Origin of the sequence: Flavobacterium sp. MR2016-29 (assembly GCF_015350695.1) — a bacterium.
Taxonomy (GTDB): domain Bacteria; phylum Bacteroidota; class Bacteroidia; order Flavobacteriales; family Flavobacteriaceae; genus Flavobacterium.
Map to the genome: position 1 here is coordinate 980,412 of NZ_JADKPU010000001.1, position 115,343 is coordinate 1,095,754.

Below are 115,343 nucleotides of genomic sequence, written 5' to 3' on the forward strand. Positions count from 1 at the left end.
AAGTCATTTTGCTCTTTTGCCATTCCGGTATATTGAGCAATATCCGATTGGAAAATTTGTTTTCCTTGTAAAACTGGATAAAAATAAATTAACGAAACGAGGATAAAGCCCAGTACAACAAGGGCATGCGGATAGAACTTATTTACTATTTTCAATTTAGGCTGGTTTGGGTTAAATGATGAATCCTATATATCTAGGACACAAACTTAATCTATTTCTTCGTAATCAACATAATCGCCAACCTTTTTGGTTTCGCGAGGATTTTTGGCATTAGCCGTATTAATGATTATTTCATCATTGTTAGTACGCGTTTTTTGCCATGTATTATCCTGACTATATTGTTGTTGTCTCTGAAAATTCTCCCCTGCTTTTTCAACTGCTTTTTTTACCAATACTGGCAAAAAGATTCTAGCTAAAAATTTAAAAATATAATAAAACGCAATGATCCACATTATCGTTTTAAATAGATTTGTAAAAGATGCTTCTTGCATAATGTATAATTTTTTTCCAAAATTAATAAATCCATTGTTTAAAATTAAAATATCAATCTTAAATAAATAATAAAATATAGTACATTTGAAATGCGTTATAACTTTTTAATCCAAAAATACATTTATGTTAAAAATTAAAAACTTATTTATTACAGCTCTTTTTTTTGCGCCCCAAATTTTTTTCGCACAATACACAGATGTAATTAATTCTAACCGTCCTGGTGAAACTATGTCTGCATATGCAGTTGGAAAATCAGTATTTCAGGCTGAATTTGGCGTATACGGTATCAAAGAAAAACACGATTTGCTTGATTATGATGCAAGCGGTTTCGGAACAGATTTAACCCTTAGATATGGTGCATTTCTTGAAAAACTAGAATTCATACTTGATCTTGAATATCAAATGGAAAATTTTGATACTCCGTATACCAGTTATAAAAAAAACAATTTCAGACAAACGGTTTTAGGAGCTAAATATTTGATTTATGATCCTTATAAAAATTACACAAAAGCCAAAAACATCTACAGCTATAAAGCCAACCATAAATTTGACTGGCATTCGCTAATTCCAGCAGTTTCGATATTTGCAGGAGCTAATTTTGTCGGTGCTGATAATCCGTATTCATTTTCTCCAGAATCGAGTATTTCTCCTAAAATAGCTTTGGTTACTCAGAATCTTTTTGGAGGCGGAAAATGGGTTTTTGTAACTAATATTATCGCTGACTATATAAGTACAGATTATCCTAGTTATGGCTACGTACTGACTTTGACACACGGATTTAATGACAAATGGTCTGGTTTTATTGAAAACCAAGGTTATAAAAGTGATTTTTACAGCGATGCTATCGTTCGTGGCGGCGCCGCTTATCTATTAAGTCCTGACATGCAGATTGATGCTTCCTTAAGTACAAATTTTAAAAATACACCTTCTATATTTTACGGAGGAGTTGGTATTTCTTGGCGTTATGACGGGCGCTACAAGGAAAAGCAAATGGAATTTAAAAAGGAAGAAAAAGCCAAAAAGAACAAAGACAATGATATGGAACGTCGTGAAACTGATTATCAGGAACAAGAAAGAAAACGTAAATCTAAATACGAATAAAATTTAATAACTAAACTTCTCTACAACTAGAGATTTCAATACCATTTTAATGATTACAATTAAAGAAGCCAAAACTAAAAAGGAATTAACAGATTATATCAAATTCCCGTTTTCGTTATACAAAGATAATCCATATTGGGTACCGCCCATTATTGCCGATGAATTAGAATCATTTGACAAAACTAAAAACCCAGCATTTGAAAATGCTGAGGCTTACTTTTATTTAGCATACAAAAACAACAAGATTGTTGGCCGAATTACTGCAATTATCAATTGGGCAGAAGTAAATAATCAGCACAAAAGAAAAGTTCGTTTTGGCTGGTTTGATGTTATTGATGACATTGAAGTAACTAAAGCTTTGCTTGAAAAAGTATTTGAATTAGGAAGACAAAACAATTTAGAACACGCTGAAGGACCAATGGGTTTTTCAAATTTAGATAAGGTTGGAGTTTTGACAGAAGGCTACGATCAAATGGGAACTATGATTACTTGGTACAACAATCCGTATTATGTAACTCATTTTGAGCAATTAGGATTTCAGGTAGAGAAAGAATATATTGAAAGTATTTTTCCATTTTCGAATGTTCATCCAGAATTTTTCCTGAAAGCTCAAGAATTAATCAAAAAAAGATACGGTTTAAGATCGCTGACGTTTACCAAAACAAAAGACATTATGCCTCATGTAGACAAAATGTTTGACTTGTTTAATGAATCGTATGCTAAACTAGCTTCTTTTGTGGCAATTTCAGACGTTCAGAAGGAATATTTCAAGAAGAAATACATCAGTTTTATCAATCCAGAATACATCAAATTTGTGGTAGATAAGGACGATAATTTAATTGCTTTTAGTATAGTAATGCCAAGTTTTTCTGAGGCATTGCAGAAAGCAAAAGGAAAGTTATTCCCATTTGGATTTATTCATCTTTTGAGAGCTAGGAAAAAGAGCAAAGATGTTGTTTTTTATCTTATAGGAGTTCACCCTGATTATCAAAACAAAGGTGTTACAGCTATTATCTTTGATGAATATTTTAAAACCTTCTCTGAAAAAGGAATTCAAAATTGTATCAGAACTCCAGAATTAGCAGAAAACACAGCAATTCATTTACTTTGGAAAAACTTTGACCCGAAGATTCACTGTCAGAGAAAAACGTACCTTAAATACCTTTAAAAAGCAGTATTCAGTCTCAGTATTTAGTTAAAAGTCAGGCAAAATGAAGGCAAAAAAATTTTTTATAAAAATTTGTGATGAATGCAAAAGTGAGTTTTACAAAGAATCCTCAGAAATGGAGAATCTATGTCCAGAATGTTCAAGCCATTTATATGGATATAAAAATTGCAATCATCAATTTGTAAATAATCGTTGTGAAAAATGTAACTGGAACGGAAATTCGAGTGATTATCTAGATAAAATAAAAGTACACAGATAATTTATCTTTCAAAAATATTAAAAAACAAAAAAAACCATTCTCCCCAAAGAATGGTTTTTTAGCTTTATAAACAAAAAATTGTTTATTTACTCAGCTTTACAGTCAACTTTTGTCAAAGTATTTTTTGGATCAAATTTTAATTGTTTTTTATCTTTAAAAGACACCTTGCCATTTGCTTCTACAGCTTCTGCATAGCCTTCAATTAATACTCCTTCTCTTTCTAAAAAAGCAACTTCTCTAACAGATGAAACTCCTTCAGACATAAAAGTATAATCTGCAATTAGTGTATCGCCTTTCATGTTCCCAATTAAACTTCCTTCATTTTTATCTTTTCCAGATATATTATAACTCAGTTTTCCGTTTACTTCCTGATGAGAGTTTACATTAAAACTCAATTCAATAATATTTCCGTTTGTTCTCGATTCATAACATTGATCTCCTGCTGGTTCAACAACTTGAGCTTCTTTTGGAGGGTTTGGTGCAATTTCTACTGGCTCTGCTACTTGATCTTTTTTACAAGAAGTAAAAACACTTAAAATAATTATTGTAATTGCTAATACTTTTTTCATAATTTTTTATTTACTGGTTACGATTATAAAATTACTCCAAATAAAAAAAAATCCACTCGTATAACGAATGGATTTTGTTACATAATTCCCATGTTTGGAATTTATTTGTATAAGAAATTAAGCGTCTAAATCTACTTTTGTTCTGCTTGCAATTTCTTTATATGTGCCGTTTTCTAATTTTTCACGAATTGCTTCAAAGGCAACCAAAGTTTCGTCAATATCAGCAAGTGTATGTGAAGTTGTAGGGATCATTCTCAACAAAATAATTCCCTTTGGAATTACCGGATAAATTACAATCGACAAGAAAATACCGTAGTTCTCTCTTAAATCGTTTACCATTACCATAGCTTCTGGAACACTTCCTTCTAAATAAACTGGTGTTACACAAGTATTTGTATCTCCAATATTAAAGTTTCTAGAACGTAAACCATTTTGCAATGCATTTACATTTTCCCAAAGTTTATCTTTTAATTCTGGGTGATTACGTAATAATTCTAAACGTTTCAACGAACCAATTGTCTGAATCATTGGCAATGCTTTTGCAAACATTTGAGAACGCAAGTTATATTTTAAATAATCGATAATATCTTTATCTGCAGCTACAAAAGCTCCAATATTTGCCATTGATTTTGCAAAAGTAGAGAAGTAAACATCAATTCCGTCTTGAACTCCTTGCTCCTCACCTGCTCCAGCTCCTGTTTTACCAAGTGTACCAAAACCGTGTGCATCATCAACTAATAAACGGAAATTATATTTTTCTTTAAGCGCAACAATTTCTTTTAATTTTCCTTGCTGACCGCGCATTCCAAAAACACCTTCTGTAATAAAAAGGATCCCTCCTCCAGTTTCAGTAGCCATTTTAGTAGCACGCTGCAAGTTTTTCTCCATACTTTCAAGATCATTGTGTTTGTATGTAAAACGTTTACCCATGTGCAAACGAACACCGTCGATAATACAAGCATGAGAATCTACATCGTATACGATTATATCATTTTTAGTAACCAAAGCATCAATAGTAGACACCATTCCTTGGTAACCAAAATTCAATAAATATGCTGCCGGTTTCATTACAAACTCAGCTAATTCATTTTCTAATTGTTCATGATATTTAGTATGTCCAGACATCATACGAGCACCCATTGGGTATGCTGCTCCAAATTGAGTTGCAGCATCAATATCAGCTTGACGAACTTCTGGATGATTGGCAAGACCTAAATAGTCATTCAAACTCCAATTTAAAATATTTTTCCCACCAAACTGCATTCTTGGACCTAACTCTCCTTCTAATTTAGGAAATACAAAATAACCTTCTGCTTGTGATGCCCATTTTCCTAAAGGACCTTTATTGTTTTGGATTCTTTCGAATAAATCTTTTACCATAATATATTTGAAGTAATAATTTTAATGTATTCAGCGTGCAAAAATAAATATTTAAAACTTATAAAAGTATTCAAACTAAATTTATTTTTCACCCTCTATAAATAGAAATGAAGGGTTACTCTTATCTTAATTGTCTACTGTTTTCGCACATTTCGGAAGAAAAAGCAATTTAAACCAAAGTTTACCGGTCAATCCATTTTCTAAAAACAGAAGTTTTTTGTGTACTTGTAACGGCAAATTCTTTCTGACCTTTGATGTAAATTGCTAATCTGTCACCAATATGAGGTGCTATTTTTTCTATTGCATTTATGGATACAATATCACTTCGGTTTATTTTAAAAAAAATTTCGGGATTCAATTGTTGTTCTGTGGCGATCAGAGTTCCGGTTAAGGGATATTTTTTATTGTTAAAATCAAATGCATAAAGCAACACTCCATCTGCTTGTATAAAAGCAATGTCTGAAACTGGCAGTAAATAAATCCCATTTCTTGTTTTGATCGTAAATCTTTGCTTATATATACTTGAAGCTTCCTGCTGCAATGATTTTTGCAATAATTGTAAAACATCATGACTTATACCTGACTTTGATTTGGTTTGCAAAGTGTTGCATTTTAAGATTGCTTTTTCAACAGACTCTTTTGTCAGGGGTTTTAATAAATAAGCAATGCCATTTCCTTCAAAAGCTTTCATTAAAAATTGATCATATGCGGTGCTGAATATTATAGGGCAATTAATTACTTGTTTATCGTAAAAATTAAAAACATTGCCGTCAAGCAATTCAATATCTGAAAAAATTAAATCCGGCTGCGCATTGCTTTCAAACCATTCAAAACATTGCGAAATGCTGTTCAAAGTTTCTAAAATGGTAAACGCAGGGTTTATTTCTTTTATAAAATTAATAAGCTGTTTTGCTGCCAAAGGTTCATCTTCGATAATTAGAACATTCATGATTTAAAAGATTTTAATTGATTGATCAAAGGCAAAGTCACAGTAAAGTTATCATTTTTAGAAATTGCAATCGACTGATTTGAAAGTAATAAATAACGCTCATTCAAATTTTCCAAGCCTGTTCCTGAAATGTCATTATGAAACATTTTTTCTTGAATCGCATTTTTAATTTCGATCTTATTTTCAGTTATTAAGATTGAAGTAACTAACGGATTTTGTTCATTTCCCTGATTGTGTTTTATAATATTTTCTAATAAAATCTGCAGACAACAGGAAGGAACTAATTTTTTCAGCGCATTTTGATCTGTAATTTCAGTTTTAAAAACGTAAGCATTTCCAAATCTTTGATTGAGCAGATAAATATAATCAGCTGCAAATGTCATTTCTTCATTTAAAGTAACTACTTCTTCATCTTTATGGCGAATTAAATAACGATAAATAGCAGATAAATGCTTTACAAATTCTTTTGCCTGGATGGTATCAATATCAATTAAGGATTGCAGGACATTTAGATTATTAAACAAAAAATGCGGTGCAATCTGATTGCTCAAAACCTTTAGATTACTTTCGGCATTTGCTTTTTCCAGACTTAAAATGCTTTGCTGTGAGGCATAAAACTTTTTCATTGCCAAAACAGAAAGTAAAATTCCCAAACTTTGTGCCTGAGAAATGACACCGCCAATAATATCCAGAAAATTCCAGCTTTGCGGTTTATGAAGAATTAGTCCGTAACCAAATCTGTAAAAAATCATCGAGAAAAAGAGCAAAAAAATTACACTCAAAACTGGCATCCATAATTTTTTGTTTTTTAAACTTAAAGGCAGAATGATGTAAATTAAAATCAAAACAAAAACGGTATCGATTATAATGTTATAAAGCAATGCAGTCAGGGCAACAGTAAAAGTTTCGGTTATAAAATAAGCAGGAATTAAAAAAAACAAACTAAAAATCCAGTATGTTGCTATAATAATCCAATCTGATTGGTTTGGACGCTGAATGTATTGCTTAAAATTTATCATTATGATCTCAAGATGTGTATAATTCAAATGTAACTTAAAATTGTTTCTAAATATAAAATCAAAAATCTTTGGAAAGAGGATTCAGCCAATCTGAATTTCGCATCAATACAACATACTGAAAAGCATAATCTCTGTTTTTAAAATTCCCCGCCAATTTTCCCTGTGGCGCCAATCCGTTAAATAAACGTCCGGTTTTAGGAAATGGAGAATTGATTCCGTTAAGCTTAAAAAGTGTTGTTGAATTTTCGATTGAAAGTTCTTTTAAATCGTTAATTCCTTCTATTTGCAACAACGATTTATTGTCATACGAAAATGGTTCTTTTGTCCAGCTTTCCGTTTTAGTATTCCAGACATTAAATTGAGAATCGACCGGCAGGCAAACCACTGAAATTATCTTTTTTGAACTTACGTGATCTGAACTCTCTAATTTAGATGCAAAATCTTCTCCTATATAATAAACCGGTACCAAATGAGCATGAAAATATCCCCACATTCCGTACAGTTTTTGATTTTCTAAATTTAAAATAGCGTATAATTGTTTGTAATTTCTAAACAATTGTTCTGGCCTGTTTACACCAGATTTGCTGTTGCTGTAACTTAAATTTTGAATTAAATATTCGAAAACAGAAAACTTGTTTTTAAGTACTTTCTCGAATTCCGTTTTGTTTTGATGAATTTCATCTAAATATTTTTGGGCAAAAAGGGATATTTCTTCAACATTCGAATCATTATATTCTTTATTTAAACCCACTCGAAGTGAATCAAATATTTTATTTTTTCCAATAAATAATTTCAGATAATTTAAATAATTTTCAAAATCCTGAACGCCATCGATTCCGATAAAAACAATTCTCTTTTCTTTTGGCAAGGATAAATTCAATGTTCTGATTTTTAAAATTTTATTATAAAAATCCTGATTTCCCCATTGTGCATGAATTTTTATCCAATACCTAAAAACTTTTTTCAACTTTTCCTCATTTCCTTTTTCTAGAAACTCATTAACTGCTGTTGCTTGGGCAAAATCTAATTCGGCAATATAATTTTTGGTTCCAACGGTTTTATTAAGGTATTTTAATAAATTAAAATCGATCAATTGTGCTTTTTGCGCGCCGTGCGATTCTCCCAAAATAATAAATTGATTCTGTTCTGCATCAGATTTAAGCAATTCCCATTGATTTTCATTTTCTAAATCAAGAGTCGATTTATTATCCGCAAGATAATTTTTGAAATTGTTTTCTTGACCAAAAATAGTTCCCAAAGAAAACAATGCGATAAGGGTTAGTTTTTTCATTTTATACTGTTTTTATGCTGTAAACTTATACTAAAGCTATTACGCCAAAAACAAGAAACAAATCAACCAAGGGAAAATTCAAATGAACGCAGGAAAATGACAAACGATAAAATTATGAAAGACAAAGTTTGTATATTTGATACAATTATCACTTCCAAAAGCGAATAAATACTTCATTCAATTCAAAAATTAATTAACAAAAAACGATGCCAACAAACAATAGAGAATTAAAACTTGCTGTTCTTATTGATGCCGATAATGTTCCGTACAGCAATGTAAAAGGGATGATGGAAGAAATCGCGAAGTTTGGAACTCCCACAACAAAACGTATTTATGCTGATTGGACAAAGCCCAACTCAAATGGTTGGAAAGCGGTTTTGCTGGAACATGCCATTACGCCTATTCAGCAATACAGCTACACGGTTGGCAAAAATTCATCAGACTCTGCTTTGATTATTGATGCGATGGATTTGCTTTATTCTGGAAAATTAGACGGATTTTGTATCGTTTCCAGCGACAGCGATTTTACGCGTTTGGCGATTCGATTGAGAGAATCTGGTATGAAAGTTATTGGTATAGGAGAAAAGAAAACGCCAAACTCCTTTATTGTAGCTTGCGACAGATTTATTTATATTGAAGTTTTAGACGGAGCTATCCAGAAGAAAAAACCAAAAACTGCAGTTGCTGCAGATGCCAAAAAACCTATTGAAAAACCTGCTGAAAAAGCATTACATAAAATTGACAAACAAACTATCGAACTTATCGAGGCCACTATCGAAGATATTGAAGACGATGATGGCTGGGCATTTTTAGGTGATGTTGGAAACTTGATCGTAAAGAAAAAACCAGAATTTGACCCTAGAAATTACGGTTTTTCTAAGCTTACGCCAATGCTGAAATCGCTGACAGATATTCTTGAAATTGATGAAAGAGAATCAGATAAAAAAGGCATTAAGCATGTTTACGTTCGCTTACGATTCAATTAACTACCAAATTATTACCTATTAAATTTTAAAAACATGAGAAAAAAATTCTTTATCTACGGATTCTTATTGTTTCTAATTGTTGCAGCAACATATTATTACACAGAGCGTGGTTTTTTACTCGTTATTATTCTGCCAATCTTATTAGTAGTTGGTGTTTATAATACCATACAGACAAAGCATGCCATTTTAAGAAATTTTCCGGTTTTGGGGTATTTCAGATATTTATTTGAAATGATCGCTCCAGAAATTCAGCAATATTTTATTGAAAGATCTACTGACGGAAAACCATTTTCCAGAAATCAGCGCTCTTTAGTTTATCAAAGAGCTAAAAATATTGATTCAAGTACACCTTTCGGAACACAATTAAACTTAAACCATGGCAGTTATGAAGGTATAAAACATTCTATTTTTCCAGCAAAAGTTAACGAAGAATTACCTCGTGTATTAGTTGGAGGAAAAGATTGCAAACAGCCTTATTTAGCTTCCTTATTTAATGTTTCGGCAATGAGTTTTGGCTCGCTGAGCGAAAATGCAGTTCGTGCCATAAATATTGGTGCTAAAAAAGGAAATTTCTATCAAAATACCGGAGAAGGCGGTTTAACCGAATTTCATCTTGCCGGCGGTGGTGATATTACATGGCAAATTGGAACAGGATATTTTGGTTGCCGTGATGCTGAAGGAAATTTTAGTCCTGAAAAATTCTCTGAAAAAGCCAATCTTTCTAATGTTAAAATGATCGAGATTAAACTTTCTCAAGGCGCAAAACCAGGCCACGGCGGCGTGCTTCCTGCTGCTAAAAATACGGAACAAATTGCTAAAATCAGAGGAGTTGAACCTAATGTTATGATTCTTTCTCCTCCCGGACATCATGCTTTTTCAGACAGTAAAGGGCTCATTCATTTTATCAAACAATTGCGTGAATTATCTAACGGAAAACCAGTCGGATTTAAATTATGCATTGGTAATACAGACGAATTTGAAGCTATTTGCCACGAAATGATTGCTGAAAACACCTATCCAGACTTTATAACAGTCGATGGTGCAGAAGGCGGTACTGGTGCAGCTCCGCTAGAATTTGCTGATGGAGTTGGAATGCCATTTGAGCCGGCATTAATCTTTGTAAACAAAACTTTAATTGGCTTAAATATTCGAGATAAAATACGCATTATAGGCAGCGGAAAAATCATTTCAGGCTATTCTATCTTACATGCTGTTGCTCTTGGTGCAGACATGTGTAACAGTGCACGCGGTTTTATGTTTTCATTAGGCTGTATTCAAGCACTTCGATGCCATAATAACGAATGCCCAACGGGAGTTGCCACGCAAAACAAAATGTTAATGAAAGGTTTGGTTGTCACTGATAAATCAGATCGTGTGTACCATTTTCATAAAAATACTTTACATTCTGCCAATGAACTTTTAGCTGCAGCAGGCAAAAAAAGTTTTTCTGATGTTGATCCTAATATTTTTATGCGCGGCGATGAGTTTTCACATCTATCAGATACTTATTTTCCTGATATTTTAACAAATGTTCGAAAACAATAAAAATAAAAAAGCCTCTTTAAAATTTTAAAGAGGCTTTTTTATTTAAAGTACTATTTCTCCATAAATTAAAGTTTTGCAGTTGCCTTGTTTTCGGTAGAACTTTCTCCATTTTCCAAAACAGCTAATTCTTCTGGACCAACTAATTGTTTTGCAAGAATAATATTATTGTAAGATAAAAAATACACATCAAACTTTACTCCTTCATTTATTAGTTCTGGAGAAATCTGATTGTTTTTTACCATTTCTTGCAATAAACTCGGAAAAGAAGTACTAGTAGCTAATTTATTTGACTCATTTCCCTCCAAATTAGTTTCAATTCTTATCTCAATTTTATTATCATTTAAAAATGCTTTAGCACTTGTGCTTACAATATTATTGCCCTTTATAGAAGACGAAATATTGTAATTACTCACATGATCCTGAATTTTTTGCTTGGTATTTTTACAACTTGTCAATGATAATAAAGCAATAGCAACAAATACGATTTGGGTAATTTTTTTCATAATTTTTTGGTTATTTAGTTAATTTTTAACTCAAACATAATAAACTTACAAGACAAAAACAATTTATAACCACAAATATTTGAATACAAATTAGTTATCAGAAAATAGCTAAAAAACAGGCAGTACTAATATTGCCTTTACAGAACCCATAAAAAAAACAGAAAAGCCCCTTTAAACTCAATTAAAGAGGCTTAATAATATTAAATTCCAAAGTTTTATTTCACTTGAAATTATTATTTTACTACTTCATTTATAGTTTCTTTATTTAAAATTTGTTTTTCGAAAACCGTATTATCATCTGCTAAATAATAGGCGTCAAATTGAATACCTTCTTCAATTAATTCTTTTGGAATCTGACCTTTATTTATCATTTCTTTCAACAGTTTAGGAAATTGTGCAGCAGCCAATTTTTTATCAGATTCGTTTTGTTTTAAATCTGTTTCAAATCGCAATTCAATCTTGTTGTCATGTATATAACCTCTTGCAGTCGTAAGCGTAACATTCTCGCTTTTAAAACTTTTTGCAGATTCATTATAAGATATAACATATTCCTGAAGTTTTTGCTGTGAATTTTTACAGCCGATCTGCATTAGCATAAAAACAATTGCAAACGAAATTTTGATTATTTTTTTGATCATGTTTTATAATTTATTTTAGTTTTTGAAGTCGTAAAAGCGCTTCTAAATAATAATAATCAGCATAATTAATAGAACAGTCAATTTCGCTTCCAGCCGGTTTATGACCTGTTGCATGAAGCAGAAAAGCCGAATTGACATCACGGCTCTGGTAATTATTTGAAAGTGAGACAATCATTTTTTTAGATTTTGTCAAGTATTCGTTCTTCAGCGTTTTATCAGTTGTATAAGAACTTAATTCAATTAATGCGGAAGAGACAATCGCAGCTGCGGAAGCGTCTCTTGGCGCATTTGGAATATCCGGAGCGTTAAAATCCCAATACGGAACCAAATCACTTGTTGTTAATTTATCCAAATAAACACGGGCAACTTTGTGAGCAAAATCTAAAAACCTAGGATCTTTCGTTTCTCTGTAAACCATTGTAAATCCGTAAATTGCCCAAGCCTGACCGCGTGCCCACATACTGTCATCGCTATATCCTTGAGCAGTAATTCCTTTTATTTTTTTTCCTGTCTCGTAATCGTAAATTAAGACATGATACGAAGAATAGTCAGGCCTGAAATGATTGTTCATTGTTGTTTCGGCATGTTTTACTGCAATATCATACAGTTTTTTATTTCCGCCGTTTTTAGAAGCCCAAAAAAGCAATTCTAAATTCATCATATTGTCTATAATTGTATTATGTCCTCCATATTTATTATGTGGCCAAGATTGAATTGTGCCTACTTTTGGATTAAAAAGCGTTGCTAAAGTATCGGCAGTTTTCAGAATAATATCTTTATATTCTGGATTTTTAGTCAAACGGTATCCGTTTCCGAAACTATTAAAAACCTGAAAACCTAAATCGTGATCGCCAGCCTTGCTTACTGACAATGGCGTTAGAAATCTGCTGAATTTATCAGCTTCTTTTTCCCATTTTTTGTCTCCAGTTGCTTCATATAAATACCATAATTCTCCTGGCCAAAAACCGCTCGTCCAATCTTTATAACCCACAAACTTCCATTCTTTGCTTCCATTCGGAACTGTTCTCGGAGAAGTTCCGTCATTCGGAATCACTTTTAATGTTTTTGATGCTTGGTCTGCACAGTATTCAAGTTGTTTTTTAACATTGAATGGAGTGCTCTTTTGAGAATACAGATTGTTTCCCAAAAAAAATAAAGCTAGAATTAGTGTCGTAAGTCTTGTAATCATGTGGTTATTTTTTTGATAGTCTTTTTGAATCGATAAATTTAGAAAATAAAGTAGATGTATCCGAATCTTTGTATTTTTGTTTACCTTAAAAAGTACTAATAAATCTCCTTAGAATTGAATAAAACCCGTATCTACTATTTCATATTATTTCTTTTCATTATTTTCCTTGGAATCATGTCAAGAAAAATTGAGCTTATTCCGCTTTGGATCGGTGATTTTCTGTATGCAGTTATGATGTATGTTTTGATTAGAATTTTCTTTATGAATAAAAAAGCTTCAATGATATTGCTGTTTTCTTTATTAGTTTGCTGCGGAATTGAGTTTTTTCAGCTCTATCAAGCCGATTGGGCAATTACATTAAGAAAAACGCTTTTTGGAAGATACGTTCTCGGGCAAGGTTTTCTATGGAGTGATATTATGGCTTATACCTTTGGAACTGGCTTTGCTTTTATTATTGAAAATTTTATTTTACGAAAAATCAATCCAGTGTCTGCGTAATTTTATCAATATTTAAACTGTTTGCCATAGCTGTAAATATCTCATAATAAACTGATTTATTATCGTATAATGCATCATGAGTCCCTTTTTCAACACATCTTCCCTGCTCTAAAACGATTATGTTTGAAGCGTCAATAATTTGAGAAATACTGTGAGAAATGATAATTACGGTTCTGTCTTTTTTTATTGCATCAAGCGATTTTTTTATCTGTTCTGTAGCTATTGCATCTAAACTTGCGGTTGGTTCATCTAAGAAAATAATCGGCGGATTTTTTAAGAACAGTCTCGCAATTGCAATTCGCTGCTGCTGTCCTCCCGAAAGCAAATGAGCATCTGAGTCATAGCCTTTTGGCAATTGCATTACTTGCTCGTGAATATAAGCTTGTTTTGCAGCATCTATAATTTCTATTTGTGACGCTTCTGGCTTTCCGTATAAAATATTTTCAGCGATTGTTCCTTTAAAAATATGATTTTTCTGCAATACTAATCCAATATTTTTTCGAAGAAAATCAGTATCATAATCGTTTAAATCGACTCCATCTAAATAAATTTTTCCTGAAGAAGGCAGGTAAAACTTGTCTAATAAATTGATAACGGTACTTTTTCCTGCACCGCTTAATCCTACCAAAGCAGTTGTTTCGTTTGGTTTTATGGTAAAATTAATATTCCACAATGCTTGAGTTCCGTTTGGATAAATAAAATCAACATTCTCAACTTCTATCAAGCCAGCGATTTTTTCAGGAATATAATTACCGCTTGTTTCTTTTTCGTTATCCGATTCTAGAATATCAAAAAAACCTTCAGAATAAATCAAGGCATCGTTGACTTCATCATAAATCCTGTGCAATTGCCTTATTGGCGCTGACACATTATTAAACAGCATGATATGAAACATAATTGCACCAATAGTCATTGTATTATTCAATACAAAATACGCTGTCAAAATAATGATAATAACCACGCCTATTTGTTCAATAAAACTTTTTATGCTTTCAAAAATAAAACTGGTTTTTCTGGTTGCCAATTGATTTTCGGTCATTTCGAATTGAATTTTCTGATGACGATCAGCTTCCATTGGTTCACGAACAAAAGATTTAATAACGGTTATCGATTCGATTAAGCTAATAATTCCGTTATTCTTCGTTTCGCGATACGTACGCATTCTTCTTCTAAAACCGCTCAATTTACTTGCCTGTAATTGACTTATATAAAAGTAAATGGGAATAATACACAAGCTAACTAAACCTACATACATATTCGCATAAAACATCAATAACAAAGCAACAAAAGCGTTTGTAAACAAAGGCAAAATATCAATAAAAAAGTTCTGAACCAATCGTGTTAAACTGCTGATTCCTAAATCAATTCTAGTTTGAAGTTTCCCGCTTTCATTTTCGTTTGAAGTGTAAAACTCCATTCTATAGCTCAGAATTTTTTCGACTATCGCCTGAGAGATATCACGGGTTATAAATATTCGAAGTTTTTCTCCATAAAATTTCTGTCCAAATTGCACCACAGAATATACCAACTCTTTAGAAAGCAAAACGATACTGATAATTCCCAATAAATGAAATCCTTTTGATAAAGGTTCGTGCGCTACCATTAAATTACTGATAGTGTCAACAGTATACTTTAATATTAATGCATTTATCTGCGCTGCAAACGATCCTAAAAATGTAAGCAATAAAGTAGCAATAACCATCTTTCTGTAAGGCCTAACAAAAGGAGTTATTTTTTTATATAAAACGGATACCTGCATTTATTTTAATTTTAGGCAACTTATCAAATATAAGAATTCTAAATTTGTGTTTCAAATAACTCGGAACTTAAAATATATTACAATGCAACTTGTTTTCGCTTCAAATAATCTTAATAAAATCAAAGAAATTCAAAGTATCTTAAACGGATCTATACAATTATTAAGTCTCTCAGACATTGGCTGTCATGAAGAAATTCCTGAAACAGCAGATACTATTGAAGGAAATGCGATTTTGAAAGCTAATTATGTAACTGAAAAATATGGTTACAATTGTTTTGCAGATGATACTGGTTTAGAAGTTATATCTTTAAACGGAGAACCTGGAGTATATTCAGCGAGATATGCCGGCGAACAAAAAAATGCAGACGATAATATGAATAAGCTTTTAGAGGCGCTAAAAAACAAATCAGATCGCAGTGCACAGTTCAAGACCGTTATAGCCTTAAATTTAAATGGAAAACAGCATTTATTTACCGGAATTGCAAAAGGAGAAATCACATTAAACAAAACTGGGAATCATGGTTTTGGCTATGATCCTATTTTTAAGCCTGAAAATTATACCGAAACGTTTGCCGAATTGCCTTTGGAAATCAAAAATAAAATTGGCCATCGCGGAAAAGCAACTTACCAACTAATTGATTTCCTGAACTCCACAAAATAATTGTTTAAAATACAACATTTTAAAGGCAAAATTTTATATTTCACGACGTGTTTTTTCGGGATTTTCTTCAATTTCTGGTATAAATCATTTTACATTAAACATAACTTTTTGATTATCAAATCATAAGAAATACATAATTCTTAAAATTGCATTAGTTTATGTGAATAATTAACAGTAATTTTGCACCCTATTTTAAATACACATATGAATAAATTTGAACAATTAGGATTGAATGAATCGTTACTGAAGGCGATTTTAGATCTAGGATTTGAAAATCCGTCAGAGGTACAGGAAAAGGCGATTCCCCTATTATTGGAAAAAGACACAGATATGGTTGCGTTGGCTCAGACAGGGACAGGGAAAACGGCAGCTTTCGGTTTTCCGCTAATTCAAAAAATTGATGCTGACAATAGAAACACACAAGCATTAGTTTTATCGCCAACACGAGAACTTTGTTTACAGATTACCAACGAACTTAAAAACTACTCAAAATACGAGAAAGGTATTAATGTGGTAGCAGTTTACGGCGGGGCTAGTATTACAGAGCAAGCTAGAGAGATTAAAAGAGGAGCACAAATTATTGTGGCAACTCCAGGAAGAATGCAAGACATGATCAACAGAGGTTTAGTAAACATTAAAAATATAGATTACTGTATTTTGGATGAAGCTGATGAGATGTTGAACATGGGATTCTATGAAGACATCGTATCTATTTTATCAGATACTCCAGATCAAAAAAGTACATGGTTGTTCTCTGCAACTATGCCACAAGAGGTTGCTAGAATTGCAAAACAATTCATGAGCGATCCAGTTGAAATTACTGTTGGAGCTAAGAACTCAGGTTCTGCAACAGTTTCTCACGAATTTTACTTAGTAAATGCTCGTGACCGTTACGAAGCTTTAAAACGTTTAGCCGATGCAAATCCAGATATTTTCTCTGTGGTTTTCTGTCGTACTAAAAGAGATACACAAGCTGTAGCTGAAAAATTAATTGAAGATGGATACAGCGCTGCTGCATTGCACGGAGATTTATCTCAGGCGCAACGTGATGGTGTAATGAAATCTTTCCGTGGAAGACAAATTCAGATGCTTGTTGCTACTGACGTTGCTGCACGTGGAATTGACGTTGATAATATTACTCACGTAGTAAACTACCAACTTCCTGACGAAATTGAAACTTACAATCACCGTTCTGGACGTACTGGTAGAGCTGGAAAATTAGGAACTTCTATTGTTATTGTTACAAAAAGCGAGTTGCGTAAAATTTCATCTATCGAAAGAATCATCAAACAAAAGTTTGAAGAAAAATCTATCCCGTCTGGAATCGAAATTTGCGAAATTCAATTATTGCACTTAGCTAATAAAATTAAAGATACTGAGGTTGATCACGAAATTGACAATTACTTACCAGCAATCAACAACGTTCTTGAAGGTTTATCTAAAGAAGAGTTGATTAAGAAAATGGTATCGGTAGAATTTAATCGTTTCATCGCTTATTACAAGAAAAATAGAGATATTTCATCTCAATCTGGTGAAAGACGTGAAAGAAGTGATTCTGAGCCAAGAGAATTCAACAATAACGGAGCAGTTCGTTATTTTGTAAACATCGGTTCAAGAGACAACTTCGACTGGATGACACTTAAAGATTACTTGAAAGAAACATTAGACTTAGGTCGTGATGACGTTTTCAAAGTTGATGTAAAAGAAGGTTTCTCTTTCTTTAACACTGATCCTGAACACACTGATAAAGTAATGGAAGTATTAAACAACGTACAATTAGAAGGACGTCGTATTAATGTTGAAATTTCTAAAAATGATGGTGGCGGAAGACGTGACCATAACGGACGTTCTGGTGGCGGAAGAAGTTCTGGAGGACCAAGAAGAGAAGGAAACTTTGCTCCAAGACGTGAAGGTTCTGGTGGCGGAGGTTTTAGAAGCGATAGAAACGCTGCTCCAAGAGAAGGCGGTTTCAGAAGCGACAGAAATTCATCTGCTCCAAAAAGAGAAGGTGGTTTTAGAAGCTCAGCTCCAAGAAGCGAAGGTGGTTCAGACAGAGCTCCAAGACGTTCTGAGAGCTTTGGTGATTCACCAAGACCAAGAAGACCAAGAAGAGACTAAATAAGTCAACATCTTAAAATATAAAATCCCAGATTCCAGACATAATTGGAATTTGGGATTTTTTTTTCAAAAAATCTTCATTCAGGCGGATGAGTTTTGTAATTCAAAACAATTTAATTTAAATCTTTTATCTCTTTTTAGTTAAATACTAAAAGCAACACTTCTTTCGTCTGTTAATTTTCTTATAATTATATTCGAAGACTGCGAAATATTTAATCCCTATTTACTACTTTTAGTGCTTTAAATCAGGATATGAAATATTTCGCAGTTTTCTTTTTTATACTACTATCAAGCATTGGTTTTGCCCAAGAGACAGAATCTACAGCACCTCAAAGAGTTTCTGGCTATATCTTTAACGATAATACCAAACAGCCTCTTCCTAACGTAAATGTCATAAACAAAAACAAAGTTCTCGGCGCTATGTCTGATGCTAAAGGTTATTTTGAAATTGATGTACAGCCAAATGATACCCTTCATTTCTCCATTTTAGGATTTCAGTCGCTTCGTATTAGAGTAACCAATGACTGGATAAAAAACAAAATCACAAGAATTCAGCTTACAGAAAAAGCAATTGCGCTGGAAGAAGTGGTTATTGCACCTTTTAATTTGACTGGATATCTTGAAATCGATTCAAAATTAATTCCAACAAAAGAAAACTACCGTTATAGTATTTCAGGCCTTACACAAGGTTATGAAGCAGGTGAATATTCTCCAAATGCTTTCGGAAAAGTATTGGGATCTATTTTTAATCCGGCCGATATGCTCTACAATTTCTTTGGAAAAAACGGAAAAGAACTCAAAAAGTTAAAAGACATGAAGAAAGATGACACAATCAGAAATCTTCTTGAAACTAAATATGACCGTGAAACACTTGCCATTCTTTTAGGAATAACGAAAGAAGAAATTCCAGAGATTCTGCAACGATGCAGTTATTCTGATTCTTTCATTCAGACTGCTAACGATTTACAAATCTTAGATGCAATCAGCGGTTGTTACGAACAATATAAAGTATTAAAACGTAATTAATTTACTTTTAAATAAAAATAAAAATCCTCATTTTCGAATCGTAAATGAGGATTTTTTATTTTGAATATTAACAACAAAAAACAAAAGTATGAGTGCAATACCTTTTCAAACCATTGATTGGAATCTTATTAAGAAAACTGAACATCCGGGAGAAAGCGGAACAGCTTATTGGCAAACATTACAATTAGGAGGTTTGCGTATTAGAAAAGTTACCTATTCTGAAAAATACACTGCTGATCACTGGTGTCAAAAAGGGCACATTGTACACTGTCTGGAAGGAGAATTTATAAGCGAATTAGAGAATGGACAAGAGTTTAGACTTTCAAAAGGAATGACTTATGTTGTTTCTGATGATCTTAGTTCTCACCGTTCTATTACAGCAAAAGGCGTTGAGTTATTAATAATCGATGGAGACTTTCTAAGATAAAATTGTAAACAAATCAGAATATTATAGTTACATTTACTTACAATCAAAAAAGAAATTAATTAAATTTAAATATTATGGCAAAGAGTCAAGATGCTAAAAAAACAGCAAAAAAAGAACCGTTAAAAACGGCTAAAGAGAAAAAAGAAGAAAAAAGAGAGAAGAAAAATACTCCTAAAAGAGATTAGTTTTCAGTTGCAGTCGCAATTTTCAGTTTTTATGAGACTGAAAACTGCGACTGAAAACTGAAACTAAAAATTATTTCACTGGAATATTTGAAAGAATTTCTAAGACAAATTTCCAATATTTTTGAGCAGATGAAATACTTGCTCTTTCATCTGGTGAGTGCGCACCGTGAATAGTTGGTCCAAAAGAAATCATATCCATATCCGGATAATTTGTTCCTAAAATACCGCATTCTAAACCAGCGTGACAAGCTACTACTTTTGGTTTTTCTCCATTTTGCTTTTCATAAATACCTACTAACGTATCTAATATTTCAGAATTTACATTTGGTGTCCAGCCTGGATAAGAACCAGAAAGTTCTACTTCGCAGCCTACTAATTCAAAAGCAGAACGAAGAGAATTAGCTAAATCAAATTTTGAAGTTTCTACAGAAGAACGCGTTAGACATCCAATAGATATTTCACCATCTTTTATGATAACACGAGCGATATTATTTGACGTTTCAACCAAATCAGCCATATCTGCACTCATTCTGTAAACGCCGTTATGAGCAGCATAAATAGCACGAATAATTCCTTCCTGAACCCCTAAATCCATCACTTTTGCAGGTAAATCGCACTTCACGATTTCGATAGATAAATTTGGTTCTGTTGTTTTATATTCTGCTTTAATATCATTAATGATTTCCTGCATATCAAAAATATACGCTTCATCGAACATTTCAGAAATAATCACTTTTGCTACACTTTCTCTCGGAATTGCATTTCGCAAACTTCCTCCATTAATTTCTGCTACTTGCAAACCGAAGTTTTCAAAAGCATCAAACAACAGGCGGTTCATGATTTTGTTAGCGTTTCCTAAACCTTTATTGATATCCATTCCTGAATGACCTCCATTTAAGCCTTTCACTGTAATGATATGACCTACTGATCCTTCTGGAACTTCTTCTTCATGATACGTCCTTGTAGCTGTCACATCGATTCCGCCAGCACATCCTATATCAATTTCATCATCTTCTTCAGTATCTAAATTCAAAAGAATCTGACCTTGAAGAATACCGCCTTTCAGGTTTAAAGCACCTGTCATTCCTGTTTCTTCATCAATTGTAAACAGTGCTTCGATTGCAGGATGCGGAATATCTTTACTTTCTAAAATAGCCATAATTGTAGCCACTCCTAACCCATTATCAGCACCAAGTGTTGTACCGCGCGCGCGAACCCAGTCACCGTCAACATACATGTCAATTCCTTGGGTATCGAAATCAAAAACCGTATCTGCATTTTTTTGGTGCACCATATCAAGATGTCCCTGCATTACAATCGCTTTGCGATTTTCCATTCCTGCAGTTGCTGGCTTTCTGATAATTACATTTCGAATTTCGTCTTCAAAAGTTTCTAAACCTAAGCTGTTTCCAAAGTTTTTCATGAACTCTATTACACGTTCTTCTTTCTTTGACGGACGAGGAACAGCATTCAAATCTGCAAATTTATTCCACAGTGCTTTAGGTTCCAGATTTCTTATTTCCTGACTCATTATATTTTGTTTGAAGTTTAACAATTAAGAATGTCAAAGTTACAAAGTTTATATTTTTTTCTGCCACAAATTTCACGAATTAGCACTAATTATATGCTTTAAAATCAAACTCGATAATTACAATCTTTTTTTAGTTAGAATATTGTATTTATATTTACGTATCCAAAATTTATGATGTGAAATCAAAATACATTTTACCTTTATTTTTAGTAATTCAAATTATCTTTTTAAAAGTCCTTCCCTTCTTTCCGGATTTTGTAGAAGGCGCCTATAGCAACAACCTGTACATCCGAATTTCGCACTTTCTGAGAACCATTTTTGGTAAAATTCCTTTTTCTGTTGGCGATCTTATTTATGGCATTCTACTCTTGTCTATAATTAGCTGGTTTTGGCAAATCAGAAAAACATGGAGAACAGACTGGAAGGATCATCTTTTAAAAATTTTAGGCAAAATTTCCGTGTTTTATTTTTTCTTTCATATTCTTTGGGCATTCAATTATTATCGTGAGCCTTTATTTCAAAAAATGGATATCAAAAGAGATTATACTGATGCAGAATTGCTTGCATTTACAAAAAAACTAATTGTAAAGACAAATGAAATTCAATTTCAAATCACGAAGAATGACAGCTCTAAAATAGTTTTTCCATACTCTCAAAAAGAGGCTTTTAAGATGAATTTAGACGGATATAAAAATCTTGCAGAAGAACATCCGTACTTTAAATATGAAATTTTAAGCGTGAAAAAATCCCTTTTTAGTTTGCCTTTAACTTATATGGGTTTTGGAGGTTACTTAAATCCGTTTACGAATGAAGCTCAGGTTAATGATTTATTGCCAATGTATAACTTCCCGGCCACCACTTGTCACGAAATGGCGCATCAAATGGGATATGCGAGCGAAAGTGAATGCAATTTTATTGGCGTTTTGGCATCAATTAAAAATAAGAATTTATATTACCAATATTCTGGTTACAGCTTTGCTTTACGGTATTGCTTAGGCATTTGGCAAGTTAAAAATGAGAAAATTTTTAATCAACTGAAAAAAACGGTTCATGTCGGAATTTTAAAAAACTATCAGGAAAGCCATGATTTTTGGAAGCAATATGAAACACCAATTGAAACTGGTTTTGAAATCTTTTATGATAATTTCTTGAAAACAAACAATCAAAAAGACGGAATGGACAGTTACAGCAAGTTTGTAGATTTGATGGTGAATTATTATAAAACTCGAAAATTATAATTATTTTTCGCTGCAGATTATATTATTAAAATAATTTATCTGTCGCAAAAAAACAAAACGCATTGTAACAAAATACATTACAATACTACTAATACATTATGAGCGAAAGTCTAGAACAATCATTTGTTGCGCAATTGCAGGCAAATCAGAATATAATCCACAAGATTTGTAGATTATATACTGCCGGCGAAGACGCTCACAAAGACTTGTTTCAGGAAATCACAATTCAGCTCTGGAAAGCATATCCTAAATTTAGGGGCGACAGCAAATTTTCGACTTGGACGTATCGCGTTGCTTTGAATACCGCAATTACCTTATACCGAAAAACCAAACGAACCGTATCGACAGTAGAATATGAAAGTCATCAGCACTTTGTAAAAGATGTTGATTACAATTATGAAGAGGAAGAACAAATTAAACTGATGTACAAAGCGGTTTATCAGCTTAATGACATCGAAAAAGCATTAGTTTTTATGTATTTAGAAGACAAAGATTATCAAGAAATAGCCGAGACCTTAGGGATCAGCGAAGTGAATGCGCGCGTGAAGATGAACCGAATTAAAGGGAAACTTAAAAAAATACTAAATCCTTAAAAATTATTATGAAAGAACTGGATTTATTAAAAAAAGATTGGAAAAAGAACTCGGATTCTTTTGAGCAAATTTCTGCAAATGAAATCTACAAAATGATTCACAAAAAGTCCTCTTCAATTGTGAAGTGGATTTTGATTATCAGTATTTTGGAGATTTCATTTTGGACTTTTTCAAATTTATTTCTCAATACGGATGATCTTTTTAAAAAAATCAATCATCCAGGAATTGTTATGACACTTGAATATTTAACCTACTTCAATTATTTAGTTGGTTTAATTTTTATATTCATTTTTTATAAAAACTATACAACTATTTCTACCACTATTGCAACAAAATCATTAATGGGTTCTATTCTTAAAACCCGTAAAACAGTTCAGTACTATGTTTGGTACAACTTAGGGATGATGGTAATTATAGCAATATTAAGCTTTTTTGTTGCCTTTGTTTACAACCCTGACATGGATTTTTTACGAGAAAAACTGGCAGTAAACGGAAAAGCAATGTTTTTTACTATCGGAATTTTAGTACTGATAATTTTAGGTTTATTTGGAATGTTCTGGTGTTTTTACCGATTACTTTACGGAACTTTATTACGCAGATTGTACGCTAATTATAAAGAGCTGAAGAAGATAGATTTTTAAGAAATGCACAAAGAATCAGAGTTGCAAAGTGGTAAAGGTTTTTTAAAAACTTCAATATAGAAATTCGAATTAGTGAAACTAGAAAAAATCTAAAATCCGAAATTTAGTAATCCCATTGTCTTAACTTATTAAGTTCTTCCTGTGCTTTGATTTCTTCGGCTGGAATAACTTTTAAGAATGATGGATGCTGTTCGATTGCGTATTCTACTTTTTCTACGATTTGGTCGATGGTATCGTTTTCATAATCAATATCAAGTGGTTCTTTGATGATGAATGATTGCAGAATTCCTTTCTTTTTCATTCGCAATCCTTTTTTATCAAACGAACGGCGGAAACCGTCAATAACTATCGGAATGACAATTGGCTTATGCTGTTTAATAATATGTGCAGTTCCTTTACGAACAGGTTTAAACGATTTGGTAGTTCCTTGCGGAAACGTAATTACCCAGCCATCTTCGAGAGCAATTTTAATATTTTCTGTGTCATTTGGGTTGACATCGCGTTTTTCAGTTACATCAACACCTTTTGCGCGCCATGTTCTTTCAACAGTAATTGCTCCAACATATGCTAAAATTCTCGGTAATAAACCAGCATGCATTGTTTCTTTGGCCGCGACATAATAGATATTCATTTTAGGCTCCCATAAATAGCCAATGTTCTTAATGGTATCTTGACGTCCGCTTAAACTTGCGTTAAACACATGAAACATCGCCACCACATCAGCAAAATAAGTTTGATGATTGGATATAAACAGAACATTTGTATCTGGCAATGTCTTAATAATTTCAGATCCGTCAATCTGCAAATCATTAAAACCTCTATATCTTCTATGAGTCATGGCTCCTAAAATTCGGATTAACCACTTCTTGATGAATAATATATGTCCAAAAGGATTTCGTTTAAACAATCCCATAGCTGTTTATTGTGTTTTTTTATTACGTCGCAAACATACAAAAATTATTCTTTTAGCAATAGTACTAAACAATTTCAGAAATAAATTACTATCACAATGAATATCAAATTGTTAAATTTATGTTTTTACAGATTTTCGTTAAAAGTTGTTTTCAAAACATCTCTAAGTTCGCTTAAGATCATAGCTGTTGCTCCCCAAACAACATGATTTTGAATATTAAACGCCGGCACTAAAACATTGGCAGCATAAGAAGTTGACAACGTGGCTTCGATAATAATTTCGTCATCTAAAAAAACAGATAAAGGCAGTTCGATAATAGAGGCAACTTCTCGAACATCTGGAGAAAACAAAAGTTCTTCTTTCGCAATTCCCAAAAAGGGATGAACCAAAAAATTACTTGGCGGAATGTACATTGGCGAGAACTCCTTGATCACTTTAATTTTTTCAGGAAGAACTCCCACTTCTTCATGCGTTTCTCTTAAAGCAGTAGCTTCAAAATTAACATCTGTGGTTTCATATTTTCCTCCAGGAAAGGCAATTTGTGATGAATGCACGCCATTATAAGCATTTCGAACAATCAAAACTAAATGTGTTTCTTCATTTTTAGGGTAAAATAACATCATTACCGCCGCAATTCTCGGATTTTTTGATGTTATATCAAGACTTTTAAGCTCTTCTATTCTGCCTTTTGGTGCCATTTTAATATGCGCAAAAGTCGCCGGAAGTTCAACTGGAATTAAATTAGGAACATATTGCAAAAAATCTTGAAAATCCATAATCAAAGTTTATTTTTGTACTTTCAAATAAAATATAAATATAGTCTAGAAAACGCGTTTCTACAAGTTTTCTAAAACCAAAGCCTTAAAAATGTACAGTAGAGAAGAATCACAAAAGATAAAAAGAGAATTTTGGGTGGCTTTCGCCGAGAAATATCCGCGCAAATGGGTTCTATATGACACCAAGATTAAAGATTTCTCTTTTAAATTTTATGTGGATAATAAAAAAGCTCAAGTTTTAATTGACATCGAACACAGAAGTGATGAGAAGCGAAATGCTTATTATGAAAAAGTAGAAGCTTTAAAAAATATTTTGGAAGAAGAATTTATCAAAGATTTGGTTTTCGAAAAAAATCACACTTTGGAAAGCGGCAAAACAATTAGCCGAATTTGGGTAGAGAAAGAAGGCGTAGGTTTTAGTAATAGAAATAATTGGGATGCTATTTTTGATTTCTTTTTCGAAAAAATGCATGCGCTCGAAATGTTCTATTTAGAATATGATGAGTTTATTAAAGATATTGAGTAAGTCCTTTTGCAAATTACTATCCCGAGTTTAGGGAATAAGTTTTTACAACAACGGCGATAAGTTTATTGAACTTATTGCCGTTGTTTTTTTATAGAGAATAACCAAATATCAACACTATTAATATCACAGTAAAATCAAGACATTACAACGCTAATTCTATAATTTTAAGATATTTAAAAAATAATTAATAAAGAAATACCTATAATCGATACAATTTAGGTCAAAATTTTTATATTTGAAAAACCTAAATCTGTAATGAAGAAAATTTTATTGGTGTTTTTTTTAGTTTCATTTTCAAAAAACTATGCACAAACTGATTATGCTTACGTTTACAACAATGATTCTATAATTAGTAAAGGGAACAACTTCTACAACGATAAAAAATACGATGAAGCCCTAAAAGAATATAATAAAATCAGCAAAATAGATCCTAGATATCTAAATGCACAATACGAAATAGGTTTAACACTCAGCGCTCAAGAAAAGAAAAGCGAGGTAAAAGCACTTCTGGAAAATTTATATGCAAATGGTAAAATGCAGGAATATCCAGAATTGTTTAAAATGTACGCTATTTTTTTAAGCAACGAAAAGGAATACGATTTATCTGAAAAAATCTTCAAGGAGGGCGAAAAATATATGCCAAATTATTCTCCTTTTCTATACAATTTCGCAATCTTATATATTAGAAAAAAAGAAAATCAAAAGGCTCTTGAGCTTTTAGAGCGTATTATTACAAATGATCCAAATCATGCGGGATCTCATTATTTATTAGGAATAATGGCTTTTGAAAACGGAAAAATTGTAGAAGGAACTCTTGCCATGATGAGTTATCTTGTTATTGCTCCAACCGGTCAATTTGCGAGTCAGGCAGTTTTAAACCTGAATGCTAATTTTGGACAAAATTATCTGGAGGAAAACAAACTGGTTTTTTCAAAATCTGGAGATAATTTCGAAGAGATCGAAACCATTTTACGAAATCAATTACCTCTAAAAAAAGTATACAAAATAAAATCAAGTATTGATGATGTTATAACACGTCAGGTACAAGCTGTTGCAGAATATGCTGCAGAACACAAAATGAGCGATGGTTTTTTTGAAACTACATATCTTCCATGGGTTAAAGATCTTGTTGCAAAAAATCAGTTAGAAGGATATTCTTATTACAGTTTGCTTTCTATGGAAGACAAAATTGGTAAAGAATTAGCCAAACAAAAGAAAAAAATGACTTCTTTTCGTGATGATTATCTCTTGAAAGATTTTTGGTCTTCTTTTGGAAAAAGAAAGTTAGATGTTTTTGGAAATGTTGAAGATGTCGTAGTTTCTGTTAGAAATGAAAGACCTTTTATAATTGGACCGCAAATAAATGGAGAATTTCAGGGAAAGAGCAAATATTTAAATGTACTTGGCAATTTAAATGGAGAACTTAATTTTAAAGATGGACTTCTTGACGGTCTTCAAAAATATTATGATGAAAAAGGCAAGCTTATAGAAGAAAAATATTTTACTGCAGGAAAATTAAATGGAAAGAGAACTACTTATTACGAAAACGGAAATATAGCTTTAACAGAGAATTATAAAGAAGATAAGCTTGACGGCATCAGTACTTCTTATTTCCCAAATGGCGGAAAAAACTGTGAAATAAATTTTACAGAAGGGGAACGAAACGGAACTCTGGTTTGTTTGTATGAAGTTGGAACTAAAAAAAATGAAATAGATTATGCAAACGGAAAACTAAGCGGAAAATACAACTCTTACGACGAATCTGGAGCGCTGACAGAAACTTATAACTGCTTAGATAATAAAATTGAAGGAAACTATTTAGAATATTTTGACGGCAAAACGATCAAAGCTGAAGCTCTTTACAAAAATGGTTTTATCGAAGGAAGTTACAAATCATATTATTCAAATAAAACACTGGAAAAAGAAAATATTTGTGCTTTAGGATCTATTCTGAAATCTACAGAATACTTTCAAAATGGTAAAAAATCATTTGAAAGTATTTACAATAATAAAGGAGAACTTGAAACCTACAGTTGTTTTGATACTTACGGAAATAAATATTTTGAAGAAAAACACAAAGGCGGTGAATTAAAATCTGGCACTCAATTTACTGCAATTGCTCCAAAAGGAACCGAAGTAAATGTTACTAAGAAAACTTTTGAAATGAAAAATTTTGACGGTACTCCTAGAATTAAAGGTGCTTTTGAAAAAGGCAAAAAAACAGGCGAATGGAATTATTTATTTTCATCTGGAGTAACACGCCTAAAAGAGTTTTATATTAATGGAAAAACAGAAGGCCTAAGTACAAATTACAACACAAATGGCCAATTGTCAAGCATTAGCAATTTTAAAAATGATACCATCAGCGGCCGTTACGAAGTTTATGACGGAGACAAAGTAAATCAGCTTTATAACTATGAAAAAGGACAGCAAAACGGACCTTTTAAAACTTTTTATGCTGATGGCGCAGTAAGTACTGAAGGTTATATGATAGCAAATGATGTTGCTTATGATAAATACACTTACTCTCAAGATGGAAATATCTCGATTATCGATCATTACATAAACAGTTATGTGGCAAGCCGAAAAACATTTGATTCTAAAGGAAAACTGGAAAATGAAATTGATTATAAAAACAAATCCGGGAAATTTAATTATTCGTTTAATGGCGGTATTTATACCAAAAATTATGAACTGAAAAATGGAATTTTAAATGGAAAACTTATCTCTCAGGACAAATTTAAAACGAACATAATCGAAGCTGAATACATTAACGGGCTTCTTCATAATTCATATAAAAAATATAGTCCTGTAGGATCTCTTTTATTTGAGAAAAGCTACTATTGCGGCAGATTAAACGGTCTTAACAAATATTACGATTATGTTGGAAATTTAAGGCTGACAGAAGAATATACTTTTGGCAGTGAAAACGGAAAAACCATTCGTTATTACAACAACAAATCGAAGATGATGGAATATACACAGGTAAACGATGCAATTGAGGGAGAAACTATATATTACAATCAAAAAGGCGAACCTTTGGTAATTCTTGGTTATGAGAACAATATGCCAAAATATTTTATCAGAAAAAGCAAAACGGGCGAATTAAACGACAAAGTAAACATTGAGAACCAAACAGCTGAAATTTCATCTTCATATCCAAACGGAAAAATTGCAATTCAATTTGCTATAAGCAAAGGAAGTTTTAACGGTAAATTCATCATCAACAATGTTGAAGGAAAATTAGAATACGAATGCACTTATAAAAACAGCAATTTAGAAGGAGACAGAATTGAGTATTATGCTAATGGAAAACCTTATAAAAAAGAACACTTTATAAATAATTCTTTTGAAGGACAGCAGCAATACTTTAAGGAAGACGGAAATCTTTGGGCTGATGTCTCTTTAAAAAGTGACGAACTGCACGGAAATACATTAATTTATAATGCTGGCAAACTAATAGCAACAAAAAAATATGATTCAGATGAATTGGTCGAAATTATCAAATAAGCCTTTTATTTTGATTGCTTTTTTTGTTTTTTATTCCATTTCGAGTACAGCACAAAAATCTTTTCAGGATATTAAAAATCTATATCCAGATCACAACGAAGTTGTTCTGGATAATTATGAATTGTATGATATTTCGATTGAAAACAATTCTCCTAAAATCATTCAGGACAATCATTATGAATCGATAATTTTAACACAAAACGGAATTTTCAACAACAAGGAATCGTTTTCCTATTCTGATTTAATTCCGCTAAAAAGTTACGATGCTTATACCGTTATCAATGAAAACGGAAAAGAGAAAAAGATAAAAGTTACACAGACAATTGAAAAACAGTCTGAACAAAGTTCTGTTTTTTATAATGATGTAAAAGAGCGCCAGCTTACGTTTCCTAATATCGAAACTGGGGCAAAAAAAGTATACAATTATCAAACGCAATTTTTAGATCCGCATTTGCTTCATAAATTTATATTTGGAGGTTCAATGCCTATTCAAAATTCTACATTAGAAGTCAGAACAGACAAAAATATTGTGATTGACTACAAAATTTTTAATGATCCAGACAAAACAATCGTTTATTCTAAAACAGAAAAAAAAGGAAAATGGGTACACAAATGGACTTTGTCTGACATAAAAGCAGCCAAATTTGAAGATAATTCTCCAGGCTTTTTATACCAAGTACCACATGTCGATTTTTATATTAAAGAGTATACTTCAAATGGAAAAACTACTCCAGTTTTAGGAGATATTCCGGAATTGTTCAACTATTATAAAGATTTTGTAAAAGACCTTAATAAAAAAGAAGATCCAGAATTAAAAGCGCTTACTTTAGAAATTACAAAAGATAAAGGTACAGATGAAGAAAAGGTAAAGAGTATTTTTTATTGGGTAAAAGAAAACATTAAATACATTGCTTTTGAGAATGGTTATGAAGGATTTATTCCGCGTGAAGCCAGTTTGGTATTCGAAAGAAAATTTGGCGACTGTAAAGATATGGCCAGCATTATTTCGTGTATGGCAAAATATGCAGACGTAAAAAATGTAACTGTCGCCTGGATAGGAACACGCAGTATTCCTTATTCGTATAATGATTTGGCAACGCCATCTGTAGACAATCATATGATAGCACTTTTCAAAAAAGGTGATACTTACGTTTTCTTAGATGGTACTGATAAAGAAACACGTTACGGAATACCAACTGCTTTTATACAAGGAAAAGAAGTTCTTTTCAGTGAAAACGATCAATATAAAATTTATCCCGTTCCTGTAGTTCTAGCAAATCAAAATGAAGTTAAGGAAAAAATTGATTTAAAAATCGAAAACACAAAGCTTACAGGAACGGCAAAAATGGATCGTTTTGGTTATAACCGAAGCCACATTTTGATGCAAATTGGAGACGCATCGAACAAAGCGCGCCAAGAAATGATCAAATCTTTGGTTTTAAAAGGGAATAATAAATTCAATTTAAAAGATTTTAAAGAGGAAAATTTAAATGATAAAGAGCTTCCTTACTCTATTGATTATACTTTTGAGCTTGACAATTATATTGTAAAAGTCGATAAGGAAATTTATGTGAATTTATTTTTAGATAAAATTTTAGAAAAAGCCACTATTGCAAAAGATAGAGTCGCTCAATATGAATTTGATTATTTAACCCAATTTACAACGCAATACGCGTTAGAAATTCCTAAAAACTGCAGCATAAAATACTTGCCAAAAAACTTTGATTTAGACAATGATTATTTGAAAGCGCATTTTACTTATGAATTGAAAAATGATATTTTATATTTAAATGTCAGCTTGGCGCAAAAAAAATTATTACTAAACAAAGCCGATTTTGAGCCTTGGAATGAAACCATCAAAAAACTAAAAACTAACTATAACGAAACCATAATTTTACTAGAAAAATAATGAAAAAACAATTATTAAAAACCATTTTTACCTTTGTCGCACTGCTGAGTACGTCGGTTTTTTTTGCTCAAGATTACAGTTTTAAAAATTACGACTGGAACGAAAAAGAAACTAAAATTGAGGTTCCGAAAAAGTACGAGACAGAAAAAGAAATTATTTTAAGCCGTAATGTAAAAATAGAGGTTGTAGTGAATAAAAATACTGCTACCCAATATCGTTTGATACACGAAAAAAAATACATCAACTCTGATGACGCAATTGAACGAAATAATAAAGTTTATATTCCTTTTGGAGACGAAGAGAACGTATTGATTACCAAAGTTCGTGTAATTCTAAAAAATGGAAAAGTAATCAACTTAGACAAAAAAGATATTAAAGAAGAAGTTGATCAGGAAAAAGGTATGAAATACAACTATTTTGCGCTTAACGGACTTGAAAAAGGTGCTCTAATCGAAAAGTTGTACATTATAGAAGAAGCTCCAGATTTAAAAGGAAACACTATTAAGATGCAAGATCAGTATCCTATAGCTGATTTTAATTTTGAATTAATTGCTCCTGCACATCTTGTTTTTAAAACCAAATCGTACAACGGATTAAGCGAGCCTGTTTTAGATGAAAAAAAGATCGAAAACAAAAAAGTATGGAGCATTTCTGAAAAAGACATAACTGCTTTAAAAGATGACGAAGCTTACTCTAACTGGGATGTCAAATTAAAACTTTTTCGCTATAAATTAGATGCCAACTTATTTTCTGGAGGCAAAAACTTGAATAACTTTAAAGAATATGCAACAACAACTTATGAAAGAGTCAATCCTGTTTTAGACAAAAAACAAGAAAAAGCAATTGCCACTTTCTGCAGTTCTATACCTGATTCTAAAGATCCTCAGGAACAAATCTGGAACATCGAAAACAAGATAAAAAAAACGATTATTTATGATAAATACATCGATTCAAAAGAAAACTTAAGCGATGTTATCAGTACAAAACAGGCAAATAGTTTAGATATTATTAAATTGTATGTGGCTGTTTTTAAATATTTTAAAGTCGAACAAAACCTTGTTTTTACCACAAGCCGTTACAAAGTTCCTTTTGATAAAGATTTTGAAAGCTATGAAAACCTAAATGACTTTTTATTCTATTTTCCTGGTATAAAAAAATACCTTTCTCCTACTGAAATTGAATACCGTTTACCACTTTTCCCTAATTATTTAGGAAATAACAACGGATTATTTATTAAAGAAAAGGTGTTTGCCGGCGTATCAATGGGAATTGGAGAAATTAATTTTATTGAGATTCCCGGAACTGAAATCACGCATGATTTTATGGATATTACAGTTGACTTTACTAAAGACCTTGAAAACCCATTAATTACAAGTCACATGACGTACGGAGGATATTCTGGAATGAATTTTCAGCCTATAAAAGATTTTGTTTCTGCAGATCAGTATAAAACCATGCTGAAAAGTATTTCTGAGAATTATACTTTACAAAGTGAATACAAAACACTTACGACTGAAAATGACGGAACTGAATTCATTGGTAAACAGCCCTATAAATTGAATTTGACTTTTGATGGAAAAGATATGATTCAGAAAGCTGGTGAAAATTATTTATTTTCTGTTGGACAAACAATTGGAAGACAAATGGAATTCTATCAAGAAAACAAACGTGTGCTTCCTATAGAGATTGATTATCCGCACTATTACACGCGTAAAATCAAAATAATTTTGCCAGACGGAGCTAAAATCAAAAATCTGGATAAGTTTGTAATGAACTTTAAAACCGATTTAAACGGAAAAACTGAAGCTGCTTTTACCAGTAATTACGCTCAAAACAAAAACGAAGTAACAATTGAAAATACTGAATTTTACAATATTATCAATTATCCTTTAACAAGCTTTGAACAATACAAAGCAGTTATCAACGCTGCTGCCGATTTTAATAAAATTGTGGTTATTGTGACGCAGTAAAACTTAAAGTTTTAAATAACAAACCCGACAAGTTTTTTGAGATTTGTCGGGTTTGTTGTTATGAATGGTAGACAGATTATAAATTATAAAATTTATGTCTTACTATTATTTTTAAAAAGATTAATTATTTTCTGTTCTTTAATTGTATCTATACCAAACATATAGGGAACTCGGCCTTTTGATGTTCCAATATTTCTTAAATTAAAAAACAATTTATCCTCAGTAGAAATTATTGTCAGTTTGTGTCCTATAATTCCAAATATAATTGGGATATAAAATTCGTAGTAGCCTTCTAAATCAATGGTTTTAATTGTCCATTTTTTACTTTTAGCAATATTTTCAATCAAAATATTATTCTGATATTTATTTAATAATGTATCAATCCGTTTAATTTTTTTCTCATTTAATTTTAGGAAAAAAACATAACCTATCAATAAAAAAATTGCGATAAACAAAATTATGTTCTCTTTTATAATAACCATTAAAAGAAATAATGGTAAAAATCCAAAGAAATTATCCCAGAAATTATCAAGTTCATCTTTTGGTAAAACTCCCTCTTTTAATATTTGTTGAATTTTTTCTTTCACTTTTATATTACCTAGTCAAAAAATATATTACAAATCTGCATAAAGAATTTACGTTTTTAGTGAACTATACAGTAAAAATATTATAAACAATAATACGGTCGTCGTAGTTAATATAAAGCTGTTTGCGGTAGTCTTGTTTTTTTCGGGTAATAATCGAAAGCTTGCAGTCTCTTCCGTCGTTGTCTTTGCACATGAATGAATATACAACATCGGTATCGTTTTCTTCGCGTTCAATATAATCTAAAATATTAAAAAGCTGAATTTCCTGAGAGTATACTACAATTCTGTGTTTTTCTGTATCTAAAACTACTGAAAGGTTCACCAAATCAAGATTAGACCATTCGCCCCATTTTCCTTTTCCTGTTTTTTCTAAAACGCTAAAACCAGAAGTTTTAAAATGATATGACTGGCTTTGAGCCTGTTGCAGACCAAATACTAAAAAAAGTAATACTATATAAGTGCGAATAGAATTCATAATATATTTCTTGCAGATAATTAAAACTCAAATTTAGCTTTTTCTTGGCAGGCAGCTTCAAATTCGGTCATCATTTCTTGAATAATTTGTTTAACTGGCAAAATTTCATGAATCAATCCTGCAATTTGACCAATTTCGAGTTCGCCTTCTTCAAGATCGCCCTCAAACATTCCTTTTTTGGCTCTTGCTCTTCCTAAAAGCTGGATTAGATCTTCTTTTGATGGACCTTTTTCGTATAATTCCTGAACATCTTGATAAAACTTATTTTTAACCAATCGAACAGGAGCTAACTCTTTCAATGTCAATTGAGTTCCACCTTCTTTAATAGTAACTATTGTTTCTTTGAAATTATTGTGCGCTGAAGATTCTAAAGAAGCTGCAAAACGACTCCCAACCTGAACACCGTCGGCACCTAAAATCATTGTGGCAAGCATTCCTCTTCCGGTCGCAATTCCACCTGCAGCAATAAGCGGAATATGGATTTTTTCTTTTACCATCGGAATCAAAGTCAGCGTTGTAGTTTCTTCTCGCCCGTTGTGTCCGCCTGCTTCAAAACCTTCTGCAACAACAGCATCTACTCCTGCTTCTTGGGCTTTTAAAGCAAATAAACTGCTAGAAACTACATGTACCACCGTAATTCCTTTTTCCTTTAAGAAAGAAGTCCAAGTTTTAGGATTTCCAGCCGAAGTAAAAACAATTTTCACACCTTCCTCAACAACGATATTCATAATTTCTTCAATGTTAGGATATAACATCGGAATATTTACTCCAAATGGCTTATCAGTGGCTTTTTTGCATTTCTGAATATGTTGGCGCAAAACTTCTGGATACATAGAGCCGGCACCTATTAAACCCAATCCACCAGAATTACTAACTGCAGAAGCCAGTTTATAACCGCTGTTCCAGATCATTCCACCTTGAATTATTGGATATTTTATATCGAAAAGTTGTGTGATTTTGTTCATTCAAATATGTGCTTATTGTTTGATTAGCTTTCCTGTTTTGTGCAAACCTTCAGCATCAAAAGTATAAAAATAAAGACCACTATTTAAGGCTTCAATAGAAAGAATCGGATTCTGATTTGTGATTTGTTTTTCGATTAATTTTTGCCCTAAAAGTGAAAAAATTGAAACTGAAGCAGTATGATTTTCATCTGAAAACAAAAAGGAAATCGTTGTTTTTGCTGGATTTGGAAACATCGAAAAAACGGTTGAGTTCTGAAAATTTTCAATTCCAAAAGTAGACCCAAAATTTGGTATTCCGTAACCATAATTATTATCTGGCAAGGTATATCCATCTGATGATCTTAAGATTATTTCACGGATTTCCTTATTTGTTTTAGAAGGAAAAGCTTGCCATAAACACGCAATCATTCCTGCCATCACCGGGCACGAAAAAGAAGTTCCACTTGAAGTTCCGATATTGCCTGAAGCATCAGAAACTACAGTAGCAGTTCCCTGCGCCATTACATCTGGTTTTATTCGATTATCGAAACTGGGTCCAATTGAACTGAAGCCTGATTTTACTTTTGAAGAAGTCACTGACCCTACAGTAATTACAGAAACAGCATCTGCCGGCCCGCCAATATGTGGTTCAGCAGTATTTCCTTCGTTTCCTGCGGAAGCAACTACAATTATACCTTTACTAAAAGCTATTTCTGCGCCCCGCGAAATAAAATTAGTATTGCCATTCATATCGCTGTAAGTATGACTGTAGTTAGCGTTATCAAATTCAAAATAACCTAATGAAGTTGTAATAATATCTACGCCAAGACTATCTGCTTTTTCGGCTGCCTCAACCCAGAGTGATTCCTCTACCGGATTTTCTGAAGCATCATTTTCTGTAATAAACAAATAATAAGAAGCATCTGGAGCAGTGCCAATTAAAGCGTTTTCTTTATAACCAGCCATTGTCGAAAGTACAAGAGTTCCGTGATCATCACCAGTATAAAAATTAGCATTTCTATTTACAAAATCATAGCCTCCTAAAATTCTGTTAGCAGTAAATAAATTTTGAAAAGGCTGTGCTGTGTTTACACCCGGAAAACCAGCATCTAAAACCGCAATTACTTTTCCGGAACCAGTATAATTTTGCTTATGCAAAGCCTGTCCGTTAAGCATTTGAATTTGATTAGCAGAATTTCCATAAGCATAATCAATTGCAGTTTTCAGCTTGTCGTTTGTTTGAGAAGTACGATTTTCGTTAGTTTTTTTTGCGGTTGTGTTTAAAGTTTTATTTGCAAAAACCACTTTATCAACAAATGAAAGTGCTTTTAATGCAAAAATACTAGCTTGGGTTCCTCTTATATGAAGTGCATTTAACCACTTTGATTTTGCCAAAACAATAATTCCGGAACTTAGTTTTACTTGATTTATATACGCCTTTTCGACAGGAACGTCAGTATTGTTTAAAACAATATTCTGATTTGTTCTTCTATCTAAAGAACGTTGTGTGAGCATGTAAGAAGGTTTATCTAAATAAGCTTGAGCATTTGGTTTATCTTTAAAATAAACCCACGCATCTTCTTGCGAAAACATCGCAGATGAAAATAGCAGTAAAAGAAATACGTAAAAGTTCTTCATAATTTACTTTTTTAAAAGGCAAAACCCTCGTAAAAAAGTATAAAGCTAAGAAATTACTCCCGAACCAACTAATTCATTATCGAAATACCAAGCTGCAAATTGGCCTTCAGTTATGGCAGATTGCGGTTCATCAAAACGAACATACATTCCGTCTTCAAATTGATGCAACGTAGCTTTCTGCAAAGGCTGACGGTAACGAATTCTCGCCATTACTTCCATAGTTTCCCCTACTTTCAAAGCAAGATCAGTACGAATCCAGTGTACTTCAGATTTTTCGATAAATAATGCTTTCTTGAATAAGCCTGGATGGTTGCTTGTTAATCCGGTGTAAATAGTATTAGTTTCAACATCAGTTGCTATAATAAAAAGCGGATCTGTTGTGCCTCCAACATTTAAACCTTTTCTCTGACCAATTGTAAAATAATGAGCACCTTGATGTTTTCCTACTACTTTTCCCATTGTCGGAAGATAATCTAGCTTTTGAGCTTCTAATTTTAAATCTTCTTCTATAGATAATAAAGCAGGTTTCTCAAAAGTATAAATTGGATCATTTTTATCAATCTGAACAATTTTTCCATCTTTTGGCTGTAATTTTTGTTGCAAAAATTCAGGCAAACGTACTTTTCCGATGAAACATAATCCTTGAGAATCTTTCTTTTCAGCAGTTACTAAATCCATTTCAGCAGCAATTTCACGAACTTCTGGTTTTGTTAAAGCGCCAATTGGAAATAATGATTTTGCCAATTGTTCTTGAGATAATTGGCATAGAAAATACGATTGATCCTTATTGTTGTCAGCACCAGCGATTAATTGGTAAATTGGTTTTCCGTCAACTTCAATTTCATTTTTTTGACAATAATGTCCCGTTGCAACATAATCTGCACCTAGACTTAAAGCAATTTTCATGAAAACATCAAATTTAATTTCACGATTACAAAGTACATCAGGATTTGGAGTTCTTCCTTTTTCGTACTCGTTGAACATATAGTCAACAATTTTTTCTTTGTATTCTTCGCTTAAATCGACAGTTTGAAACGGTATTCCGAGTTTTTCAGCTACTAATAAAGCATCATTGCTGTCTTCTAACCAAGGACATTCGTTAGATATAGTAACTGAGTCATCGTGCCAGTTCTTCATAAAAAGCCCAATAACTTCGTAACCTTGTTGCTGCAATAAGTAAGCAGCAACACTAGAATCCACTCCACCAGAAAGACCAACAACTACACGTTTCATTTTAACTCCTTTATATTTTTATAAGGGTGCAAAGGTAAGGCATATTTTAGAAAATTGTAATGGTTTCAATTAGTTTATGCAATCTCAGTGTTGATAAAATTTATTGTTTAAAAAAAAATACTTTTTCAAATAAGTATTATTCCATTTTAGGCTTTGAGTCAGCTTTATAATTGCTTTTTGGATCACTCATATTTACTTCTTTAGTCAATTTTCCTTTTAAGAAAAACTGCCACATTCCGACTTTTTTTCCGTTTAGAAATTTACCTTTAGAAGCGACTGCTCCATCAGAATCATAGAAAAGTGCTTCGCCATTATATTCATTATTTTTATAGGTGCTTTGCTCTAAAAGAATTCCATTTTGTCCATATTTCTTATAAATACCTTCTTTTAAGCCATTTTTATAAGTCATTTCTTCTGCAATTTTAGCATCTGGATAATAAACCGATCTTGTCCCTTCGAGTTTTCCATTTTTGTAGTTTTCAAGCGTCATTATAACTTTTGAAGCTTTGTGGTAGTATTTCCACTCGCCTTCTCGAGCCTTGCCAACTTCTTTTCCTTCACTTACTTTATTTTTATTTTGATCATAAAAAATAGTAAATGAACTGCCATCATTCGCAGTAAAATCACGAGTTGCTACAACATCTCCCTTTTTTGTATCATCAAAAAATTTAAAAATACCTGTTTCTTTTCCGTGAGTAAAAGTTCCTTCGTAACGCGGACGTTTTGATACTTCGTAAATTCCTTTCCAAACCCCATCTTTTTTTCCGTTTGCATCTACCTTATTAACATCTTGTGCTGTTGCCAAAATACTGCTTAAGAAAAGCATTGCAAATAGTAGTTTTTTATAAATCATATTAAATTCAATTTTAAGCTTTAACGAAAATGAATTCCATTAAGTATATTTTACAGCATTTAAAGTTAAAAAAATACTGTAAAATTACAATTTGAAATCGTGCATGAAATAAAAAATCCCGATAAATCGGGATTTTCTAAATGCGTTATTTCTTTTTATTTTGAGCTTTTGCAGCTTCCTGTTGTTCCATAACATCTTGAAGACGTTGTTGGAATTTACTTTGCTTTTTAGGCTCTTTCAATTTATTTTCTTGAATCTGAGCATGAATTTTATTTGTATCAACAATATAATTTTTGATTACAAACATAATTCCAATCGTAATTAAGTTTGAAATAAAGTTATATAAACTCAAACCTGCTCCATAACTATTAAAGAAAATCAACATCATTAATGGTGAAACATAAATCATAATTTTCATCATTTTTGCCATATCCGGCATACCTTCCTGCTGTGGTGCTGCCATTTGCTGATCTCCAGAAGTCATTTTCATATAGAAGAAAATCGCAATTGCTGCCATAATAGGAAACAAACTGATATGATCCCCGTATAATGGAATGTGAAATGGTAATTTTACAACAGCATCAAATGATGACAAATCGTCTGCCCAAAGGAAGCTTTTTTGTCTTAACTCAAAAGCTGAGGGGAAGAACTGAAATGAAGCATACATAAACGGAAGCTGAATCAATGCCGGAATACATCCTGCCATTGGGTTCACCCCTGCTTTGTTATACAGCTTCATTGTTTCTTGCTGCTTCTTCATTGGGTCTTTTTTAAATTTTTCTCCCAACTCTGTAATCTCTGGACGTAAAACTTTCATTTTAGCCTGAGACAAGAATGACTTATATGTAATTGGCGACATTGCCAATTTAATAATAATTGTAAAGATAATGATGGCGATTCCGTACGCAATATAAGAGCTTAAGAATCCGAATAATGGAATAAAAATCCATTTGTTGATCCATCCGAAAATTCCCCATCCTAATGGAATAATTTTCTCAAAATTTTTATCGTAAGATTTTAAAACTTTATAATCTGATGGTCCAAAGTACCAGCTCATTTTATAGTCAATTTCTCCATTAGTGAAAGCCAAAGGAACTGTTGCTTTAAATTGCTTTATATAAGTAGTATCAATATTTTCATCTTTAACTAAATCGTCAGATTGTAATTTAGATTTTTCAAATGCCTTATCAGTAGATAAAATTGCAGCAAAAAAGTGTTGTTTAAAAGCTATATAACTCACTTTTTCAGGAGTTTCTTCTTTTCCTACACCGTGATTTACTGAACTGTATTTTTCATCACCATATTCATATTCAATTTGAGCATATCTCTTTTCGATCGAAACACTTTTCTCATTTCTATAACTTTTTAAATCCCAAACTAAATCTAATGGTTTAGCAGCATTTAAGACTTTATTTAATCCTTGCGAACGAATATCAAAACCAACTAAGTAATCGTTTGGTTTAAGAATATATTTGTATTCTAAAAACTCATTAGCGCCAGCTTTCAAACGCATAGTCAAAATCTGATCTGCTCCGATTTTCGTCAAAGTTGGTTCAAAATACAAATCTTTAGAATTTAAAGTTCTGTTATCTGTTGTTAATAATTGAATGTTTAAATTAGAATTATTGTCTTTAATCAATTCTACCAATTGTCCAGAATTAGCAGAGAATTTTTTAAACTCTTTAAGCGTAGCTTCAACTATATAACCACCTTTATTAGCGATTTTAAGTTTAATCTTTTCGTTTTCGATTGTTGTAAAAGATTCTTTTGCAGAAGGAAGTGTAGCTGAATAAGCAAATCCACCTAAAGTTTTTTGCAATTTCGCCAACTGAAGCGTATCGCCAGGAACTGCAGTTGCAGCAACAGGTAAAACAGCTGTTTTAGTTTTATCAGCCTTGGCTTGTGCTTCTTGTTTAGCAACTAATTCTTTCTTTGCTTTTTCAGCAGCAATCTCTTTATCTGAAGGCTGATTTTGGTACATAATCCAAATCAAAATTCCAAATATCAATACAAAACCAATGATTGAATTAAGATCAAATTTTTTTTCTTCCATTATAGTTTAAAAAAGTTATTCGTTATAAGGCTATTAGTTATGAGTTCAGCTCAAAAGTTACATCCTTAAGAATATTAATTATTATTTTTTATGCGAATTTACCGCTGCAGCCACAAAATTTACAAAAATTGGATGTGGGTTTGCAACTGTACTTTTGTATTCAGGATGGTATTGTACTCCAATGAAAAACGGATGATTTTCAAGTTCTATAATCTCAACCAGACCTGTATCAGGATTAACTCCAGAAGCGATTAAACCTGCTTTCTGCAATTCATCTTTATACTTATTATTATATTCATAACGGTGACGGTGACGCTCAGAAATAGTTTTTTGACCGTAGATTTTATGTGCCAAAGTATTTGGTTTAATATCACATTTCCAAGCTCCAAGACGCATAGTTCCGCCTTTGTCTGTTATTGTTTTTTGTTCTTCCATCAAATTCACAACCGGATGTTTCGTTTTATCGTTCATCTCAGTAGAGTTTGCTTCTTTGTAACCTAATATATTTCTAGAATATTCGATAACAGACATTTGCATTCCTAAACAAATTCCGAAAAACGGAATATTATTTTCACGCGCAAAACGAACCGCTTCGATTTTTCCTTCAATACCTCTTTCACCAAAACCTGGAGCGACTAAAACACCGTCAAGAGTTCCTAGTTTTTCCTCTACATTGTCAATATTGATGTGTTCTGAGTGAATAGAAATTACATTTACTTTAGTTTCATTCGCAGCACCTGCATGAATAAACGCCTCTAAAATAGATTTGTAACAATCCTGCATTTCTACATATTTACCAATCAAACCAATATTTACCGTATGTTTTGGATTTTTTAATCTGCGTAAAAAAGTATTCCAGTTTTTTAAATCTGGAGATGCTTTTTTAGGTAAATCTAATTTTTTCAAAGCGACAACATCTAATCCTTCTTCAAGCATTAAATTTGGAACTTCATATATTGTTGAAGCATCAATTGATTGAATAACTGCTTCTTTCTTAACATTACAAAACAAAGCCAACTTTTGACGAAGTTCCTGAGACAATTCATGCTCCGTTCTGCAAACTAAAATATCTGCTTTGATTCCGCTTTCCATCAAAGTTTTAACCGAGTGCTGTGTTGGTTTTGTTTTCAACTCACCTGCTGCAGCCAAATAAGGAACTAATGTTAAATGAATAACAATTCCGTTATTTTCGCCTAACTCCCAAACCAATTGACGAACAGACTCAATATAAGGCAAAGACTCAATATCACCAACAGTCCCGCCAATTTCAGTAATTACAATATCATAATCGCCTGATTTTCCAAGCAATTGCATTCTGTCTTTGATCTCGTTTGTAATATGAGGAACAACTTGAACCGTTTTTCCTAAAAATTCTCCTCTTCTTTCTTTCTCAATAACCGAAAGATAAACTCTTCCTGTAGTAACGTTATTTGCCTGAGAAGTAGGAACGTTTAAGAAACGCTCGTAATGACCTAAATCTAAATCTGTTTCAGCTCCATCATCCGTTACATAACACTCTCCGTGTTCGTAAGGATTTAAAGTACCCGGATCTACATTTATATACGGATCGAATTTTTGAATAGTTGTACGGTAACCTCTTCCTTGTAACAATTTTGCTAAAGATGCCGCGATAATTCCTTTTCCTAAAGAAGAAGTCACACCGCCTGTAACAAAAATATATTTTGTTTGATTCATTCTGTTGTTGTTTGTATTGTAGTTGTGTAAAAAACTTGGCAAAAGTACAAATTTAATTAGACAATTTATCAATTAGAGAATGAGATAATTTGCATTTTTTTAAAGAGAACTATTACTTGGTTTTGTAATCGATAATTTTAACTTTTAATTAGAGTTTTTTTTGAATATATCTTAAAGCAAAATATCATATCGCTATACTCAATAAATAAAAAAACAATGATTGAAGATCGTTTCCTGCTATTTCAAGGTTTGTAGTATTACACGCAAATAACATAAAAGGTGTACTATAAAAGTTGCAATAACAACTTTATTGAAGTAAATTTAAAATAAAAAAATATTATAATTTTAAAACATCGACTTGTACACATTTACAAATTCAGTCTTGAATTTTGTGGTGTCAATTTGTTTTTAAAAATTATAATATTTTTTATGTATCAAATATTACAATTTCAAAATATTGACTTGTACACATTTATAAATTCAGTCTCGAATTCTGTGGTATCAATTTGTTTTTAAAAATTATAATATTTTTGTATATCAAACATAAATAAAAAAAATCAAATAACCAAGGATTTTTCTTACTATTTATTCAACGGCTTTGGATATTGCTTTTTTATATTCCGAATTAACTCTTCCAGACCATTTAATTTCAATTCATAAATAAGCTGTAATTGCTGTCCCAATTCTCCTTTTGGAAAACCTTTATTCTGATACCATACCACATAATATTCCGGCAAATCGATTAAAAATCGGCCTTCGTATTTCCCGAAAGGCATTTTAGTGTGCGCTAATTTTATCAGCAGTTTTTTGTCTTGTTCCATTTTTTTTAAAGAAAAAAAGAAGCAAGATGAAAGAATATCGATTGATTCTTTTTTCTTGCTTCTAATTGGTACAAAGCTATTGTATTTTTTTATTTTTTTGCCGCAGACTTAAAAATAGTTTTCTGTCTCAATAACAGTTTACAGTTGAAATTGGTACTGAAGACTGAGACTTTAAACTGTGACTAATATTCCCACTTCACAAAAGCTTCCATAGCTGCATAAGTTGCCAAACCTAATTGCTGGTATAAAGCAGCGGTTTCGGCATTTCGGTCTTCAGCTCTTTGCCAAAATTCTCTGGCATCAGTTCCCTGAAAAACAACGCCGTCTTTTTGAGACTGATGTTTGAAGATTCCGTGGCGTTTTGCCAAAACCTGATCAGGACTCATTGGTACTGCCATTTCGACTTCATCAATTCCCCATTCCTGCCAAGCACCTCGGTACAACCAAAGCCAGCAGTCATCCATAAATGATTTTGGCTTTAATGCTTTTACAGCTTCAAAAATAGCATCCAGGCATACTTTGTGTGTTCCGTGCGGATCAGCCAAGTCTCCTGCAGCATAAATTTGATGCGGTTTGATTTTTTCAATTAAATCCATTGTCAATTGAATGTCTTCTTTTCCGATTGGTTTCTTTTCAATTGTGCCAGTTTCATAAAAAGGCAGTTCCATAAAGTGAATCTGATCATCAGTTAAACCAACGAAATGACTTGTTGCTCTTGCCTCTCCCTTTCTAATAAGCCCTTTTATGTAACGAACTTCTGGGATATCGATTTCACTGTTCTTTTTGTTGGTTAAAAAAGTTACTGCTTTCTGATAAATATTTTCAGCCTCAGCACTTTTAATGCCGAATTTTTCATTGTAATCCGTTACGAATCTTGCAAAACGCAACGCTTCATCATCCGCGACAGCGATATTTCCAGAGGTTTGGTATGCAACATGCACTTCATGCCCTTGCTCCTGCAGACGCATAAAGGTTCCTCCCATACTGATAATATCATCATCCGGATGGGGACTAAAAATCAGCACGCGTTTTTTAGCAGGTTCAGCCCTTTCTGGTCTATTAGAATCGTCTGCATTTGGTTTTCCGCCCGGCCAGCCTGTAATCGTATTTTGCAGTTTATTGAAAATTTTAATATTGATATCATATGCCGGTCCAGAATCTGCCAATAAATCGCTCATTCCGTTTTCGATATAATCGGCATCAGTAAGCATTAAAATTGGTTTTTTAAGATCAAGTGCTAATCCTAAAACTGCTTTACGGATTAATTTGTCTGTCCAAATTACTTTTTCAACCAGCCAAGGTCTGTTGATTCTTGTTAGTTTAGAAGAAGCTTCTTTATCTAAAACAAAAACGGCATTATTATGTTCCTGTAAAAATGAAGCTGGAATCTGGTTCGTTACTTCATCCTCAACAGATTTCTTTATAATATTTGATTTTCCTTCTCCCCAAGCCATCAAAATAACTTGTTTGGCCTCCATAATTTTTTTTACTCCAAGTGTAATTGCAGTTCTTGGCGTATTGCTCAAACCAGAAAAATCTTTGCTTGCCGCAACTCTTGTAATATGGTCCAGCGCCACCAGTCTTGTTTTTGAATTTTGAAGCGAACCTGATTCATTAAAACCAATATGACCGTTTCCTCCAATTCCAAGAATCTGCAGATCTATTCCGCCTAAAGCTTCAATTTTTGCCTCATAATCGTGGCAATAATCTGCAATTTGTTCTTTTGTTAAAAGGCCGTCCGGAACATGATAATTTTCAGGCAAAATATCAACATGATCAAAAAGCAGTTCTTTCATAAAACGAACATAACTGTTGATTGAGTTTGGCTCCATCGGATAATATTCATCCAAATTAAAACTGATTACATTTTTAAAACTCAAACCTTCTTCTTTATGCAGACGAACTAATTCTGCATATAATCCTTTTGGGGAAGAACCAGTTGCAAGTCCTAAAATACAAGGCTGATTTTCTTTTTGTTTGGATTGAATTAAAGCCGCAATTTCCTGAGCAACTGCTTTTGAAGCATCAGAAGAATTTTCAAAAACAACCGTATTGATGTTTTCGAATCGTTTTTCGAATCCTGTTGCTTTGTCAATTTTACTTTTTAACATGATATGATTTTTTAATTTTTCTAATCGTAAATTCTTATCAAAAATTTAATTTTATTTGAGTAAAATGCAGGTTATAATTTTACTAAAAATTTAACAATCAACATCATATAAAGATAAATTCTTTATAAATGGAATCCAACAAAATTTAAATATTGATTTGAAGCAGAACTTTGGAATAATTTTTATCTGTTAAAAAATGTTCCAAAAAAATATTGAAGAGAACTCTTTTCAGCTTCAATACTTGCGTTATTTTTGCATTAAAATGCATTTTTTTTGCAAGGCAAAGATACAGGATTATATTTTTAATGACCAAAATTTGATATGAATATTTTGTTAATTTTTTATCATTATCGAAAAAAAATTACAAAAAAAGCCGTCAAAGTGACGGCTTAAAATTTTATGTTTTTTAACAATTAATTCCAGTTAAAAGTAATTCGTTTTTCAATTTCTGAGCTTAAACTTAAAAACACTGGACAAGTCATGGCTGCGCGCTCTAGAATTGTTTTATTTTTTTGATCAACTTCGCCTTTCATTTCAAATACAATTTCTATAGCTCCAATTCGTCTTGGTTCTGCATTCATTATTTTGGTTACTTCAGCTGTCGAATCATTAATATTCACTTGCATATCACGAGCTTTTATCCCCATAATAGTCATCATACAGCTTGCCAAAGCATTCGCAACCGTATCTGTTGGAGAAAAAGCCTCACCTTTTCCGTTATTGTCCAGCGGTGCATCAGAAATGATTTCACTTCCGGATTGCACGTGGATTGATTTTGTTCTTAAATCGCCTAAATAGGTTACTTTTGATGTCATTAATTTGCTACTTTTAAAGTTAAATCGCTATCGTAATATAAAATGTAAACACCTTTGTTTGCGTGTCCGCCATCTTCTTTTCTGTAAAATTGAAATTTATTATCAACTTGTTCTGTCGTCATTAAATCTGCTGTTTCCTGATACGTTTTTCCTTGTACCAAACGCATCATAGTATCAAAAGTTACGTCAAATCCGCGAGTTGCATACGTACCTGGATTTACCTTATTTTTCAATCGGTATTCTTTATTAAAAATCAAAACTGCTGGTTCATCACTTTCACGAGTTACGGAAGGAAACATTAATTTTAATTTGACTAAACTTTCAAAACTAATTTCATCTGTATCAAGCGTACTGTTTGGTTCTAAAATCACTAATTGAACCTGACAAGATTTTTGAGAATCAAGCAAGGCTTTAATTGTTGTTTTGATCATGGCTGTATTTCCAGTTTCCATTACCACATAATTCATTCGGTTTGGAATCAATAAACTTTTTAAGTTTGCAACATCCAAGCCTCCGGTTTCTGATAATGCTGCAAAAACAACACCTTTCTGATTTTGTTTAATGTAACTGATAACCGATTCTTTTTTCTTGTCTACAACTGCAACAATATTTCCGTTTTTAGAACGCATATAGTCAAAAATCGAATTTCTAACTACATCATTCGATGGTATCGTTTGATATAAATTATCGATAGGATTTGCTGAGTCTTTAGACAATGGAGAAATTACAGGAATATTATACAAACGCAATGTGTTTGCTGTAGTTTCGGCATTATTTTGGTAAAATGGCCCGATAACAGCATGTGCATCCTGAAGTTTATTTTGAGCAATTAAACTCGAAACATTAGAGTTCGTTTTAGTTTCTCCCGAATCATAAATCGCAACATCGATTGGCAATTTTAAGGTTTTCGCCGAATCGATAGCCATCATCGCACCTGAATAAAAATCCAGCGTCATGTTTAAAAATTTATCATTTTTAATTCGGTTTGCAGCACTCATAGTATCGTTTTGCATTTTAGCCAAATTAAAAGGCAATAATAAAACTAATTTTTTACGATCGTTCTGTCCCCTTTTTTTAGTCAATTCAACTACTTCTGGATTTGCAGAAACAGTTTCAGATTTCACCTTTTCTAAAATCTTTATACCGCCTCCACTTGAATTATCAATTGATTTCTCTATTGGTTTTTCAATTGGTTTTTCAACTGGCTGTGATTGTGCAATTATTGGCGCTGGCGTAAGATATCCTGACGGAACTTTTAAAACCATTCCTTCTTTTACACCTTCAGAAAGGGACGGATTTAACTCTGTCAATTCTTCTTGAGTGATATGAAAGGTTCTTCCTAAGCTATAAAAAGTTTCTTTTGGCTTAACTTGATATTCCATATAAGTAGTTACTCTTTTTGGAGTTTCAGCTGCTTTTTTAGTTTCAGCTGGCTTAGCAGCATTTGCAACTGGAGCAGGGGTATCTGTTTTTGGAGCCGTTCCTTTTATGGTAATTCTATAACCAACTGGCAAACTCGAAACAATTTCAGGATTGCGTTTTTCTAAATCTTCAACTGTTGTATTATATTGTTTTGCAATCGAGTATTTAGTTTCTTTAGCAACGACATCATGATAAATATATTTTTCCTGAGCTGCAGTTTTAGCTGGTTTACTATAGGAAGCAACATTTTTGCCTGAAGAGCCTTTTGCTGGAATTACTAATTTTTGCCCTATTTGAACACCATCTTTTTCTAAAAAAGGATTTGCTGCTTTTAAAGCTTCATCTGAAATTCCGTATTTATGTTCAATACTATAAAAAGTTTCTTTTGGCTGTACTTCATGAATAATATCTTTTGTATTTCCAGCTGTTTTCGCGACAGACGCTTCTGTTTTTAACGCGGTTTTTGTCGGAATAAGCAAAACGGTATTTGGTTTTACTCCATTACGGGCGTCTGGATTCAACTGATAGATATCGTAGGGCGTAATTTTAAATTTTACTGCAATCTGGTTAACGTTTTCTCCACTTGAAACAGTGTACTTAACCACTTTTTCTTGTGAAAAAGCAGAACAGGTAACCATAAAAACAAGCGACAATAATGTTGAATAATATTTCATAATAAGACTTAAAACAATTTAATTTTTAATTCAAAACAAGTTGATAATTCTTGTCAAGCAAGATTCGGGCCACTTGTTGATTTGCGCAAATTTATTGCCTCAGATCAATTTCTGCTTTGGCAATAATAATTTCTTTATATAACTCATCTTCTTCTTTTTTCTTGCATTTATATAAAACTTCTTCCATATTTTGGAATTTATCTGAATAAACATAATATGAAAGACTGTTTATATTGAAGAAGAAACTAGCGTTAAAATCACCAGAATCAATGAGTTTCATAATAAACTTATCTCTAAGTGTTGCGTCTGTAAATATACCTAAAACTAAATAATACCCGTTTGAAACTTCTTTAAGATTATCATAAACTTCAACCTTTACCGTTTTATCGGTTCTCAGCGGATTATCCTTCAATTCTTGTTTCATTTCTTCTAATGAAATTGTTTTTGAAGTTTCAGCCGAATTTTGTTTTTTAACTGCTTCATCCTGATACTTTTTCAATTTTACCAAAGCCAGTTTGTCATCAAATTTTCGTGCTTCCATACTATAATAAGAAGCTTTGCTGATGTGTCTTTTTACTTCAATTTTCTTTTGAATATCCAGCGAATCAATTTTAGCAATCAAAAGCTGATTTTTTTCATCGCCTTGTTCCTGCTCTATTTTGTAACGTTTAATTTCTTCTAAAGAAAGGCGCTGCTGCAAAGAAGTTACGTTATTATTTTTTTCGCTTTCGCGGATTTTCTTCTTGTATTCCTGATTTTCTTCAACAGCAATTCTTTCTACTTTATTCATTAAACCGGCATATGCTTTTCTGTTTTCTGCCAATTCTTTTTTTAATTGAGAAGAAAGCTCGCTGGTCTGCCCAATGCTTTCGTAGGATTTCTTTTCTAAGCGTTTTGATTCGTCAACATTCAAAACGTCCATTCGTTTTAAATCAACCAAATCATTATTCATTGTATTGACTAATGAATCTAATTTTGCCATTAAAATATCCTGAACATTTTTATTGGCTTCTAAAACCAAACGAAGTTTTTCAACCGAATTTTCTTTAGAACCGTTCATTTCATTTAAATTGACTTTCAAATCATTAATTTTTATGATTTTCTGATTCATTTCTTTCTGAATAACCAATCTGTCTTTCAAATCATCAATTTCAACCGTTTTGGCTTTTGTCTTTTCTACAACAACCTGCTTTTCAGCAAGAGCCATCATTAGTTCTTCACTTTCATTTGCTGGTTTAATTTCTTTTGTATTGATAGCTAATTTATTTCCAACTACTAAACCATTTACAATTTCCGGATTTTGAGATTCTAACTGATCAATTGAAATGCCGTATTTTTTAGCAATGGAAAATTTGGTTTCTTTAGGCTCAACAACATGAAAAAGCGTTTCTTTATTAATAACGCGAACTCGCCCGTCTAAAGTTTTTCTTTTATTCGGAATTGTAATAGTCTGACCAATCTGTAAACCTGCTAATAATAAATCTTTGTTCAGATTTTCAAGATCTTGTACCGAGACATTATATTGTCTGGCGATACTAAATAAAGATTCCTTTGCAACAACTTGATGTGTCGTTTTTAAAGAAGCTATATTTTCAGTTTTAGGAAGATTTGTTGGATTTTGCGGGATAATTAACTCTTGACCAATTTGAAGTCCGCTGGCAAGAATTTCGGTGTTTGCATTCTGAATAGCTTCAACAGAAACATTATATTGTTTGGATAAGCCGTAAAGTGTTTCTTTTGCACCAACAACATGAATAGTTTGCTGATTTTGATTTGGTTTTTCTGCAACGTGAACAGGAATTTTAATTACCTGATTATCTTTTACACCGCTTTGTGATTCGGGGTTAAATTTGTAGATTTCTTCAATAGAGACCTTATATTTTTGGGCGATAAAATAGGCGGTTTCTCCTTTTTGAATTTTGTGCTCAATAAATGAATCTTGCGCAGCTATTTTGTTAAAAGACAAAATAAACACAAGAGAAATCGTTAAAAGTTCTCTCATAAATAGTAGGTTTAAAAATTAAGGCGTTACAAATGTAACGCCTTAATTTGAAATATATTACTATTCCCACTCAATTGTTGCAGGTGGTTTTGAACTAATATCATAAACCACACGGTTCACGCCTTTTACCTTATTTATAATGTCATTTGACACTTTCATCAAGAAATCATACGGTAAATGAACCCAGTCAGCAGTCATTCCATCTGTAGATTCTACAGCTCTTAGCGCTACTACTTTTTCGTAAGTACGCTCATCACCCATCACACCAACAGAATTTACTGGAAGCAAAATTGCTCCAGCCTGCCAAACTTTATCGTATAATCCCCAAGATTTTAATCCTTCAATAAAAACAGAATCAACATCTTGTAAAATTTGTACTTTTTCTGGAGTAATATCTCCTAAAATTCTGATTGATAATCCAGGTCCTGGAAAAGGGTGTCTTCCTAACAATTCTGGATCTATTCCTAAAGTAGCACCAACTCTTCGAACTTCGTCTTTAAACAACATTCTAAGCGGCTCTACAATTTTTAATTTCATATAATCTGGCAATCCGCCCACATTATGGTGCGATTTAATCGTTGCAGATGGTCCTTTTACAGAAACCGATTCAATAACGTCAGGATAAATAGTTCCCTGCGCTAACCATTTTACATCTTCGATTAAGTGCGATTCATCATCAAAAACTTCGATAAATACACGTCCAATGGTTTTACGTTTGGTTTCAGGATCGCTGATTCCGGCTAATTCACCAAGAAAACGATCTCCAGCGTCTACTCCTTTTACGTTTAATCCCATTCCTTTGTATTGATCTAATACATTTTGGAATTCGTTTTTACGAAGCAAACCATTATTTACGAAAATACAGTATAAGTTTTTACCAATTGCCTGATGCAGTAAAACTGCGGCCACAGTAGAATCTACTCCGCCTGACAATCCTAAAACTACTTTATCATTTCCTAATTTCTCTTTTAATTCTCCCACCATTTCTTCTACAAAAGCGTTTGGTGTAAAGTTTTGAGGAACTTCGGCAATGTTTACCAAAAAGTTTTCAAGCATTTTTGATCCATCAGTAGAATGGAAAACTTCTGGATGATACTGAATCGCATAAGTGGTTTCGCCTTCAATTTTATAAGCTGCATATTCTACATCATGCGTGCTTGCTAATTTAACTGCATTTGTTGGCAAAGCTTTGATACTGTCGCTATGACTCATCCAAACTTGGCTGTTTTCTGAAACTCCATTAAAGAAAGTTTCGCCTTCTTTAATATAAGATAAATTTGCTCTACCGTATTCTCTGGTATTCGAAGCTGCTACTTCTCCACCGCTAAAGTGGGCTAAATATTGTGCTCCGTAACAAACTGCCAACATTGGAAGCTTGCCTCGAATTTGAGATAAATCAGGATGTGGAGCATCTTCTGCACGAACAGAAAAAGGGCTTCCTCCTAAAATTACGGCTTTATAAGGTGATAAATCACTAGGAAAGTGATTGTAAGGGAAAATTTCGCAGAATATATTTAATTCGCGAACTCTACGCGCAATAAGCTGAGTATATTGCGATCCGAAATCTAAAATAAGTACGTTGTGTTGCATGCGCAAAAATACTTTTTATATTCCAAAATGAAAAATCGGAACAATGAAAAAATAATATTTTTTTTCATTGTTCCGATTTTTTAGGCACAAAGGTTCAGAGTTACAAAGGTTCAAAGGTCTTTAAAATGTATCTTTTACCAAATTATATTCGAATAAAGGCGTTCGTTTTCCTCTTTTTAATTTATTCCATTTCGATCTGCATTAAACCCATTGCAGATTGCTGGCTTCCTTTATCAGCACCAGTATTCCATAACTCTTTAGCTTTTTCTTTATTTCCTAACAGGTAATAATAGGCTCCAAGAACAGTATAACCTTCAATTTCGCCTTGGGCAATAATTTTGTTTCCAAGGGCAATAATAACAGGATTAATTGGTTTTGATTTTTCATTTTTTTGATTATTTAATAAGGTTTCAAAACCTTGATCTTGCAGAAGCAGCATACCAAAATAATCCAAACAGGCTTTACTTAATCCTTGATTGCACAACTGGCTTATTTTTTCTGCATGTGCTTTTGTATCAGTATCACTCAGCATATAATCAAGTGCCGTTCTCGAGTCAGTTATCTTATAATATTCGTTTAGCAAAACCGCATTTTTTTGCGATAAAACAGCATCCTTTCTATTATTGGCAACAACGGTATCTTTTTTAATCCAAGTTTCATTTTCTACCCAGCTTGAGGCTCCAATAAGTGCATTATTTTTGATTTTGAATTTAAAAAGACTTTTATCAGGATATACAATAAGCGAATCGCCTTTGGTAAAATAATAACCTGTTCCAATACCAACAATGTTTACTTTTCCGTTACCATCAAATTCAAAAAAAGAGTACATCGCCGAATCTGATTTGGCTTTGTAATACCCTTGAAGTTTATTGTCTATAACTTGGCCATTAATTACATTGCATAAAGAAATTATCAATAATAAAATGTTTACTTTTTTCATCTTAAAGTGTTTATTAAATTAGCTCATTGAGTTTTTCAGAATATTTTTTTTAGATCTGTAATTCAAATCAAAAAAAGCCAGCGCAAAAAATTAAAATTTTTCGTACTGGCTTAGTTTTATTTTTATTTGATGAAATCAAATTTGTCTGTAAATAATTTACCAACAACAGGAACAGGGATTTCTTGTTCGTTATTTGCATTAATGATTCCCATAATCCATAATACTAAAACACCAAGATTTGCTAAGCTTAAAATACTTGCCAAAGTTGGAATAATAACTGCGATAATTGTTAATGCAACAGAAACTGCAATTCCAAGAATCGCGATTCCTAATCCTTGTTTCAAATGAAACTTAGTTAACGAATCTTTTACAGTTAATTTGTTGTAGTTTACATAAGCAATAATCCATCCGATAATAGTGATGTAAGAAATAATTGAAAGCGTTCTTTTGTTCATGATAATTGGGTTTTTATATTCAAAACAAAAGTAATCCTGCAATTCAAAAAACTATCAATTCGAGCATCTACTAAATATCTACAGCAATCATTGTAGTATCTATTTTATATCTACAAGAAAATAAATTGAAGTTAAAAAAACGGCTTACGAATTGATTTTACTGAACAGATGTAATATAGGTATCCAAATCAGTTTCGCGGTCGAGATTTAATTTTTGTTTAATTCGGTAACGCGCCATTCTCATACTTTGGGTTTCAATATTCATGTGATTAGCAATTTCTTTAGTACTCATGCCTAATTTTATGTAGCCGCAATATTTAAAATCAAGTTTGGTTAATGTGCCTGAGGCTTTTTCCTGTAAAGTTGAAAAAAATATAGGATTGGTATTTTCAAGACTTGTTTTTAGTAATTCGAATTCGTCATCGACTTCCATGCTCTTATCAATCGTTTTTGAAAGGTTTTTGATGTCTGAAGATTTTTCTGTTTTCATTACCTGAAGTTTGTTCTGAATATCTTTTAAAACCTCATTTTTCTTTTCTAATTGCAGGTTATTGGTCATTAATTCCTGTTGCAACTTAATTTTTTCCTGTTCGTTTAGTTTCTTTTCTTGAATAGCAATTTGAAGTTCTTTCTCTATCAATTCTGATTCCAGCAGGGCAATCATCGCTTCTTCCTCTTTTATTTTGGACAAAAGATTTGCTTCTTCGTTTGCCTTGTTAAGCAATAAATTTGTTTTAATATATGATTTTTGCCTAAAATGATAGGAACGCAACATAAATAGAAGCGTAAAAAAAATAAAAACAGAAAGCGCGATATATAAGTAGCTGATTTTTTTTCTTGATTCTAAATTATCTGTCAGCAACTGAATTTGCTGTGATTTTTTCTCGGTTTCAAAACGCACAGAAGCATTGTATTCTTTGGCTCTGTTTTCCTTTTCAACCATTACCATAATTGCTTTATCATATAGGTTAAAGTATTTTCTATAAGATGGAAAATCATTTTTTATTTCGGCCAAATCCATATAATTTTTATACAGCAAGGCATAATATCTCGGATTTACTTTAGGATCTTTCGCAATATTGTGCTCCACTTTTTTTAATACCTTTTCAATGTTGGCTAAGTCATTTAAATTGGTGTAAAATTGTGCCTGCTGGCCGTACATAACCATTAACTGCATAGGAACATTCAATTTTAAGCAAACTTCTTCGGTTTTTTTGAGGTATTCTAAAGTCTTTTCAGGTTTAGTTTCAAAAAAATGATACAAATAAAGACTGGTAAGATTCAAACAGGTTCTTCCATAAGATATATTAATATTGCCTTTCTTTTTTTCATTTTCAAATATGGCAATCGCTTTTAAATAATCGGCTTCTGCGGTTTGCAGCAGCTTCATATCTGCCGGTGATTTTTGTTCAGCACTATTTACTAGAAAAAGAGCCCAGCTGGTTAAAGCGTTGGCTATATTTACTTGGTTTTTACTTTGGTAGCTTAAGTATAAAGCTTTTTTAGTATATTTTTCGCAGAATTTAAAGTCGTTATTATCACTAAAACTAGCACCTAGATTTTCATATCCATTTACCAGCTTATCGTATCTCATTTTGTGTTTTTCAAAATAAGACAAAGATTGCAGCATATAATAAATGTATTTTTCTTTGTTGCCAATCGTTTCATGTTTATAAGCCAAGGCATAGTTCGCATATGCCATTGCTTTTGGATCTTTAGATTTGGATGCTAATAAGTAACTCGAATCGGCAAATTTTATTTGCTGCCGAACATTATCTGTAAATCGGGCAATATCTGATAATGATTCATACGTGATGGCCTGCAAGCTGACAGCATCGATTTCTTTTGCAATTTGCAAAGCCTGGCGCGCACAAGCATACGCTTTTAGTGTATCTGTTTTTTTATAGTAAGAACTGAGTTCACACAAATAATCTGCCTTTTTTTCTAAAGCCAAATCTTTTTTTCCTACCAACTGAAGTAATTCTTGTTTTGTCTTTTGTGCGTAAGAAGAATTAACGATTAAAAAATGAACAAGTAGGATATAGAAAAGGTTTTGAAGGCGAATTTTAATAATACTCATTAGAAGAATTTAAAATTTGGAACTATTGTTTTGCAAGTTAGAAGAAATAATAGCCGTTCAGAATTTGTACTTTAAGCAAATGTATTTACAATGCGCAGGATAATCACAAAAACCAAAGATATAAAAATAGTATTACCAAAAAAGGTTCAAAGGCTCAAAGGTTCAAAGTTACAAAGGTTAAAAAATATCAATATCATTTTTCATATGCTTTATGCCTCTGAATGATCCTTTGTAACTTTGAGCCTTTGTAACTTTGAACCTAAAACAAAAACCATTTCTAAGAAAAAATCGTAATTAGAGAAAAACCATTTTATGAAATCAAAACTAATTGCCTTTTCTCTTTTTTTGTCTTTGTTTTTAACTTCTTGCGATGCTGTTGATGACTTATTGACTTTTAATATCTCGAATGAAACTTCAATAAAAATCAAAAGCACTTCGCCTATTAATTTGCCTACTGAAATTATTATGCCTGATGTTACTACAAATTCATCAGCTCAATTTGAAAATAATAAAACGAAAGCAAGCTTAGTTAAAGATGTAAAATTAAGATCGCTTAAATTATCTATTTCTGATCCTTCAGATAAAACATTTACTTTTTTGAAATCCGTTCATTTGTATATTTCGACAACTGATTCTGACGAAATAGAATTAGCCTATCAAGACAATATTATGGCAACAACAAATATGATTGATTTAATTTGCACCGATAAAAAACTAGATCAATACATAAAAGCAGACAGCTATAAAATTAGAACACAAGTAACATTAAAAGAAACGCTTACTAAAGATGTAACTGTAAAAGCAGATATGAAGTTTAAAGTTACTGCGGATCCATTCTAGTCAAAGGTTCAAAGTTGCAAAGCAACAAAGGTTCAAAGGTAAACGAAGTGTAAACTTTGTTGCTTTGAACCTTTGTTGCTTAGTAGCTAAAAAAAAACCTTTGTGACTCTGAACCTTTGTGACTTTGTCCCTTCCTAAAACCAATTCTTTTCCTTAAATTTATAGAACTATACCAAAATTGCTTTTACATCATAACCAAATGTATCTTAAAATGTAATCATTAAGAGAGTAAACTGCATAACCAATGTTATACTGTCGAAATATTAATTTTAAAACACAATCATGAGTAAAATAGTTGCAGAACAATTAGTTGACATGTTGGTAGAGGCTGGTGTAAAACGCGTTTATGCCGTTACCGGCGATAGCTTAAATCATTTTAACGATGCAATACGAAGAAACGGAAAAATAAAATGGATTCATGTACGCCATGAAGAAGTGGGCGCTTATGCCGCCGCTGCTGAAGCAGAATTAGACGGTTTTGCTGTTTGTGCCGGAAGCTGTGGTCCTGGCCATGTACATTTAATCAATGGTTTGTATGATGCGCATCGCTCGCATATTCCATTATTAGCAATAGCTTCTACAATTAATACGAGCGAAATGGGAATGGATTATTTTCAAGAGACCAACACCATAAAACTTTTTGACGATTGCAGCTGTTACAATCAGATGATTATGACCGCTGAGCAAGCGCCTCGAATTATTCAGACTGCAATTCAGCATGCTTTGGGCAAAAAAGGTGTTGCGGTTATTGGTTTACCTGGCGATGTTTCGCAGCTAAAAGCGGTTGAAAGCAATATATCTACTCAATATTTTCATTGTAATCCTGTTATTCGGCCTTCGGATACTGAATTACAGCATTTAGCAAAAGCTATAAATGAAAGTAAAAAAATCACTTTATTCTGCGGTATTGGAGCTGAAAAGGCGCATGATCAAGTAGTTCTATTATCAAATCACATAAAAGCTCCAGTTGGATATTCTTTTAGAGGAAAAATGAGCATTCAGCCTAATAATCCTAATGAAATTGGAATGACGGGTTTGCTAGGACAGCCTTCTGCTTATCATAGCATGCACGAATCGCATTTGGTCTTATTATTGGGAACAGATTTTCCATACGATAAATTCATGCCGACTGATAACAAAATTATTCAAATTGATACCAGTACTGAACGTTTAGGAAGAAGAGCCAATCTCTATATGGGATTATGTGGCGATGTAGCTAATACGATTGAAGCTTTACTGCCTCTTTTAGAAACCAAAACTGATGATAGTTTTTTACAGGCACAGTTAAAATTTTACAGCAGCGTAAAAGAAAATATGAATATTTATATTGATGATAACGGTGGAGAAGACACAATTCAGCCTGAATATCTGGCGCATGTTATTGATAAACTAGCTGATAATGATGCTATTTTCACGGTAGACACGGGAATGACCTGTGTTTGGGGAGCCCGATTTATTAAAGGAACTGGAGAGCGAAAAATGCTGGGTTCATTTAATCATGGATCAATGGCAAATGCAATGCCAATGGCAATTGGAGCTGCTCTTGCACATCCTGAACAACAGGTTATTGCAATGTGCGGTGATGGCGGTTTATCAATGCTATTAGGTGATTTGGCGACAATTCAGCAATACAATATCCCGATTAAAATTATTGTTTTTAATAATCGCGCTTTGGGAATGGTAAAACTTGAAATGGAAGTAAACGGTCTGCCAGATAACGAAACCGATATGGTTAATCCTGACTTTGGTTTAATCGCTCAGGCAATGGGTTTTCAGGGAATAAATGTTCATAAACCTGAAGATGTCGCACAGGCAATTGAAAATGCTTTTCTGCATAAAGGTCCTGTATTATTAAATGTATTTACAAACCCGAATGCATTGGCAATGCCTCCAAAAGTTGAATGGGCTCAAGTAACTGGAATGGCAAAATCAATGACTAAATTAATGCTTGGAGGTAAAATGGATGAAGTTTTTGATACTATCAAATCTAATTATAAACACTTGAAAGAAGGATTATAAACAAATTTCTCAGCTGGTGAGTTGCTAAGTTTCTTTTTTATAAAAATCTTAGCAATTTTAAAATAATTCAAATCAATTTTATTTTTTACCTACTTTCGTATCTTCTTTAATAATAACAAATTTAGCTTGTACTCCAGTATTAAAATTTTGCCATAAATCAGATAAAATAAATTTGCCCTCAGCATCATATATCTGAAATTGTCCAGTATTTCCACCATACTGGCCTTTATTAAGTGCTATCATTTCAAATGTATTAATTCCTTCTTGAAGAAATATCTTGAACTCTTGATATTCATACTGAAGTAACATTCTTTCTTTTATAACATCTTGATTTAAAACAGCCTTTATTAAGTCACCATCAATCGCTCCATAATCACGGCATTTAATAATAAAATAAGAAGAGTTTGTTCTAATATCTCCATAATTTACATCTTTCATAACCAATGCTTGTCCATCCTCTTTTAAACCAGCATCTTTCAAAGCCCGATCCAAATCTTTTTCCATTTTAGCTACATAACGATCTCCTGGATTAGCAAATTCAGTTTCGGTCGACATGGTAAATTTGCTCTTTTCTTCTCCTATCTGAAATTTAGATTTGGTCGTAATGCTGGTATTATCGTAAACGTTTGGCGTTTTTATACTTGGAATTTCTGCAAGATCAGCTTGTGGATCTTTTATTTCAGGAGTTGGTGCCTTTTTAGGTTTCGAATTAAATTTAGGGGCAGGAATACTCTTGTACTTAGTACTAAATTCCGTTTGAGCTGATACTGTTACAGCAGTAAAAAATAATATGAAAAATAAAATGTGCTTCATTGAATAAGTTTTATCGAATCGGCTTTTATAATTTTATAAGTATTATAGTATAGCAAAGCAAAAATAGCATAATTTAATTACTCACTTTAACTTTAAGACTTTTATAACAATATATTAGGCTAATTTTTGGAAAACAAAAAACCTGCCAAATATTATTCAAATCAAATTCTAATTAAAATTATTCTAATTGCAAGTCAATATAAATACATATTTATCATTTGATAATTAGCAACTTATTCTTAACTTCAATATTTTAATTTACCTTTATTAAAAATACAAACAAAATGGATTATATCGACTATTATAAAACATTAGAAATAACAAAAGCTGCGACGGAAGCTGAGATCAAAAAAGCATACCGCAAATTAGCACGCAAATATCATCCAGATCTGAATCCGAATGATAAAGAAGCGGAGAAAAAATTCAAAGAAATAAATGAAGCAAACGAAGTTTTAAGCAATCCTGAAAATCGTAAAAAATACGATAAATATGGAAAAGACTGGAAACATGCTGAAGAATTTGAAAAGGCAGGATACGACCCAAATCAGCAACAGCAATATTCTAGACAACAACAGGGGAGTGAAGATTTCTCTGGTTTTGGAGGGGATTTCTCCGGAAGCGATTTCTCAGATTTCTTTAATTCAATGTATGGCGGAGGTGCACGAAACAGCAGAAGCCAATCAAAATATAGAGGTCAGGATTTTAATGCTGAATTGCAATTAGATTTAGCAGCAGCTTACACCACACACAAACAAAGTTTAACTGTAAATGGAAAAAACATCAGAATTACAATTCCGGCTGGGGTTGAAAATGGTCAAATCATAAAGATTCCCGGACACGGTGGACCAGGTGCTAACGGTGGCCCAAATGGCGATTTGTTTATCACTTTTATAATCGAAAATAATTCTGATTTTAAAAGAGAAGGAAATAATCTTTATGCGGATATCGATCTTGATTTATACACCGCAATTTTAGGAGGAGAAATGTATGTAAACACTTTTGATGGAAAAGTAAAAATTAAAGTTCCTGAGGAAACACAAGCCGGAACGAAGGTAAAACTGAAAGGAAAAGGATTTCCGATTTATAAAAAAGAAAATCAGTTTGGAGATTTATACATTACCTATAAAGTAAAAACACCGACAAAATTGTCTCAAAAAGAAAAAGAATTATTTCAGGAATTAGCTAAAATAAGAAATCATGAACAGTAAAAATTTAATCCAAATAAAACAATTTTGTATCTACCACGGAATTGAAAATACTTTTATAACAGAACTGCAAAACTATGGATTGGTTGAAATTATTTTTCAGGAAGAAGATTCATATTTACATCCTAAACAGCTTCCTGCAGTCGAAAAAATGATTCGCCTTCATTATGACCTTAAGATTAATATGGAAGGAATTGATGCAATCGCTCATCTTTTAAATAAAATTGAAACATTGCAGCAAAATCTCAATTCAGCGCAAAATAAACTTCGCCTTTTTGAACATCACTTAATAGAATAATGATTTCAAAATATCACAAAAAAGAATGAATTTACGAAATGATTCGGCTCTTTTTATCTGTTTTTAACGGTCAAATTTTATAAATTGCAAGGAATTAAATAACTAGAATTTGCTCAAGAAATTAAACTGATTAAATTCGAAAAAAATATAAAATGAAAAGAGAAAACATCTTAACAGGATCACCTTGGGAAGACAAAATGGGATATTGCCGTGCCGTGAGAATTGGTAATATTGTTGAAGTTTCTGGAACTGTAGCAATTGTTGATGGCGAAAAAGTAAAAGCTGACGATGCGTATGCACAGACTTATAATATTCTCGAACGTGTTGAAAAAGTGCTTGAAGATCTCAATGTTGGAATGAAAGATGTAATTAGAACTCGAATTTTTACAACCAATATATCGACTTTTGAAGATGTAGCAAAAGCACACTCTGCCTTTTTTAAAGATATTAAACCTACAACTGGCTTTTACGAAATAAGCAAGCTTGTCGCTCCTGAATATTTAGTTGAAATTGAATTTACTGCTGTAATTCAGTAACTAAAAAGTTGCCACAAATTCACGAATTAATATCTCGAATTAACGAGCAAATTGATTATTTTTTCTTTAAATTCGTGAATTCGTGGCTAAAAACTTTCTCAAAATAATTAATGACTTCTCATAACCTAAAAGTAATATTCCTGACAACTTTCAAATGGATTTTGATTTGTACTTTGATAGGTATTTTATCCGGATCTGCATCGGCATTTTTCTTAGTTTCTTTAGAATGGGTTACTCAATTTAGAATTCATCATGATTGGATTATTTGGCTTTTGCCTTTCGGCGGACTAATTGTTGGATTCACGTATTATTATTTTGGAGAATCTGTTGTAAAAGGCAATAATCTATTGCTCGAAGAATATGAAAAGCCACAAAAAGTTATTCCACTTAAAATGGCTCCTCTAGTACTTTTAGGAACTTTAACAACCCATTTATTTGGAGGTTCTGCCGGACGCGAAGGCACCGCTGTACAAATGGGAGGCGCAATTGCAGATCAGTTTACAAAACTTTTTAATCTAGATAATTCCGAAAGAAAAATTTTGATCATTCTCGGAATTAGTGCTGGTTTTGCCTCTGTTTTCGGAACACCTTTAGCAGGCGCAATTTTTGCTTTGGAAGTTGTATATTTCAGTAAAATTAATTTTAAAAGTATCATTTTGTCTTTTTTAGTGGCTTATGCAGCTTATTTTACTGTAGAATTTTGGCACATAAAACATACACATTACAGCATTCCCTTCATTCCTGAATTTAATTTAAGTACATTATTATACACTATTCTAATTGGAATTTTATCTGGTATAGCGGCTTTGTTATTTTCAAGAACCACACATTTGTGGGGATCTCTTTTTTCAAAGAATATTAAATATCCGCCTTTAAGACCTTTTATTGGAGGAATATTTTTAGCTATAGCTTTTGCTGGTTTTGGATTAACAAAATTTTCCGGATTGGGCGTGCCTATAATTGTCGATTCGTTTTCTAATGCTAGCCAATGGTATGACTTTTTACTAAAAATTTTATTTACCGGATTTACTTTAGGTGCAGGTTTTAAAGGTGGAGAAGTTACTCCATTATTTTTTGTAGGTGCAACTTTAGGAAGTGCTTTATCATTAGTAATTCCGTTGCCAATTGCTTTTTTAGCTGGATTAGGTTTTGTTGCTGTATTCTCGGGCGCAACCCACACTCCTATCGCCTGCACTATTATGGGAATAGAATTATTTGGCCTTCAACCGGGAATTTTTATAGCCGTTGCCTGTACAATTGCTTATTTCTCGTCTGGTTCAATAGGAATTTATAAATCACAGATTGTAAAAGGAGCTAAATATAAGTTGTACCAAAAATTAAAGCAAAGAGAATTAGAGCAGCTGTAGTATTTTTTTCTAATAATTAAGACTTTTTTTGTAGTATTGTTTTTCCTAAATCAAATCTTTCAACAATGGCATTTGGATTCCCTGCAACTTTTTCACAATTAACTCCCTTAAATAATTTATCTAAAACCTCTTTTATTTTATCTGCGATAGAAATTTGCAAAAAACTAAACTGGATAATTATTACTGTTGATGAAAATGAATTAATCGCCGTTTCAAAAAGCAAAAAAAATACTTGGAATGAAAATATTTCTTTTTCTTTTGATGAAGATGCTGTTCAAATTACAAGTTCATCTAATGGAAATCAGATTTATGATCGTGGTCGAAATAAGAAAAACACAGATGCCTTTTTAGAACTCTACTTTGAAAAATTAAAAGATATTTCAAATCCAACTTTAGATCCAAATAGTCTTTTGGAACAAATTAAAATAGAGAATGAAAATATTTCAGAAGAAAAGGAAATCAAGCCCACTATTACCGTTTTCTACTCCTTTCTTTCAATCTTTATCCCAACGAAAGATTACTTTATTACGCCAATATTAATTTATTTAAATATACTTTACTATTTTATTATGGTTTTTTCTGGAGTTCATTTTTTTGCTCCTGAAACGCAAGAAATAATTGATTGGGGAGGAAATTACGGTCCGTTGATTTTTCAAAATCAATGGTGGAGACTGCTTTCTGCTTGTTTTATTCCTGTCGGATTTTTTCATTTAGTGGCCAATTGCATAGCATTAGCATATGTTGGTTTATTATTAGAACAGTATTTAAAAAAATGGGCATTTCTTATGATCTATTTATTTTGTGGTGTAATAGCAAATTTAAGCAGTTTATATTGGAACAAAGATATTGTAAGCGCTGATGCATTTGGTGCTATTTTTGGCATGTACGGAATTCTAGCAATTGCTTTTATTTTCAAAACCTTAGACTTCAAAATAAATATTAAAATAATAATCAATATTATCTTTTTGCTTGGACTAAACATTGGCTTATGTCTTAAAGATGAAATCGATGGCGAGGTAAAAATCGCGAGTTTTATAACAGGCATTATATTTGGTTTGGCGCTTTGTATTTCAGGCAAAAAACGAGATCATGGGTTAGCTTTTATTACATCGACCGCAACAATTATCATTCTTTTTTTGTTCATTAACTTTAAAAATTCTCAAGTTTATATTTATCAGGTTATGGAATATGAAAAGAGAATGCAAGAATTTACAAATATGGAAAAAATGGCATTAGAAGCCTACAGTATTCAATATGACTATTCGTATACTGAAAACAAAGAAAGCACCTTGTACCTTATTAAAGATAGGGGTATTTATTATTGGAATGAAAATATTACTTTGATTACAGAACTTGATAAATTGTACCTGCCAAAAGAAATTCATGATCAAAATGAATTGCTTATCGAATATTGTAAACTGAGAATCAGCTTGTATGAGATGGCTTATAAAAAAATCGTAGAAAACAGTACAATATATGATGAAAAAATGCTTGCCCTTAACTTTAAAATAGCGAGTATTGTAAATCAAATAAAAAAGGCGCAAAATAAGGTTTAATTCAAAATAAATTTCAATTTTATCAGCAGTCTCCAAACTTAAAACTGAAAACCATAAAACTCACAATTCATAACTCCTAACTCACAATTCTAAAAAGTGTGTTAATCTCTAAAATGATTTCAACATTACATTAAAAAAATGTAAATTCGCACACTATGAAAATACAAGATATTCAAGCAATTCAATTGTTGCTTGCGACCCCAAAGAAAATTGCAATAATTCCGCATAGAGGACCAGATGGAGATGCCATGGGTTCTACCTTAGCTTTATACCACTTTTTACTCAAAAACAATCATCAGCCTACTGTGATTGCTCCTAATGATTTTCCTGATTTTTTGGCTTGGCTTCCGGGTTCTGAAACAGTAAAAATATTTGAAAAAGACACTGAAAACTGTACAAAAATATTACAAGAAGCCGAACTTATTTTCACGCTTGACTTTAATGCTTTTCACCGCACTGGCGAGATGGAACATACGTTAGCAAAGCTGACTGCTCCATTTATTATGATCGATCATCATCAAAAACCAGATGATTATGCTGCTTATATGTATTCTGATACTTCATACGGATCGACTTGTGAGATGATTTACAACTTTATTACTTTTTTAAATAAAAAAGAAGATATCGACAAAACCATTGCAACTTGTATCTATACTGGAATATTGACTGATTCAGGTTCGTTTCGTTTTCCGGGAACAACTGGAAATACACACCGAATTATCGCAGAATTAATTGATTTAGGAGTAGAAAACACTCAAATTCCGGTTTTATTATTCGATAACAGCTCATATAGCCGTTTACAGTTATTAGGACGCGCTTTACAGAATATGAAAGTTTATGAAGAACATAAAACATCTTATACATCACTTACTCAATCTGAATTAGATGCATTTGATTATGTTAAAGGCGACACCGAAGGAATCGTAAATTACGGATTAAGTATAAAAGGAATTGTTTTTACTGCTATTTTTATAGAAAATAAAGACGAGAAAATTATTAAGATTTCTTTCCGCTCTCAAGGCGGATTTGATGTAAATCAGTTTGCAAGAGATCATTTTAATGGCGGAGGCCACAGCAATGCAGCAGGCGGAAGATCTGAATTATCTATGGAAGAAACGCTGAAGAAATTTGAAGATTTAGTAACAAAACTAAAAATATAACCGAATGAATTATTTAAAATTAAGCTTGTACAGCCTTCTTTTTAGTGTTTTGCTTATTAGCTGCAAGCAACATGAAGAAGCAAGAAGACCTCTTTCGAGAGCTTCAGGTACTTTCATGAAGAAATCGGCTGACCGAAATAAAAAATTAGTTGCTAATGAAGAGGATGTCATCAAAAAAATCATCAAAAGCAACCCGAAGGTAAAATATTATGCTACAAGAAAAGGATATTGGTTTTCATATGATGAGCGAAATACAGCCGAGACTCAAACTCCGCATAAAGGCGATATTGCATATTTCAATTTAGAAGTAAAAGATATAAGCGGAAAAATTATTTATTCTGAAGCTGATCTTGGACCACAAACCTATTATGTAGACAAACAAGATATTATGATGGGATTGCGAGACGGTATTAAGTTTATGCATAAAAACGAAACCGTAACATTCTTATTTCCATCGCATATTGCATACGGATATCATGGAGACAATAACAAAATTGGCCCGAACGAGTCTTTAATGTGTACTGTTACACTTCGTAATTTTGTACCAGATCCAGCAGCTCCAACGACGGCACCTTCAGCAGGCACAACTCCACAAACTGCAACAGCAGTAACACCCGCAGTGGCTGGACAAACTCCAAAACCTGCAACGCCAAAACCTGCAGCTGCAAAGCCAGCAGTTCCAACTAAAAAAGATACAATAAACCCATAACAAAACATTAAAAATGAAAAAGAGTATTTTATTATTACTACTAGCCGTTACCTCATTTTATTCTTGTAAAGACGAACACAGCAACTTGCCTGATGGTTTATATGCCGATATTGAAACTAATAAAGGGCATATTATTGTTGAGTTAGATTATAAAAAAGCCCCAATTACTGTAGCCAATTTTGTAACCTTGGCAGAAGGTAAAAATGAATTTGTAACTAAAGAATACCTTAAAGGGAAACCTTTTTATGACGGATTAAAATTCCATAGAGTTATTGAAGAATTCATGATTCAAACTGGAGATCCTGAAGGAACTGGTTCTGGAGATACTGGATATAAATTTAAAGACGAAATCACCGATTTAAAATTTGACAAAGCTGGTGTTCTGGCAATGGCAAACAACGGTCCTGGAACAAACAGCAGCCAATTTTTTATTACTCACGTTGAGACTCCTTGGCTAGACGGAAAACATACAATTTTTGGTCATGTAGTTGAAAAAGGTCAAGAAGTAGTAAATCAAGTAAAACAAGACGATACAATAGTTTCTGTAACTATTGTCAGAAATGGTGAAGCTGCTAAAAAATTTGACGCTGTAAAAGTATTTCACGATTATTTTTCAGAAATTGAAAAAGAAAAAAGCAAATTCGCTGGAGTTCAAAAAGAGAAAGTAGCGTATTATGCAGCTTTAAAAGCAAAAGCTACTAAAACAAATTCTGGTTTAGAATTTGTAGTTACAGAAAAAGGATCTGGTAAAAAACCAGCTATCGGAACTCAAATATATATTCATTATGCAGGTTTTCTTGAAGATGGAACCTTATTTGATACTAGCTTAGAAGACGTAGCAAAAACGTTTGGAAAATTTGATGCAGCAAGAGCTGAAGCAAAACAATATCAGCCAATTCCTTTTCAAGCAGGACGTAAAGATGGAATGATTCCCGGATTTATTGAAGGAATTGAGCAATTATCTTTTGGAGATAAGGCAGTAATTTTTATTCCATCTCACTTAGCTTATGGAGCAACTGGAGCCGGAGGAGTTATTCCGCCAAACGCTAATATTATTTTCGAAATTCAATTATTAGAAAAACCACAATAATAATTATATCATAGACATAAATTCGAAACAAAATGAAGTTTAAATTTCTATTTTTATTCTGTCTGGCTGTTGTAAATTTACAGGCACAAACGACAAAAAAACCTGTTGCAAAACCAAAAGCAACAGCAGTAAAAACAGTTGCAAAAACAGATCCTAATGATGGTATTTTTGCTACTATTTCAACAACAAAGGGAGATATAGTAGTTTCTTTAGAATATGTAAAAGCTCCTGTAACAGTTGCCAATTTTATTACTTTGGCAGAAGGAAAAAATCCTTATGTAAAAGTTGAAAAATTAAAAGGAAAACCTTTTTATGACGGCTTAAAATTTCACAGAGTGATCAATGATTTTATGATTCAAGGCGGTGATCCTGACGGAAATGGTTCTGGCGGTCCTGGTTATTCATTTAAAGATGAATTCGTTGAAGAATTAAAATTCGAAAAAGGCGGTGTTTTGGCAATGGCAAATTCAGGTCCTGCAACAAACGGAAGTCAATTCTTTATCACACATAAAGACACACCATGGCTGAACGGAAAACATACTATTTTTGGTCATGTAGTTTCAGGAATGGACAATGTAAATAAAATTGTTCAGGATGATATTATGACAAAAATTACCATCACTCGAAAAGGTGCAGCTGCTAAAAAATTTGATGCTGTTAAAGTTTTTAATGATGATGTAAAAAAACAAGAAGCTAAAAAATTAGAAGGTCAAAAAGTAGTTAAGGATAAAGCTGCATATTTTGCTGCAACTAAAGCAAAAGCAACAACTACTGCATCTGGTTTAAAATACGTAGTTACACAAAAAGGTACTGGAGTAAAAGGTGCTGAAGGATCTACTATTTATTTTCACTATGCAGGTTATTTTGAAGATGGAAATCTTTTTGACAGCAGTATGTCTAGCGTAGCAAAAGCATACGGTAAATACGATGCTAATAGAGATGCGCAAGGCGGATACAAAGCTTTTCCTTTTGCAGTTGGTAAAAAAGACGGGATGATTCCTGGTTTTATTGAAGCCTTAGATATGATGACTGACGGAGAAAAAGCCATTTTCTTTCTTCCATCAAATTTAGCTTATGGAGAAAAAGGTGCTGGAGGTGTAATTCCGCCCAATACAACTTTAATATTTGAAATTGAAACGTATACAAATCAGCCTACGAAGTAATTGATTCTGATTCGTTTTAAAAATACTCAAAGCCATCAAATATAAAATTTGATGGCTTTTTTTGCTTTAATTTAGTTTTCTATATTTCTATCAAATCATCAATTTTAAACATTAACCAAGACACTCAGCTTCACTAATAATAACGTTTAACATGATTTATTATTAAATCCTAAAGAAAATAACTTACCTTTGCCGGCTTGAATTTTTAAACAAATAAGTTAAGATGTCACAAAATAACGTATTAAAAGGAGTGTTTCTAGTTGCTTTAGGAGCTACAACTTACGGAATGTTAGCCACTTTTGTAAAAATGGCTTACGCTGAAGGATATACCACTGCAGAAGTAACGACATCTCAATTTGTTCTGGGAATAATTGGAATTTTACTGATTAATACTTTCCAAAAGATAAAACATAAAGAAAATGTTGTAAAAGCTACATCAAAAAACATATTCAATTTAATGCTTGCCGGAACTTCATTAGGAATGACCAGCTTATTTTATTATTTGGCTGTAAAATTTATTCCTGTATCTATTGGAATCGTTTTATTAATGCAAACCGTTTGGATGGGTGTTCTTCTTGAAATGATTTTGGAGAAAAAACTGCCTTCTAAACAAAAAGTAATTGCTGTATTTATCGTTCTTTTAGGGACAGTCCTGGCAACTAATATTATTAATAACGACATAAAATTAGACTGGCGAGGAATTGCTTGGGGCATAATGGCTGCAGCGTCTTTTACAACTACTATGTTTACTGCAAATCGTGTCGCTACCGAAATTTCATCTGCTCAACGCAGTTTATATATGCTTTTAGGCGGTGCTATAATCGTGTTTTCATTTGCATTTGCTACTCAGGTTACACCTTTTAATCTGGAAATTTTCATGAAATGGGGAATCGTTTTATCTCTATTTGGAACCATAATTCCGCCAATGCTTATGAACGCTGGTTTTCCTTTAACGGGAATTGGTTTAGGAAGTATTGTTTCTGCACTTGAACTTCCTGTTTCAGTTATGATGGCATATATTCTTTTAAATGAAAAAATTATCTTTTTACAATGGGTTGGAATTGTATTAATTATTCTTGCTATAATTATTATGAATGTAAACTTTAAGACTAAAAAGTAACTCATTTTCGAAGACCATTAAAAAAAACAATGTGAAAAGCAATAATTGTTAATTTTTTTATAATTTCGTGATAAACAATAAGATATCATGAATTTACCTTGGCATTTGTATTTAATGGCTTTTCTTTACATAATTGCCGGAATTAATCATTTTAGAAACCCTGGAATGTATATAAGAATCATTCCTCCAGCATTCAAAAACCCCAAATTAATTAATACCTTAAGTGGAGCTGCTGAAATAATACTAGGCATACTCCTAACAATTCCTTTTACCTCAATATTCGCCGCGTGGGGCTTAATAGCATTGCTAATTGCCATTTTTCCTGCCAATTTGTTCATGTATCAAAATAAAAAAGCAAGTTTCGGCTTGCCTAAATGGATTTTATTTGTACGTTTGCCCTTACAAATTTTGTTGATTTTTTGGGCTTACCAATATACATTCAACTTTAACCATTAAATTATTTTATTATGAAAAAATTATTTGCAGAATTTTTCGGTACCTACTGGCTGGTATTCGGAGGTTGTGGAAGCGCAATTTTTGCAGCTGGATTTCCTGAATTAGGTATTGGTTTTGCTGGTGTTGCTCTAGCATTTGGTTTAACTGTATTAACGATGGCTTATGCTGTTGGACATATTTCTGGCGGACATTTTAATCCAGCAGTTTCATTTGGATTATGGGCTGGCGGTAGATTTCCAGCAAAGGCCCTTATACCTTACATTATTGCACAATGTATTGGTGCAATCGCTGCAGCAGGAACTTTATACACTATTGCCTCAGGAAAAGCTGGTTTCGCAATAGACAATACTAAAGCGGGAGCTTTTGCTTCTAATGGTTTTGGCGCATTTTCTCCAGATGGTTACTCATTAGAATCAGCATTTATTGCTGAGTTTGTATTGACATTATTTTTCTTATTGATTATTTTAGGAGCTACTGATAAATTTGCAAACGGAAGATTCGCTGGTATTGCAATTGGTTTGGCTTTAACTTTAATTCACTTAATCAGTATTCCAATTACAAATACTTCTGTAAATCCTGCTAGATCATTATCTCAGGCAATTTTTGTTGGTGGAGGTCCGCTTTCACAAGTTTGGCTGTTCTGGGCAGCACCAATTTTAGGAGCTATAGCCGCTGGATTTATATATAAGACGTTGCTTCAAAATCATGCAGAAGCATAACAAAAGCAAAAAAATAATTAAATAGTAAAATATGGGATTTTTATATTTCTTACTTATTGGAGCAATTTCTGGATGGCTAGCAGGGCAAATATGGAAAGGTGCTGGTTTTGGACTAATTGGTAATATCATTGTTGGTATTATTGGTGGAATTGCTGGTGGCTGGATTGCTGGAAAATTAGCCATCGGAGGTGGCGGACTTTTGTGGCAAATTCTAATTGCTGCTGGGGGTGCCTGGGTTTTATTATTTATAATTAGCCTAATCAAAAAAGCGTAAATATTTCACTAATACTATATTCTGAAAAGAGAAAATCTTATATTTATATTTGATTTTCTCTTTTTTTATTTCAATACCTAAATGTATAGCTGTTTTAAAAACTCAGAAAACATTATTATTACTTAAAAATTAATGTTTACTATGAATGAGATTATTAATTATTTCAGCACGATTCCCTCATCACATCGAAGTTTAATTTTGGTAGGAGGAATTACAATCTTTTGGATAATAGAAAATACCTTTCCCTTATTTCAGATGCAATATAGAAAATGGCATCACGCCGGAATCAATATTTTCTTTACCATTACCACTATAATCGTCAATTTTATTTTGGCTTTCATATTAATTAAGACGGCCAGCTGGACAACTGAGAATCATTTTGGAATACTGCAATGGCTTCCTAAAATTCCTATTTGGCTTTATACTATTATTGGCTTACTTTTATTAGACTTAATAGGAGCTTACCTTGCCCATTTTGTACAGCACAAAGTGAAATTTTTATGGCGATTTCATCTTATTCATCATACAGATACTTGGATTGATACCACAAGTGCCAACAGACATCATCCTGGAGAAAGTATTATTCGTTTTATTTTTACCACAGCAGGAGTTTTAATCGTTGGAACTCCAATGTGGATGGTCTTTCTTTATCAATCTTTATCTGTAATTGCTTCACAATTTAATCATGCTAATATTTCGATGCCACATAAACTTGATGTAATACTGACTTTATTTATAGTTTCTCCTAATATGCATAAGGTACATCATCATTATGTACTGCCTTATACAGATAGTAATTATGGGAACATTTTTTCATTTTGGGACCGCCTTTTTGGCACTTTTACAACCTTGCCAAAAGAAGAAATAATTTATGGCGTAGATACACATATGACGCCCGAAGAAAACAATAAATTGAAAAATTTATTAAAAATTCCGTTTCAAAAATCAAGATCTGCAAAAAACATTTAAAATCAGTAAAAAAAACATACTTGATCGAACCAACTAATTATTTTTTTTATTAATATTGATATATAAAATGAAAATCAATCTATAAATCATTAACCCTCTATTTTGAATTAATTTTCACGAGATGAAAAAGAGTAACCGCAAAGAATTGAATTGGGAACAAACTGAAAAACTTGTTTCTCTAGCTTTAGAAGAAAGAAATCCATTTGAAATTATAAAAAAAGAATTTGGATTGGCAGAAAAGGAAGTTCTGGAAATCATGAAGAAGAAAATGCCTCTAGAAAAATTTGAGATGTGGAAAAAAAAGGCCATTGCAAATAAACCAAAGCCAAAACCAGTTAAAATAGATGATTTTGATGAAGATTTGGACGGAAAATATTATATAAAAAACAAACTAGACTAAAACAAAGCTCCTGATTTTCAGGAGTTTTTTTTTATATTTATACATAGACTGTAACATTTTGATAATATGTCAGTCAAATACACATAACTAAACGCGAACAAATGAAAAAAATAATTTACACTTTAGCTCTGGCAGTCTCGCTTTGGAGCTGTAAAACGGGTAGTACATCAGGTGGAGCAAAGAGCAATACCGTAGATGTAAACATTAATCTTGTCGATGTAAAAGATGACAAAGTTTTGGTAACCGTTACGCCTCCAGCGATTAAAACAGACGAAATTATCTACAGTATACCGAAAACAGTTCCTGGAACTTACTCTACAGACAATTATGGTAAATATTCAGATGGTTTTAAAGCTTTTGATGCTAAAGGAAATGAATTAACCGTAAAAAGAATTGACGATAATTCATGGTCTATTTCAAATGCAAAAACATTAAAAAAGATTACCTATTTAGTTGGTGATACTTTTGATACTGAAAAAGGCGGCGGTTTTGGCGGCGGCGATGTATTTTCGCCTGCAGGAACTAATATCAATGCGGGAGTTAACTTCATGGTAAATACGCATGGTTTTGTTGGATATTTTCAAGATAAGTTAGAGGTTCCTTATAAAGTTACTATTACACATCCTGACACACTTTGGGGTGCAACTTCAATGACTGATGAAGATGCGAGCAAAACAAGTGATGTTTTTACTACATCTCGATATGCTGTTTTGGTTGAAAACCCAATTATGTACTCTAAGCCAGATTATACTACTTTCAACGTAAATGGAATGGATATTTTGATTGCTGTATATTCTCCAACAGGAAAATTTACTGCGGAAAGTATTACGCCAGAAATGAAAACGATGATGACGGCTCAGAAAAACTTTTTAGGAAAAGTAAATTCTAATAAAAAATATACGGTTCTATTGTACTTATCAAGCATGGCAAAAGATGATGCTCACGGTTTTGGAGCATTAGAGCACCCAACAGCTACAACAGTTGTTTTGCCTGAATCTATGCCGAAAGAAAAATTGGTAGAATCAATGAAAGATGTTGTTTCTCATGAGTTCTTTCATATTGTAACACCATTGACAATTCACGCAAAAGAAATTCAGTATTTTGATTATAATGCACCAAAAATGTCAGAGCATTTATGGATGTACGAAGGTGTAACCGAATATTTTGCTAATCTTTTTCAAATTAATCAAGGTTTAATTGATGAAGCTGCATTTTACACTCGTATTGCTGATAAAATTGAGCAGTCAAAAAGTTTAGATGATACAATGTCATTTACAAAAATGAGTGCAAATGTTTTAGAGCAGCCTTATAAAGACCAATACTTGAATGTGTATCAAAAAGGAGCGCTAATCGGAATGTGTATTGATATTATTATCAGAGAAAAAAGCAACGGAGAAAGAGGAATTCTTGATTTAATGCACAAATTATCTACTGAATATGGTGTTGAAAAACCATTTAACGATAATGAGCTTTTCGCTAAAATTACACAATTTACATATCCAGAAGTTGGAGAATTCTTAACTAAATATGTTGCTGGAACAACTCCAATTCCTTATGATTTTTATTTAGCTAAAGTGGGTGTTACAAAATCATCTGAGAAAAAAGCTGGTCCAATTTTCTTAAAAGGCCAAACCCCATATATTTCTATTGATAAACAAACAAAAGAAATCGTTGTTCGTTCTGATATTGAGCAAAATGATTTTTTCAAAGCATTAAATTTAAAAGGTGGAGATATTATTGTTTCTATAAACAACACACCTTATTCAGTTGCTAATATTTATGATTTAATTACGATAAGCGAAACTTGGAAAGACAATGATCCTATCACACTTAAAATTAAACGTGGCGGCGTGGAGCAAACTATAAAAGGAAATATAAAATTGCCATTCGAAGAAACAGAAACTTTTAAAGCTACAGATGCGTCAAAAGAAAAACTTAAAAATGCGTGGTTAAAAGGTTAATCTTTTAATTATTTATTATAAAAAAAACCGACAAGAGATTGTCGGTTTTTTTGTTTTTATTTAAGCGTTATTTGTCATTTCGAGGAACGAGAAATCGCACTTAGAAGCTCAACAAGGATTGGCTATTTACTTTACGTAATTTCGAGTGCGATTTCTCGTTCCTCGAAATGACAAACTTTTTTCTTAATACTAGATATTTTTATTTCTTAACTGGAAATTTCCAATCAAATTCGTCTTTATCATTGATGATTGCTCCTACTTCAAATTTTACCACTTCATCATATTCTGTTTGAAGGATGAACCAGTTATCTTCGTTGAAATAATTTTCAAACGTATCAAAAGTTTCCTGAGTGTATTTTGTGATTCCTTTTGTTGCCAAATCTTTCTTTACATCAGCAATTTTTCTTCCAATTAATTTGAATCCAAAAACTTCCAAATCAGGACTTGACGCCACTAAATAACCTAATTTCAAGTCTTCTTCTTGATAAAATGTCAATCTGATTTTGTGAGCGTTGTAAACAAAAATCACATTATCATCTTCGTCTTTATAATTTTTATCAGGTTTTCCTAAAGCAGCCGTTACATCGTTTTGCTTCATTCCGAAAAGCAATTTATCAATTCCTGATTTTAAATTTATTTTCATATTTAATGTCTTTATTTGAAATGCAAATTTCGTGAAGTTTTTTAATTATTTGCCACGAATTCACGAATTATACTAATAAATATTATTCTGAAACCTAACAGGTTTTTAAAATCTGTTAGGTTTGGTTTAATCTAATACTTTTTCTTATTCGGTTTACTGCTCATATAAAATGTAATTTTCCCTCCATTCATAACATCTGCATGCTTTAAGAAAGGCTTAGAAAGTTCTTTTCCATTCAACAACACTTTACTCACAAACACATTTTTCTCTGATTGATTTACGGTTTCTACTTCGAAAGTTTTGCCATTTTCTAAATTAAAAGTCGCCTTTTTAACCAGCGGACTTCCTAATGCATATTCATCAGATCCGGGTGCAACGGGATAAAACCCTAAACTGCTGAAAATGTACCACGCACTCATTTGTCCGAAATCGTCGTTTCCTCCTAAACCGTCAGCACCATTGCGATACATTTTTTTCAGAATCATCCTGATTTTATCTTGAGCTTTCCATGGAGAATTTGTCCAATTGTATAGATAAACGACATGATGAGAAGGTTCATTACCGTGAACATAATTTCCAATAATTCCCTCTCTTGTAATATCTTCTGTATTTTCAAAATATTTATCTGGCAAATGCATGCTGAACAATGAATCTAAGCGAACATTAAATTTGTCATTTCCGCCCATCATTTTAATCATTTCTGCAGGATCTTGCGGAACATACAAACTGTAATTCCAAGAATTTCCTTCGATAAAACCCTGTCCGTGTGTATCTAGCGGATCAAACTCTTTTTTGAAAGTTCCGTCATTTAATTTTGGACGCATAAAACCTGTTTTTGCATCGTAGACATTTTTGTAGTTTTTAGATCTTTCGATAAATTCATTATAAATATCGGTATTGCCTAATTTCTTTGCTGCTTGAGCGATTGCCCAGTCGTCATAAGCATATTCTAATGTTTTAGAAACCGAAGAACCATTTTTATCTTCGGGAACATAACCCATTTTCATATAATACTCCAAGCCGTCATAATAGGGAACTTTTGCAGTATTAACACAGGCTTGCAGTGCTTTTTCAGGATCGAAGTTTGTATTTCCTTTTACAATTGCATCGGCCACTACAGAAACTGCGTGATACCCGATCATACACCAGTTTTCATTAGCATAATGTGACCATATTGGCAGCATTTTATGTACACTTTGGTCTGAATGTGCCAGCATAGAACTCACCATATCAGCATTTCGGGTTGGCTGTACAATATTGAAAAACGGATGCAAGGCTCTGTAAGTATCCCATAATGAATAACTTGTATAATTTTTAAAGTTTTCTGCCTTATGAACGTTCATGTCTAAACCTTTGTAATTTCCATCAAGGTCCATATATTCTGTAGGGCCTAAAAAAGCATGATACATTGCAGTATAAAAGTTTACAAAATCTTCTTTTTGAATCGTTTCAATCTGAATTTTATTCAGCTCGTTATTCCACACTTCTTGACTTTGTTTTTTTACTTTTTCAAAATCCCAGCCCGGAACTTCTTTCTTCATATTTTCAAGAGCACCTGCAGAACTTACTGGAGACAAAGCCATTTTAATTTTGATTTTCTCTCCTTCTTCAGTATTAAAATCAAAAAACAATTTTAAGTTTTGACCAGCCATTTCAGGGAAATTCTTAGTTTGATCAAATCTTCCCCAAAAACCTCTGTACACACTTTTTTCCTGCGCAGCCTGTCCGTAGCTTTTTATTGGTTTGCTAAAAGACATGGCAAAATAAACTGTTCTCGTTCTTGCCCATCCGTTTGTTTGGCGGTATCCTGTAATTACCGTATCGTTTTCAACACGAACAAATGTCCAGACATTTTTTTTATCGTAATTGTAAATTCCAGAAGTCAGATCTAAAATAATATGTGCTTCATCTGATTTTGGAAAAGTATACTGATGCATTCCAACGCGTGTTGTTGCCGTTAGCTCTGCCTTAATATGATGATCTTCTAAAAGTACGCTGTAATAAGCCGGTTCAGCTTTTTCTGTCGCATGTAAAAACGCAGATCGATAACCCGAAAGTGGTTTGGATGCTACTCCAGGATTTAATTGCAGTTTTCCGGTTGTTGGCATAATTAAAAAATCGCCTAAATCAGAGTGACCTGTTCCGCTGAAATGTGTATGACTGAAACCTACAATCGTTTTATCTTCATACTGATATCCTGCACAATATTTATAGACTTCTCCGTTGTATTTACCATTGAGACCGTAGGCAATTGTGTCCGTTTCAGGACTCAACTGCACACTGCCAAATGGCACTGTTGCACCCGGATACGTATGCCCCATTTTTGCCGTACCAATCATTGGATCAACGTATTGAATCAAATTTCGTTTTTCAGTTGTTTTTTTCTGTGCTGAAGTTGTATTGCTATAACCAAACATTAAAAAGGAGAGCCCAAAAAGAAAACTTTTGCTTTGTATAGTATTCATGTGGTAATTTTTCTTAATCAATATTTTATCTAATATCATTATCAGATACTTACTAAAACGATTTTTCTGTAATTTTAGGTTAGAAAAATACAACAAAATATGCTTTTTAAAAAATATAAATTTCTAACAACTAAAAAGGTTTTAAATATCTTTGATTTTCTAATAATGTTAGTGCGCTCATGAAAAATTATATTTTATTTTTATTTCTTGCTTCTTCTGCAATTGGTTTTTCGCAGAAAATCGAAAGTTATCGACTGACAAAAGAGGAAATTGTTGAAAGAGAGTTAAATGGAGTTTCCGATTTTCCTATTTATAAAGCATTTGAATATCAGGATAAGGGCGGTGTATATGAATTGCTGTTCTGCGAAAATCAAAAAAATATTTCTAAGAAAGATACTTTGAACACTAAAATTCAGGCCATTTGTACAATGAATGATCATGGCGGTTTTCTAGAAAAATGGAGAATTAGTGATTTATTAGAAATTACTGAACCTAAAGAAACCAATATTTGGTTTTGGACAAAATACTGCAGCACAAAAGATCTTGACGGCGACGGATATATTGACCCCATAATAGTTTATGGAACAAAAAATGAAAATGATGAAATTAGACGTGTAAAAATAATTACAGTTTATAAAAATCAAAAATATGTTATTCGTGCAGTTGAATGTACTTTAGATGATTGCAGAAATTTTAAAAAAGATAAAAACTGGGATTCGTTACCACAAAAGATAAAAACATATGTAGATCAATTAGTGGTAAAACTACGAAAAGAGCAAGATTTATTATTGAAAAATGGATAATTGTAAAATGTGAATTGTGAATTGTGAAATGTGAAATTTGATTCTTAAACTGGATTAAAATCCACTTCTACAATATGGATCGAGCCAATGGTTCTTTTTTTTAGAGTTTACGCTTTAGGTTCTCTTTTACTTCATCAAACCATTCATCTTTAAGAATACTTAACACAATAGAATCACGACGCACTTCTCTATTGGACGTTGGCATATGGCTTCTTAAAACTCCTTCGACTTTACAGCCAATGCTTTTCATCGCTGCAATACTTCGCTCGTTGTTATTATCTGCACGAAATTCTACACGTTCCATTCCAAGTGTTTCGAAGGCAAATTGAAGCAATAAAAATTTACAGTGTTTATTGAGACCTGTCCCTCTAAAGGCCGATCCGTACCAAGTAAAACCCAATTGTACAGTTTTATATTCGAGCTGAATATCATAAAAACGAGTCGAACCAGCATATTTTTGAGCTTTTTTATCAAAAACTATAAATGGAAATTCTCTCTTTTCTTCTCTTGCTTTTATTGCTGCTTTGATATAGTTGATTAAATTCTCTTTTCCGTCTGCACCAACTAAAGAATATTTCCAAGTTTCAGGTTCGTTGATCGAGATTTCTATTAAGTTATCTACATCTGATTCTTGCAAAGGGCGCAATAAAACCAAATTGTCTTCGAGAATAATATTGTCTGAGAAATTAAAATTTGTTGTCATAATGGCTTTTTGTTTTAGTTTCTCTGTAAAATCTTTGTTTAACATTTATGTACTCTTACTTCACAGAGATTCGCTAAGATCAACAAAATAGAGTAAATTACTCACTCATTTCATCGTAACGCTCAGGAACTTGAGGGTCGTACAATGGGCATTTGAATTCTTGCATAACCTCAACTAATTTATTCATGGTTTTTCCTTCGGTTCCGTAGCAGTCTATTTTAATGCTTTGCGGAGTTGTGATAACCTGAAATGCGCCTTTTCCAGAATTGTTTTTCCAGCTGTTTTCATCCACTCTTTCCCATTGCGAAAAAACAGAATTGATACGATTGATAATTACCTCAACAGGAAGTGTCTCAAGACCTTCAACATCTTCTCTTTCTACAAGGGCTTCGTAAACTTCGTGATGGTTTAAGTAAACCTCTTCTAAATATCTCCAAAAAAGTAATTCGTACATAGCCTGGTGTTTTTTAGCCCCGATAGTAGTGAAAATCCTTTTATTTTTTTCTTTAAAAAATAAAAGATTGTAACGGATAGCGGGATTAGCTCCTTAAAAAAAGCTAATTATTAATAAAAAAGGTTCTGTTTAAACTCCAGTAAAAAACCTTTGTAACTCAGTCCCGAAACTTGGGGATTGAACCTTTGTATCTCAAAAAATTAATATTCGAATGTTCCGTATTCGCTCGTGATAGTAAGTTTTTTAGCATCTGCCGCCTCTACTCTACCTACGATTTGTGCATCGACATTGAATGATTTTGAAATTTCAATAATATCTTGTGCAATGCTTTCAGGAACGTAAATTTCCATACGGTGTCCGCAGTTGAAAACCTGGTACATTTCTTTCCAGTCTGTTTTTGATTGCTCCTGAATTAACTTGAACAATGGCGGCACCGGAAATAAATTGTCTTTTATAATGTGTAAATTCTGAACGAAATGTAAAATTTTAGTCTGTGCTCCTCCACTGCAGTGCACCATTCCGTGAATATCGTTTGGCGTATATTTGTCTAAGATTTTCTTGATGATTGGCGCGTAAGTTCTGGTTGGAGAAAGTACTAATTGACCAGCATTTATTGGGCTGTTCTCAACTTCATCTGTTAAATTTACCTGACCTGAATAAATCAATTCTTCAGGAACAAGAGCATCGTAGCTTTCTGGATATTTTTTAGCCAAATATTTTCCGAAAACGTCATGACGAGCAGATGTTAAGCCGTTGCTGCCCATTCCGCCATTATAGCCTTTTTCGTAAGTTGCCTGACCAAAAGAAGCCAAACCAACAATTACATCGCCAGCTTTAATATTAGCATTATCTACAACGTCGCTTCTTTTCATGCGAGCAGTAACGGTCGAATCAACAATAATTGTACGAACTACATCACCGACATCTGCAGTTTCTCCACCTGTTGAATGAATGGTTACGCCAAAAGATTTTAATTCGTTAATTAATTCTTCGGTTCCATTAATAATTGCTGAGATTACTTCAGCAGGAATTAAGTTTTTATTTCTTCCAATTGTAGACGAAAGCAAAATATTATCGGTTGCTCCAACACATAATAAATCATCAATATTCATGATTAAAGCATCTTGAGCAATTCCTTTCCAAACAGAAATATCTCCAGTTTCTTTCCAATACATATACGCCAAAGACGATTTTGTACCTGCACCATCAGCATGCATAATTAGGCAATGCTTGTCGTCCTGCGTTAAATAATCAGGAACAATTTTACAAAATGCCTGCGGAAATAAACCTTTATCAATATTTTTTATGGCGTTGTGTACGTCTTCTTTTGATGCCGAAACACCTCTTTGTGCGTACCTTTTGCTAGAATCTGAACTCATGAAACTTAGTTTGTGTTGATGTGGTGCAAAGATAATCCCTTTTTTTAATTCTCGGGCTATACTATTTAAAATTGAAGATTTGATTCATAAAAAAAACGGCAGGTATTAAGTACTGCCGTTTTTTTTGGTTTATTATTCTGAAATTTGGTTTATACACTTATTCCCAATCTGGCATTGCTGTTCCAGAAAACATAATCATTCTTGAGTTGGCAACTCCTAAAGTTGTTTTCACAATGTTTTTTATTGAGATTCCATCATTTGAGGTATTGGTAAAAATAAGATCTGATTCGTTTGGAGAATATCTGACATCGAAATCATTTGTGCCTAAGGTTTTCTCAGTTATGATTTGAGTAGAAGCTCCCGTCGCAAAATTGTATTCAAAAATTCTGGAATCCAGCTGACGATAATTAAAATTTTCAAAACCAGAAACATCTCTTGTATATACTAATTTTTGTCCTGTTACCGAAAAATTTAATCCACCTGCAGCTCCAGTTTGCCCTGAAAGAATTGTGGTTAGTATTACTCCTGAAATATTGATAACATATATTTCTACATTATAACCGTTCGAGTCATTTACTTTTAATGCTATTTTAGTTCCATCGGCGCTCCAATCGCATTCTGATATAAATTTGCCATTTGGTGTCTGGAATATTTTAGATAAACCACTCCCATCGCTGCTGATTTTATATAGCTTATCAAAATTTGGATAAATGAATTCACTTCCGGAAGCGTTCCAGGAATAACCTATATATTCTGAATTAAAACCAGCTATAGGTACTGTACTTGTAATTCTTTTAACTTCTGTTCCGTCGTAATTCATCGTATAAATATCATTTTGAGAGCCATTTGTACCTATAAAAGCAATTTTTTGGGCTTGATTATTTCTCCTCGGACGCCAATAATTTTTATCTAAACTGGTTAATTGATATTGTTTTCCTGCATCATCAGCAGTAAAAATCACATTATTATTGTTTACTGTTTTTACAAATAAGTATCTTGTATTTGGAAATGCAATTGTTGTAAAAGCATTGGCAACACTTAAAACAGGCGTATTTATACCATCTGCAACTTCTACTTGCCAGTAGTATTTTGTGCCATATAATAAGTCTGTCAGTGTTATTTTTTTTTCTTTTATTCCATCATAAACTTTGATATCACTATTAGTGCTATTTCTAAGGGTTACTTTAAAAGTGAGTACATCATTATCAGGATCTGTATCTGTCCACGTTAAATCTAATGAAACTGACTGGCCAGTACTATTATCAATCGGGCTAACTAATACTGGAACTGTTGGCGGTTTATTGTTAGCGGTTGCTTTATTGAGCTCAAAAACTATTTCTGAAGTATTGTTTGCAGTTATAGTAGCAGCTTCAAACTTGGCTATAAAACCATCTTTTTGAGCCTGAAAAGAATATTCTCCCACTTTTACATTCGAAACTGTAAATTTACCGTCGGCATCTGTAAATACAGTACTGCTGGTTGGACTGGAAAGTATCTTAACATTTTCCATTGGTTCAAAAGTAGCGGCATTGACTACTCTTCCGGTAACGGTACCAAATTCAGAATCTCCGATTTTTTCTTCGCTGCACGAAACCACAAACAATAAAAAAAGTACAGTCGGTATTTTGTATAAATACTTCATTATTAATTTATTTTTAATTTTAAACTTCGTCGTTGTGTTTTAAATTGATGGTTTTTCAATTACACTATTTTTTCTTTTTTGCAAAATAATAGGTAAGCCCTAATCCGAATTTGTAATAATAATCATCTCGGGATCCAGCTCTTATGTAATCAACATTATCACTGAAATTGATATTTTGTTCAGCAAATAATTTTATTCCGATTCGGTCTGATGCCATATATTCTAAACCCGCGCCGTACTGAAATTTAGCGTATGTGTTTTCAAATTTTCTATTCATTGCATAACCGCCACCGCCATAGAGATAAGGCGTAAATCGATCTTTAGGCAGTAAAATCCATTCGAGATTAAGGTCATAAGTGATATAGCCAACATCGAGTAAATTTTTATTGGCAAGATTAACAACATTTGTCGAAGCACTGACATTAAAACTAGGCGTGATAAAGAACTTTAATGCTCCGCGTCCGAAAGGTCTTAAAAGCGGGTCTTTGTAATCACCATCCATTAATGTTGTACCGCCAGAAATTTCTATAGCAAATTGGCTTCTTCTATTCTCCAAAACCCTTCCATAAAGTCCAGTGACATCAGCAGTTTTATTTTCTTCATCGTAAGCCTTAACTAAATTATCAACTTGCCATTTTGGTGCGTCTGCTTCCCAGATATTGTCTTTTATACCTTCTAAAACCAATGATTCAACAGCCTTTTCGATTGCTTCTGTAACAGCCATATGAACAGGTTCATTCGTTGTATAACCAGTTTCAACTTCTAATAATCTTTTGAAATTTACATATCGAAATAAACTCTCATCAATAGCTTGAGATAAAATAGTTTTAGAAATATAAACCGACTTCAAAATTTTTCCGTTTGAAGTTGAAATCATTCTCAGATAAATGGTCACACGATCCTGACGGTATTTTACAGATGCACCGGCACCAAAATATCGGGCGCCAAAACCGCCGGTAATAATATTAGAATCATATGAAACAATGCCGCCTTCTAACAAAACACCTGCATATAACAATGGGGTTAATTGCGGTTCATTCGGATCAGCATTTTTTACATATTCCTGACGAGTTGCCCGAATCAGATTTCGCTCCTGAAGCAAGTTGCCAATATTTTCACGTTCAATTGGTACAAACCATTTCGAATCTTCCAGCGCTTTTATCAATATAGAAGTTGCACCCTGAGTTACGGCTGTACTGAAACTGCTTCCATTTTCCTGTGGTTTATATTGCCCTGTTTGGTCTCTAAATTTATAGACACCCACCACAACTGGCTCTTTTGGTTTTGGCAAACCTTTTAATAATGAAGTTGCCGGAGTACCTTCTCCTAAAATCGCTTTTTCAACTCCGGTTGGCTGATTGTAATAGGCACCGCAACCCGAAAAAAGAAATCCGAATAAAATTAATAAGTAGTGATGTAATCTCATGTTATTGATTTGGGATAATTACTTGAGTCTGTTCGCCGGTATTGGTATCTAAAATATTGAGTGTTAGCCCGTCTGAAGATGGGTAAACATCGACTGAATAGCTCCCGAAAGTGTAAGAACCTTCTTTTATGCCATCAGTACCAAATTGCTGTTTGTAGAGTGTACTTGAAATCTGACTTAGTAATTGCGAATTTAAATTAGCTTTAAATCGTTCCAATTCAGTTTGTGTTTTTATTTCAGCCGTTTTATCCTTTTGCTTATTTTGAGCTTCGGCACTGCTCAAAAGCCATTGATAATTAAAAGTGTCTCCACCAAATGCCGGATTTACAGGTTTATAAACTAAAGCCTGAGCATTTATAAACGGAGAAACAAGCAGTATTACTGCAAGGGTGATTATAAATTTCATGTCGTTAATAATAAAATTAATACTGAGTGAAATATTTGCGCTGTTTTTCTTTCTCTTTCAAATAAGTGAAGGTGGCATTCACAGATTCTTCTGCAACTGCATCTAAAAATTCATCGTCTGGTCTGGCCAGAAACTCATAAATAACTTCATTGTCGATACTTATGGTTATAGCGGTGTTTCTTGCAAAACTATATTCTTCACCTATTGTAACTATTTTTTCAGCGTTGATTCCAATATCATTGTATTTGTAATAATATCTGTCGTAAAAATCTTTTCCCACTTTTGTTTTAGTATCGTCCGTAATAATTCCTCTTAACATAAATCCGTCAAGAGGCAATACAATTACATCTTTTTTTTTTCTTCACCCAAAACCACACGATCTTTTGCTATTATTTGTTTATTTTCATCATAAAACAATAATAAAACGATGACCTCATCATCTGCAGAGAGATTAATCTGAGAAGTAGATAATTTTTGTTTTTCGTTTGGCTGTAGGGTAAAAACACCAACCTGGTCATTATTAGACTGATTATTACTTTTATTATTATTTTTTATAACAGACATTTTGTAGGCAGCACCTCTGATGACATCAGTAAGATTCTCGGCAGTACCTGTAATTTTTATATTGCCTTCAATTTTTTCAATTTCCAGTCTGGCTTTTATTTTGTCTTGAGGAACCTGACCATAGCCAATGAACATAAAAAATAGAAATACGAAAATAATATGTCGATATAAAAAACGCATGTTTTAATTTATTTGTTAATAAGAATTATTGAAGCACCATTTCCTGTTTGTGTAATTTTCATGTTTTTTGAAAGTGAATTGGTCCCAATACTTTGAATGTTTTGATTGTCTCCTTTTTGTATCATTTCCATGTTTATATTGTAATTGGTGTACAATGTAAAATCTGAAATTTTATTATTATCTCCTTGCTGAACAATGTTTTGTGTAATGGATTTAGCATCTTTATCCAATAACAGTAAATTACGGTCGCCATTTTGATCAATAGCAACTTTTATTTCATTTGATTTTAAATTTGCTATAACTTTATTCAAATCCCCTATTTGCTGTATTAGAATCCCTGACTGAATTTTTGAATTCAAATCATTTTGTGCTTTTTTATCCATAGCAGAAACTACACTAAGTGCTTTTTCTTTCGAATTAAAAACAGATGAACTGTAGGGTTTAAAATCTGAATTATCATCTTTTTCCTGGGCATAAAACACAGAAGAAAAAAGTAAAAAGACTATACTATTTATAATGAAAGTTCTCATCTTGATGTATTTTAGATTAAAAAATGAGATAGTCACGTTCTATGACTATCTCATTTAAGATTTTTTCAAATTACATACCTGATTGAGTAACAGTAATTGTATTTAAATTTCCGTTTGAAAACGCAACACTGCTATGAGAAGCACCAGTTTGAGTTACAGTTGCAGTATTTTTATTTCCAATTTGTAAAGTACTTTCTTTTAATTTAGTACCATCTTGTGAAGTTGTAGCGCTATTTTCTTCACCATATTGATAGTGGTATGATTTGTTACCATCTGCTACAGCAGTCCCAGCAGGAGCTTTTTGTGTTTGCCAAGATTTATTTTTAACACCACCCTGAGTAGCATAAGCATAGTTGCCATCTCCATTTTGAGTTTGAGTTGCTTCATTAGTGTTATGAGGTGCAAATGGCACACTTACAGCATTAACTGCAGCTAATTGAGCCGCATTGAAAGGAGCGCCTGTTGGTTTTTCGTTTCCAGTAGTACCTTGGTCAATAATAGCTTCGTTGTTTTTTCCGGTTTGTACTTGAGTTGCTTTATCAAATCCGCCTAATGCTGTTACTGGAGGAGCAATTTGATCTTGCCAGATTGTTGCTTTATTTGAATCTCCTGTTTGTGTTTGATACGCTTTGTTATCATGATTACTTTGAGAAGCAAAAGCAGTATTACCATTTCCTTTTTGTTTTACGTCAGCCATGTTGTTTTTAGCGTTGTAAATTCCCGGTTGAACCCCTTGATAAACTTCAGATTTGTTAGTGTTGCCTAATTGGTCAATTTTAGCGTCATTTGTTCCTCCGTTTTGAGTTACAATACCAGTATCAGAGTTTCCTACCTGATTTACTGATGAAGTGTTTCCTTGTGCAATTGCTGCAGCCCCGACAAATAGCATCGCTGAGATGCTCAAAATTACTTTTTTCATAATAGATATATTTAATTGGTTATTAATACAACTTATTATGTAGGTCAGTGTGATTTGGGGTGAAAATCAGGCCATCAAAATCGTCATTTGAAAAGGAAAGCAGAACGCTTATTTTCTTTCTTCATGACCAAAATTAGAAAACTTATCGAAAAACAAATCAAGTAGAAATACCTATTTTTCAATAACTTAACCTCTTTTCGATGAACTGTAAAACTATCTCGATGAACTGCTAAAAGCGCTAAAAATATAAATAAGAAATTACTTACTTATTACAATTTCTTTACATTTACGGCTTCAGTTCTATTAAAATACCATTTATTTTGCAAAATTTTAGTATTACGATAAAAAAACCCATCGGTTATCGATGGGTTTTTCAGATTGTTAATTAATATTTACTTTGTAAACAACAGTTCTCTATACTTAGTCAATGTCCAGCTTTCGTCATCAACTAATAATTCTAGTTTATCGCAGTGATTACGAATATCTTCAAAATACGGTTTTACTTTATTGCAATACACTTCGGCCATTTTTTGAGCATCAGTCAATTGATTCGCAATTCTTCTTTCATTAGTCATCGCCAACACTTTAGAATTGATTCCTTCAATGTGGCCTGAAATTTCTTTAATCAAAACAATTTGTTCTTTTGCAATCGTTTCAAACTCTTTTCCAAAAATCTCTTTTAATCCCTTTACATTTTCGATTAAAGTGTTTTGGTAACGAATTGCAGTCGGAATAACATGATTTCTAGAAATATCTCCTAAAACTCGACCTTCAATCTGAATTTTTTTAGTGTATTCTTCCAATTCAATTTCGTAACGCGCTTCCGCCTCGATATGATTTAGAATTCCTAATTCATCAAATAAATCAAGAGCTTGTTTCGAAACTTTGGCCTTAATTGCCTCAGGCGTTGTTTTAAAATTGCTTAAACCTCTTTTAGCTGCTTCTTTTTCCCAAGCTTCACTATAACCGTCTCCTTCAAAAAGAATTTTTTTAGATTGTTTAATATATTCTCTTAAAACATTAAAAATCGCATCATCTTTTTTCATGTCTTTAGAGTCGATTAAATTATCAACTTCTATTTTAAAATCTTTTAATTGTTTTGCTACAATCGCATTAAGAGTTGTCATTGCATTCGAGCAGTTTGCATTTGAACCTACAGCTCTAAACTCAAATTTATTTCCTGTAAAGGCAAAAGGCGAAGTTCTGTTTCTATCTGTATTATCTAAAAGAACGTCTGGAATCTTCCCTACAACATTCAATTTTAAATCGGTTTTTTCTTCTGGAGATAATTTTCCAGTTGTTACGCTTTCTAATTCACTTAAAACTTTTGTCAGCTGTTCTCCAATAAATACCGAAATAATAGCTGGCGGTGCTTCATTTGCTCCTAATCTATGATCGTTGCTTGCTGTTGCGATAGAAGCTCTTAATAAAGTTTCATAATCGTTAACTGCTTTTATTGTATTAATAAAGAAGGTCAAAAACTGTAAATTACTCATTGGCGTCTTGCTCGGACTCAATAAGTTAACTCCAGTATCTGTTGCCAGCGACCAATTATTGTGTTTTCCTGAACCATTTACACCTTTAAAGGGTTTTTCATGAAATAATACTTTAAAATCATGTCGCTCTGCCACTCTCTGCATTACATCCATTAATAAAGAATTGTGATCTACGGCAAGATTTGTTTCTTCGAAAATTGGAGCAAGCTCAAACTGATTTGGCGCTACTTCATTATGACGTGTTTTTACAGGAATTCCCAATAACATACATTCTTGTTCTAAATCTCTCATGTACGTTAAAGCACGCGTCGGAATAGACCCAAAATAATGATCGTCAAGCTGTTGCCCTTTTGCAGAAGTATGTCCTAATAAAGTTCTTCCGGTCATCATTAAGTCTGGACGAGAATTGGCCAAAGCTTTATCAATCAAAAAATATTCTTGTTCCCAGCCTAGAGTTGCCGTTACTTTTTTAACGTTTTTATCGAAATATTTACAAACTTCTGTAGCAGCTTCATCCATGGCAGATAAAGCTCTTAACAACGGAATTTTATTATCCAAAGCTTCACCTGTATAAGCAATAAAAACTGTTGGAATACATAAAGTTGTTCCGTAAATAAATGCGGGAGAAGTTGGATCCCAGGCTGTATAACCGCGAGCTTCAAAAGTATTTCTGATTCCTCCGTTAGGAAAACTTGATGCATCTGGTTCTTGCTGTACTAATTGTGCTCCGCCAAATTTTTCTACAGGATCGCTTCCGTCGTATGAAGTTTCGAAAAAAGCGTCGTGTTTTTCTGCCGTTGTTCCTGTAAGAGGCTGAAACCAGTGCGTGTAATGTGTAACACCTTTTGATAACGCCCACTCTTTCATTCCCATAGCAATATAATCTGCCAGTTTTCTGTCTATTTTAGTTCCGTGCTGAATCGCATCTCTAACTCCTTTTAAAGCATCAGAAGTTAAAAACTGCTTCATTGCTTTCTCATTAAACACATTTGAACCAAAAATGTTAGATTTTCTATCCATTTCTTCAAAATGTACTGGCTTTCTTGTAGAAGCTTCTTTTAAAGCTTGGAAACGTAATGTTGACATGTATATAAGTTTAAAATTCGTAATAATTTTCACTAAAAAAAGAGGCACAAATATAAACAATTTAAGTGCCTTTTTAAAGGATAAATTTTAGATTTTTATGCGAAGATTTTTCAATAGAAGCCGACTTTTACAAAGAATAATGAAACAGAAATAAAGAAATATAACAAAATCCAGAGGCATTCTCTATTAAATAAACATTTTTTCATAATTTCTTAACCCAGAAATTCAAAAAAGAGCTTTAATTTTTGCGAATTTATTTTTTAAAGGTATTAAAAATTGCTTTTTTTAAAATATACCCCTTTAAAAATTGCGCTTATCTAAAAAATAATACAACGTTAAACAAAATAGCCCCCTAATTTTTAGGACTAAAAAAATAAATCTATATTTGACCCAACGAAAAAAAAACAAAAAAATTAATTTATATTATTATGGCTAAAATTAAGTTAGAGTACATTTGGTTAGATGGATATGAACCAACTCAAAATCTTAGAAGTAAAACTAAAGTTGAAGAGCACGAAAATTTCAAAGGAACATTAGAAGAACTTGGAAATTGGTCATTTGATGGTTCGTCAACAAAACAAGCTGAAGGTGGTTCTTCTGACTGTCTTTTAGTGCCTGTTGCTATTTATCCAGATCCAACTCGTATCAATGGATATTTAGTAATGACAGAAGTTATGTATGCTGACGGAACTCCACACGCTTCTAACGGAAGAGCTACTATTGATGATGATGGTGATTTCTGGTTTGGTTTCGAACAAGAATATTTCATCATGGATACTAAAACTTTATTGCCATTAGGTTTCCCTGTTGGAGGTTATCCTGCTCCACAAGGTATGTACTACTGCTCTGTTGGTGGAAAAAACACTCACGGAAGAAAATTAGTAGAAGAACATGCTGACTTATGTATCGCTGCCGGAATTAACTTTGAAGGTATTAACCAAGAGGTTGCTTGCGGACAATGGGAATTCCAATTATTCGCTAAAGGCGCTAAAAAAGCTGGAGACGAAATCTGGGTTGCTAGATACTTATTAGATCGTTTGACTGAAAAATATGGTTATTATATCGAATATCACCCAAAACCACTAGGAGATACAGACTGGAATGGTTCAGGTATGCATGCTAACTTCTCTAACGAAGTTTTAAGAACATGTGGAGACCAAGCAACTTACGAAAGAATTTGCGAGGCTTTCCGTCCTGTTACTGCTGAGCATATCGCAGTTTACGGAGCTTACAACGACCAACGTTTAACTGGTAAACACGAAACTGCATCTATACACGATTTCTCTTACGGAGTTTCAGACAGAGGATGTTCTATCAGAATTCCTTTAATGACTGTTCAAAGAGGTTGGAAAGGTTGGTTAGAAGACAGAAGACCAGCTTCAAACGGAGATCCATACAAAATTGCTGCTAGAATTATCAAAACTGTAAAATCAGCGCTATAATTCATAGTTCAAATTATACTATAAAGTGCCATCTTAATTGATGGCACTTTTTTTTTGTTTCTATTGTCACACTGAGCGAAGTCGAATTGCCGCACAGCAAACCCGACAGGTTTAAAAACCTGTCTGATTTAGGATCTTGAACCGATCGAATATCCTAAATTGCAATAAAATTTTTAAACGCCTAATATTTCGACTTCACTTAAGATGATTGAAAGACTTAAATCTTAACTAAAATTTGAAAGTAATTTTCTAATAATTAGTTTTTAAGTTAAACTTCAAAACCTATCTTTGTAAATCATTTAAAAAATAGCTTATGTTTGTCTGGATTTCATTTTTATTAGCTGTAGTACTTATTCTTGCCTTAGATTTGGGTGTTTTTAACAAAAATCCACATATTATCAGTACCAAAGAGGCAAGCAAATGGACTCTGATCTGGGTTACTTTATCCTTCTTATTTTCAGGAGTAATTTACTGGCTATATACTACAGATTATATTGCAAATCCAGATAAACTGAAACCTGCTGTAGCTTCAATGAAGTTTATCACCGGTTATTTAATCGAATTATCTTTAAGTGTCGACAATATATTTGTAATCGCTATTATTTTTGCTTCTTTCAAAATACCTCAAAAATACCAGCACCGTGTTTTATTTTGGGGAATTTTAGGTGCAGTTATTTTCCGTGGATTAATGATTTTCTTCGGCGTTATGCTGATCAATAAATTTACGTGGACAACTTATTTATTTGGTGGTTTCTTATTATTTACTGCAATTAAAATGTTGTTTTCTGGCGAAGATGAAGATTTTCAGCCGAAAAACTCTTTTGTATACAAAACATTAGGAAAGGTTATTCCGATTACTTCTGAAATGGATCATGAGAAATTTTTCATTTTAACTGAAAAAGGAAGAAAAGCAGCAACACCATTATTCGTAGCTTTAATTGTAATTGAGGTTATGGATGTTCTTTTTGCTGTAGACAGCGTTCCTGCAATTTTAGCCATTACATCTGATCCATTTTTAGTATTCAGTTCTAATATATTTGCCATTTTAGGATTGCGTTCTATGTATTTTTTCCTAGCGAATATGCTGGCAAAATTCAGTTATTTAGAATACAGCTTAGTTGCTATTTTAGCCTTTGTTGGATTAAAAATGCTGCTTCATGAATGGATTCTCGTTCCGGAATGGGCTTCATTAGGATTTATAGCTTTATCACTTTTAGTCGGAATCTTGGTTTCATTAAAATTTGGAGAAGAAAAAGAACTTACAGATACAGATTTAGGAGAAGAATAATATTCTTTGAAACATATATTCATAAAAAAAAGGAAATCGTAAGATTTCCTTTTTTTATTACTTCACTTATTTAGTTTAGCTTTTTAACATTGGTGTCATCAATATTATATTTTGCAATAACAGCGTTGTAGTCGGAATAATCTGGCTTAACTGATTTTCCGGTTGTAGAGAATGCACCTGGCACAATTACAATTCGAAAAACTTGATTTGTTCTAAATCCTGCTGCAACTGTTCCTAAGTCATTACCATCCATAAAAATGTTAATGTCATCTTGAGAAAAGTCAAATTCATAACTAAAATTTCTTGTACCGTCAGCAAAAAAGTAAGTATCAGGAAGTAATTTCCAAATGTCTCTTCCGTTGTCTACTGCAGAAAGTCTGTAAACCAATATTACGTCTGAATCATATATAGAAGGATTTAAGTCTACCAACGTACTGAAACTGTTGGCTGATGTAAAGTTAACGCCGGAAACTTCAAAAACCTCGCTGATTGTATCTCCATCACCATTATTATCATCTGAACAACTCGAAAAGGCTAAAAGGCCTGCAACTGCAAAAAGGGTAAGTATCTTTTTCATGGTATTTGTGTTATTATTTGTTTTTAGATTATACATAAAGGTATTCCAAAAATCAAACCAAAAAAAATATTTAGCTGTAAAATCGTTAAAATTTTTAGCTACTTTTTCGCAACTTGCTGATTTTTAAGCAGGATTTTATTAAAAAACAACACATGATAAGGCAGAGAGTTTTCCCAATAATCCCAAGTATGTGCTCCAGGACGTTCGGTATAATCGTGTTCTACTTTATTATAGACCAATCTTCGGTGTAATTCTCTATTTGGTTCTATTAAAAAATCATCAACACCGCAATCTATAATTAGCGGCAGTTTATTCGATTTTATTTTATCTAACATTCCCATAACGGCATATTGCGCATACATTTCTGAGCTGTCGCTTTTATCGCCAAATACAGGTTGCATTAATTTAACTACTTGGGCAGAAGATTCTCTATTTAGCATTGTACTCATGTCTACAGCACCGCTCATGCTTCCGGCAGCGCAAAACAATTCAGGATGTTTCGCAGATAAATAAAGTGCACCATGCCCGCCCATCGAAAGTCCGGTAATTACCCTTCCGTTTTTGTTGCTGATTGTTCTGTATGTTTTATCGACTTTCTGAATGACTTCCTGCGTAATAAACGTTTCAAACTGACTTTCTTTATTTACGGGGCTGTCCAAATAAAAACTGAAAGTCTCGCCTTCAGGCATTACAATAATTATATTGTACTGATCTGATAATCCTTGAACTAATTTTTTATTCGGGGTATTTTTTAGCCAGTCGCTAAAATGTCCGTAAGCACCATGCAATAAATACAGTACAGGATAAGCTGTTTTTGTCTTGGAATAAGAATTTGGCAATACAACGGCAGCTTTATAGGTTTTGCCCATTGCTGTACTTGCAACTTGCAAAGTATCTACTTTTGCTGCGTATGTCATGGATGAAATGAACAAAACAGCAGTAAACACTAAAATTTTAAAGTTTTTCATTTTTATAATTTTTCTGATTAGGGATTGTAAATATACCTTTTTCGAATAAATTATATGAAAAATCCGACCAGTTTTTCACCAATCGGATTTGTATTTTGTTTGATTATTTGTTTTGAAAAAATTCGGTGTTCAATAACAAACACTAGCTAATAATAATCTTGTGTTCATGACGGTATTGTGATGCGCTCTTACCAGTATACTGTTTGAATGATTTACTAAAATGGCTAAAATTATTAAAACCGCTTTCATAACAGACTTCATTTATGCTCATTGGTTTTTCGGCCAAAAGTTTTGATGCATGAACCAAACGATATTCGTTTACAAACTCCGTAAAGGTTTTATTTGAGATTTTTTTAAAATATCGGCAAAACGAAGGCGTCGTCATACTTACCAAACTTGACACTTCATCAATAGCAATCGATTCCTGAAAATGATCTTTAACATAATTAAAAACCACATTAATTCGATCGCTGTCCTGTGTCTGCAATTCTAACGAAAAACCATCCGCGTTCAAAACCGTATAATCTTCTGAAGAATCTAATTCATCTAAAATGCTCAAGAGTGTCAGCAAACGCTCAAACGGAAGCTGTTGTTCCATCATTTCGATTTTTTTGCCAATTTGTTTCTTAGTTTCACCGTTAAAAGCAATACCGCCTTTTGACTGACTAAGAATATTTTGAACCTTTTTCATTTCGGGAGCGATAAAAAAATCATTCCCTAAAAATTCAGGTTTGATATGAATAACGGTTTCATTTTTATTACCCGTTTGTTCATTTGTAAATCCACAATGTGGCAAATTAGCGCCTATTAAAATCAAATCTCCGTTTGTATAATAAGAAACATGGCTTCCTATTTGTCTTTTTCCCGCACCTCCATTTATATAAACCAACTCAATTTCTGGATGATAATGCCACAAATGGGCTTTACTGTTGGTCTTTTCGGCATGTTTAGTGTAGGTAAAAGAACTTCCGTATGAGTTTGATATCACTTCAAGAGCTGGGGCAATTGTCTTCATGATAAATTCTTTAAATAATAATAGCAAATTTAACAAAAATACCTAATATAATTCAAAATTTAACCTATAACGGTTTCGTACTTGCGAATATTGCACAATAATACATTTAGAAATAATATCGAATTCAATCATATTTAGTCGTTTTTTATACGACCCGTATTTTTATCGATGATTTTTTTAATATATCGTATTTAATAAGTTCTTTTTATAAATATACAGCATTTTTGTAAGAATGTTGGATGATTATAAAAAATGTGTATATTTGAATTTTATTGAAAATAAATAGCCGAATTAACAAAAACACCTAAAATAATTCAAATTTTAACCTATAACGGTTTCGTAAATGAGAATATAGCACATAAATTGGCAAATAGAGTTGTGAAAAAAAATACATAACTAAGGTAATTTAGCAGCAGAGAATTAGAACTAATAATTTAAAACATAAGGAATATGAAAAAGATTTTAAAATTAAGTTTAGTAGCTGCAGTACTATTATCAGGAATGAGTACTTATGCAATCGATGGTGAAGGAGAATTTGGTCTTCATGTATTGAAAGGAAATGCAAATGGAAAACTTGTTACGTTTGCCTTGAACCAGACAAAAAAAGCCAACCTATCTATTTATGATAAAGATGGCAACTTATTATATTCTGAAAACGCTTCAGGAAAAGACGGAATTTTAAGAACTTTCAGTTTTGAAGAATTTCCAGCAGGAACTTATATATTAGAAGTTGAAGACAGCGTGAAAAAAGTAAGACACGAAATTACAGTTACTGATAACACTTCTGTTTTATCATCAAAAGCAATTTCATCAGTTTACAAAGCTGCAAAAAATACAAGCGTAGCAGTACGCTAAAAAAGTTATACTCTTATACAGTATAAAATGAGGTTAGATAGTTAGTAAAGTTTAAAAACTGAAAAGTTTTTCAAAACAGCTCTTTGTGGTTATTGAGCTGTTTTTTTTATGTCTTATTTTTTCTGATAAAATAACATTAACCACTTCAATTTTTATCCTTGCAATAATTACCTAAACATTAGCTTATTGTAAACTTAAATACCATAATTCATTAAAAAATAATAACTGATTTAACAAAAACGATAAATATAATTTAAAAATTAACCTATAACGGTTTCGTAAATGAGAATACAGCATCGAAATTGGAAAATAGAGTTGTGTAAATACAAATAAATCATAACTAATTTAGCATCAGAGAATTAGACCTATTAATTAAAAAAACTAATGCTATGAAAAAGATTATAAAAACGAGTTTAGTATGTGCATTGCTTTTCAGTGGAATAAGCACTTATGCAATTGGCGGAAAAGGAGATTTGAATGTTCATGTATTAAAAGGTAACGGGAAAGTGATTACGTTTGCTCTTAATAGAATCACAAAAGCAAGTGTTTCAATTTATGAACAAGATGGAACTCTAATTTATTCTGAAAATGCTTCAGGTAAAGATGGAATTTTAAGAACTTTTAATTTAGCAGAATTTCCAGAAGGAACTTACTATTTAGAAGTTGAAGACAATACAAAAAAAGTTACGCACGAAATTACGATTAATAACGGTATCACTGTTTTATCTGCAAAAGCAGTTGCTACTGTTTACAAATCTGGTTTTGAAAAAAATTCAAGCGTAGCGGCGCGCTAAAAAGTTATACTTATATATAGGTATAAAAAATGAGGTTAGATCATTAGTAAGTTTTAAAACTTTAAACCTTTTAAGAACAGCTCTCTGTGGTAATTGAGCTGTTTTTTTTATGCCTATAAAAATCTGAAAGAATATTAGCCATGAAGCCTTATACACAAACAAATAAAACATTGAAAAATAATAATCAATTTAACAAAAACGATTAATATAATTCAAACTTTAACCTATAACGCTTTCGTAAATGAGAATATAGCATAGAAATTGGCAAATAGAGTTGTGCGAAACAATCTTTTCCTGAAGTAATTTAGCATTAGAGAAAGAGAATTAAAACTATTAATTTAAAAACTAATGCTATGAAAAAGAGTTTAAAATTAAGTTTAGTATGTGCAGTACTTTTTACAGGAATGAACAGTTTTGCAATTGAAGGAAGTGGAGATTTGAATGTTCATGTACTTAAAGGAAATGGAAAACTAATTACGTTTGCTCTAAATCAGGTTAAAAAAGCCAATTTAGCTATTTACGATAAAGATGGTAATCTTCTTTATTCTGAAAGCGCTTCAGGTAAAGACGGAATTTTGAGAACTTTCAGTTTATCCGAGTTTCCAGCAGGAACTTACTACTTAGAAGTTGAAGATAATACAAAAAAAGTAAGACACGAAATTACAATTACTGATGATGCTTCGGTTTTATCATCTAAAGCAATTTCATCAGTTTATAAAGCAGGTTATACTGCTAAAAATACAGGCGTAGCAGTACGCTAAAAAAGTTATACTCTCATAAAGTATAAATGAGGTTAGATAGTTAGTAAAGTTAAAAACGTGATTGTTTTAGAAACAGCTCTTTGTGGTTATTGAGCTGTTTTTTTTGTTTCAAACTGAAATAAAATTGACGCTAAATTTATTTCTGGAGAACTATTCTTAATAATTTTAAAAGGCTGATTAATAAACTTTTAAAAAAAAGCAAAAATAAACATCCAAGATTTAAGTTTTTACGTACATAGTGTAGTAAAAAGACAGAATCATCTTTAATTCAGCAACTTATCAACCTAAAAATGACATTTTATTGCCAAAAATTAAATTTCTTTTGTAGTTTTACCGTTCCACTATTTAGAGTAATTAACAATTAAAAACAATTTAAAAAAACATGACAAAATTTACAAAAATGGGCTTAGTTGTTGCCGTCTTATTAACAACAATCTTTACTTACGCAATTGAGAAAAAAGGGGATTATGTTTTAAACATAAAAACCGGAAATGGAAAAGTAGTTAGTTTTACTTTAGACACTATTGAAACATCAATTTTCTCTATCTATGATGAAAACAATAATTTGGTTTACAAAGGCGATTCTGCTTCAGACAAATTAGAGATTTCAAAAACAATAAGTTTAGAAGGTTTTCCAGCCGGAACTTATTTCTTAGAAGTAAAAGCGAATGATAAAGTTGTAAAACATGAGATTACTGTTGCAGCTAAAAAATCAAAAGCAATTAAGTTAGACGAATCAGTGAACGAAAGTCCTGGATTCCGCCGTTAATCACTCTTTTTGCCCGAAAAGTTAAAAAGCAGCTCTTTCCAGGAGCTGCTTTTTTTTATTCTTTATTAAAATTCTACATATTCCTTCTATACTGCCCGCCAACTTCAAACAATGCCGAAGTAATCTGACCCAAAGAACAAACCTTTGTCGCTTCCATTAAATGGTCGAATAAGTTTTCGTTTTTAATTGCCGCTTCCTGTAGTTTGTTTAAATGCTCGTTTACTTTTGCTTCGTGAAATTGATGCAAGTTATCCAGCATCGTAATCTGATATTGTTTTTCTTCTTCGGTGGCGCGAATTACTTCTGCCGGAATTACCGTCGGAGAACCTTTCGAACTCAAAAAAGTATTTACACCTACAATTGGAAAATCGCCGTTGTGTTTTAAGGTTTCGTAATACAAACTTTCTTCCTGAATTTTAGATCTTTGGTACATCGTTTCCATTGCACCTAAAACTCCTCCTCTTTCAGTAATTCTATCGAATTCTTGCAAAACTGCTGCTTCAACTAAATCAGTCAATTCTTCGATGATAAACGAACCTTGAATTGGGTTTTCGTTTTTGGCTAAACCTAATTCTTTATTGATAATCAACTGAATCGCCATGGCACGACGTACAGACTCTTCTGTTGGTGTTGTAATTGCTTCATCATAAGCATTAGTATGCAGTGAATTACAGTTGTCGTAAATCGCATACAAAGCCTGCAAAGTGGTTCTAATATCATTAAAATCAATTTCCTGCGCATGTAACGAACGTCCAGAAGTTTGAATATGATATTTCAGCATCTGTGCTCTTTCGTTGGCTCCGTATTTGTTTTTCATGGCTTTCGCCCAAATCTTGCGTGCCACACGTCCGATAACTGAATATTCAGGATCTACTCCATTCGAAAAGAAGAATGATAAATTTGGTCCAAAATCATTGATGCTCATACCGCGGCTCAAATAATATTCCACGTAAGTGAAACCATTAGAAAGCGTAAAAGCCAACTGCGTAATTGGGTTCGCTCCTGCCTCAGCAATATGATATCCTGAAATCGAAACTGAATAGAAATTACGAACATTTTTAGTAATAAAATATTCCTGAACGTCTCCCATTAATCGAAGTGCAAATTCGGTTGAGAAAATACAAGTATTTTGTGCCTGATCTTCTTTTAAAATATCAGCCTGAACTGTTCCTCTAACTTGAGATAATGTTTTGGCTTTTATTTCATTATAAACTTCTACAGGCAAAACTTCATCTCCGGTGACCCCCAAAAGCATCAAACCCAAACCATTATTTCCTTCTGGCAAATCGCCTTGGTATTTCGGTCTTTCTAAACCTTTGTCTTTGTATATTTTGTTGATTTTTATTTCAACTTCTTTTTCTAATTCGTTCTCCTTAATATAGTACTCACATTGCTGATCGATTGCGGCATTCATAAAGAAACCTAACAACATTGGCGCTGGTCCGTTAATGGTCATACTTACGGATGTCAAAGCATGAACCAGATCGAAACCTGAATACAGTTTTTTTGCATCATCTAAACAACAGATTGAAACTCCTGCATTTCCAATTTTGCCGTAAATATCCGGACGCAAATCTGGATCATTTCCGTATAAAGTTACACTGTCAAAAGCTGTTGAAAGTCGTTTTGCAGGCAATCCTGCACTTACATAATGAAAACGTTTATTGGTTCTTTCTGGTCCGCCCTCGCCCGCAAACATTCTTGACGGATCTTCGCCTTCACGTTTAAAAGGATATAATCCTGAAGCAAACGGAAATTCTCCCGGAACATTTTCTTGTAAATTCCAACGCAAAATATCGCCCCAAGCTTCGTACTTTGGCAAAGCAATTTTAGGAATCTGTAAGTGCGATAAACTTTCGGTATGTGTTGCAATCTTGATTTCCTTATCACGAACTTTAAAGCTGTAAACTGGATTTTTGTATTTATTTACTTTTTCATCCCAATTCAGGATAATTTCCCAATTGTACGGATCTAAATCCATTTTCACCTTATCGAACTGATTCAGTAAAAGATTTAAAAAGATTCTGTTTTCATCATGTTCCTGAATTCCAGTTGGCAAAACAGTCGAATCATCAATTCCTGCTTTATTAATCTGTGGCAATTTTCCAGAAACCGATTCTATTGTTTTAAAGATTCCGTATAGCTTCTGCGCTACTTTTTGCTGCGAAAGTGCACTTTCATCATAACTTCTATTATTCTCAGCGATTTCAGATAAATAACGTGTTCTGTGCGGTGGAATCACGAAGATTTTTTCGCTCATTTCACGCGTGATTTCAAAAGTCGAATTCAGGTTTGAATCTGTTTTTTCGACAATTTTATCCATAATTGCTTTGTAAAGCGTATTCATTCCTGGATCGTTAAACTGAGAGGCAATAGTTCCAAAAACTGGCATTTCATCTGGATTTTTATCCCAAAGATTATGATTGCGCTGGTATTGTTTTTTAACGTCACGAATGGCGTCTAAAGCGCCTCTTTTATCGAATTTATTCAATGCCACTAAATCTGCAAAATCAAGCATGTCAATTTTCTCTAATTGCGTTGCGGCACCAAATTCAGGTGTCATTACATATAAGGATACATCAGAATGATCCATAATCTCGGTATCTGATTGCCCAATTCCCGAAGTTTCCAAAATAATCAAATCGTATTTTGCTGCTTTTAGAACCTGAATCGCTTCAGCAACATATTTAGACAAAGCCAAATTCGACTGACGCGTTGCGAGCGAACGCATATAAACTCGTGGATTATTAATCGCATTCATGCGGATTCTGTCTCCTAAAAGTGCTCCTCCAGTTTTTCTTTTAGAAGGATCGACAGAAATTAATCCGATTGTTTTTTCTGGAAAATCAATTAAAAAACGGCGAACCAATTCATCAACTAAAGACGATTTTCCTGCCCCGCCCGTTCCTGTAATTCCCAGAACTGGAATTTTAGAATCCGTATTATTGGTATGAATCTGATCAAAAACTGGTTTTGCTATTTCTGGAAAATTCTCCGCTGCAGAAATTAATCTCGCAATTGCTGTTGGAATTTTATTTTCGATATGGTCAATTTCTCCATTTAGTTTATCTCCAATTGGATAATCGGAACGTTCAACCAAATCGTTTATCATTCCTTGCAGGCCTAAAGAACGGCCATCATCTGGAGAATAAATTCTGGTAATTCCATATTCATGCAATTCTGAAATTTCGCTTGGCAGAATAACACCGCCACCGCCGCCAAAAATCTTAATATGCCCTGCTCCTTTTTCATGAAGCAAATCATACATATATTTAAAGTATTCGTTGTGCCCACCTTGATATGATGTCATAGCAATTGCATTTGCATCTTCTTGGATGGCGGTATTCACCACTTCTTCTACACTTCGGTCGTGACCAAGATGAATTACTTCAACTCCTGTTGACTGAATAATACGACGCATAATGTTTATAGCTGCATCGTGTCCGTCAAAAAGAGATGCTGCGGTGACAATTCTTACTTTATTTTTAGGAATATATGGTATTTGCTGTTCCATTTTATGAATATGATAATTTTAAGGGAGCAATTTACAAAATATTTTAATATTTGTTCATCCTTATGGCGTTATGTTAACAAAAAAATGAAATGATGTTTATTGTAATGGGTAACAATTTCAATCGATATCGTATTTATTGTATATAGACCACGTCGACATGGCAATTTTGAAAAATTAAAATAAAATCCAACAACTTGTTTTCCAGACCCGTAAAGTAATTTAGCAGTGTAGAAAAGCCCCAAATTTTTACCAAAACTTTCATAACCTAAAAGTATAAACGTAAAAATTTACAAAATGAAAACACTATATCCAATCACCGTAATTTTAGGTTTGAGTTTTTTTGTATTGTCATTTAATACAACTGAAAACGATATTCATTCATATAAAAAAACTTCAACTTTTACAACCAAACACAACACTTCAGATCCTAATGACGCTGAAGAAATTTCAAATGATTTCTTCAAAAGATATTCGGATTTAAAAAAATACAAATCTGATGTCATGTCTTTGTATAAAAATAGAACTTTAGGATCTATTTGGCTTGATGAAGATAATGTTAATGAGTTTGGAGCTGTTTTGTATGAAAAAGCAAAAAAAACAGACGATTTGGTTATTCCTTATCAAAACGAAATCGATCAGCTGTTTGACTCTTCGTCAGAAACAAAACTTTCCAAAACAGATGCTGATATGCTTTTAAGCTCATTATATGTATTGTATATCAATAAAAGTAATGCAGAAGCTAAGAAAAAATTGTCATACAATGATTTGTTGAATGATTTCTTTAACTACAGCACGATCGAAGAAGCAACTGCTTCAAAAACCGATAATGTTAAAGTAGAATACGATCAATATTACAAATTACAAGACTTTTTAAATAAATACAAAAAATTAGAGCGATCAAATAAATGGAAACCAATAGTTCCAGAAGAAACACCTTATAAAGATTTACGACCAGATGCTGTTTCTAGCACTATTGCCCAAGTTAGAACTCGTTTGTATTTATTAGGAGATTTAAAAAATGATTCTAAAAGCAACGTATATGATCGTGAATTGATGGATGCTGTAATGAAATATAAAGTTCGTAACGGATTTAAACCCAATTATATTCTTGCAGAAGAACATATTAAAGAAATGAATGTGCCTCTTGCCGATAAAGTGGAGACGCTTAAACTTAATATGGAAAGATGTCGAGCTATTGCCACTCAAATTGCAAATAGTGATGAGTATGTTTTAGTAAACGTTCCTTCTTATGAATTGGTTTATGTTAAAAACGGAAAAGTACAATTAAGATCTAGTGTTTTTGTTGGTTCTCCTCTTACTAAAACAACCATTTTTAATAGTGAAATTGACCGAATTGTTTTCAGCCCTTATTGGACTGTGCCTCAAAGCATAGTAGAAAACGAATTAAAATCTAAAATGGCTGCTGATAAAAATTATCTTGCCGATCATAATATGGAAATTGTAAAAGGTCAGGTAAGACAAAAACCAGGTCCAGACAACTCTTTGGGACTAGTAAAATTTATGTTTCCGAATCCAGATGATATTTACATGCATGACACACCGTCTAAGACTTTATTCGATTTTGAAAAAAGAACTTTCAGTCATGGTTGTGTTAATGTGAAATTAGCAAAAGAATTAGCTGTTGCAATGCTTAAAGATTATCCTGAATGGACTCAGGAGAAAATTGATAAAGCTATGGCCGGCAAAACAGAAAGCAGTTTTAAATTAGCTAAAAAAGTTCCAATCTTCATTTCGTATTTTACTTCAATGGTAAATGAAAATGGTGAAATTGGTTTCTTTCAAGATGTTTATGAAAAAGACAATGAATTAAATACTATTTTATCCTCAGAATCTGTTTCATCAAATTAATTTAGAAAATAAAAAAATACAGAATCGGAAATTCATTTATTTGATTTTCCGATTTTTTTTTATTTACATACCATAAAAAACCCTAACTTATTAGTTTTAAAACTTTTATAAGCAAAAATCCTTTACATATTAGTTGACCTTTGCAAAATAATTTACCACTCTTTTATATTCAAAAAGAAGATTATGAAAACAAATAATATCGAAGGATTAACACTATTTGAGATAAATGTATTAATCCAGCAAGGGGGAAGATTTGTAATTTTTCCAAATACTATATCAAACCTATTTAAAAAATTTAAATGCTCTAACATTTATTTTGTTCGTCCTGAAGAAAATACGTTTAAATATGGTTTAAAACATTTCTTTAAAAATTTGGCAATTGGCTGGCGCTTTTTTCCTTCAGGGCCAATTTATACTCTTAAATCTTTGTTTTATTTAATAAAAGGAGGCACAGATTATACACAAATTATTTTAGACGAATTAGATCGTGATAATCCTATTTACAATCCTGATTTGCATTATTTAAAATATGCTTAGAGGCAACCAATACCATTCGTTTTTATTGTCTTAAACTACTATTTTAAAAACGTATCAAAGCTATAATAGTGATTGTATAAAAAGAGATTTGCCAAAATTTTATAAAAAAAATTCCAAATCTTTTTTTACTTAAAATCATATGAAAAAATACATTTTACTTTTTAGTATTGCAACAGCTATGTTCTCATCTTGCAACAAGACTGATTTAGGCAATTTAGTTTCAAATGATAAATCAACCCAAAACGGAGAAGCTTTTACTAGACCTAAAACCCCAAAAGCACAAGGAACTCCACGTATATTATTTATAGGAAACAGCCAAATAGAATATTTTGTGAGCGCGCCAGTATTGTTTGAAGAATTTTGCAATGCAAACAATCAACCAATGAATATAGATCAGCTATTAACCATGGGAGTTTCACTTGAAAAAGTTTATGATACTAACAAAACAGAGGCTAATCAAAAATTTTCTAATATCGATAAAGATGGAAATTATTATGACTATGTAGTTATTCAGGAATCAACTCCTGTAGCCTTATCTGAAATTGATAAATACAAAGCGAATGTAAAATTGATTGTAGAAAAAATACATAAAAATAGTCCGGATGTGGCCGTTTATATTTATCAGGGAATATCACCCGAATCCTATACAAATCCGGATTATATGCAATACCATAATGAACTGCGCAAAAATGCCATTTCAGTGATGGGGTTTATAAAAAATGCAGGTTTATTAAGAGTTGGCGATGCTGTTAAAGATGCTTATGAAGGTAAAAATGGTTACAAGTATTTAGTTGAAGATAAAGACAATCTACGATATGGTAAACATACCCTTCATCTTATAAACGATGGTGGTTTTATGCAGACAGTTTTACTATATGCTACAATTTTTGACAAGAAGCCAATAATACCAAAAAAATTAATTTTAGCAACAGGAACTACATACTTTGATACTACGAGAAAACAAGAGGTTATCAAAGCAATTAGTAACCCAAAAGCTTTAGAAGAAATTGCTTTTAGTAATCGATAAAAAATACTAATAAAATTTAAAAATCATCTTATAAATTTATGAGGTGATTTTTTTTGTTTAAGTAATTTATGAATTTATAAAAGTTCTTTAAAATATATTATAAAAAAATCCTAAGAAGTATTTTTAGATTTGAAAGATTACTGCTATCTTCCTGACGTTTAACCCCAAATCTAAAATTACCTTTTATGGAAGACAATTACAACGAAGTTAGAAAAAACTGGTGGGACAGAAACTGGAAATGGTTTGTACCAACAGGATGTTTAGGCCTTTTAGTACTTTTTGGATTATTTATAGCCGGAATATTTTTCGGAGTTACATCGATGATGAAAGATTCTGATGCTTATAAAGGTGCCATGAATGAAGCACAGCGCAATAAACTGGTAATCGAAAAACTAGGAAAGCCGATTGAAACTGACGGAATGGTTTCCGGAAGTATTAACGTGAGCAACGATACCGGAAATTGCGATTTGCAGATTCCGATCAAAGGTTCTAAAGGAAAAGGAACCTTATTTGTAGTGGCCAACAAAAGAGGAAAATGGAAATACGAGGAAATGTCTGTTTATCTTGAAGATACAGATGAAGAAATTGATTTATTGCAGAAATAAATTTCACGTCAATTTAATCAGACCTAATCTGTTTTAGATCATAAAAGAATTACTTTTGTCTCCAATTAATCTCCAGATAACATGAATATACGCCTGCTTTTTTTTCTAATCTTTATATGCACCAATACTTTATTTTCTCAAACCTTAAAAAATAAAAAATCAGGAACCGTAAATAATAATACCGCGGCTGTCACAATTCCGGATTATATTAAAATACTTTGGTTAGATGAAAATAATGCCCTTCAATTAAACGAAAATTACCTCAAAAACGCAACCGATCAACAGCGTGCAGCGTTAGGCTATATCGCAACTTCTGTAGGCAGTGAATGTTATTGGGATGGAGATAAAAAGGCAGATGAAAGTAATTTAAAATGCAAATTGCTTTCTGCACTTAATTTGGGATACCAATGTTCTGAGAAACACTTATCTTTTTTAAAAGAATGGTTTAAAGGAGATCAGAAAGTGATTGAAAGCCTTCAATATTGCAACAAAACTGAAGCTGCAGCAAAAACTCAGGATCGATTTATTGCACTTAAAATGGCAACCAGCAAAAACAGCATTACGATTATTTATACTGCTATGGGCGTAGATTTAAATCAAGGAAGCAATTGGAAATGGACTGAAAAATCTACTTATTCTTTTTCAGAAACTGAAATCAAACAAACTGACAGAGAAAATATTCAAGGGAGCTTTTATTAAGTGCTGTTCAGCTTTCTTATCCATCTGCAAAAAACGATTAAATGAAATCACTATTAATTTTATACCTCACTTTTTTTCAAAGTATGTTGCTGTTAGCGCAGTCTGATACTCAATATCACATTTATACTAATAGAGTTGTATCATTTTCAAAACCAAATAGAGTTTTATTTAATAATGTTGATAAAAAAGGAAATGGATCTATCGAATATACAAATCCGAAAAAACAAGTGCTCCGTTTTCGGGTATTAAAACACAAAATTCAAATGCTTCATGGCGCTATTGCTTTTCAATTATTTTCTTATAAAAATGGCTATCTGGAAAAAATAGAAACGTTTGATATCAACGGAAAGTTATCTGGTGAAAGAGAAGCTGCAAATGAAGCTGTAACAAAATTTATAATTGATAAAAACGAAGAATACCTAAAGAAAAAAAAATTGATCGATGATGCTGAAGGCAATATTGATATGAAAGATGATACCAATGAAAAAATCATCAGAATTGAATTATTTGATGCCAATAAATCTCCAATAAATACCTTTCAGGCAACTTATATTGCTAGTAAAACTTATTGGAATTATAACGAAAGAATGTATTGGCCTTGACTTTATTATCTATAAAAATTAAAACAAGAAGTTACTAAGTTGCCACCTTTTTATAAAATTTGTTAATTATCACACAAATGTTTCTGTGCTACAATAAAATTGTGGCTTTGTTTTTGAATAAGTAGTATTTTTGAAACTCATAAAAACCCCAATAATGAAAAACATTTTAATTTTAGTTCTTGTATTTTCTCTTAGTTCATGTGCTCAGGTACAACAAACGCTAAATCAATTGCCTCAAATATCTTCACAGCTTCCCGGAATTGGCGGCGTAGACATTGCTGCGGGACTTAAAGAAGCTCTAAATAAAGGAATTACACAACAAGTAAGCAAACTGACTGCTGTTGATGGTTTTTATAAAAATGAAGCTGTAAAAATTCTATTGCCTGCTGAATTGCAAAAAGTAGACGCTACTTTAAGAAAAGTTGGTCTTAGTTCGCTTGCGGATGAAGGAATTAAAATGATGAACCGTGCTGCAGAAGACGCAGTGAAAGAAGCTACTCCAATTTTCGTATCGGCGGTTAAAAATATGTCGTTTACTGATGCTAAAAACATCTTACTAGGAAATGACAGCGCTGCAACAAGTTACTTACAAGGAAGTACGACTACCGCTTTATACGGAAAATTTAATCCGGTAATTAAAAGCTCTTTTGAAAAAGTTGGTGCTGATGTGGTTTGGACAAAAATCATCAATAAATACAACACTATTCCGCTAGTAAAAAAAGTAAATCCAGATTTGACTGATTATACAACAACACAAGCTTTATCTGGCGTTTTTAAAATGATTGCTGTAGAAGAAAAAGAAATCCGTAATAATATCAGTGCAAGAACAACGCCTTTATTGAAAAGTGTGTTTGCAATGCAGGACGGAAAATAGTTTTTTTAAGGCTCAGAGGCGCAAAGGTTCAAAGTAGCAAAGGCCACTTTGTAACTGTGCACATTTGCACCTCTGTCACTAACCAAAATAACCAAAATGCAAAAAATAACCATTCTAATTCACTGCAAAGACCAAAAAGGAATTATTGCCGCAGTGACCACATTTATAGCAAAAGTAGAAGGAAATATTATTTATATTGATCAGCATGTTGATGTGGAGCAAAATGTGTTTTTTATGCGATTAGAATGTGAATTTGCTAATCCGAAAATTACAATTGAAAGCCTAAAAGAAGAATTCGACAAAACGCTTGCTGCCGATTTTAATATGTCATGGGATTTGTACAATCAGGAACAAAAACCAAAAATGGCGTTATTTGTTTCTAAGTATGATCATTGTTTGTTTGACATTTTAGGGCGTTACAGCGCAGGTGAATTGAATGTGGAGATTCCGGTTATCATAAGCAATCATAATGATTTAAGATCAATTGCAGAACGTTTTGATATTCCGTTTCACTGTGTTCCTTTTACAAAAGATAATAAAGAAGAAGGCGAAGCCAAGCAAATTGAATTATTAAAGCGATACCAAATCAATTTTATTGTTTTAGCGCGTTATATGCAGATTATTACACCAAATTTAATTTCGCTTTACGAAAATAAAATTATTAATATTCATCATTCGTTTTTGCCAGCTTTTCCGGGTGCAAAACCTTACCACTCTGCTTTTAAGCGTGGTGTAAAAATTATTGGTGCAACAAGCCATTATGTTACCGCTGAATTAGATGAAGGTCCGATCATTGAGCAGGATATTGCTCGTGTATCGCACATACATTCCGTTGACGATTTTATCATGAAAGGCCGCGACTTGGAGCGAATTGTTTTAGCTCGTGCTATTAAATTGCATGCAGAACGCAAAACAATGGTTTATAGCAATAAAACAGTTGTATTTTCTTAGGCTAAGAAAGACAAAATTCATAAAAGTTAAAATTTAAACCCGATAGGTATTCAAAAGCCCTTCGGGTTTCTTTATTTTTATCAATTAGCAAAAGATCAACATGCAAAAATAGAGAAGCTTTGCTAAAGCAAAAACAAAGTTTTCATAGAAATTGTTAATTTCTATTCAAGTATAATTTATTGATTTTTAACATATTACTAAATATAAAAACTATTCTTTACTATATTAATAGGTAAAACTGATTGCTCTTATATTTTAATAACAAAAAGTTATTTAACGCTGCAGAAAGCTCAGAAAGCACAATTTTCAAATCTTAACTTATGTCCAACAAACTAATAACAAAACCTTAACAGCGAAACATTCATATATGTTGGATCTTTGTATTGTAATAAACTGGTTATTTATTATTTTGGTTTTGGTTAGTTAAATGATGCCGGCGTCTTCGAGATGCCGGCATTCTTTTTTTGTACTAATTTGGTTTCAGTTTTTTTTCTTTATACATATATTTTACAATAAAGCTACACGAAGATTTTCAAAGAGTTTCGCAAAGTTTTTATTAATTTTCTTAAGTATCTCTGTGGTAGAAAACCTGTAGTCTGAAACAAAAAACCGTAAAACTCATTCTGGATACAATTACAAGAGATATAGCTACTTTATAAGAGCAATACTTGCAGATCTTTGTCTTACTCAATTTTTATCTAAAAAATTAAAAAAAGACATTATGAATAGTTTAAAAAAAATAAAATTAGGAAGCCAAGGACTTATTGTTCCAAATATTGGTTTAGGCTGTATGGGAATGACTCAGATTGCCGGAATGGATATTTATGGCAAAGCCGATGAAAAAGAAGCAATTGCAACTATACATCGCTCACTTGAATTAGGAGGAAATTTTCTGGACACAGCCGATTTATACGGTCCATTACACAACGAAAGATTAATCGCCAAAGCTATAAAAAGCAATCGCAACGCTTATACATTAGCGACAAAGTTTGGTTACGAAATTGATGATAGCGAACGGCTTACATGGCAATTTAATGGCAAAAAAGAATATGTAAAAAAAGCGGTAGAACGTTCTCTTAAGAATTTAGGAACAGATTATATAGACTTGTATTATTTACACCGCTTAGATCCAAATACTCCAATTGAAGAAACGGTACAAGCTATGGCTGCTTTAGTCAAGGAAGGAAAAGTGGGTTATATTGGACTTTCAGAAGTTTCATCAGAAACGATTAGGAGAGCACATAAAATTCATCCTTTAACTGCTGTACAAACAGAATATTCTTTATTTGAAAGAACTATTGAACAATCAGGTATTTTAAATACATTAAATGAACTAGGAATTGGTTTTGTCGCTTACTCCCCACTTGGCAGAGGCTTTATCTCTGGCGATATTCAAACTCCAGATGACTTTTCAGATAATGATTTTAGAAAAGCAATTCCGCGTTTTCAGGGAGAACAGTTTCAACAAAATATTGAACTGGTAAACGAAATCAAAAAATTAGCAGATGAAAAACAAATTACTGCTTCGCAGTTAGCATTAGCATGGATCGTTTCAAAAAAAATTGTGCCAATACCGGGAACGAAACGTGTAAAATATGTAGAACAAAACATTGCTGCAGCGCAAATGGTTTTAACTTCAGATGAAATGAATCGACTGGAAAAAATCATTCCGCTTGGCACTCAAACCGGAGCCAGATATGACGAAGCTAATATGGCCGGAATTGATCAATAAAATACTAAGGAAAAGTTATCTTTACGGTAGCTTTTCCTCTTTATATATTTTTTAAATATTCTTAAAATGAAAAAAGAAGTTCATATTCCGTATCACATACAATCTATTTCAGAATTACATTCGCTGCTTAAAATTCCAAAACCAGAACATCCGTTGGTAAGTTTTGTAGATCTGAGCAAGATAACCTGTCATTTTGACGACAATCTTAAAAGTGTTGTTTATTCTTTTTACACGGTCTGTATCAAAAAAGGGTTTACCGGAAAAATGAAATACGGACAGAATTTTTATGATTTTGATGAAGGCGTTATGACCTTTATGTCGCCGGGCCAAGTAATCTCAACAGAAGTAAGTGTCGATAGTGCAGTCTATGGCGCCATGCTTGTAATTCATCCTGACTTTATTCAGAATTATGCTTTAGCAAAAAACATTAAAGAATATAGCTATTTCTCGTATGCAGTTAGTGAGGCTTTGCATCTTTCTGAAAAAGAACAAACCATGATTACCGGAATCATGAAAAATATAGAGCAAGAATATTCTTCTTCAATTGACGCCTTTAGCCAGGATGTAATGGTTTCTCATATTGAGCTGCTTCTTAATTATTGCAACCGTTTTTACAACCGTCAATTTATTACCCGAAAAAGCGCTAATAACACACTTTTGGTTAAACTAGAAAATCTCTTATCTGATTATTTTGAAGGCGATAAAGTTCAAAAATTAGGTTTGCCTACTGTGGCTTATATTTCAGATGAATTGAATGTTTCGCCTAATTATTTAAGCGATCTGCTTCGGTCACTTACAGGCCAAAGCACACAGCATCATATTCACAACAAAATTATAGAAAAAGCAAAAGAATTGCTTACCACCACCTCATTAAGTGTCAGCGAAACTGCTTTTCAATTGGGTTTTGAGTATCCGCAGTCTTTTAATAAATTATTTAAAAATAAAACCAATGTTTCACCTTTAGAATTTAGAAGTTCATTTAATTAGCCTTTTAACTTGAATAACAGCAAAGATTAGTAAAGAGTTACGCAAAATGCACAAAGTTTTATATACAAAGATTTAATTTTTCAGTCTTTCATGAAGTATTTTAAAATAAGCAAAAGCCTTTAATAATCGGCTTCCATGCCAGGAAAACATTTCGCCGTCGACGAAAATTGTTTTGGCGTGATGTGTAAAACGGCCAATTTCGAAAGCGTCTTCTTCCTTAAAAGGATAAGGTTCTGAAGAGAGAAAAACCAAATCTGGATCGCCTTCTAAACGCATTTTTTTAAGTTCAATTTCAGGATAACGGCCTTTTTCTGAATAGATATTTTGAAAATGATTTAACTTTAATAATTCATTAATATAGGTATCATTTCCAGCAACCATATAAGGATTTTTCCAAATAAAATAGGCTGCTTTTTTTACGGGAATATCTTGAACATATTTTTTGAAATCGCTCAAGCCGAAAATCAATTTGTCATTCCATTTTTGAGATTCGGTACGGCAATTAAACAATTGTCCGAAATCTGAAATCATCTGAAAATTATCTTCCACAGAAACAATATTGGTTACCCAAACCGGACAGATTTCCTTTAATTGCTTTACGATTTCTTCTGTGTTTTCTTCTTTATTGCAAATGATAATATCAGGCTGCAATAATTTTATTTTTTCGAAGTGAATTTTCTTAGTTCCTCCAACAATTTTCTTGGTAGATTTTAAATGATATGGATGCACGCAAAACTTTGTGATTCCGATTATTTTATCTTCTAAACCTAAATCATATAGTAATTCGGTTTGAGAAGGAACCAGCGAAATAATTCGTTTTGGAGCAGTTTCAAATGTATGCAAAGTGCCAAGCTGGTCTTTTAGTTGTTTCATGTTTTGTTTATTTCAGGTTTCAGGTTTCAGGTTGCTGAGTGTGGTTTTAACCGCAAAGTTCGCAAAGCTTTGAGTTGGATTTTGCTTTGCGAACTCTGCGGTAAAATTTTTAAGTTCAAAGTAAACCAGAAACTTTAAACTTTAAACTTGAAACCTAAAATTTCTTCCATTTCCTGCTGTACTTTCAAAGCTTCTTCTCTTGCCTTTTCTGCAAAATCAGTTCCTTTAGAAGCGTATATAATTGCTCTTGCAGAGTTTACCAATAAACCAACTTTATCGTTCATCCCATATTTGCATACTTCAGAAAGACTTCCGCCTTGAGCACCGATTCCGGGAACTAATAAAAAACTATCTGGAATAATTTTTCTGATATCGGCAAAATATTCGGCTTTTGTAGCTCCCACAACGTACATTAAGTTTTGGCTGTTTTTCCAAGTTTTAGACGTTTCCAAAACTTGTTTGTATAATTCCGTTCCGTTTGTGGTTAAAGTCTGAAAATCAAAAGCGCCTTCATTAGACGTTAAAGCCAGCATAATTGTGTGTTTATTTTCAAAAGCCAAAAATGGCTCAACAGAATCTTTGCCCATATAAGGGGCAACTGTTACACTATCAAAATTTAAATCTTCAAAAAAAGCTTTTGCATACATACTTGACGTGTTTCCGATATCGCCACGTTTAGCATCAGCAATCGTAAAAATTTCTGGAAATTTTTCGTTAATGTAATTGATTGTTTTTTGAAGTGACATCCAACCTTTTAAACCGTATGCTTCAAAGAAAGCTGTGTTTGGCTTGTATCCGACAGCCAAATCATGTGTTGCATCGATTATGGCTTTATTGAATTCGAAAATAGGATCGTCAGTTTCTAATAAATGAGGTGGAATTTTCGTCAAATCGGGATCCAATCCTACGCATAAAAATGATTTTTTTAAAAGAATTTGTTCGTGTAGTTGTTGTGTTGTCATATTGTATTTGCTAGTGCGGCAAAATTACAAATAATTTTTGAGGTTGCAGGTTGGAGTTTTCAAGTTTCAGGTTTCAAGTTTCAAGTTTCAGGTTTCAGGTTTTAAGTTTCAAGTTTCAGGTTTCAGGTTTTAAGTTTCAAGTTTCAAGTTTCAGGTTTAAGGTTCACACACATTTTCACTTTAATTGTGACTTTTCACTTTTCACTTTTGACTTTTGACTTTTGACTTTTGACTTTTGACTTTTCACTTTTGACTTTTCACTTTTGACTTTTCACTTTTGACTTTTGACTTTTGACTTTTGACTTCTCACTTTCCCAACATTGAATTCATATAACATCTTGCCAAAATTATGTAAGAAAAAAAGAGACCGACTAATCTATTTTTGTTACCGAACCTTAAATCAGACAATTATGAGCCCAAATATTGGAATAACGCCGAAAAACCTTAAGAAAAGTACACACATATTAGCCACGATTTTATCTAACGAAATGACGTTATACGTTAAGACAAGAAAATTTCACTGGAATATTTCTGGAAACAGTTTTATGGAGCTTCATAAATTATTTGAAGATCAATACCGAGTTTTAGAAGCTAATATTGATGAGGTTGCAGAACGCATTAGCCAATTGGGAGAAAAAACTATTGGTACGATGAAAGAGTTTATTGAAAATTCGACTTTAAAAGAATCTCCAAAAGAATATGCATCACAAAAACATATGCTGGAAGAACTTTTAGATAATCACGAACAAATGGTTACAGAATTCAGAGATTATATCCCTGTTTTTGAAGAAGATAATAATGATTTTGGTTCAGCTGATTTTGTAACGGGATTATTGCAGGAACACGAAAAAATGGCTTGGATTTTACGTCGTTATCAAGTTTAAAAAAATTCGAATGTGAATTATGCAGCGCTCGGCTAAATTGATGTAACACTTTAGCAATTGAGAATTTGCAATTTTACGATACTATTAATACATAAAATTTACGATCATGAATACTACAGAGATAAAAGGAAATTGGAACGAGTTAAAAGGGAAACTTAAACAAAAATATGCTGACCTGACAGATGATGATTTACTGTATGAAGAAGGAAAGGATGACGAAATGTACGGAAAAATCCAACAAAAATTAGGTAAGACAAAAGATGAAGTTAGAAAAATCATTGCAGATTTGTAAAACTCTCTAAATCAAACACAAATACCGTCTAGTAAAAATATTAGGCGGTATTTTTTTGAAAAATTTATTTACTTTTTTAATGTTTCTAAATCTATAACAAGCATTAAAGGCTTGAACCAAAAATAAATTAATTATCTTTAACAAAATTTTCTACAAAATGAAACTATTTATAAAGTTTGACATCAATACCATTTGCTCGCTTTTTTTAAAACATAACCTGGATCAAAATAATATAAATTTTACAAGTCTAGGGTTTGGCGAGATCGAGATTAATGATAATCTTGATGCTGATGCGATCGAAGCTTTAAAAAATAAATTGAGTCCTTGTGGTTTTGAGATCGTTGAGAATCAAAAAAGTGTTTTAGTTCAAAAAATTAAAGACGCAATAATCGAGCTTGTTTTTATGGAAGACAGCAATAATTATAAAAGTTCTGTATTTTTGGCTGAAAAATTAAATCACAGTTATGGTTACTTATCGAACGTATTTTCAGAAGTAACTTATTCTTCTATTGAAAATTTTATCATTTTACAGAAAATTGAAAGAGCCAAACAATTAATTATTATTAATGAAATGAGTTTGACAGAAATTGCTTTTTTACTAAATTACTCCAGTGTTGCGCATTTGAGTACTCAGTTTAAAAATACAACCGGAATTACGCCATCGGCCTTCCAAAGAATAATAAAGAAACGAAGAGAAAATTTAAAATAAAAACCCAAATACCATATTAAAATGCAAAAAAACGCATTATACATTTTATTGGCTGATGATGATGAAGATGATCGTCTTTTTTTTAAGGACGCTTTTGAAGAAATAAAAATTCAGACTAAAGTAGATTTTGTTCACGATGGGATGCAGCTCATGGATCATCTACACAACACAGACAACAAACTGCCTGATATCTTATTTCTGGATTTAAATATGCCGAAAAAAACAGGTAAAGAGTGTTTGATAGAAATCAAAAAAACGGATCGATTAAAAGACATTATTATTGCGATCTACTCTACTTCATCTTCTGAAGAAGATATTGAAGACACTTTTATCCAAGGCGCGAATATTTACATCAAAAAGCCGAGCGACTTTAATACGCTTAAAAAAATAATAAATGAAGTCGTGACCGTAAACTGGCACTATCATACCTCCGGGTTAAATCGTGATAATTTCTTGCTGCGACTAAAATAACATTAGCATACCACATGAAATGGATACCAAATTTTAATTCTTCAAACTCATTGAGAGTTATTTTTGTAATCGCAGTTTTCATCCTGTTATTTCTTTCCTCTATTGGTTACAAACACAATCAAGATTTAAATGAATCTAGTAAGTTGGTAATGCATACGTATGAAATTAACATTCAAT

107 protein-coding genes (2 of these 107 cut by a window edge) are annotated in these 115,343 nt (G+C 32.5%); 56 read left to right on the forward strand and 51 right to left on the reverse strand.

What is annotated here, in order from left to right; all coding sequences use genetic code 11:
* Together IR010_RS04430 and IR010_RS04435 are read right to left on the reverse strand one after the other, a co-directional pair.
* Nucleotides 1-155, reverse strand: the 5' portion of a protein-coding gene (locus tag IR010_RS04430; RefSeq protein WP_194601921.1) for a YfhO family protein. It extends 2,308 nt beyond the left edge of the window; 155 of the gene's 2,463 nt are visible here — the first part of the coding sequence; its start codon is at nucleotides 153-155; the stop codon falls past the left edge of the window.
* 51 nt (nucleotides 156-206) lie between these two features.
* Complete coding sequence (locus tag IR010_RS04435) at nucleotides 207-491, reverse strand: DUF4834 family protein (RefSeq protein ID WP_029269064.1); 285 nt, start codon at nucleotides 489-491, stop codon at nucleotides 207-209.
* Nucleotides 492-615: 124 nt separating this feature from the next.
* Between IR010_RS04435 and IR010_RS04440 the strand changes: the two genes are divergently transcribed.
* Both IR010_RS04440 and IR010_RS04445 read left to right on the forward strand, forming a co-directional pair.
* Complete coding sequence (locus IR010_RS04440) at nucleotides 616-1,593, forward strand: transporter (protein WP_194601924.1); 978 nt, start codon at nucleotides 616-618, stop codon at nucleotides 1,591-1,593.
* A 49-nt stretch (nucleotides 1,594-1,642) separates the two neighbouring features.
* Nucleotides 1,643-2,761, forward strand: coding sequence for a GNAT family N-acetyltransferase (locus IR010_RS04445; protein WP_194566962.1), 1,119 nt, complete (start codon nucleotides 1,643-1,645; stop codon nucleotides 2,759-2,761).
* A gap of 345 nt (nucleotides 2,762-3,106) precedes the next feature.
* On the opposite strand, the gene IR010_RS04450 is transcribed toward IR010_RS04445, so the two are convergent.
* From IR010_RS04450 to IR010_RS04470, 5 genes are all read right to left on the reverse strand, one after another.
* Nucleotides 3,107-3,589, reverse strand: coding sequence for a hypothetical protein (locus IR010_RS04450; RefSeq protein ID WP_194566964.1), 483 nt, complete (start codon nucleotides 3,587-3,589; stop codon nucleotides 3,107-3,109).
* Nucleotides 3,590-3,706: 117 nt separating this feature from the next.
* Nucleotides 3,707-4,969, reverse strand: a complete 1,263-nt coding sequence (locus IR010_RS04455) for an aminotransferase class I/II-fold pyridoxal phosphate-dependent enzyme (RefSeq protein WP_029269056.1) — start codon at nucleotides 4,967-4,969, stop codon at nucleotides 3,707-3,709.
* Between the two features lie 181 nt (nucleotides 4,970-5,150).
* The gene (locus tag IR010_RS04460) at nucleotides 5,151-5,918 is read right to left on the reverse strand and encodes a LytR/AlgR family response regulator transcription factor (RefSeq protein ID WP_194601928.1); all 768 of its coding nucleotides are present in this window, start codon (nucleotides 5,916-5,918) and stop codon (nucleotides 5,151-5,153) included.
* A complete protein-coding gene (locus IR010_RS04465) occupies nucleotides 5,915-6,937 on the reverse strand; it encodes a sensor histidine kinase (RefSeq protein ID WP_194601931.1) in 1,023 nt (340 codons plus the stop codon). The genes IR010_RS04460 and IR010_RS04465 overlap by 4 nt, the downstream gene beginning before the upstream one ends.
* Nucleotides 6,938-6,995: 58 nt before the next feature.
* Nucleotides 6,996-8,228: a hypothetical protein gene (locus tag IR010_RS04470; RefSeq protein WP_194601935.1), complete on the reverse strand. Its 1,233-nt coding sequence runs from the start codon at nucleotides 8,226-8,228 to the stop codon at nucleotides 6,996-6,998.
* A 206-nt stretch (nucleotides 8,229-8,434) separates the two neighbouring features.
* Here IR010_RS04470 and IR010_RS04475 point away from each other — a divergent pair, with 206 nt between their 5' ends.
* Together IR010_RS04475 and IR010_RS04480 are read left to right on the forward strand one after the other, a co-directional pair.
* Nucleotides 8,435-9,214: an NYN domain-containing protein gene (locus IR010_RS04475; RefSeq protein ID WP_029269048.1), complete on the forward strand. Its 780-nt coding sequence runs from the start codon at nucleotides 8,435-8,437 to the stop codon at nucleotides 9,212-9,214.
* A 33-nt stretch (nucleotides 9,215-9,247) separates the two neighbouring features.
* On the forward strand, nucleotides 9,248-10,759 hold the full coding sequence (locus IR010_RS04480) for an FMN-binding glutamate synthase family protein (RefSeq protein ID WP_194601938.1): 1,512 nt from the start codon (nucleotides 9,248-9,250) through the stop codon (nucleotides 10,757-10,759).
* 65 nt (nucleotides 10,760-10,824) lie between these two features.
* Here the strand turns inward: IR010_RS04480 and IR010_RS04485 are convergent, their stop codons facing one another.
* The 3 genes from IR010_RS04485 to IR010_RS04495 form a co-directional block, all read right to left on the reverse strand.
* Entirely contained in the window at nucleotides 10,825-11,262 is a 438-nt protein-coding gene (locus IR010_RS04485; RefSeq protein ID WP_194566974.1) for a hypothetical protein, read from the reverse strand.
* Between the two features lie 233 nt (nucleotides 11,263-11,495).
* Nucleotides 11,496-11,900, reverse strand: coding sequence for a hypothetical protein (locus IR010_RS04490; RefSeq protein WP_194601941.1), 405 nt, complete (start codon nucleotides 11,898-11,900; stop codon nucleotides 11,496-11,498).
* A 10-nt stretch (nucleotides 11,901-11,910) separates the two neighbouring features.
* Nucleotides 11,911-13,089: a glycoside hydrolase family 88 protein gene (locus IR010_RS04495; protein WP_029269040.1), complete on the reverse strand. Its 1,179-nt coding sequence runs from the start codon at nucleotides 13,087-13,089 to the stop codon at nucleotides 11,911-11,913.
* Between the two features lie 174 nt (nucleotides 13,090-13,263).
* Here IR010_RS04495 and IR010_RS04500 point away from each other — a divergent pair, with 174 nt between their 5' ends.
* Nucleotides 13,264-13,587 carry a DUF2809 domain-containing protein gene (locus IR010_RS04500; protein WP_194601944.1) on the forward strand — a complete coding sequence of 108 codons (324 nt, stop codon included), beginning with the start codon at nucleotides 13,264-13,266 and terminating at the stop codon, nucleotides 13,585-13,587.
* Here IR010_RS04500 and IR010_RS04505 read toward each other — a convergent pair.
* Complete coding sequence (locus IR010_RS04505) at nucleotides 13,568-15,346, reverse strand: ABC transporter ATP-binding protein (protein WP_194601947.1); 1,779 nt, start codon at nucleotides 15,344-15,346, stop codon at nucleotides 13,568-13,570. The two genes, IR010_RS04500 and IR010_RS04505, sit on opposite strands and share 20 nt — an antisense overlap.
* Before the next feature lie 82 nt (nucleotides 15,347-15,428).
* On the opposite strand from IR010_RS04505, the gene IR010_RS04510 reads away from it, so the two are divergent.
* From IR010_RS04510 to IR010_RS04525, 4 genes are all read left to right on the forward strand, one after another.
* A complete protein-coding gene (locus IR010_RS04510) occupies nucleotides 15,429-16,007 on the forward strand; it encodes a non-canonical purine NTP diphosphatase (protein ID WP_194601949.1) in 579 nt (192 codons plus the stop codon).
* 204 nt (nucleotides 16,008-16,211) lie between these two features.
* Nucleotides 16,212-18,125, forward strand: a complete 1,914-nt coding sequence (locus tag IR010_RS04515) for a DEAD/DEAH box helicase (RefSeq protein WP_029269032.1) — start codon at nucleotides 16,212-16,214, stop codon at nucleotides 18,123-18,125.
* A gap of 252 nt (nucleotides 18,126-18,377) precedes the next feature.
* A complete protein-coding gene (locus tag IR010_RS04520) occupies nucleotides 18,378-19,151 on the forward strand; it encodes a carboxypeptidase-like regulatory domain-containing protein (protein ID WP_029269031.1) in 774 nt (257 codons plus the stop codon).
* An 88-nt stretch (nucleotides 19,152-19,239) separates the two neighbouring features.
* Nucleotides 19,240-19,578, forward strand: a complete 339-nt coding sequence (locus IR010_RS04525) for a DHCW motif cupin fold protein (protein ID WP_194601952.1) — start codon at nucleotides 19,240-19,242, stop codon at nucleotides 19,576-19,578.
* Between the two features lie 255 nt (nucleotides 19,579-19,833).
* On the opposite strand, the gene IR010_RS04530 is transcribed toward IR010_RS04525, so the two are convergent.
* A complete protein-coding gene (locus tag IR010_RS04530; protein ID WP_194601955.1) occupies nucleotides 19,834-21,294 on the reverse strand; it encodes an aminoacyl-histidine dipeptidase in 1,461 nt (486 codons plus the stop codon).
* A 176-nt stretch (nucleotides 21,295-21,470) separates the two neighbouring features.
* Between IR010_RS04530 and IR010_RS04535 the strand changes: the two genes are divergently transcribed.
* The 3 genes from IR010_RS04535 to IR010_RS04545 all read left to right on the forward strand — a co-directional run bounded on the left by IR010_RS04535 (nucleotide 21,471) and on the right by IR010_RS04545 (nucleotide 23,766).
* A complete protein-coding gene (locus IR010_RS04535; protein ID WP_194566985.1) occupies nucleotides 21,471-22,532 on the forward strand; it encodes a DUF3810 domain-containing protein in 1,062 nt (353 codons plus the stop codon).
* 98 nt (nucleotides 22,533-22,630) lie between these two features.
* Entirely contained in the window at nucleotides 22,631-23,125 is a 495-nt protein-coding gene (locus tag IR010_RS04540; protein WP_029269026.1) for an RNA polymerase sigma factor, read from the forward strand.
* Nucleotides 23,126-23,133: 8 nt separating this feature from the next.
* Nucleotides 23,134-23,766 carry a hypothetical protein gene (locus IR010_RS04545; protein ID WP_029269025.1) on the forward strand — a complete coding sequence of 211 codons (633 nt, stop codon included), beginning with the start codon at nucleotides 23,134-23,136 and terminating at the stop codon, nucleotides 23,764-23,766.
* Between the two features lie 103 nt (nucleotides 23,767-23,869).
* Here IR010_RS04545 and IR010_RS04550 read toward each other — a convergent pair whose 3' ends face one another.
* Together IR010_RS04550 and IR010_RS04555 are read right to left on the reverse strand one after the other, a co-directional pair.
* Nucleotides 23,870-24,679: a lysophospholipid acyltransferase family protein gene (locus tag IR010_RS04550; protein WP_029269024.1), complete on the reverse strand. Its 810-nt coding sequence runs from the start codon at nucleotides 24,677-24,679 to the stop codon at nucleotides 23,870-23,872.
* A 125-nt stretch (nucleotides 24,680-24,804) separates the two neighbouring features.
* Nucleotides 24,805-25,455, reverse strand: a complete 651-nt coding sequence (locus tag IR010_RS04555; protein ID WP_194601958.1) for an NUDIX hydrolase — start codon at nucleotides 25,453-25,455, stop codon at nucleotides 24,805-24,807.
* A gap of 91 nt (nucleotides 25,456-25,546) precedes the next feature.
* Here IR010_RS04555 and IR010_RS04560 point away from each other — a divergent pair, with 91 nt between their 5' ends.
* The 4 genes from IR010_RS04560 to IR010_RS04575 all read left to right on the forward strand — a co-directional run bounded on the left by IR010_RS04560 (nucleotide 25,547) and on the right by IR010_RS04575 (nucleotide 33,370).
* Nucleotides 25,547-25,981 carry a DUF4268 domain-containing protein gene (locus tag IR010_RS04560; RefSeq protein ID WP_029269021.1) on the forward strand — a complete coding sequence of 145 codons (435 nt, stop codon included), beginning with the start codon at nucleotides 25,547-25,549 and terminating at the stop codon, nucleotides 25,979-25,981.
* Nucleotides 25,982-26,236: 255 nt separating this feature from the next.
* Nucleotides 26,237-29,491: a toxin-antitoxin system YwqK family antitoxin gene (locus IR010_RS04565; RefSeq protein WP_194601961.1), complete on the forward strand. Its 3,255-nt coding sequence runs from the start codon at nucleotides 26,237-26,239 to the stop codon at nucleotides 29,489-29,491.
* Nucleotides 29,457-31,400 (forward strand): DUF3857 domain-containing protein, encoded by a 1,944-nt coding sequence (locus tag IR010_RS04570; RefSeq protein WP_194601964.1) that lies wholly within the window; start codon nucleotides 29,457-29,459, stop codon nucleotides 31,398-31,400. The genes IR010_RS04565 and IR010_RS04570 overlap by 35 nt, the downstream gene beginning before the upstream one ends.
* Complete coding sequence (locus IR010_RS04575) at nucleotides 31,400-33,370, forward strand: DUF3857 domain-containing protein (RefSeq protein WP_194601967.1); 1,971 nt, start codon at nucleotides 31,400-31,402, stop codon at nucleotides 33,368-33,370. Before IR010_RS04570 ends, IR010_RS04575 begins: the two co-directional genes overlap by 1 nt.
* Before the next feature lie 92 nt (nucleotides 33,371-33,462).
* On the opposite strand, the gene IR010_RS04580 is transcribed toward IR010_RS04575, so the two are convergent.
* The 17 genes from IR010_RS04580 to IR010_RS04660 form a co-directional block, all read right to left on the reverse strand.
* The gene (locus tag IR010_RS04580) at nucleotides 33,463-33,957 is read right to left on the reverse strand and encodes a hypothetical protein (protein WP_194566991.1); all 495 of its coding nucleotides are present in this window, start codon (nucleotides 33,955-33,957) and stop codon (nucleotides 33,463-33,465) included.
* A 64-nt stretch (nucleotides 33,958-34,021) separates the two neighbouring features.
* Entirely contained in the window at nucleotides 34,022-34,432 is a 411-nt protein-coding gene (locus IR010_RS04585) for a hypothetical protein (protein ID WP_029269012.1), read from the reverse strand.
* A gap of 20 nt (nucleotides 34,433-34,452) precedes the next feature.
* On the reverse strand, nucleotides 34,453-35,397 hold the full coding sequence (locus tag IR010_RS04590) for an NAD(P)H-dependent flavin oxidoreductase (protein ID WP_194601970.1): 945 nt from the start codon (nucleotides 35,395-35,397) through the stop codon (nucleotides 34,453-34,455).
* 12 nt (nucleotides 35,398-35,409) lie between these two features.
* On the reverse strand, nucleotides 35,410-37,014 hold the full coding sequence (locus IR010_RS04595; protein WP_194601974.1) for a S8 family serine peptidase: 1,605 nt from the start codon (nucleotides 37,012-37,014) through the stop codon (nucleotides 35,410-35,412).
* 45 nt (nucleotides 37,015-37,059) lie between these two features.
* Nucleotides 37,060-38,247 carry a tRNA 2-thiouridine(34) synthase MnmA gene (mnmA, locus tag IR010_RS04600; RefSeq protein WP_194601977.1) on the reverse strand — a complete coding sequence of 396 codons (1,188 nt, stop codon included), beginning with the start codon at nucleotides 38,245-38,247 and terminating at the stop codon, nucleotides 37,060-37,062.
* Between the two features lie 136 nt (nucleotides 38,248-38,383).
* On the reverse strand, nucleotides 38,384-39,100 hold the full coding sequence (locus IR010_RS04605; protein WP_194601980.1) for a toxin-antitoxin system YwqK family antitoxin: 717 nt from the start codon (nucleotides 39,098-39,100) through the stop codon (nucleotides 38,384-38,386).
* Nucleotides 39,101-39,245: 145 nt separating this feature from the next.
* Nucleotides 39,246-41,153 carry a membrane protein insertase YidC gene (gene yidC / locus IR010_RS04610; RefSeq protein WP_194601983.1) on the reverse strand — a complete coding sequence of 636 codons (1,908 nt, stop codon included), beginning with the start codon at nucleotides 41,151-41,153 and terminating at the stop codon, nucleotides 39,246-39,248.
* Nucleotides 41,154-41,234: 81 nt separating this feature from the next.
* On the reverse strand, nucleotides 41,235-42,848 hold the full coding sequence (locus IR010_RS04615) for a CTP synthase (RefSeq protein ID WP_029269003.1): 1,614 nt from the start codon (nucleotides 42,846-42,848) through the stop codon (nucleotides 41,235-41,237).
* Between the two features lie 581 nt (nucleotides 42,849-43,429).
* On the reverse strand, nucleotides 43,430-43,669 hold the full coding sequence (locus IR010_RS04620) for a DUF3820 family protein (RefSeq protein ID WP_029269002.1): 240 nt from the start codon (nucleotides 43,667-43,669) through the stop codon (nucleotides 43,430-43,432).
* A 182-nt stretch (nucleotides 43,670-43,851) separates the two neighbouring features.
* Nucleotides 43,852-45,780, reverse strand: coding sequence for a glucosamine-6-phosphate deaminase (nagB, locus tag IR010_RS04625; RefSeq protein ID WP_194566998.1), 1,929 nt, complete (start codon nucleotides 45,778-45,780; stop codon nucleotides 43,852-43,854).
* A gap of 413 nt (nucleotides 45,781-46,193) precedes the next feature.
* Nucleotides 46,194-46,595: an OsmC family protein gene (locus IR010_RS04630; RefSeq protein WP_029268999.1), complete on the reverse strand. Its 402-nt coding sequence runs from the start codon at nucleotides 46,593-46,595 to the stop codon at nucleotides 46,194-46,196.
* Nucleotides 46,595-48,691, reverse strand: a complete 2,097-nt coding sequence (locus tag IR010_RS04635) for a LysM peptidoglycan-binding domain-containing protein (RefSeq protein ID WP_194601985.1) — start codon at nucleotides 48,689-48,691, stop codon at nucleotides 46,595-46,597. Before IR010_RS04635 ends, IR010_RS04630 begins: the two co-directional genes overlap by 1 nt.
* Nucleotides 48,692-48,782: 91 nt before the next feature.
* The gene (locus IR010_RS04640) at nucleotides 48,783-50,693 is read right to left on the reverse strand and encodes a LysM peptidoglycan-binding domain-containing protein (RefSeq protein WP_194601989.1); all 1,911 of its coding nucleotides are present in this window, start codon (nucleotides 50,691-50,693) and stop codon (nucleotides 48,783-48,785) included.
* 60 nt (nucleotides 50,694-50,753) lie between these two features.
* Complete coding sequence (gene guaA / locus IR010_RS04645) at nucleotides 50,754-52,283, reverse strand: glutamine-hydrolyzing GMP synthase (RefSeq protein WP_029268993.1); 1,530 nt, start codon at nucleotides 52,281-52,283, stop codon at nucleotides 50,754-50,756.
* A 181-nt stretch (nucleotides 52,284-52,464) separates the two neighbouring features.
* Nucleotides 52,465-53,223, reverse strand: coding sequence for a hypothetical protein (locus IR010_RS04650; protein ID WP_194601992.1), 759 nt, complete (start codon nucleotides 53,221-53,223; stop codon nucleotides 52,465-52,467).
* A 122-nt stretch (nucleotides 53,224-53,345) separates the two neighbouring features.
* On the reverse strand, nucleotides 53,346-53,678 hold the full coding sequence (locus tag IR010_RS04655; RefSeq protein ID WP_029268989.1) for an import component protein: 333 nt from the start codon (nucleotides 53,676-53,678) through the stop codon (nucleotides 53,346-53,348).
* Between the two features lie 157 nt (nucleotides 53,679-53,835).
* A complete protein-coding gene (locus IR010_RS04660) occupies nucleotides 53,836-55,758 on the reverse strand; it encodes a hypothetical protein (RefSeq protein ID WP_194601995.1) in 1,923 nt (640 codons plus the stop codon).
* A gap of 312 nt (nucleotides 55,759-56,070) precedes the next feature.
* Here IR010_RS04660 and IR010_RS04665 point away from each other — a divergent pair, with 312 nt between their 5' ends.
* Both IR010_RS04665 and IR010_RS04670 read left to right on the forward strand, forming a co-directional pair.
* Nucleotides 56,071-56,598, forward strand: coding sequence for a hypothetical protein (locus tag IR010_RS04665; RefSeq protein ID WP_194567008.1), 528 nt, complete (start codon nucleotides 56,071-56,073; stop codon nucleotides 56,596-56,598).
* Between the two features lie 282 nt (nucleotides 56,599-56,880).
* On the forward strand, nucleotides 56,881-58,617 hold the full coding sequence (locus IR010_RS04670) for a thiamine pyrophosphate-dependent enzyme (RefSeq protein ID WP_194601998.1): 1,737 nt from the start codon (nucleotides 56,881-56,883) through the stop codon (nucleotides 58,615-58,617).
* A gap of 78 nt (nucleotides 58,618-58,695) precedes the next feature.
* Here IR010_RS04670 and IR010_RS04675 read toward each other — a convergent pair whose 3' ends face one another.
* Nucleotides 58,696-59,430: a hypothetical protein gene (locus IR010_RS04675; protein WP_194602001.1), complete on the reverse strand. Its 735-nt coding sequence runs from the start codon at nucleotides 59,428-59,430 to the stop codon at nucleotides 58,696-58,698.
* A gap of 284 nt (nucleotides 59,431-59,714) precedes the next feature.
* Here IR010_RS04675 and IR010_RS04680 point away from each other — a divergent pair, with 284 nt between their 5' ends.
* From IR010_RS04680 to IR010_RS04755, 16 genes are all read left to right on the forward strand, one after another.
* Complete coding sequence (locus IR010_RS04680; RefSeq protein WP_194602004.1) at nucleotides 59,715-60,638, forward strand: DnaJ C-terminal domain-containing protein; 924 nt, start codon at nucleotides 59,715-59,717, stop codon at nucleotides 60,636-60,638.
* A complete protein-coding gene (locus IR010_RS04685; RefSeq protein WP_194567014.1) occupies nucleotides 60,628-60,933 on the forward strand; it encodes a chaperone modulator CbpM in 306 nt (101 codons plus the stop codon). Before IR010_RS04680 ends, IR010_RS04685 begins: the two co-directional genes overlap by 11 nt.
* A 152-nt stretch (nucleotides 60,934-61,085) precedes the next feature.
* A complete protein-coding gene (locus IR010_RS04690) occupies nucleotides 61,086-61,469 on the forward strand; it encodes a RidA family protein (protein WP_194567016.1) in 384 nt (127 codons plus the stop codon).
* A 110-nt stretch (nucleotides 61,470-61,579) separates the two neighbouring features.
* Nucleotides 61,580-62,836, forward strand: coding sequence for a voltage-gated chloride channel family protein (locus IR010_RS04695; RefSeq protein ID WP_194602005.1), 1,257 nt, complete (start codon nucleotides 61,580-61,582; stop codon nucleotides 62,834-62,836).
* A gap of 65 nt (nucleotides 62,837-62,901) precedes the next feature.
* Nucleotides 62,902-64,392 (forward strand): rhomboid family intramembrane serine protease, encoded by a 1,491-nt coding sequence (locus IR010_RS04700; RefSeq protein WP_194567018.1) that lies wholly within the window; start codon nucleotides 62,902-62,904, stop codon nucleotides 64,390-64,392.
* 155 nt (nucleotides 64,393-64,547) lie between these two features.
* A complete protein-coding gene (locus IR010_RS04705) occupies nucleotides 64,548-65,552 on the forward strand; it encodes a DHH family phosphoesterase (RefSeq protein ID WP_194567019.1) in 1,005 nt (334 codons plus the stop codon).
* Nucleotides 65,553-65,556: 4 nt separating this feature from the next.
* The gene (gene gldI / locus IR010_RS04710; RefSeq protein ID WP_029268969.1) at nucleotides 65,557-66,261 is read left to right on the forward strand and encodes a gliding motility-associated peptidyl-prolyl isomerase GldI; all 705 of its coding nucleotides are present in this window, start codon (nucleotides 65,557-65,559) and stop codon (nucleotides 66,259-66,261) included.
* A gap of 13 nt (nucleotides 66,262-66,274) precedes the next feature.
* Nucleotides 66,275-67,351, forward strand: a complete 1,077-nt coding sequence (locus IR010_RS04715; RefSeq protein WP_194602008.1) for a peptidylprolyl isomerase — start codon at nucleotides 66,275-66,277, stop codon at nucleotides 67,349-67,351.
* Between the two features lie 32 nt (nucleotides 67,352-67,383).
* Entirely contained in the window at nucleotides 67,384-68,514 is a 1,131-nt protein-coding gene (locus IR010_RS04720) for a peptidylprolyl isomerase (RefSeq protein ID WP_029268965.1), read from the forward strand.
* 223 nt (nucleotides 68,515-68,737) lie between these two features.
* Entirely contained in the window at nucleotides 68,738-69,634 is an 897-nt protein-coding gene (locus IR010_RS04725) for an EamA family transporter (protein ID WP_194602011.1), read from the forward strand.
* Nucleotides 69,635-69,721: 87 nt separating this feature from the next.
* Nucleotides 69,722-70,090: a DoxX family protein gene (locus IR010_RS04730; RefSeq protein WP_194602014.1), complete on the forward strand. Its 369-nt coding sequence runs from the start codon at nucleotides 69,722-69,724 to the stop codon at nucleotides 70,088-70,090.
* An 11-nt stretch (nucleotides 70,091-70,101) separates the two neighbouring features.
* Nucleotides 70,102-70,809: an aquaporin Z gene (aqpZ, locus tag IR010_RS04735; protein ID WP_029268958.1), complete on the forward strand. Its 708-nt coding sequence runs from the start codon at nucleotides 70,102-70,104 to the stop codon at nucleotides 70,807-70,809.
* Nucleotides 70,810-70,840: 31 nt separating this feature from the next.
* Entirely contained in the window at nucleotides 70,841-71,083 is a 243-nt protein-coding gene (locus IR010_RS04740) for a GlsB/YeaQ/YmgE family stress response membrane protein (RefSeq protein WP_194602017.1), read from the forward strand.
* A 141-nt stretch (nucleotides 71,084-71,224) separates the two neighbouring features.
* A complete protein-coding gene (locus tag IR010_RS04745) occupies nucleotides 71,225-72,052 on the forward strand; it encodes a sterol desaturase family protein (protein WP_194602020.1) in 828 nt (275 codons plus the stop codon).
* A 121-nt stretch (nucleotides 72,053-72,173) separates the two neighbouring features.
* The gene (locus IR010_RS04750) at nucleotides 72,174-72,452 is read left to right on the forward strand and encodes a DUF2805 domain-containing protein (RefSeq protein ID WP_026981974.1); all 279 of its coding nucleotides are present in this window, start codon (nucleotides 72,174-72,176) and stop codon (nucleotides 72,450-72,452) included.
* A gap of 101 nt (nucleotides 72,453-72,553) precedes the next feature.
* Complete coding sequence (locus IR010_RS04755) at nucleotides 72,554-74,413, forward strand: peptidase M61 (protein ID WP_029268952.1); 1,860 nt, start codon at nucleotides 72,554-72,556, stop codon at nucleotides 74,411-74,413.
* A 199-nt stretch (nucleotides 74,414-74,612) separates the two neighbouring features.
* Here the strand turns inward: IR010_RS04755 and IR010_RS04760 are convergent, their stop codons facing one another.
* On the reverse strand, nucleotides 74,613-75,056 hold the full coding sequence (locus tag IR010_RS04760) for a hypothetical protein (protein ID WP_029268950.1): 444 nt from the start codon (nucleotides 75,054-75,056) through the stop codon (nucleotides 74,613-74,615).
* A gap of 131 nt (nucleotides 75,057-75,187) precedes the next feature.
* A complete protein-coding gene (locus tag IR010_RS04765) occupies nucleotides 75,188-77,521 on the reverse strand; it encodes a GH92 family glycosyl hydrolase (protein WP_194602023.1) in 2,334 nt (777 codons plus the stop codon).
* A 179-nt stretch (nucleotides 77,522-77,700) separates the two neighbouring features.
* On the opposite strand from IR010_RS04765, the gene IR010_RS04770 reads away from it, so the two are divergent.
* Nucleotides 77,701-78,324: a M949_RS01915 family surface polysaccharide biosynthesis protein gene (locus IR010_RS04770; RefSeq protein ID WP_029268946.1), complete on the forward strand. Its 624-nt coding sequence runs from the start codon at nucleotides 77,701-77,703 to the stop codon at nucleotides 78,322-78,324.
* Nucleotides 78,325-78,424: 100 nt separating this feature from the next.
* Here IR010_RS04770 and IR010_RS04775 read toward each other — a convergent pair whose 3' ends face one another.
* The 11 genes from IR010_RS04775 to IR010_RS04825 form a co-directional block, all read right to left on the reverse strand.
* Nucleotides 78,425-79,027, reverse strand: coding sequence for a GNAT family N-acetyltransferase (locus tag IR010_RS04775; protein ID WP_029268945.1), 603 nt, complete (start codon nucleotides 79,025-79,027; stop codon nucleotides 78,425-78,427).
* 97 nt (nucleotides 79,028-79,124) lie between these two features.
* Nucleotides 79,125-79,481, reverse strand: a complete 357-nt coding sequence (locus IR010_RS04780) for a hypothetical protein (RefSeq protein ID WP_029268943.1) — start codon at nucleotides 79,479-79,481, stop codon at nucleotides 79,125-79,127.
* Nucleotides 79,482-79,681: 200 nt separating this feature from the next.
* A complete protein-coding gene (locus IR010_RS04785) occupies nucleotides 79,682-80,860 on the reverse strand; it encodes an AIR synthase related protein (protein ID WP_029268940.1) in 1,179 nt (392 codons plus the stop codon).
* A gap of 157 nt (nucleotides 80,861-81,017) precedes the next feature.
* On the reverse strand, nucleotides 81,018-82,502 hold the full coding sequence (locus IR010_RS04790; protein WP_194602025.1) for a carboxypeptidase regulatory-like domain-containing protein: 1,485 nt from the start codon (nucleotides 82,500-82,502) through the stop codon (nucleotides 81,018-81,020).
* Between the two features lie 64 nt (nucleotides 82,503-82,566).
* A complete protein-coding gene (locus IR010_RS04795) occupies nucleotides 82,567-83,928 on the reverse strand; it encodes a CsgG/HfaB family protein (protein WP_194602028.1) in 1,362 nt (453 codons plus the stop codon).
* Nucleotide 83,929: 1 nt separating this feature from the next.
* The gene (locus tag IR010_RS04800) at nucleotides 83,930-84,334 is read right to left on the reverse strand and encodes a curli production assembly/transport component CsgF (RefSeq protein WP_194602031.1); all 405 of its coding nucleotides are present in this window, start codon (nucleotides 84,332-84,334) and stop codon (nucleotides 83,930-83,932) included.
* Between the two features lie 16 nt (nucleotides 84,335-84,350).
* Nucleotides 84,351-84,653, reverse strand: coding sequence for a CsgE family curli-type amyloid fiber assembly protein (locus tag IR010_RS04805; protein ID WP_051662667.1), 303 nt, complete (start codon nucleotides 84,651-84,653; stop codon nucleotides 84,351-84,353).
* 23 nt (nucleotides 84,654-84,676) lie between these two features.
* Nucleotides 84,677-85,078, reverse strand: coding sequence for a hypothetical protein (locus IR010_RS04810; RefSeq protein ID WP_194567046.1), 402 nt, complete (start codon nucleotides 85,076-85,078; stop codon nucleotides 84,677-84,679).
* Nucleotides 85,079-85,086: 8 nt separating this feature from the next.
* Entirely contained in the window at nucleotides 85,087-85,608 is a 522-nt protein-coding gene (locus IR010_RS04815; protein WP_194567048.1) for a hypothetical protein, read from the reverse strand.
* 70 nt (nucleotides 85,609-85,678) lie between these two features.
* Nucleotides 85,679-86,527, reverse strand: a complete 849-nt coding sequence (locus IR010_RS04820) for a hypothetical protein (RefSeq protein ID WP_029268924.1) — start codon at nucleotides 86,525-86,527, stop codon at nucleotides 85,679-85,681.
* Between the two features lie 392 nt (nucleotides 86,528-86,919).
* On the reverse strand, nucleotides 86,920-89,109 hold the full coding sequence (locus IR010_RS04825; RefSeq protein WP_029268923.1) for a glutamine synthetase III: 2,190 nt from the start codon (nucleotides 89,107-89,109) through the stop codon (nucleotides 86,920-86,922).
* A 428-nt stretch (nucleotides 89,110-89,537) separates the two neighbouring features.
* Between IR010_RS04825 and IR010_RS04830 the strand changes: the two genes are divergently transcribed.
* Both IR010_RS04830 and IR010_RS04835 read left to right on the forward strand, forming a co-directional pair.
* Nucleotides 89,538-90,551, forward strand: a complete 1,014-nt coding sequence (locus tag IR010_RS04830) for a glutamine synthetase beta-grasp domain-containing protein (protein WP_029268921.1) — start codon at nucleotides 89,538-89,540, stop codon at nucleotides 90,549-90,551.
* 313 nt (nucleotides 90,552-90,864) lie between these two features.
* Nucleotides 90,865-91,839 carry a TerC family protein gene (locus IR010_RS04835; protein ID WP_194602034.1) on the forward strand — a complete coding sequence of 325 codons (975 nt, stop codon included), beginning with the start codon at nucleotides 90,865-90,867 and terminating at the stop codon, nucleotides 91,837-91,839.
* 70 nt (nucleotides 91,840-91,909) lie between these two features.
* Here IR010_RS04835 and IR010_RS04840 read toward each other — a convergent pair whose 3' ends face one another.
* The 3 genes from IR010_RS04840 to IR010_RS04850 form a co-directional block, all read right to left on the reverse strand.
* Nucleotides 91,910-92,416 carry a hypothetical protein gene (locus IR010_RS04840; protein WP_228515089.1) on the reverse strand — a complete coding sequence of 169 codons (507 nt, stop codon included), beginning with the start codon at nucleotides 92,414-92,416 and terminating at the stop codon, nucleotides 91,910-91,912.
* A gap of 98 nt (nucleotides 92,417-92,514) precedes the next feature.
* Nucleotides 92,515-93,384 (reverse strand): alpha/beta hydrolase, encoded by an 870-nt coding sequence (locus IR010_RS04845; protein ID WP_194602040.1) that lies wholly within the window; start codon nucleotides 93,382-93,384, stop codon nucleotides 92,515-92,517.
* A gap of 142 nt (nucleotides 93,385-93,526) precedes the next feature.
* Nucleotides 93,527-94,399 carry an AraC family transcriptional regulator gene (locus IR010_RS04850; protein ID WP_194567054.1) on the reverse strand — a complete coding sequence of 291 codons (873 nt, stop codon included), beginning with the start codon at nucleotides 94,397-94,399 and terminating at the stop codon, nucleotides 93,527-93,529.
* 450 nt (nucleotides 94,400-94,849) lie between these two features.
* Here IR010_RS04850 and IR010_RS04855 point away from each other — a divergent pair, with 450 nt between their 5' ends.
* The 4 genes from IR010_RS04855 to IR010_RS04870 all read left to right on the forward strand — a co-directional run bounded on the left by IR010_RS04855 (nucleotide 94,850) and on the right by IR010_RS04870 (nucleotide 97,578).
* Nucleotides 94,850-95,254, forward strand: a complete 405-nt coding sequence (locus tag IR010_RS04855) for a T9SS type A sorting domain-containing protein (protein WP_029268911.1) — start codon at nucleotides 94,850-94,852, stop codon at nucleotides 95,252-95,254.
* 389 nt (nucleotides 95,255-95,643) lie between these two features.
* Complete coding sequence (locus tag IR010_RS04860; protein ID WP_194602043.1) at nucleotides 95,644-96,048, forward strand: T9SS type A sorting domain-containing protein; 405 nt, start codon at nucleotides 95,644-95,646, stop codon at nucleotides 96,046-96,048.
* 353 nt (nucleotides 96,049-96,401) lie between these two features.
* Complete coding sequence (locus tag IR010_RS04865; RefSeq protein ID WP_194602046.1) at nucleotides 96,402-96,809, forward strand: T9SS type A sorting domain-containing protein; 408 nt, start codon at nucleotides 96,402-96,404, stop codon at nucleotides 96,807-96,809.
* 382 nt (nucleotides 96,810-97,191) lie between these two features.
* Complete coding sequence (locus IR010_RS04870) at nucleotides 97,192-97,578, forward strand: hypothetical protein (protein WP_029268904.1); 387 nt, start codon at nucleotides 97,192-97,194, stop codon at nucleotides 97,576-97,578.
* Between the two features lie 73 nt (nucleotides 97,579-97,651).
* Here the strand turns inward: IR010_RS04870 and IR010_RS04875 are convergent, their stop codons facing one another.
* On the reverse strand, nucleotides 97,652-101,092 hold the full coding sequence (locus IR010_RS04875) for a methylmalonyl-CoA mutase family protein (protein WP_194602048.1): 3,441 nt from the start codon (nucleotides 101,090-101,092) through the stop codon (nucleotides 97,652-97,654).
* Between the two features lie 294 nt (nucleotides 101,093-101,386).
* Between IR010_RS04875 and IR010_RS04880 the strand changes: the two genes are divergently transcribed.
* The 10 genes from IR010_RS04880 (at nucleotide 101,387) to IR010_RS04925 (ending at nucleotide 110,975) form a co-directional block, all read left to right on the forward strand.
* Complete coding sequence (locus IR010_RS04880) at nucleotides 101,387-102,961, forward strand: L,D-transpeptidase family protein (RefSeq protein ID WP_194602050.1); 1,575 nt, start codon at nucleotides 101,387-101,389, stop codon at nucleotides 102,959-102,961.
* A 183-nt stretch (nucleotides 102,962-103,144) separates the two neighbouring features.
* A complete protein-coding gene (locus IR010_RS04885; protein WP_194602053.1) occupies nucleotides 103,145-103,498 on the forward strand; it encodes a hypothetical protein in 354 nt (117 codons plus the stop codon).
* Nucleotides 103,499-103,637: 139 nt separating this feature from the next.
* On the forward strand, nucleotides 103,638-104,525 hold the full coding sequence (locus IR010_RS04890; RefSeq protein WP_194602056.1) for a hypothetical protein: 888 nt from the start codon (nucleotides 103,638-103,640) through the stop codon (nucleotides 104,523-104,525).
* A 185-nt stretch (nucleotides 104,526-104,710) separates the two neighbouring features.
* Entirely contained in the window at nucleotides 104,711-105,130 is a 420-nt protein-coding gene (locus tag IR010_RS04895) for a cytochrome c oxidase assembly factor Coa1 family protein (protein ID WP_194602059.1), read from the forward strand.
* An 81-nt stretch (nucleotides 105,131-105,211) separates the two neighbouring features.
* Complete coding sequence (locus tag IR010_RS04900) at nucleotides 105,212-105,829, forward strand: hypothetical protein (RefSeq protein ID WP_194567066.1); 618 nt, start codon at nucleotides 105,212-105,214, stop codon at nucleotides 105,827-105,829.
* A gap of 41 nt (nucleotides 105,830-105,870) precedes the next feature.
* Nucleotides 105,871-106,431 carry a hypothetical protein gene (locus IR010_RS04905; RefSeq protein WP_194602062.1) on the forward strand — a complete coding sequence of 187 codons (561 nt, stop codon included), beginning with the start codon at nucleotides 105,871-105,873 and terminating at the stop codon, nucleotides 106,429-106,431.
* A 154-nt stretch (nucleotides 106,432-106,585) separates the two neighbouring features.
* Entirely contained in the window at nucleotides 106,586-107,305 is a 720-nt protein-coding gene (locus IR010_RS04910; RefSeq protein WP_029268894.1) for a DUF4197 domain-containing protein, read from the forward strand.
* 96 nt (nucleotides 107,306-107,401) lie between these two features.
* The gene (purU, locus tag IR010_RS04915) at nucleotides 107,402-108,256 is read left to right on the forward strand and encodes a formyltetrahydrofolate deformylase (protein WP_194567068.1); all 855 of its coding nucleotides are present in this window, start codon (nucleotides 107,402-107,404) and stop codon (nucleotides 108,254-108,256) included.
* A gap of 721 nt (nucleotides 108,257-108,977) precedes the next feature.
* Nucleotides 108,978-109,988 carry an aldo/keto reductase gene (locus tag IR010_RS04920; RefSeq protein ID WP_194602065.1) on the forward strand — a complete coding sequence of 337 codons (1,011 nt, stop codon included), beginning with the start codon at nucleotides 108,978-108,980 and terminating at the stop codon, nucleotides 109,986-109,988.
* 66 nt (nucleotides 109,989-110,054) lie between these two features.
* Nucleotides 110,055-110,975 (forward strand): helix-turn-helix domain-containing protein, encoded by a 921-nt coding sequence (locus IR010_RS04925; protein WP_194602068.1) that lies wholly within the window; start codon nucleotides 110,055-110,057, stop codon nucleotides 110,973-110,975.
* Nucleotides 110,976-111,047: 72 nt separating this feature from the next.
* On the opposite strand, the gene IR010_RS04930 is transcribed toward IR010_RS04925, so the two are convergent.
* Both IR010_RS04930 and pyrF read right to left on the reverse strand, forming a co-directional pair.
* Entirely contained in the window at nucleotides 111,048-111,848 is an 801-nt protein-coding gene (locus IR010_RS04930) for an ABC transporter substrate-binding protein (RefSeq protein ID WP_194602071.1), read from the reverse strand.
* Nucleotides 111,849-111,982: 134 nt separating this feature from the next.
* Nucleotides 111,983-112,810 carry an orotidine-5'-phosphate decarboxylase gene (gene pyrF / locus IR010_RS04935; RefSeq protein WP_194602074.1) on the reverse strand — a complete coding sequence of 276 codons (828 nt, stop codon included), beginning with the start codon at nucleotides 112,808-112,810 and terminating at the stop codon, nucleotides 111,983-111,985.
* Between the two features lie 410 nt (nucleotides 112,811-113,220).
* Between pyrF and IR010_RS04940 the strand changes: the two genes are divergently transcribed.
* The 5 genes from IR010_RS04940 to IR010_RS04960 all read left to right on the forward strand — a co-directional run.
* Entirely contained in the window at nucleotides 113,221-113,694 is a 474-nt protein-coding gene (locus IR010_RS04940; protein ID WP_029268882.1) for a Dps family protein, read from the forward strand.
* Between the two features lie 106 nt (nucleotides 113,695-113,800).
* Nucleotides 113,801-113,986, forward strand: coding sequence for a CsbD family protein (locus IR010_RS04945; protein WP_029268880.1), 186 nt, complete (start codon nucleotides 113,801-113,803; stop codon nucleotides 113,984-113,986).
* A 157-nt stretch (nucleotides 113,987-114,143) separates the two neighbouring features.
* The gene (locus tag IR010_RS04950; RefSeq protein ID WP_029268878.1) at nucleotides 114,144-114,695 is read left to right on the forward strand and encodes a helix-turn-helix domain-containing protein; all 552 of its coding nucleotides are present in this window, start codon (nucleotides 114,144-114,146) and stop codon (nucleotides 114,693-114,695) included.
* Between the two features lie 21 nt (nucleotides 114,696-114,716).
* Entirely contained in the window at nucleotides 114,717-115,166 is a 450-nt protein-coding gene (locus IR010_RS04955; RefSeq protein ID WP_029268876.1) for a response regulator, read from the forward strand.
* A 14-nt stretch (nucleotides 115,167-115,180) separates the two neighbouring features.
* Nucleotides 115,181-115,343, forward strand: the 5' portion of a protein-coding gene (locus IR010_RS04960; RefSeq protein ID WP_194602077.1) for a CHASE3 domain-containing protein. The gene runs 1,622 nt beyond the window's last position; only the first 163 of its 1,785 coding nucleotides appear in the window; the start codon lies at nucleotides 115,181-115,183; the stop codon falls past the right edge of the window.

Excerpts from the sequence above, each read along its gene's own strand:
- IR010_RS04715 (WP_194602008.1), top strand. The coding sequence starts at position 66,275 with ATGAAAAAGAGTATTTTATTATTACTACTAGCCGTTACCTCATTTTAT.
- IR010_RS04840 (WP_228515089.1), bottom strand. The coding sequence starts at position 92,416 with ATGAAAAAGATACTTACCCTTTTTGCAGTTGCAGGCCTTTTAGCCTTT.
- IR010_RS04485 (WP_194566974.1), bottom strand. The coding sequence starts at position 11,262 with ATGAAAAAAATTACCCAAATCGTATTTGTTGCTATTGCTTTATTATCA.
- IR010_RS04895 (WP_194602059.1), top strand. The coding sequence starts at position 104,711 with ATGGAAGACAATTACAACGAAGTTAGAAAAAACTGGTGGGACAGAAAC.
- IR010_RS04540 (WP_029269026.1), top strand. The coding sequence starts at position 22,631 with ATGAGCGAAAGTCTAGAACAATCATTTGTTGCGCAATTGCAGGCAAAT.
- IR010_RS04850 (WP_194567054.1), bottom strand. The coding sequence starts at position 94,399 with ATGAAGACAATTGCCCCAGCTCTTGAAGTGATATCAAACTCATACGGA.
- IR010_RS04670 (WP_194601998.1), top strand. The coding sequence starts at position 56,881 with ATGAGTAAAATAGTTGCAGAACAATTAGTTGACATGTTGGTAGAGGCT.
- IR010_RS04730 (WP_194602014.1), top strand. The coding sequence starts at position 69,722 with ATGAATTTACCTTGGCATTTGTATTTAATGGCTTTTCTTTACATAATT.
- IR010_RS04860 (WP_194602043.1), top strand. The coding sequence starts at position 95,644 with ATGAAAAAGATTATAAAAACGAGTTTAGTATGTGCATTGCTTTTCAGT.
- IR010_RS04650 (WP_194601992.1), bottom strand. The coding sequence starts at position 53,223 with ATGAAAAAAGTAAACATTTTATTATTGATAATTTCTTTATGCAATGTA.
- IR010_RS04930 (WP_194602071.1), bottom strand. The coding sequence starts at position 111,848 with ATGAAACAACTAAAAGACCAGCTTGGCACTTTGCATACATTTGAAACT.
- IR010_RS04595 (WP_194601974.1), bottom strand. The coding sequence starts at position 37,014 with ATGAAGAACTTTTACGTATTTCTTTTACTGCTATTTTCATCTGCGATG.
- IR010_RS04545 (WP_029269025.1), top strand. The coding sequence starts at position 23,134 with ATGAAAGAACTGGATTTATTAAAAAAAGATTGGAAAAAGAACTCGGAT.
- IR010_RS04855 (WP_029268911.1), top strand. The coding sequence starts at position 94,850 with ATGAAAAAGATTTTAAAATTAAGTTTAGTAGCTGCAGTACTATTATCA.
- IR010_RS04725 (WP_194602011.1), top strand. The coding sequence starts at position 68,738 with ATGTCACAAAATAACGTATTAAAAGGAGTGTTTCTAGTTGCTTTAGGA.
- aqpZ (WP_029268958.1), top strand. The coding sequence starts at position 70,102 with ATGAAAAAATTATTTGCAGAATTTTTCGGTACCTACTGGCTGGTATTC.
- IR010_RS04515 (WP_029269032.1), top strand. The coding sequence starts at position 16,212 with ATGAATAAATTTGAACAATTAGGATTGAATGAATCGTTACTGAAGGCG.
- IR010_RS04755 (WP_029268952.1), top strand. The coding sequence starts at position 72,554 with ATGAAAAAAATAATTTACACTTTAGCTCTGGCAGTCTCGCTTTGGAGC.
- IR010_RS04765 (WP_194602023.1), bottom strand. The coding sequence starts at position 77,521 with ATGAATACTATACAAAGCAAAAGTTTTCTTTTTGGGCTCTCCTTTTTA.
- IR010_RS04475 (WP_029269048.1), top strand. The coding sequence starts at position 8,435 with ATGCCAACAAACAATAGAGAATTAAAACTTGCTGTTCTTATTGATGCC.
- IR010_RS04675 (WP_194602001.1), bottom strand. The coding sequence starts at position 59,430 with ATGAAGCACATTTTATTTTTCATATTATTTTTTACTGCTGTAACAGTA.
- IR010_RS04720 (WP_029268965.1), top strand. The coding sequence starts at position 67,384 with ATGAAGTTTAAATTTCTATTTTTATTCTGTCTGGCTGTTGTAAATTTA.
- IR010_RS04550 (WP_029269024.1), bottom strand. The coding sequence starts at position 24,679 with ATGGGATTGTTTAAACGAAATCCTTTTGGACATATATTATTCATCAAG.
- IR010_RS04900 (WP_194567066.1), top strand. The coding sequence starts at position 105,212 with ATGAATATACGCCTGCTTTTTTTTCTAATCTTTATATGCACCAATACT.
- IR010_RS04945 (WP_029268880.1), top strand. The coding sequence starts at position 113,801 with ATGAATACTACAGAGATAAAAGGAAATTGGAACGAGTTAAAAGGGAAA.
- IR010_RS04760 (WP_029268950.1), bottom strand. The coding sequence starts at position 75,056 with ATGAAAATAAATTTAAAATCAGGAATTGATAAATTGCTTTTCGGAATG.
- mnmA (WP_194601977.1), bottom strand. The coding sequence starts at position 38,247 with ATGAAACGTGTAGTTGTTGGTCTTTCTGGTGGAGTGGATTCTAGTGTT.
- IR010_RS04480 (WP_194601938.1), top strand. The coding sequence starts at position 9,248 with ATGAGAAAAAAATTCTTTATCTACGGATTCTTATTGTTTCTAATTGTT.
- IR010_RS04570 (WP_194601964.1), top strand. The coding sequence starts at position 29,457 with ATGATTCAGATGAATTGGTCGAAATTATCAAATAAGCCTTTTATTTTG.
- IR010_RS04605 (WP_194601980.1), bottom strand. The coding sequence starts at position 39,100 with ATGATTTATAAAAAACTACTATTTGCAATGCTTTTCTTAAGCAGTATT.
- IR010_RS04460 (WP_194601928.1), bottom strand. The coding sequence starts at position 5,918 with ATGAATGTTCTAATTATCGAAGATGAACCTTTGGCAGCAAAACAGCTT.
- nagB (WP_194566998.1), bottom strand. The coding sequence starts at position 45,780 with ATGTTAAAAAGTAAAATTGACAAAGCAACAGGATTCGAAAAACGATTC.
- IR010_RS04885 (WP_194602053.1), top strand. The coding sequence starts at position 103,145 with ATGAAAACAAATAATATCGAAGGATTAACACTATTTGAGATAAATGTA.
- IR010_RS04925 (WP_194602068.1), top strand. The coding sequence starts at position 110,055 with ATGAAAAAAGAAGTTCATATTCCGTATCACATACAATCTATTTCAGAA.
- IR010_RS04640 (WP_194601989.1), bottom strand. The coding sequence starts at position 50,693 with ATGAGAGAACTTTTAACGATTTCTCTTGTGTTTATTTTGTCTTTTAAC.
- IR010_RS04815 (WP_194567048.1), bottom strand. The coding sequence starts at position 85,608 with ATGAGAACTTTCATTATAAATAGTATAGTCTTTTTACTTTTTTCTTCT.
- IR010_RS04875 (WP_194602048.1), bottom strand. The coding sequence starts at position 101,092 with ATGGAACAGCAAATACCATATATTCCTAAAAATAAAGTAAGAATTGTC.
- IR010_RS04805 (WP_051662667.1), bottom strand. The coding sequence starts at position 84,653 with ATGTTAAGAGGAATTATTACGGACGATACTAAAACAAAAGTGGGAAAA.
- IR010_RS04750 (WP_026981974.1), top strand. The coding sequence starts at position 72,174 with ATGAAAAAGAGTAACCGCAAAGAATTGAATTGGGAACAAACTGAAAAA.
- IR010_RS04615 (WP_029269003.1), bottom strand. The coding sequence starts at position 42,848 with ATGAATCAAACAAAATATATTTTTGTTACAGGCGGTGTGACTTCTTCT.
- IR010_RS04795 (WP_194602028.1), bottom strand. The coding sequence starts at position 83,928 with ATGAGATTACATCACTACTTATTAATTTTATTCGGATTTCTTTTTTCG.
- IR010_RS04835 (WP_194602034.1), top strand. The coding sequence starts at position 90,865 with ATGTTTGTCTGGATTTCATTTTTATTAGCTGTAGTACTTATTCTTGCC.
- IR010_RS04845 (WP_194602040.1), bottom strand. The coding sequence starts at position 93,384 with ATGAAAAACTTTAAAATTTTAGTGTTTACTGCTGTTTTGTTCATTTCA.
- IR010_RS04470 (WP_194601935.1), bottom strand. The coding sequence starts at position 8,228 with ATGAAAAAACTAACCCTTATCGCATTGTTTTCTTTGGGAACTATTTTT.
- IR010_RS04780 (WP_029268943.1), bottom strand. The coding sequence starts at position 79,481 with ATGTACGAATTACTTTTTTGGAGATATTTAGAAGAGGTTTACTTAAAC.
- IR010_RS04690 (WP_194567016.1), top strand. The coding sequence starts at position 61,086 with ATGAAAAGAGAAAACATCTTAACAGGATCACCTTGGGAAGACAAAATG.
- yidC (WP_194601983.1), bottom strand. The coding sequence starts at position 41,153 with ATGGAAGAAAAAAAATTTGATCTTAATTCAATCATTGGTTTTGTATTG.
- IR010_RS04510 (WP_194601949.1), top strand. The coding sequence starts at position 15,429 with ATGCAACTTGTTTTCGCTTCAAATAATCTTAATAAAATCAAAGAAATT.
- IR010_RS04800 (WP_194602031.1), bottom strand. The coding sequence starts at position 84,334 with ATGAAATTTATAATCACCCTTGCAGTAATACTGCTTGTTTCTCCGTTT.
- IR010_RS04620 (WP_029269002.1), bottom strand. The coding sequence starts at position 43,669 with ATGGAACAAGACAAAAAACTGCTGATAAAATTAGCGCACACTAAAATG.
- IR010_RS04695 (WP_194602005.1), top strand. The coding sequence starts at position 61,580 with ATGACTTCTCATAACCTAAAAGTAATATTCCTGACAACTTTCAAATGG.
- IR010_RS04790 (WP_194602025.1), bottom strand. The coding sequence starts at position 82,502 with ATGAAGTATTTATACAAAATACCGACTGTACTTTTTTTATTGTTTGTG.
- IR010_RS04520 (WP_029269031.1), top strand. The coding sequence starts at position 18,378 with ATGAAATATTTCGCAGTTTTCTTTTTTATACTACTATCAAGCATTGGT.
- IR010_RS04560 (WP_029269021.1), top strand. The coding sequence starts at position 25,547 with ATGTACAGTAGAGAAGAATCACAAAAGATAAAAAGAGAATTTTGGGTG.
- IR010_RS04500 (WP_194601944.1), top strand. The coding sequence starts at position 13,264 with ATGTCAAGAAAAATTGAGCTTATTCCGCTTTGGATCGGTGATTTTCTG.
- IR010_RS04870 (WP_029268904.1), top strand. The coding sequence starts at position 97,192 with ATGACAAAATTTACAAAAATGGGCTTAGTTGTTGCCGTCTTATTAACA.
- pyrF (WP_194602074.1), bottom strand. The coding sequence starts at position 112,810 with ATGACAACACAACAACTACACGAACAAATTCTTTTAAAAAAATCATTT.
- IR010_RS04525 (WP_194601952.1), top strand. The coding sequence starts at position 19,240 with ATGAGTGCAATACCTTTTCAAACCATTGATTGGAATCTTATTAAGAAA.
- IR010_RS04830 (WP_029268921.1), top strand. The coding sequence starts at position 89,538 with ATGGCTAAAATTAAGTTAGAGTACATTTGGTTAGATGGATATGAACCA.
- IR010_RS04465 (WP_194601931.1), bottom strand. The coding sequence starts at position 6,937 with ATGATAAATTTTAAGCAATACATTCAGCGTCCAAACCAATCAGATTGG.
- IR010_RS04785 (WP_029268940.1), bottom strand. The coding sequence starts at position 80,860 with ATGAGTTCAGATTCTAGCAAAAGGTACGCACAAAGAGGTGTTTCGGCA.
- IR010_RS04555 (WP_194601958.1), bottom strand. The coding sequence starts at position 25,455 with ATGGATTTTCAAGATTTTTTGCAATATGTTCCTAATTTAATTCCAGTT.
- IR010_RS04745 (WP_194602020.1), top strand. The coding sequence starts at position 71,225 with ATGAATGAGATTATTAATTATTTCAGCACGATTCCCTCATCACATCGA.
- IR010_RS04680 (WP_194602004.1), top strand. The coding sequence starts at position 59,715 with ATGGATTATATCGACTATTATAAAACATTAGAAATAACAAAAGCTGCG.
- IR010_RS04810 (WP_194567046.1), bottom strand. The coding sequence starts at position 85,078 with ATGCGTTTTTTATATCGACATATTATTTTCGTATTTCTATTTTTTATG.
- IR010_RS04665 (WP_194567008.1), top strand. The coding sequence starts at position 56,071 with ATGAAATCAAAACTAATTGCCTTTTCTCTTTTTTTGTCTTTGTTTTTA.
- IR010_RS04585 (WP_029269012.1), bottom strand. The coding sequence starts at position 34,432 with ATGAATTCTATTCGCACTTATATAGTATTACTTTTTTTAGTATTTGGT.
- IR010_RS04820 (WP_029268924.1), bottom strand. The coding sequence starts at position 86,527 with ATGAAAAAAGTAATTTTGAGCATCTCAGCGATGCTATTTGTCGGGGCT.
- IR010_RS04705 (WP_194567019.1), top strand. The coding sequence starts at position 64,548 with ATGAAAATACAAGATATTCAAGCAATTCAATTGTTGCTTGCGACCCCA.
- IR010_RS04910 (WP_029268894.1), top strand. The coding sequence starts at position 106,586 with ATGAAAAACATTTTAATTTTAGTTCTTGTATTTTCTCTTAGTTCATGT.
- IR010_RS04435 (WP_029269064.1), bottom strand. The coding sequence starts at position 491 with ATGCAAGAAGCATCTTTTACAAATCTATTTAAAACGATAATGTGGATC.
- IR010_RS04565 (WP_194601961.1), top strand. The coding sequence starts at position 26,237 with ATGAAGAAAATTTTATTGGTGTTTTTTTTAGTTTCATTTTCAAAAAAC.
- IR010_RS04630 (WP_029268999.1), bottom strand. The coding sequence starts at position 46,595 with ATGACATCAAAAGTAACCTATTTAGGCGATTTAAGAACAAAATCAATC.
- IR010_RS04455 (WP_029269056.1), bottom strand. The coding sequence starts at position 4,969 with ATGGTAAAAGATTTATTCGAAAGAATCCAAAACAATAAAGGTCCTTTA.
- IR010_RS04495 (WP_029269040.1), bottom strand. The coding sequence starts at position 13,089 with ATGATTACAAGACTTACGACACTAATTCTAGCTTTATTTTTTTTGGGA.
- IR010_RS04660 (WP_194601995.1), bottom strand. The coding sequence starts at position 55,758 with ATGAGTATTATTAAAATTCGCCTTCAAAACCTTTTCTATATCCTACTT.
- guaA (WP_029268993.1), bottom strand. The coding sequence starts at position 52,283 with ATGCAACACAACGTACTTATTTTAGATTTCGGATCGCAATATACTCAG.
- IR010_RS04825 (WP_029268923.1), bottom strand. The coding sequence starts at position 89,109 with ATGTCAACATTACGTTTCCAAGCTTTAAAAGAAGCTTCTACAAGAAAG.
- IR010_RS04940 (WP_029268882.1), top strand. The coding sequence starts at position 113,221 with ATGAGCCCAAATATTGGAATAACGCCGAAAAACCTTAAGAAAAGTACA.
- IR010_RS04950 (WP_029268878.1), top strand. The coding sequence starts at position 114,144 with ATGAAACTATTTATAAAGTTTGACATCAATACCATTTGCTCGCTTTTT.
- IR010_RS04590 (WP_194601970.1), bottom strand. The coding sequence starts at position 35,397 with ATGAACAAAATCACACAACTTTTCGATATAAAATATCCAATAATTCAA.
- IR010_RS04530 (WP_194601955.1), bottom strand. The coding sequence starts at position 21,294 with ATGAGTCAGGAAATAAGAAATCTGGAACCTAAAGCACTGTGGAATAAA.
- IR010_RS04505 (WP_194601947.1), bottom strand. The coding sequence starts at position 15,346 with ATGCAGGTATCCGTTTTATATAAAAAAATAACTCCTTTTGTTAGGCCT.
- IR010_RS04700 (WP_194567018.1), top strand. The coding sequence starts at position 62,902 with ATGGCATTTGGATTCCCTGCAACTTTTTCACAATTAACTCCCTTAAAT.
- IR010_RS04740 (WP_194602017.1), top strand. The coding sequence starts at position 70,841 with ATGGGATTTTTATATTTCTTACTTATTGGAGCAATTTCTGGATGGCTA.
- IR010_RS04575 (WP_194601967.1), top strand. The coding sequence starts at position 31,400 with ATGAAAAAACAATTATTAAAAACCATTTTTACCTTTGTCGCACTGCTG.
- IR010_RS04775 (WP_029268945.1), bottom strand. The coding sequence starts at position 79,027 with ATGACAACAAATTTTAATTTCTCAGACAATATTATTCTCGAAGACAAT.
- IR010_RS04655 (WP_029268989.1), bottom strand. The coding sequence starts at position 53,678 with ATGAACAAAAGAACGCTTTCAATTATTTCTTACATCACTATTATCGGA.
- IR010_RS04890 (WP_194602056.1), top strand. The coding sequence starts at position 103,638 with ATGAAAAAATACATTTTACTTTTTAGTATTGCAACAGCTATGTTCTCA.
- IR010_RS04905 (WP_194602062.1), top strand. The coding sequence starts at position 105,871 with ATGAAATCACTATTAATTTTATACCTCACTTTTTTTCAAAGTATGTTG.
- IR010_RS04880 (WP_194602050.1), top strand. The coding sequence starts at position 101,387 with ATGAAAACACTATATCCAATCACCGTAATTTTAGGTTTGAGTTTTTTT.
- gldI (WP_029268969.1), top strand. The coding sequence starts at position 65,557 with ATGAATTATTTAAAATTAAGCTTGTACAGCCTTCTTTTTAGTGTTTTG.
- IR010_RS04865 (WP_194602046.1), top strand. The coding sequence starts at position 96,402 with ATGAAAAAGAGTTTAAAATTAAGTTTAGTATGTGCAGTACTTTTTACA.
- IR010_RS04450 (WP_194566964.1), bottom strand. The coding sequence starts at position 3,589 with ATGAAAAAAGTATTAGCAATTACAATAATTATTTTAAGTGTTTTTACT.
- IR010_RS04770 (WP_029268946.1), top strand. The coding sequence starts at position 77,701 with ATGAAAAATTATATTTTATTTTTATTTCTTGCTTCTTCTGCAATTGGT.
- IR010_RS04955 (WP_029268876.1), top strand. The coding sequence starts at position 114,717 with ATGCAAAAAAACGCATTATACATTTTATTGGCTGATGATGATGAAGAT.
- IR010_RS04440 (WP_194601924.1), top strand. The coding sequence starts at position 616 with ATGTTAAAAATTAAAAACTTATTTATTACAGCTCTTTTTTTTGCGCCC.
- IR010_RS04635 (WP_194601985.1), bottom strand. The coding sequence starts at position 48,691 with ATGAAATATTATTCAACATTATTGTCGCTTGTTTTTATGGTTACCTGT.
- IR010_RS04445 (WP_194566962.1), top strand. The coding sequence starts at position 1,643 with ATGATTACAATTAAAGAAGCCAAAACTAAAAAGGAATTAACAGATTAT.
- IR010_RS04920 (WP_194602065.1), top strand. The coding sequence starts at position 108,978 with ATGAATAGTTTAAAAAAAATAAAATTAGGAAGCCAAGGACTTATTGTT.
- IR010_RS04685 (WP_194567014.1), top strand. The coding sequence starts at position 60,628 with ATGAACAGTAAAAATTTAATCCAAATAAAACAATTTTGTATCTACCAC.
- IR010_RS04490 (WP_194601941.1), bottom strand. The coding sequence starts at position 11,900 with ATGATCAAAAAAATAATCAAAATTTCGTTTGCAATTGTTTTTATGCTA.
- purU (WP_194567068.1), top strand. The coding sequence starts at position 107,402 with ATGCAAAAAATAACCATTCTAATTCACTGCAAAGACCAAAAAGGAATT.